At 42.7% G+C, this 115,343-nt stretch carries 95 protein-coding genes and 2 pseudogenes (2 of these 97 cut by a window edge); 44 read left to right on the top strand and 53 right to left on the bottom strand.

The annotated features are described in order from the left end of the window. Positions 1-289, top strand: the 3' end of a protein-coding gene (locus BSAG_RS02175) for a carboxypeptidase-like regulatory domain-containing protein (RefSeq protein WP_004314979.1). The gene continues 1,172 nt to the left of window position 1, outside the view; the window shows 289 of its 1,461 coding nt (coding positions 1,173-1,461); its start codon lies off the left edge, out of view; its stop codon occupies positions 287-289. Positions 290-713: 424 nt separating this feature from the next. On the opposite strand, the gene BSAG_RS02180 is transcribed toward BSAG_RS02175, so the two are convergent. Next, positions 714-2,930, bottom strand: coding sequence for a patatin-like phospholipase family protein (locus BSAG_RS02180; RefSeq protein WP_008643980.1), 2,217 nt, complete (start codon positions 2,928-2,930; stop codon positions 714-716). Between the two features lie 271 nt (positions 2,931-3,201). On the opposite strand from BSAG_RS02180, the gene BSAG_RS02185 reads away from it, so the two are divergent. From BSAG_RS02185 to BSAG_RS02230, 10 genes are all read left to right on the top strand, one after another. Continuing rightward, on the top strand, positions 3,202-4,458 hold the full coding sequence (locus BSAG_RS02185; RefSeq protein ID WP_004314976.1) for an efflux RND transporter periplasmic adaptor subunit: 1,257 nt from the start codon (positions 3,202-3,204) through the stop codon (positions 4,456-4,458). A gap of 3 nt (positions 4,459-4,461) precedes the next feature. After that, complete coding sequence (locus BSAG_RS02190; RefSeq protein WP_004314975.1) at positions 4,462-7,566, top strand: efflux RND transporter permease subunit; 3,105 nt, start codon at positions 4,462-4,464, stop codon at positions 7,564-7,566. Next, entirely contained in the window at positions 7,566-8,945 is a 1,380-nt protein-coding gene (locus tag BSAG_RS02195) for an efflux transporter outer membrane subunit (protein WP_004314974.1), read from the top strand. The genes BSAG_RS02190 and BSAG_RS02195 overlap by 1 nt, the downstream gene beginning before the upstream one ends. 206 nt (positions 8,946-9,151) lie before the next feature. After that, a complete protein-coding gene (locus BSAG_RS02200) occupies positions 9,152-10,798 on the top strand; it encodes a diphosphate--fructose-6-phosphate 1-phosphotransferase (protein ID WP_004314973.1) in 1,647 nt (548 codons plus the stop codon). Between the two features lie 172 nt (positions 10,799-10,970). Further along, entirely contained in the window at positions 10,971-11,864 is an 894-nt protein-coding gene (locus tag BSAG_RS02205; RefSeq protein WP_004314972.1) for a glycoside hydrolase family 25 protein, read from the top strand. Positions 11,865-11,940: 76 nt separating this feature from the next. Then, positions 11,941-13,284 carry a dihydrolipoyl dehydrogenase gene (gene lpdA / locus BSAG_RS02210; protein ID WP_004314971.1) on the top strand — a complete coding sequence of 448 codons (1,344 nt, stop codon included), beginning with the start codon at positions 11,941-11,943 and terminating at the stop codon, positions 13,282-13,284. 19 nt (positions 13,285-13,303) lie between these two features. Continuing rightward, complete coding sequence (locus BSAG_RS02215) at positions 13,304-14,026, top strand: biotin/lipoate A/B protein ligase family protein (protein WP_004314970.1); 723 nt, start codon at positions 13,304-13,306, stop codon at positions 14,024-14,026. A gap of 108 nt (positions 14,027-14,134) precedes the next feature. Then, on the top strand, positions 14,135-15,571 hold the full coding sequence (locus tag BSAG_RS02220) for a dihydrolipoamide acetyltransferase family protein (RefSeq protein WP_004314969.1): 1,437 nt from the start codon (positions 14,135-14,137) through the stop codon (positions 15,569-15,571). 37 nt (positions 15,572-15,608) lie between these two features. Beyond that, positions 15,609-17,645 carry a thiamine pyrophosphate-dependent enzyme gene (locus BSAG_RS02225; protein WP_004314968.1) on the top strand — a complete coding sequence of 679 codons (2,037 nt, stop codon included), beginning with the start codon at positions 15,609-15,611 and terminating at the stop codon, positions 17,643-17,645. A 12-nt stretch (positions 17,646-17,657) separates the two neighbouring features. Beyond that, complete coding sequence (locus tag BSAG_RS02230) at positions 17,658-18,164, top strand: flavodoxin (protein ID WP_004314967.1); 507 nt, start codon at positions 17,658-17,660, stop codon at positions 18,162-18,164. 226 nt (positions 18,165-18,390) lie between these two features. On the opposite strand, the gene prmA is transcribed toward BSAG_RS02230, so the two are convergent. Next, positions 18,391-19,239, bottom strand: coding sequence for a 50S ribosomal protein L11 methyltransferase (prmA, locus tag BSAG_RS02235; protein WP_004314966.1), 849 nt, complete (start codon positions 19,237-19,239; stop codon positions 18,391-18,393). A gap of 225 nt (positions 19,240-19,464) precedes the next feature. Here prmA and BSAG_RS02240 point away from each other — a divergent pair, with 225 nt between their 5' ends. Beyond that, positions 19,465-20,799: a hypothetical protein gene (locus BSAG_RS02240; protein ID WP_004314964.1), complete on the top strand. Its 1,335-nt coding sequence runs from the start codon at positions 19,465-19,467 to the stop codon at positions 20,797-20,799. A 25-nt stretch (positions 20,800-20,824) separates the two neighbouring features. Further along, the gene (locus BSAG_RS02245) at positions 20,825-22,420 is read left to right on the top strand and encodes a hypothetical protein (protein WP_004314963.1); all 1,596 of its coding nucleotides are present in this window, start codon (positions 20,825-20,827) and stop codon (positions 22,418-22,420) included. Positions 22,421-22,539: 119 nt separating this feature from the next. Here BSAG_RS02245 and BSAG_RS02250 read toward each other — a convergent pair whose 3' ends face one another. The 12 genes from BSAG_RS02250 to BSAG_RS02295 form a co-directional block, all read right to left on the bottom strand. Beyond that, positions 22,540-23,349 (bottom strand): fimbrillin family protein, encoded by an 810-nt coding sequence (locus BSAG_RS02250; RefSeq protein WP_008770902.1) that lies wholly within the window; start codon positions 23,347-23,349, stop codon positions 22,540-22,542. A 39-nt stretch (positions 23,350-23,388) separates the two neighbouring features. Continuing rightward, positions 23,389-23,859: a nucleoside deaminase gene (locus BSAG_RS02255; protein ID WP_004314961.1), complete on the bottom strand. Its 471-nt coding sequence runs from the start codon at positions 23,857-23,859 to the stop codon at positions 23,389-23,391. 155 nt (positions 23,860-24,014) lie between these two features. Further along, positions 24,015-25,001, bottom strand: a complete 987-nt coding sequence (locus BSAG_RS02260) for a Gfo/Idh/MocA family protein (RefSeq protein WP_004314960.1) — start codon at positions 24,999-25,001, stop codon at positions 24,015-24,017. Between the two features lie 80 nt (positions 25,002-25,081). Further along, positions 25,082-25,354: a hypothetical protein gene (locus BSAG_RS24630; protein WP_004314959.1), complete on the bottom strand. Its 273-nt coding sequence runs from the start codon at positions 25,352-25,354 to the stop codon at positions 25,082-25,084. Positions 25,355-25,513: 159 nt separating this feature from the next. Then, a complete protein-coding gene (locus BSAG_RS02265; RefSeq protein ID WP_004314958.1) occupies positions 25,514-26,353 on the bottom strand; it encodes a transporter substrate-binding domain-containing protein in 840 nt (279 codons plus the stop codon). A gap of 17 nt (positions 26,354-26,370) precedes the next feature. Beyond that, positions 26,371-28,422 (bottom strand): putative porin, encoded by a 2,052-nt coding sequence (locus BSAG_RS02270; protein ID WP_008770903.1) that lies wholly within the window; start codon positions 28,420-28,422, stop codon positions 26,371-26,373. A 121-nt stretch (positions 28,423-28,543) separates the two neighbouring features. Beyond that, positions 28,544-29,086 (bottom strand): 2-oxoacid:acceptor oxidoreductase family protein, encoded by a 543-nt coding sequence (locus BSAG_RS02275; RefSeq protein WP_004297415.1) that lies wholly within the window; start codon positions 29,084-29,086, stop codon positions 28,544-28,546. A 20-nt stretch (positions 29,087-29,106) separates the two neighbouring features. After that, positions 29,107-29,871, bottom strand: coding sequence for a thiamine pyrophosphate-dependent enzyme (locus BSAG_RS02280; protein WP_004297416.1), 765 nt, complete (start codon positions 29,869-29,871; stop codon positions 29,107-29,109). Positions 29,872-29,883: 12 nt separating this feature from the next. Beyond that, positions 29,884-30,057 (bottom strand): hypothetical protein, encoded by a 174-nt coding sequence (locus BSAG_RS24805; protein ID WP_004297417.1) that lies wholly within the window; start codon positions 30,055-30,057, stop codon positions 29,884-29,886. Positions 30,058-30,064: 7 nt separating this feature from the next. Further along, positions 30,065-31,147 carry a 3-methyl-2-oxobutanoate dehydrogenase subunit VorB gene (locus BSAG_RS02285; RefSeq protein ID WP_004297418.1) on the bottom strand — a complete coding sequence of 361 codons (1,083 nt, stop codon included), beginning with the start codon at positions 31,145-31,147 and terminating at the stop codon, positions 30,065-30,067. A gap of 11 nt (positions 31,148-31,158) precedes the next feature. Continuing rightward, positions 31,159-31,386, bottom strand: a complete 228-nt coding sequence (locus BSAG_RS02290) for a ferredoxin family protein (RefSeq protein ID WP_004297419.1) — start codon at positions 31,384-31,386, stop codon at positions 31,159-31,161. Positions 31,387-31,440: 54 nt separating this feature from the next. Then, a complete protein-coding gene (locus BSAG_RS02295) occupies positions 31,441-31,722 on the bottom strand; it encodes a tetratricopeptide repeat protein (RefSeq protein ID WP_004307591.1) in 282 nt (93 codons plus the stop codon). A 384-nt stretch (positions 31,723-32,106) separates the two neighbouring features. On the opposite strand from BSAG_RS02295, the gene BSAG_RS02300 reads away from it, so the two are divergent. The 3 genes and pseudogenes from BSAG_RS02300 to BSAG_RS02305 all read left to right on the top strand — a co-directional run bounded on the left by BSAG_RS02300 (position 32,107) and on the right by BSAG_RS02305 (position 34,791). Continuing rightward, a complete protein-coding gene (locus BSAG_RS02300; RefSeq protein ID WP_004314956.1) occupies positions 32,107-32,952 on the top strand; it encodes a helix-turn-helix domain-containing protein in 846 nt (281 codons plus the stop codon). Between the two features lie 152 nt (positions 32,953-33,104). After that, positions 33,105-34,168 (top strand): annotated as a pseudogene (locus BSAG_RS0223545) (alpha/beta hydrolase). Positions 34,169-34,221: 53 nt separating this feature from the next. After that, the gene (locus tag BSAG_RS02305) at positions 34,222-34,791 is read left to right on the top strand and encodes a DapH/DapD/GlmU-related protein (protein ID WP_008018064.1); all 570 of its coding nucleotides are present in this window, start codon (positions 34,222-34,224) and stop codon (positions 34,789-34,791) included. A gap of 248 nt (positions 34,792-35,039) precedes the next feature. Here BSAG_RS02305 and BSAG_RS02310 read toward each other — a convergent pair whose 3' ends face one another. The 14 genes and pseudogenes from BSAG_RS02310 to BSAG_RS02365 all read right to left on the bottom strand — a co-directional run bounded on the left by BSAG_RS02310 (position 35,040) and on the right by BSAG_RS02365 (position 52,186). After that, positions 35,040-36,599: a fimbrillin family protein gene (locus tag BSAG_RS02310; protein ID WP_008018066.1), complete on the bottom strand. Its 1,560-nt coding sequence runs from the start codon at positions 36,597-36,599 to the stop codon at positions 35,040-35,042. 42 nt (positions 36,600-36,641) lie between these two features. Continuing rightward, entirely contained in the window at positions 36,642-38,207 is a 1,566-nt protein-coding gene (locus BSAG_RS02315) for a fimbrillin family protein (protein ID WP_004314951.1), read from the bottom strand. A gap of 193 nt (positions 38,208-38,400) precedes the next feature. Then, positions 38,401-38,697, bottom strand: a complete 297-nt coding sequence (locus tag BSAG_RS02320; RefSeq protein WP_004314950.1) for a DUF86 domain-containing protein — start codon at positions 38,695-38,697, stop codon at positions 38,401-38,403. A 24-nt stretch (positions 38,698-38,721) separates the two neighbouring features. After that, a pseudogene (locus BSAG_RS25815) lies at positions 38,722-39,015 on the bottom strand (nucleotidyltransferase family protein). A 150-nt stretch (positions 39,016-39,165) separates the two neighbouring features. Continuing rightward, positions 39,166-40,749 (bottom strand): fimbrillin family protein, encoded by a 1,584-nt coding sequence (locus tag BSAG_RS02325; RefSeq protein ID WP_229077542.1) that lies wholly within the window; start codon positions 40,747-40,749, stop codon positions 39,166-39,168. A gap of 242 nt (positions 40,750-40,991) precedes the next feature. Then, the gene (locus BSAG_RS02330) at positions 40,992-42,758 is read right to left on the bottom strand and encodes a fimbrillin family protein (protein WP_004314947.1); all 1,767 of its coding nucleotides are present in this window, start codon (positions 42,756-42,758) and stop codon (positions 40,992-40,994) included. 35 nt (positions 42,759-42,793) lie between these two features. Beyond that, positions 42,794-43,999 (bottom strand): fimbrillin family protein, encoded by a 1,206-nt coding sequence (locus BSAG_RS02335; protein WP_004314946.1) that lies wholly within the window; start codon positions 43,997-43,999, stop codon positions 42,794-42,796. A gap of 96 nt (positions 44,000-44,095) precedes the next feature. Further along, complete coding sequence (locus tag BSAG_RS02340; RefSeq protein WP_008997749.1) at positions 44,096-45,379, bottom strand: fimbrillin family protein; 1,284 nt, start codon at positions 45,377-45,379, stop codon at positions 44,096-44,098. Positions 45,380-45,447: 68 nt separating this feature from the next. Beyond that, the gene (locus tag BSAG_RS02345) at positions 45,448-46,500 is read right to left on the bottom strand and encodes a DUF5119 domain-containing protein (RefSeq protein ID WP_004314684.1); all 1,053 of its coding nucleotides are present in this window, start codon (positions 46,498-46,500) and stop codon (positions 45,448-45,450) included. Next, positions 46,497-47,795 (bottom strand): DUF3575 domain-containing protein, encoded by a 1,299-nt coding sequence (locus BSAG_RS02350; RefSeq protein WP_004314686.1) that lies wholly within the window; start codon positions 47,793-47,795, stop codon positions 46,497-46,499. Before BSAG_RS02350 ends, BSAG_RS02345 begins: the two co-directional genes overlap by 4 nt. 36 nt (positions 47,796-47,831) lie before the next feature. Continuing rightward, positions 47,832-48,203: a hypothetical protein gene (locus BSAG_RS02355; protein ID WP_004314687.1), complete on the bottom strand. Its 372-nt coding sequence runs from the start codon at positions 48,201-48,203 to the stop codon at positions 47,832-47,834. A 407-nt stretch (positions 48,204-48,610) separates the two neighbouring features. Beyond that, complete coding sequence (locus tag BSAG_RS02360) at positions 48,611-49,612, bottom strand: tyrosine-type recombinase/integrase (RefSeq protein ID WP_004314689.1); 1,002 nt, start codon at positions 49,610-49,612, stop codon at positions 48,611-48,613. 207 nt (positions 49,613-49,819) lie between these two features. Then, positions 49,820-50,257, bottom strand: a complete 438-nt coding sequence (locus tag BSAG_RS0223535; RefSeq protein ID WP_004319314.1) for a DUF6078 family protein — start codon at positions 50,255-50,257, stop codon at positions 49,820-49,822. Positions 50,258-50,428: 171 nt separating this feature from the next. After that, positions 50,429-52,186 (bottom strand): AAA family ATPase, encoded by a 1,758-nt coding sequence (locus BSAG_RS02365; protein WP_008770908.1) that lies wholly within the window; start codon positions 52,184-52,186, stop codon positions 50,429-50,431. Between the two features lie 254 nt (positions 52,187-52,440). On the opposite strand from BSAG_RS02365, the gene BSAG_RS02370 reads away from it, so the two are divergent. The 5 genes from BSAG_RS02370 (at position 52,441) to BSAG_RS02390 (ending at position 60,945) form a co-directional block, all read left to right on the top strand. Beyond that, on the top strand, positions 52,441-52,920 hold the full coding sequence (locus tag BSAG_RS02370) for a DUF456 domain-containing protein (protein ID WP_004314693.1): 480 nt from the start codon (positions 52,441-52,443) through the stop codon (positions 52,918-52,920). 111 nt (positions 52,921-53,031) lie between these two features. Further along, on the top strand, positions 53,032-54,891 hold the full coding sequence (locus BSAG_RS02375; protein WP_004314695.1) for a right-handed parallel beta-helix repeat-containing protein: 1,860 nt from the start codon (positions 53,032-53,034) through the stop codon (positions 54,889-54,891). Positions 54,892-55,043: 152 nt separating this feature from the next. After that, positions 55,044-57,290 (top strand): alpha-xylosidase, encoded by a 2,247-nt coding sequence (locus tag BSAG_RS02380; RefSeq protein WP_008018084.1) that lies wholly within the window; start codon positions 55,044-55,046, stop codon positions 57,288-57,290. A 144-nt stretch (positions 57,291-57,434) separates the two neighbouring features. After that, positions 57,435-59,240 carry a cobalamin-binding protein gene (locus BSAG_RS02385; protein ID WP_004316143.1) on the top strand — a complete coding sequence of 602 codons (1,806 nt, stop codon included), beginning with the start codon at positions 57,435-57,437 and terminating at the stop codon, positions 59,238-59,240. Between the two features lie 133 nt (positions 59,241-59,373). Then, positions 59,374-60,945, top strand: a complete 1,572-nt coding sequence (locus BSAG_RS02390) for a sodium:solute symporter (RefSeq protein ID WP_004316144.1) — start codon at positions 59,374-59,376, stop codon at positions 60,943-60,945. An 80-nt stretch (positions 60,946-61,025) separates the two neighbouring features. On the opposite strand, the gene BSAG_RS02395 is transcribed toward BSAG_RS02390, so the two are convergent. The 12 genes from BSAG_RS02395 to BSAG_RS02450 all read right to left on the bottom strand — a co-directional run bounded on the left by BSAG_RS02395 (position 61,026) and on the right by BSAG_RS02450 (position 77,334). Beyond that, positions 61,026-61,703 (bottom strand): vitamin B12 dependent-methionine synthase activation domain-containing protein, encoded by a 678-nt coding sequence (locus BSAG_RS02395; protein ID WP_004316145.1) that lies wholly within the window; start codon positions 61,701-61,703, stop codon positions 61,026-61,028. Continuing rightward, positions 61,696-62,706, bottom strand: a complete 1,011-nt coding sequence (locus tag BSAG_RS02400) for a methylcobamide--CoM methyltransferase (RefSeq protein WP_004316146.1) — start codon at positions 62,704-62,706, stop codon at positions 61,696-61,698. Before BSAG_RS02400 ends, BSAG_RS02395 begins: the two co-directional genes overlap by 8 nt. Positions 62,707-62,856: 150 nt before the next feature. Then, positions 62,857-63,291 carry a ribose 5-phosphate isomerase B gene (gene rpiB, locus BSAG_RS02405; protein WP_004297448.1) on the bottom strand — a complete coding sequence of 145 codons (435 nt, stop codon included), beginning with the start codon at positions 63,289-63,291 and terminating at the stop codon, positions 62,857-62,859. Then, complete coding sequence (locus BSAG_RS02410; RefSeq protein ID WP_004316147.1) at positions 63,291-65,300, bottom strand: transketolase family protein; 2,010 nt, start codon at positions 65,298-65,300, stop codon at positions 63,291-63,293. The genes rpiB and BSAG_RS02410 overlap by 1 nt, the downstream gene beginning before the upstream one ends. Positions 65,301-65,442: 142 nt before the next feature. After that, positions 65,443-66,987: an alpha-N-arabinofuranosidase gene (locus BSAG_RS02415; protein WP_008018106.1), complete on the bottom strand. Its 1,545-nt coding sequence runs from the start codon at positions 66,985-66,987 to the stop codon at positions 65,443-65,445. A gap of 131 nt (positions 66,988-67,118) precedes the next feature. After that, entirely contained in the window at positions 67,119-69,521 is a 2,403-nt protein-coding gene (locus tag BSAG_RS02420) for a glycoside hydrolase family 127 protein (RefSeq protein ID WP_004313794.1), read from the bottom strand. Positions 69,522-69,662: 141 nt separating this feature from the next. Next, complete coding sequence (locus BSAG_RS02425; protein ID WP_008018108.1) at positions 69,663-71,258, bottom strand: xylulokinase; 1,596 nt, start codon at positions 71,256-71,258, stop codon at positions 69,663-69,665. 106 nt (positions 71,259-71,364) lie between these two features. After that, positions 71,365-72,894, bottom strand: coding sequence for an L-arabinose isomerase (araA, locus tag BSAG_RS02430; RefSeq protein WP_004314121.1), 1,530 nt, complete (start codon positions 72,892-72,894; stop codon positions 71,365-71,367). A 41-nt stretch (positions 72,895-72,935) separates the two neighbouring features. Continuing rightward, the gene (locus BSAG_RS02435) at positions 72,936-73,619 is read right to left on the bottom strand and encodes an L-ribulose-5-phosphate 4-epimerase (protein WP_004309172.1); all 684 of its coding nucleotides are present in this window, start codon (positions 73,617-73,619) and stop codon (positions 72,936-72,938) included. 5 nt (positions 73,620-73,624) lie between these two features. Next, a complete protein-coding gene (locus BSAG_RS02440) occupies positions 73,625-74,341 on the bottom strand; it encodes an NUDIX hydrolase (protein ID WP_008770909.1) in 717 nt (238 codons plus the stop codon). A 133-nt stretch (positions 74,342-74,474) separates the two neighbouring features. Next, entirely contained in the window at positions 74,475-76,169 is a 1,695-nt protein-coding gene (locus BSAG_RS02445) for a sodium:solute symporter (RefSeq protein ID WP_004314122.1), read from the bottom strand. Between the two features lie 25 nt (positions 76,170-76,194). Then, on the bottom strand, positions 76,195-77,334 hold the full coding sequence (locus tag BSAG_RS02450) for an aldose epimerase family protein (RefSeq protein ID WP_004314123.1): 1,140 nt from the start codon (positions 77,332-77,334) through the stop codon (positions 76,195-76,197). Positions 77,335-77,711: 377 nt separating this feature from the next. Here BSAG_RS02450 and BSAG_RS02455 point away from each other — a divergent pair, with 377 nt between their 5' ends. Continuing rightward, positions 77,712-79,694, top strand: coding sequence for an alpha-L-arabinofuranosidase C-terminal domain-containing protein (locus BSAG_RS02455; RefSeq protein WP_008018113.1), 1,983 nt, complete (start codon positions 77,712-77,714; stop codon positions 79,692-79,694). A 115-nt stretch (positions 79,695-79,809) separates the two neighbouring features. Here the strand turns inward: BSAG_RS02455 and BSAG_RS02460 are convergent, their stop codons facing one another. From BSAG_RS02460 to BSAG_RS02480, 5 genes are all read right to left on the bottom strand, one after another. Further along, positions 79,810-80,490 carry an RloB family protein gene (locus tag BSAG_RS02460; RefSeq protein WP_004314125.1) on the bottom strand — a complete coding sequence of 227 codons (681 nt, stop codon included), beginning with the start codon at positions 80,488-80,490 and terminating at the stop codon, positions 79,810-79,812. A gap of 6 nt (positions 80,491-80,496) precedes the next feature. Next, positions 80,497-81,648 carry an AAA family ATPase gene (locus BSAG_RS02465; protein ID WP_225449765.1) on the bottom strand — a complete coding sequence of 384 codons (1,152 nt, stop codon included), beginning with the start codon at positions 81,646-81,648 and terminating at the stop codon, positions 80,497-80,499. A gap of 258 nt (positions 81,649-81,906) precedes the next feature. Further along, the gene (gene galK, locus BSAG_RS02470; RefSeq protein WP_004314127.1) at positions 81,907-83,061 is read right to left on the bottom strand and encodes a galactokinase; all 1,155 of its coding nucleotides are present in this window, start codon (positions 83,059-83,061) and stop codon (positions 81,907-81,909) included. 47 nt (positions 83,062-83,108) lie between these two features. Continuing rightward, positions 83,109-84,449, bottom strand: a complete 1,341-nt coding sequence (locus BSAG_RS02475) for an MFS transporter (RefSeq protein ID WP_004309167.1) — start codon at positions 84,447-84,449, stop codon at positions 83,109-83,111. 51 nt (positions 84,450-84,500) lie between these two features. Then, the gene (locus BSAG_RS02480; RefSeq protein ID WP_004307294.1) at positions 84,501-85,598 is read right to left on the bottom strand and encodes an aldose epimerase family protein; all 1,098 of its coding nucleotides are present in this window, start codon (positions 85,596-85,598) and stop codon (positions 84,501-84,503) included. Positions 85,599-85,924: 326 nt separating this feature from the next. Between BSAG_RS02480 and BSAG_RS02485 the strand changes: the two genes are divergently transcribed. Beyond that, entirely contained in the window at positions 85,925-86,896 is a 972-nt protein-coding gene (locus BSAG_RS02485) for a type I phosphomannose isomerase catalytic subunit (RefSeq protein ID WP_004313588.1), read from the top strand. 95 nt (positions 86,897-86,991) lie between these two features. Here BSAG_RS02485 and BSAG_RS02490 read toward each other — a convergent pair whose 3' ends face one another. From BSAG_RS02490 to BSAG_RS02500, 3 genes are read right to left on the bottom strand one after another with little or no spacing between them, the layout of a single operon-like run. After that, positions 86,992-88,695, bottom strand: coding sequence for a response regulator (locus BSAG_RS02490; protein WP_004313587.1), 1,704 nt, complete (start codon positions 88,693-88,695; stop codon positions 86,992-86,994). Beyond that, a complete protein-coding gene (locus tag BSAG_RS02495; RefSeq protein WP_004313586.1) occupies positions 88,692-89,336 on the bottom strand; it encodes a hypothetical protein in 645 nt (214 codons plus the stop codon). The genes BSAG_RS02490 and BSAG_RS02495 overlap by 4 nt, the downstream gene beginning before the upstream one ends. After that, positions 89,314-91,533 carry a reverse transcriptase family protein gene (locus tag BSAG_RS02500; protein ID WP_004313585.1) on the bottom strand — a complete coding sequence of 740 codons (2,220 nt, stop codon included), beginning with the start codon at positions 91,531-91,533 and terminating at the stop codon, positions 89,314-89,316. Before BSAG_RS02500 ends, BSAG_RS02495 begins: the two co-directional genes overlap by 23 nt. 275 nt (positions 91,534-91,808) lie before the next feature. Between BSAG_RS02500 and BSAG_RS02505 the strand changes: the two genes are divergently transcribed. The 3 genes from BSAG_RS02505 (at position 91,809) to BSAG_RS02515 (ending at position 94,466) form a co-directional block, all read left to right on the top strand. Next, positions 91,809-92,774: a tyrosine-type DNA invertase cluster 3b gene (locus BSAG_RS02505; protein ID WP_008770911.1), complete on the top strand. Its 966-nt coding sequence runs from the start codon at positions 91,809-91,811 to the stop codon at positions 92,772-92,774. A 335-nt stretch (positions 92,775-93,109) separates the two neighbouring features. Beyond that, the gene (locus tag BSAG_RS02510) at positions 93,110-93,688 is read left to right on the top strand and encodes a UpxY family transcription antiterminator (protein WP_008018120.1); all 579 of its coding nucleotides are present in this window, start codon (positions 93,110-93,112) and stop codon (positions 93,686-93,688) included. 28 nt (positions 93,689-93,716) lie between these two features. Then, positions 93,717-94,466 (top strand): polysaccharide biosynthesis/export family protein, encoded by a 750-nt coding sequence (locus BSAG_RS02515; protein ID WP_004313205.1) that lies wholly within the window; start codon positions 93,717-93,719, stop codon positions 94,464-94,466. Positions 94,467-94,469: 3 nt separating this feature from the next. On the opposite strand, the gene BSAG_RS02520 is transcribed toward BSAG_RS02515, so the two are convergent. Genes BSAG_RS02520 through BSAG_RS02525 form a run of 3 tightly spaced genes read right to left on the bottom strand, consistent with a single transcriptional unit; the run spans position 94,470 to position 95,518 of the window. Beyond that, the gene (locus tag BSAG_RS02520) at positions 94,470-94,883 is read right to left on the bottom strand and encodes an N-acetylmuramoyl-L-alanine amidase (protein ID WP_004313206.1); all 414 of its coding nucleotides are present in this window, start codon (positions 94,881-94,883) and stop codon (positions 94,470-94,472) included. Positions 94,884-94,886: 3 nt separating this feature from the next. Next, positions 94,887-94,994, bottom strand: coding sequence for a smalltalk protein (locus tag BSAG_RS25070; RefSeq protein ID WP_004297473.1), 108 nt, complete (start codon positions 94,992-94,994; stop codon positions 94,887-94,889). A gap of 35 nt (positions 94,995-95,029) precedes the next feature. Continuing rightward, complete coding sequence (locus BSAG_RS02525) at positions 95,030-95,518, bottom strand: DNA-binding protein (protein ID WP_008770913.1); 489 nt, start codon at positions 95,516-95,518, stop codon at positions 95,030-95,032. Positions 95,519-95,738: 220 nt separating this feature from the next. Here BSAG_RS02525 and BSAG_RS02530 point away from each other — a divergent pair, with 220 nt between their 5' ends. After that, positions 95,739-95,957, top strand: a complete 219-nt coding sequence (locus tag BSAG_RS02530) for a DUF4248 domain-containing protein (RefSeq protein ID WP_004313208.1) — start codon at positions 95,739-95,741, stop codon at positions 95,955-95,957. A gap of 174 nt (positions 95,958-96,131) precedes the next feature. On the opposite strand, the gene BSAG_RS02535 is transcribed toward BSAG_RS02530, so the two are convergent. Then, on the bottom strand, positions 96,132-97,964 hold the full coding sequence (locus BSAG_RS02535; protein WP_004313209.1) for a DUF3987 domain-containing protein: 1,833 nt from the start codon (positions 97,962-97,964) through the stop codon (positions 96,132-96,134). A 43-nt stretch (positions 97,965-98,007) separates the two neighbouring features. Continuing rightward, complete coding sequence (locus BSAG_RS02540; protein WP_004313210.1) at positions 98,008-98,640, bottom strand: BT4734/BF3469 family protein; 633 nt, start codon at positions 98,638-98,640, stop codon at positions 98,008-98,010. 153 nt (positions 98,641-98,793) lie between these two features. Here BSAG_RS02540 and BSAG_RS0223530 point away from each other — a divergent pair, with 153 nt between their 5' ends. The 17 genes from BSAG_RS0223530 to BSAG_RS02610 form a co-directional block, all read left to right on the top strand. Further along, positions 98,794-98,943, top strand: coding sequence for a hypothetical protein (locus BSAG_RS0223530; RefSeq protein ID WP_008021935.1), 150 nt, complete (start codon positions 98,794-98,796; stop codon positions 98,941-98,943). Between the two features lie 150 nt (positions 98,944-99,093). Then, positions 99,094-100,500, top strand: a complete 1,407-nt coding sequence (locus BSAG_RS02545; RefSeq protein ID WP_008770916.1) for an undecaprenyl-phosphate glucose phosphotransferase — start codon at positions 99,094-99,096, stop codon at positions 100,498-100,500. 58 nt (positions 100,501-100,558) lie between these two features. Beyond that, positions 100,559-101,374 carry a polysaccharide biosynthesis/export family protein gene (locus BSAG_RS02550; protein WP_004313212.1) on the top strand — a complete coding sequence of 272 codons (816 nt, stop codon included), beginning with the start codon at positions 100,559-100,561 and terminating at the stop codon, positions 101,372-101,374. Positions 101,375-101,380: 6 nt separating this feature from the next. Continuing rightward, entirely contained in the window at positions 101,381-103,822 is a 2,442-nt protein-coding gene (locus tag BSAG_RS02555) for a GumC family protein (RefSeq protein ID WP_004313213.1), read from the top strand. A 39-nt stretch (positions 103,823-103,861) separates the two neighbouring features. Next, complete coding sequence (locus BSAG_RS25810; protein WP_232286466.1) at positions 103,862-104,374, top strand: hypothetical protein; 513 nt, start codon at positions 103,862-103,864, stop codon at positions 104,372-104,374. After that, positions 104,361-104,780 carry a polysaccharide pyruvyl transferase family protein gene (locus BSAG_RS25805; protein ID WP_032840255.1) on the top strand — a complete coding sequence of 140 codons (420 nt, stop codon included), beginning with the start codon at positions 104,361-104,363 and terminating at the stop codon, positions 104,778-104,780. Before BSAG_RS25810 ends, BSAG_RS25805 begins: the two co-directional genes overlap by 14 nt. Next, on the top strand, positions 104,780-106,315 hold the full coding sequence (locus BSAG_RS02560; protein ID WP_004313215.1) for an MATE family efflux transporter: 1,536 nt from the start codon (positions 104,780-104,782) through the stop codon (positions 106,313-106,315). Before BSAG_RS25805 ends, BSAG_RS02560 begins: the two co-directional genes overlap by 1 nt. Before the next feature lie 62 nt (positions 106,316-106,377). Next, on the top strand, positions 106,378-107,187 hold the full coding sequence (locus BSAG_RS02565) for a glycosyltransferase family 32 protein (RefSeq protein ID WP_004313216.1): 810 nt from the start codon (positions 106,378-106,380) through the stop codon (positions 107,185-107,187). A 14-nt stretch (positions 107,188-107,201) separates the two neighbouring features. Continuing rightward, complete coding sequence (locus BSAG_RS02570; protein WP_008997747.1) at positions 107,202-107,579, top strand: acyltransferase family protein; 378 nt, start codon at positions 107,202-107,204, stop codon at positions 107,577-107,579. Positions 107,580-107,701: 122 nt separating this feature from the next. Then, on the top strand, positions 107,702-108,172 hold the full coding sequence (locus BSAG_RS02575; protein ID WP_225739724.1) for a hypothetical protein: 471 nt from the start codon (positions 107,702-107,704) through the stop codon (positions 108,170-108,172). 6 nt (positions 108,173-108,178) lie between these two features. Then, positions 108,179-109,147: a glycosyltransferase family 2 protein gene (locus BSAG_RS02580; RefSeq protein WP_004313218.1), complete on the top strand. Its 969-nt coding sequence runs from the start codon at positions 108,179-108,181 to the stop codon at positions 109,145-109,147. A gap of 1 nt (position 109,148) precedes the next feature. Further along, positions 109,149-110,186: a hypothetical protein gene (locus BSAG_RS02585; RefSeq protein ID WP_004313219.1), complete on the top strand. Its 1,038-nt coding sequence runs from the start codon at positions 109,149-109,151 to the stop codon at positions 110,184-110,186. A 43-nt stretch (positions 110,187-110,229) separates the two neighbouring features. Beyond that, positions 110,230-111,360 (top strand): UDP-galactopyranose mutase, encoded by a 1,131-nt coding sequence (gene glf / locus BSAG_RS02590; protein ID WP_008770919.1) that lies wholly within the window; start codon positions 110,230-110,232, stop codon positions 111,358-111,360. A 2-nt stretch (positions 111,361-111,362) separates the two neighbouring features. Beyond that, positions 111,363-112,367, top strand: coding sequence for a hypothetical protein (locus BSAG_RS02595; protein ID WP_008018133.1), 1,005 nt, complete (start codon positions 111,363-111,365; stop codon positions 112,365-112,367). A gap of 58 nt (positions 112,368-112,425) precedes the next feature. Beyond that, positions 112,426-113,619, top strand: a complete 1,194-nt coding sequence (locus tag BSAG_RS02600; protein ID WP_004313222.1) for an O-antigen ligase family protein — start codon at positions 112,426-112,428, stop codon at positions 113,617-113,619. Between the two features lie 172 nt (positions 113,620-113,791). After that, complete coding sequence (locus tag BSAG_RS02605; RefSeq protein ID WP_004313223.1) at positions 113,792-114,850, top strand: glycosyltransferase family 4 protein; 1,059 nt, start codon at positions 113,792-113,794, stop codon at positions 114,848-114,850. A 10-nt stretch (positions 114,851-114,860) separates the two neighbouring features. Then, on the top strand, positions 114,861-115,343 hold the beginning of the coding sequence (locus BSAG_RS02610) for a glycosyltransferase (RefSeq protein WP_004313224.1). Its footprint extends 609 nt past the window's final position; 483 of the gene's 1,092 nt are visible here — the first part of the coding sequence; the start codon lies at positions 114,861-114,863; its stop codon lies off the right edge, out of view.

The following is a 115,343-nucleotide window of genomic DNA, read 5'->3' as shown; positions in this document are numbered from 1 at the left end:
TGCAATGGTTGCTTTCATGAAAACTCGTATGTTCTCATTAATGGGATCGGTATCTGGCATTACGGAAACTGAACGTGTTTATAACACTGTAAATGTAAACGGATACACCACTATGAGTTATACTTGCTATGCAAAGGCTCGTACTACCACATTGACGGCTAATGTAAAGTTTAATGGTCAAAACAAGACGGTTTCGATTACAGCAACTCGTTATACCGGAACGGATCATCAATATAAGACGGTTACTTATAATCCGACACATAGCGGCGGTAAGGGTGGTAGTATTTAAGATGTTTTATAGTAAGGGGCTTGGATTCGTTTGTAGCATTGAATCCCTGCCTTAGCCGATTAGGAAAAAGTACAGAGGTACATCTTTACCTAATCGGGGCCACGCATCAGATCTTATTTTGATGCATATTTCCCTGAATATCAACTGTCTGTGAAGATCGTTGATATGATTTTGATATTGTTTGTCTAGTTGATAGCAGTATAATTAAGTTTTGATTATTCAATTTAAGATAAAACCCTTTTGAATGTACTCCTTTTTTTTCAATAAACCCTTTTGGAGCATGTTCATATAGAGTATAGAAGGAGGAGGTCACTGTGAAGCGGTCTCCTCTTTTGCTCTTCGAAAATACTGTATTACTGCAAGTAGTATTGCTAAAATCTGTCTTTCTTGGAGTGTTATTATATTCTTTGTTGACTAGATTTGACTAGAAGTAATACCCTAAATTCACAAAACAACTTCCTTTGTCCGTCTGATTGGAATACCCCAACGATATTTCCAATGGTCCGAAGATGCTGTCCATTCCATAACCTGCACTAACACCGAATAATTGCTTGCCTTTCAATATATCGAAGAAATTACTATCCGTTAGCCCGTAATTACCCGTCAGCGTGAGATAATGAATGGCTCCCATGCGTTGTCTGAATTTAATAGACGCAATCATTATGGTGTTATCCATCAATTCCAGGTTGGTAACCCCGGCAAACGGCAATTGCTGTGGAATATAGAAACCGGGTACGTCACCGCCAATGGCATTTTGTAGTGGATAAGGAAAATCTCTTCCGATCAGGATACGTCCATAAATGGAAGGAATGACGGAGAAACGGCGGGTCACAGGGATGACACTTGCCCACGAAGCATTCAATGCTGAAAATGGAGCATGGTCGTTGTATTGTGCCATGTTATCCGTATAAAGCGAATAGGTAGCTCTGAAGTCACTTCCTTTAGAAGGGAAGCGTCCTTTATCATAAGTATTATATTGCACTTGGGCAAAATAACTTAGAAAGTGTTCGGATTCTACTTTCAGATCGGAGATTTCAGGTTTCTTGAACAGGAAATCTTTGTACTTGTAATATTCAAAACGCAGACCGAGTCCGAAGCGGAAATTCTTGTACCATACATCGGAGAAACCGAATTCTGCCAGATGATATTTATACGTTGTATTATAGGCGCGGTCACCTTCCTCGTAAATGTTGATATCGTTGTATTGGAACATATACGAGAAGTTGAAATTACGTTGCTGCATGGGTTCCAGCGTATAGTCTATGCGGGCAGCATATCGTTTACCCAATCGACCGGTAAGAGCCAGACGGGAAGGAATATGAGTTTTGAGGTCTGCCGTTGCATTCACCAACAAAGACGCGATTTCTTCCGAATCGAAACGGATGCCCAGATTGATTCTTCTTTCATATTTTTCCTGCAACAGGAAGTTGAGGTGATAACCTTCAGGAGTCTCTTTCAACGTATAGCTGGCACTGGAATAGGATTGGCTGCCACGTAATTGATACAAGGCCTGTTCTATTTGTAGAGTGGTAATGTCACTGTTTTCTTTCAGATTACATTTCTTCATCAGCCATTTTTTATCATCCACCTCTACACCGGAAAATGAGATGTCCGTCACATAAACTGTGCGTGCATTGGAAAGAGAAGAATAAGGGCCATGTTGCTTCGGAGTATAATCTTCGGTTATTCCTATCTTCTTTTTCAAGGCAAGCAACGAATTCCATTGTTCTTTAGCCGCTTCTTCGCCTCTTCGCATCAGAGTGTCGATGGCAGCCGGAGTAAAACTGGCAGATGAATATCCCTCCACATTGACACGGATATAAGTGTCTGTGAGGTCTACATTTTTTTCATGGTTAGACTGGCAGGTGATGTCTACAATCTGCCCCAGAATATCGGGGACGCTGTTGAGCTTGTCAGCCTTCTTCAAAGCATTCTGCACGTCTACTCCGATAATAATATCGGCTCCCATGGCTTTTACAACATCTGCCGGATAGTTGTTTACAATGCCGCCGTCCACTAATACCATGCTGTCTTGCCGTACCGGAGTGAATACACCCGGAATAGCCATGCTGGCACGCATAGCGGTTGAGAGTATTCCGTCATGGAATACAATTTGCTCTCCATTGACAACATTGGCTGCCACACAAGCAAAAGGAATGGGAAGTTTATTGAAGTCGATAGAGTCATGATACCCCACAGTGAGGTCTGAAAATAGGTTGGCCAGATTTTGCCCTTTCATGAGTCCTCCGGTAGCAGCATCTTTGGGAGTTTTGGTGAAAGGGATAGAGACTGTATATTTTTCAGACCGTTCACGATCAGTCAATGACATGGCACTTCGTTTGATACGGTCGCTCAACAGGAATGTCCAATCTTGTTTCCGTACCATGCTGTCCAATTGTTCCGTAGTATAACCGATGGCATAAAGGCCACCTACGATAGCTCCCATACTGGTACCGGCTATGTAGTCGATAGGGATTCCGGCTTCCTCAATTACTTTCAGTGCTTTGATGTGTGCCATTCCTTTGGCACCGCCGCCGCTTAGAACGACACCTACCTTTTTCCTTTGCTCTTGAGAATGCAAAGAAAAAGGCAATAAGATGCCAATTGATAAAACTAATGTTGAAAAGATTTGTTTTTTCATTAGGATGTGGTCTAGTGTTGATGTTTAATATAATACAAATGTAGAGCATAATTTGTTTAGTTGTTGAAATGGGAACTAAAAAAAATGTTCCAAAAGTCGGAAATGTGGATTTTTTCTACACCATACAGTGAATTTCCACACTTTCTGCAAAACGAAGAAATATCTAATGCTTTGATTTTAAGCAAATAATGCAGGTAACGCATTTTTGGTATATGAGTTGTAAATAAGGATATAGAACAAACATAAGTTAAATTAAATAATAAGATTCGATATGAGATTATTCTTTTCGAAACATGAGTTGAAACTGAGGAGAAAGAGAACCATTGCTGCTATTATGTGTATGGTAGTTGTGTTGGGTGTGTATTGGATACTGACCCGACCTCAGAAGGCTGCGCCGGAAATGCCGACAGTCATTGTTGAACCGGTAGTGAAAGACGACGTAGAGATATACGGAGAATATGTGGGGCGTATTCGTGCCCAACAGTTCGTCGAAGTACGCGCCCGTGTGGAAGGTTATCTGGAAAATATGCTTTTTGCCGAAGGGACATATGTCAATAAGAATCAGGTTTTGTTTGTAATCAACCAGGACCAGTATCGTGCCAAAGCAGATAAAGCCAGAGCGCAATTGAAAAAAGACGAAGCGCAGGCTTTGAAAGCGGAACGTGATTTAAAACGTATCCGTCCGTTGTTTGAACAGAACGCTGCAAGTCAGTTGGACTTGGATAATGCGGAAGCCGCTTATGAAAGTGCCGAGGCAACGGTAGCCATGAGCGAGGCGGATTTGGCACAGGCTGAACTGGAATTGGGTTATACCATTGTTCGTTCGCCTTTATCGGGACACATTAGTGAAAGAAATGTGGACTTGGGTACGTTAGTCGGTCCCGGAGGAAAATCATTGCTTGCTACCATTGTGAAGAGTGATACAGTGTTGGTGGATTTCAGTATGACAGCACTCGATTATTTGAAGAGTAAAGAAAGAAACATTAATTTGGGACAGCAGGATTCCACCCGTTCCTGGCAGCCGAATATTACCATTACATTGGCGGATAATACCGTCTATCCATTTAAAGGATATGTGGATTTTGCCGAACCGCAAGTCGATCCTCAAACCGGAACTTTCTCTGTACGTGCAGAAATGCCGAATCCGAAACAAGTATTGTTGCCGGGACAATTTACAAAGGTAAAGTTGTTGCTGGATGTTCGTGAAGGTGCACTTGTTGTTCCGATGAAAGCCGTTACCATCGAAAAGGGTGGAGCATATATTTATACCATGCGCAAAGATAATGCGGTAGAGAAACGTTTTATCGAATTAGGACCGGAAGTCGGGAATAATGTGGTGGTAGAAAGAGGACTGGCAGAAGGAGAAATGGTGGTTGTAGAAGGGTTCCATAAGTTGACTCCGGGCATGAAAGTACGGGTCAGTGATCCGGAAGCCGAAGCTGGGGACAGTATAACTACGACAAAAAATGAAGTGACCGGAGTAAAAGAAAACACTACCGGAACGAAGGATAACGCGAAAGGAGAATAAACGATGAAAGTTACTTTTTTTATAGATAGGCCGGTCTTCTCGGCCGTAATCTCCATCGTGATTGTGATTGTCGGCATTATTGGTCTGACGATGCTTCCGGTGGATCAATATCCGCAGATTACCCCTCCGGTGGTGAAGATCAGCGCATCCTATCCGGGTGCCAGCGCACTTACCGTGTCGCAGGCAGTAGCCACTCCGATTGAGCAGGAAATCAATGGTACGCCGGGTATGCTTTATATGGAATCAAACAGTTCTAACTCCGGAGGTTTTTCGGCAACGGTCACTTTTGATGTATCTGCTGATCCGGATTTGGCAGCCGTTGAGATTCAAAACCGTGTGAAATTAGCGGAATCCCGTTTGCCGGCGGAAGTCATTCAGAATGGTATTTCAGTAGAAAAACAGGCTCCCAGTCAGTTGATGACGCTTTGTTTGACTTCTACTGATCCGAAGTTCGACGAAATTTATTTGAGTAACTTTGCTACTATCAACGTGCTCGATGTAATTCGCCGTATTCCTGGGGTTGGACGTGTATCTAATATAGGTAGCCGCTATTATGCGATGCAGATATGGGCGCAACCCGATAAGTTGGCAAACTTTGGGCTGACCGTACAGGATTTACAGAATGCATTGAAGGATCAGAACCGTGAATCAGCGGCCGGTGTATTGGGACAACAACCGGTGCAGGGACTGGATATTACCATTCCTATTACGACTCAAGGACGTTTGTCTACCGTAGGGCAGTTTGAAGATATTGTAGTGCGTGCCAATGCCAACGGATCTATTATCAGGTTGAAAGATGTGGCGCGTGTATCGTTGGAGGCTTCTTCCTATAACACGGAAAGTGGTATCAACGGCGAGAATGCCGCTGTGCTTGGCATTTATATGTTGCCGGGAGCAAATGCGATGGAAGTAGCCGAGAGGGTCAAAGAGGCTATGGATGAGATTAGCAAGAATTTTCCGGAAGGATTGAGCTATGAGATTCCGTTCGATATGACGACTTATATTTCCGAATCTATTCATGAAGTATATAAGACGTTGTTTGAAGCGTTGGTATTAGTTGTATTGGTGGTTTATCTATCCTTGCAGAGCTGGCGTGCAACGTTGATTCCGGTAGTAGCGGTGCCTATTTCATTGATCGGTACTTTCGGATTCATGTTGATTTTCGGTTTCTCGCTGAATATACTGACATTACTCGGATTGATTCTTGCCATCGGTATTGTGGTGGATGATGCGATTGTGGTGGTGGAAGGCGTAGAACATATCATGGAAACGGAACATCTAAGCCCATACGAAGCAACGAAGAAAGCGATGAACGGACTTGCTAGTGCTTTGATTGCCACATCACTGGTATTGGCGGCAGTGTTCGTTCCGGTTAGTTCTTTAAGTGGGATTACAGGGCAGTTGTATCGCCAGTTTACGGTGACGATTGTGGTGTCCGTACTTATTTCTACGGTAGTGGCTCTGACATTGAGCCCGGTGATGTGTTCATTGATTCTGAAGCCGGATAACGGAAAGAAAAAGAATATCGTTTTCCGGAAGATTAATGAATGGCTGGGCATCGGTAGCAATAAATATGTGGCTGCCGTGACTCGTACGATCAAGCATCCTCGCCGGGTTTTAAGTGCTTTTGGTATGGTATTGATCGCTATTATGCTGATTCACCGTATTATTCCGACCAGTTTCTTGCCTGTAGAAGACCAGGGATATTTCAAAATTGAATTGGAACTGCCGGAAGGAGCTACTTTGGAACGTACCCGTATCGTAACAGAACGTGCCATTGCTTATTTGGAGAAGAATCCATATATCGAATATATACAGAATGTAACGGGAAGTAGTCCGCGTGTCGGAAGTAACCAGGGACGTGCTGAACTGACGGTGATCCTGAAACCTTGGGAAGAGCGGAAGAGTACCACTATTGAGAAGATTATGGATACGGTGGAAAAACATTTGAGGGAATATCCCGAATGTAAAGTCTATCTGTCCACTCCTCCGGTTATTCCGGGACTGGGTAGCTCGGGAGGTTTTGAAATGCAATTGGAAGCTCGTGGAGAAGCCACTTTCGATAATTTGGTAGACGCGGCAGATACATTAATGTACTACGCATCCAAGCGCAAAGAGCTGGCTGGTCTGTCATCTTCTTTGCAGTCGGAAATACCACAACTCTATTTCGATGTAGACCGTGACAAAGTAAAGATGCTGGGTGTGCCACTGGCTGATGTGTTCTCTACCATGAAGGCTTATACCGGTTCGGTGTATGTGAACGACTTTAATATGTTCAACCGTATATATAAGGTTTACATTCAGGCGGAAGCTCCTTACCGGGAACACAAAGACAATATCAATCTGTTCTTCGTGAAGGCCTCCAATGGAGCGATGGTACCGTTGACTTCTTTAGGAAATGCCTCCTATACCACAGGACCGGGAAGTATTAAACGTTTCAATATGTTTACTACGGCCGTTATTCGTGGAGCAGCTGCACAGGGATATAGTTCCGGACAGGCGATGGAAATCATGGAGCAGATTGCCCGTGACCATCTTCCCGATAATATCGGTCTTGAATGGAGTGGCCTTTCTTATCAGGAGAAGCAGGCGGGAGGTCAGACTGGTATGGTGATGGCATTGGTATTCCTGTTCGTATTCCTCTTCCTTGCTGCCCAATACGAAAGTTGGACGGTGCCTATTGCCGTGTTGCTCTCTTTACCTGTTGCCGCTTTGGGAGCCTATTTAGGAGTCTGGGTTTGCGGATTGGAGAACGATGTCTATTTCCAGATTGGTCTGGTAATGCTGGTGGGACTTGCCGCTAAGAACGCGATTTTGATTGTAGAGTTTGCAAAAGTACAGGTAGATAAAGGTGAAGACCTGGTGCAGTCGGCTATCTACGCAGCCAAATTGCGTTTCCGTCCGATTCTGATGACTTCTCTCGCATTCGTACTCGGTATGCTTCCGATGGTATTGGCAAGCGGTCCGGGGTCGGCAAGTCGGCAGGCAATCGGTACAGGTGTATTTTTCGGAATGATATTTGCCATTGTATTCGGTATCATTCTTGTGCCGTTCTTCTTTGTGATGGTGTATAAAACAAAGTCGAAAATTTTAAAACATAAGAAATAATGAAACGAAAGAAACTATATATTGCTATCCTGTTACTTGCCGGAGTCTTGACTTCCTGCAAGGTAGGGAAAAGCTATGTCCGTCCTGATCTTCATTTGCCCGACAGCTTGGAAAGAGCGCAAGACTCGATCAGCTTCGGCGATCAGGACTGGAGGGATATTTATACGGATGCTACCTTGAGAAGTCTGATAGAACGTGCACTGGATCATAACAAGGATATGTTGATTGCCGCTGCCCGTGTGAAAGAAATGGCAGCACAGAAACGTATTTCCACCGCTGCGTTACTTCCGGATATCAAAGGAAAAGTAACGGCAGAACGTGAACTCGAAAATCATGGAGGAGATGCTTTCAAGAGATCAGAGACCTTTGAAGCACAATTTCTCGTTTCATGGGAACTTGATCTTTGGGGAAATCTGCGTTGGGCACGTTCGGCCAGTATTGCCGAGTATCTGCAATCTATCGAGGCACAACGCGCATTGCGGATGACGATTGTTGCTGAAGTGGCACAGGCTTACTATGAATTGGTTGCTTTAGATACAGAACTGGACATTGTAAAGCAAACATTGAAAGCCCGTGAAGAAGGAGTACGTTTGGCGCGTATCCGGTTTGCCGGCGGATTGACTTCCGAGACTTCCTATCGGCAGGCGCAGGTGGAGTTGGCGCGTACGGCAACTTTGGTTCCTGACCTCGAACGTAAAATCTCCCTGAAAGAAAATGATATTGCCTATCTTGCGGGTGAATATCCTAATAAGATAGCCCGTTCCCGTTTGCTTCAGGAATTCAACTCTCCGGAAACACTTCCTGTTGGATTGCCGTCTACATTATTGGAACGTCGTCCCGACATTCGTCAGGCAGAGCAGAAATTGATTGCTGCCAATGCGAAAGTGGGAGTGGCTTATACAAATATGTTCCCGCGTCTTGCCCTGACAGGTGGTTTCGGTAGTGAAAGTACTTCTTTGTCGGAACTTTTGAAATCTCCATACGCAGTGATGGAAGGAGCTTTGCTGACTCCGATCTTTGGTTGGGGAAAGAATCGTGCGGCATTGAAAGCAAAAAAGGCAGCTTATGAAGCTGAAGTACATAGTTATGAAAAAGCTGTACTGGAAGCTTTCAAGGAAACACGTAATGCGATTGTCAACTTCAACAAGATCAAGGAAGTGTACGAACTTCGTGCCAATCTGGAACGTTCGGCCAAGAGCTACATGGACCTGGCACAACTGCAATACATCAATGGAGTTATTAATTATCTGGACGTATTGGATGCCCAACGTGGATATTTTGATGCACAGATTGGGTTGAGTAATGCTATCCGTGACGAGTTGATTGCGGTAGTTCAACTCTATAAGGCTCTTGGTGGAGGCTGGGAACAAAATCCCTAGAATTATCATATCGATTCAGTCATTGAAGAAAACGTAAAGGCTATCTCCCACACCGGGAGGTAGCCTTAATTTTTCTTTCTTCTTCTTTTTGTCTTAAAAACAACAACAGAAGAATTTTCATAATTCGGAAAAAAGTGCGAAATTTGCAACGCTTTTCAAGTTTGACAAGAAACTTACTAACACCTTTAAATAAAAAATTAAAGAAAATGACTAAAAGTGCATTGCAAATCGCAAGGGCTGCTTACCAGCCCAAACTTCCGAAAGCATTGGCATCAGGAGCTGTTAAGGCTGTAGCAGGTGCTGCTACTCAATCTGTAGCCGATCAGGAAGCTATCAAAGCATTATTCCCGAACACGTATGGAATGCCGTTGATTACATTCGAAGCTGGTGAAGCTGTTGCTCTTCCCGCTATGAACGTAGGTGTAATTCTTTCCGGTGGTCAGGCTCCGGGCGGACACAATGTAATCTCCGGTTTGTTCGACGGTATCAAGAAATTGAACCCGGAAAACAAATTATATGGTTTTATTCTAGGTCCTGGTGGTCTGGTAGATCACAATTATATGGAACTGACTGCTGATATTATCGACGAATACCGTAACACTGGTGGTTTCGATATCATCGGTTCCGGACGTACGAAGCTGGAAGCAGAAAGCCAATTCGAAAAGGGATATGAAATCATCAAAGAACTTGGCATCAAAGCATTGGTTATCATTGGTGGTGACGACTCTAACACAAACGCTTGTGTATTGGCTGAATACTATGCAGCTAAGAACTACGGTGTACAGGTAATCGGTTGCCCGAAAACAATCGACGGTGACTTGAAGAACGATATGATTGAAACTTCTTTCGGTTTCGATACAGCATGTAAGACTTATGCGGAAGTAATCGGTAACATCCAACGTGACTGTAACTCTGCACGTAAATACTGGCACTTCATCAAGTTGATGGGTCGTTCGGCTTCTCACATCGCACTGGAATGTGCTTTACAGGTACAGCCTAACGTATGTATCGTTTCTGAAGAAGTAGAAGCTAAAGATATGTCTTTGGACGATGTAGTGACTTACATCGCTAAAGTGGTAGCTGACCGTGCTGCACAGGGAAACAACTTCGGTACTGTATTGATTCCGGAAGGATTGGTAGAATTCATTCCTGCCATGAAACGCCTGATTGCTGAATTGAACGACTTCCTGGCTGCTAATGCTGAAGAATTCGGTCAGATTAAGAAATCTCACCAACGTGATTATATCATCCGCAAACTTTCTCCGGAAAACTCTGCTATCTATGCAAGTCTGCCGGAAGGCGTTGCCCGCCAGCTGACTTTGGATCGTGACCCGCACGGAAACGTTCAGGTATCACTGATCGAAACAGAAAAGCTGTTGTCTGAAATGGTAGCTACCAAATTGGCTTCATGGAAAGAAGCAGGCAAGTATGTTGGTAAATTTGCTGCTCAACACCACTTCTTCGGTTATGAAGGACGTTGTGCTGCTCCATCAAACTTTGACGCTGACTATTGCTACTCTTTGGGTTACACAGCTTCTATGTTGATTGCTAACGGTAAGACTGGTTATATGTCTTCTGTACGCAACACAACTGCTCCTGCTGCCGAATGGATCGCAGGTGGTGTGCCTATCACTATGATGATGAACATGGAACGTCGCCACGGTGAAATGAAACCGGTTATTCAGAAAGCATTGGTGAAACTGGATGGTGCTCCTTTCAAGGCATTTGCTGCGCAACGTGATCGTTGGGCTATCGAAACGGATTATGTATATCCGGGTCCGATCCAGTACTTCGGTCCTACAGAAGTTTGCGACCAGGCAACTAAGACTTTGCAGCTGGAACAAGCTAAATAAATACACTTCCTTCAGAGCAGTTGTTGATGTAACAGTTGCAATAACAGCTGCAATGAAAGATTCTTTCAGGCACGGACTACACGGAATACACGGTTTATAAGAAATAACTAAAAAACCGTGTTAATTCGCGTAATCCGTGCCTATCTCTAAAAACATTGATCGTTTAAAGTAAATGCCGCAACGCAACAACCCGATGTCTGCCGTACAGAAGAAAAGAACCGTTTCCACTACCAAGAAAAAGGGAACGACCTCTTCTTCCAAAACTTCCCGTACCTCAAAAAAGGAACAGATGAAGCATCGAACTGTGATGCCTGTCTGGATTCGTAACATTTTGGCAGTGGTGATTGTCGGTTGTTTTTCCGTTGTATTCTACTATTTCTTTATCCGTCCTTATGCTTATCGATGGAAACCTTGTCATGGTTTAAAGGAATACGGAGTTTGTATCCCTGACGGATATGATATTCATGGTATTGACATTTCTCATTATCAGGGAAAGATTGATTGGAAAAGACTGTTGCAGAATAAAGAAACGGCTACTCCTTTGCATTTCGTTTTTATGAAAGCTACAGAAGGAGGAGACCATAACGATACTACCTTTGAGGCGAACTTCGCCAATGCCCGTAACCATGGATTTATCCGTGGTGCTTATCATTTTTATATTCCTGGTACGGATGCTTTGAAACAGGCGGACTTCTTTATTCGTACGGTGAAACTGGACACGGGTGATTTACCTCCCGTACTTGATGTGGAAGTGACCGGGCGGAAGGAAAAAAAGGAATTGCAGCAAGGCATTAAGCGCTGGCTGGATCGGGTGGAATCTCATTATGGAGTGAAACCTATTCTTTATACTTCTTATAAATTTAAAACCCGTTATCTGGACGATTCTATCTTCAATACATACCCTTACTGGATTGCCCATTATTATGTTGACTCTGTAAAATATCAGGGGAAATGGGACTTTTGGCAACATACTGATGTGGGAAGTGTTCCCGGCATCAAAGAAGACGTAGACCTGAACGTGTTCAATGGCTCGTTAGAGGAACTTAAAAAGCTGACAATTAAATAACAGGTATTTCTTTTCCCAACAACTTATCTCTTCTCTCATTTGTTATAATCGTATTATTACTAAAAAAGATACGATTATGAACTTTGATATAGCTATTATTGGTGGTGGTCCTGCCGGGTACACAGCTGCCGAACGGGCGGGGGCCAACGGATTAAAAGCCGTTCTTTTTGAGAAAAAGGCAATGGGTGGAGTGTGTCTCAATGAGGGGTGTATTCCTACTAAAACTTTGTTATATTCTGCTAAAATACTGGATAGCATTAAAAGTGCTTCCAAATATGGCGTTTCTGCCGATTCTCCTTCGTTCGATTTATCCAAGATTATGAGCCGCAAAGACAAAACAGTGAAAATGTTGACGGGTGGCGTGAAGATGACTGTGAATTCTTACGGAGTGACGATCGTGGAGAAAGAAGCTTTTATAGAAGGAGAGAAAGAGGGGATGATTCGCATCACTTGTGATGGAGAAACCTATTCTGTGAAATACTTGCTGGTATGTACCGGCTCCGATACAGTGATTCCTCCCATACCGGGATTGTCGGGAGTCAGTTATTGGACTTCCAAGGAGGCGTTGGAGATAAAAGAACTTCCCAAGACGCTGGTTATTATTGGCGGTGGAGTGATCGGGATGGAATTTGCTTCTTTCTTCAACAGTATGGGAGTAAAGGTGCATGTGGTAGAAATGATGCCGGAGATTTTGGGAGCGATGGATAAGGAAACGAGCGGTATGCTTCGTGCCGAATATGCCAAACGGGGAGTCACTTTCTATTTAAATACGAAAGTAGTGGAAGTGAACGCTCATGGAGTCGTGATAGAAAAAGAAGGCAAAGTTTCCACTATTGAAGCGGAGAAAATCTTGCTTAGTGTAGGCCGTAAGGCAAATTTATCCAAAGTGGGGCTGGACAAGCTGAATATAGAATTGCATCGGAACGGGGTCAAAGTAGATGAACATCTGTTGACTTCGCATCCCCGTGTATATGCTTGTGGGGATATTACAGGTTATTCTTTATTGGCACATACCGCTATTCGTGAAGCGGAAGTCGCTATCAATCATATCTTGGGAGTGGAAGACCGGATGAATTACGATTGTGTTCCGGGAGTTGTTTATACCAATCCCGAAGTGGCGGGCGTAGGAAAGACAGAAGAAGAACTGATAAAATCAGGACTTTCTTACCGTGTATCCAAATTACCGATGGCTTATTCCGGTCGGTTCGTAGCCGAGAATGAACAGGGAAACGGCCTTTGTAAACTGATTCAGGATGAAGAAGGGAAGATCATCGGTTGCCACATGTTGGGAAATCCGGCGTCAGAACTTATTGTGATCGCAGGTATTGCTATTCAGAGAGGCTATACGGTGGAAGAATTTCAGAAGACTGTATTTCCGCATCCTACGGTCGGAGAGATTTATCACGAGATTATGTTTTAACTCTTATTCTGTCTGACCTATGATTCGATGTATCTATAGTCCGTTTTCTGATATTTACTTTCACTTGGCTGCAGAAGAATATCTGTTGAAGCAGGGAAATGAAGACATTTTCATGCTTTGGCAGGACACTCCTTCTGTGGTAATAGGGAAACATCAACGGTTACGGTCGGAAGTCGATCAGGAATGGGCGGAACGGGAGCAGGTACATATTGCCCGTCGTTTTTCCGGTGGGGGAGCAGTGTACCATGATTTGGGCAATGTCAATCTGACTTTTATAGAAACGACTCCCCGCTTGCCGGAGTTTGTCACGTATTTGCAGAGGACGTTGGATTTCCTGAACTCTATGGGACTGATGGCAACAGGAGGCGAACGATTGGGGATTTATCTGAATGGATTGAAAATATCAGGAAGTGCGCAATGCCTGTACAAGGATCGGGTATTGTATCATTGCACGCTATTGTATGATACAGACCTTACAGCGTTGCATCAGGCATTGAATCCGGAACCGATGGTCGATGATGAAACGTTGTCGTCTGTATATGCTGTTCCTTCCGTTCGGAGTGAGGTAACTAATATTCGCAGGCATTTGCCGGCGGGGACTGTCACTGATTTCAAAGAAAAGGCTTTTCAGTATTTCAGTAAGTCGCAATCTGTCAGTGCTTTCACTAAGGAGGAGATAGAAGCTGTCAATCAGCTCCGGGAAGAGAAATATATTCAGAAAGAGTGGATATATAGCCGTTGATGCTTGGTTGTGCCGATTGGACTCCGGTTAAATTTTACTTAACTTAAAACTTTCTATTTCAGCCCATTGTTGTAATATATCTAAGGTTGAATAATAAAATTACTGTCTATGTCAAAATTCGAAATAAAAATGCCTAAGTTGGGCGAGAGTATAACCGAAGGGACCATTGTCTCTTGGTCTGTAAAGGTGGGTGACATGATTCAGGAAGACGATGTGCTTTTTGAAGTGAATACTGCTAAAGTAAGTGCAGAAATCCCTTCTCCCGTAGCGGGAAAAGTGGAGGAGATTTTATATAAGGAAGGTGACACGGTAGCTGTAGGAATAGTAGTTGCCATTATTGATTTGGATGGCGAAGAATCATCCGGTACGGAGCCGGCAAGCGAAGGTGCCACAAACGAAGGAGCTGATGCCAGTCAGGTTGCCGCTGATGTTTCCGGAACATCACAATCAGCAGCAGACATTGCTAAGAGTCAATCAGTGAATACTGCATCACCCCCCGTTGATACATCCAAACCCGTTGCTGTTGAGGAAGAACGTTGGTATTCTCCTGTTGTGATTCAGTTGGCGCGGGAGGCTAAGATTCCGAAAGAAGAGTTGGATGCTATACAAGGTACGGGTTATGAAGGGCGGTTGAGTAAGAAAGATATAAAAGACTATATTGAAAAGAAGAAAAGAGGCGATATGGCTGAACCGAAACCGGCCTCTGCTGTTGCTGCTCCGGCTGCAAGCAAACCATCGGTGGCTGTTGCTCCCGAACCGATAACTCCGAAAACGTCTCCGGCTGCATCTGCCCCTGCTGTACAGTCGGCTGCTACTTCATCCAAATCGTCTGCTCCTGTTGCCATGCCTGGAGTTGAAGTGAAAGAGATGGATCGTGTTCGCCGGATTATTGCCGACCACATGGTTATGTCTAAGAAAGTATCTCCTCATGTAACCAATGTGGTAGAAGTAGACGTCACCAAACTGGTGCGTTGGCGCGAAAAGAATAAAGATGCTTTCTTCCGTCGCGAAGGAGTGAAGTTGACTTATATGCCTGTGATAACCGAGGCCGTAGCGAAAGCATTGGTAGCCTATCCTCAAGTGAATGTGTCAGTAGACGGATATAATATCCTCTTTAAGAAACATATCAATGTAGGTATTGCTGTCTCTCTGAATGATGGAAATCTGATTGTGCCTGTGGTGCATGACGCCGACCATTTGAATCTGAATGGCCTGGCAGTTGCCATTGACTCTTTAGCCCTGAAAGCAAGGGATAATAAATTAATGCCGGAAGATATTGATGGCGGTACATTTACCATTACCAATTTCGGAACGTTCAAGAGCCTGTTCGGTACACCGATTATTAATCAGCCGCAGGTTGCTATTTTGGGAGTAGGATATATTGAAAAGAAACCTGCTGTGATAGAAACACCGGAAGGCGATACGATTGCCATCCGCCATAAAATGTATCTGTCTTTGTCTTACGACCATCGGGTAGTAGACGGAATGTTGGGAGGTAACTTCCTCCACTTTATAGCCGACTACCTCGAAAACTGGCAAGGCTGATAACTGATTGTTTCACTCATTAAGAACTTCATTCACTATGAAAAAGAAATATGATATAAAAACGACAGATGTAGAAACCCTGAAAAAGTGGTATCATCTGATGACATTGGGGCGTGCTTTGGATGAAAAAGCACCGTCATACCTGCTGCAATCTTTGGGTTGGTCTTATCATGCTCCTTACGCGGGGCATGATGGTATTCAGCTTGCCATCGGTCAGGTATTCACTTTGGGCGAAGACTTCCTGTTTCCTTACTACCGCGATATGCTGACTGTACTTTCTGCCGGAATGACTCCAGAAGAAATCATCCTGAATGGTATCTCGAAAGCGACAGACCCGGGCAGCGGCGGACGTCACATGTCGAACCATTTCGCCAAACCGGAATGGCACATCGAAAACATTTCTTCTGCAACGGGTACACACGACCTTCATGCGGCAGGTGTGGCGCGGGCAATGGTATATTATGGACATAAAGGAGTCGCCATCACTTCCCATGGAGAATCTGCCACTTCTGAAGGATTTGTATATGAGGCTATCAATGGCGCCAGCCTTGAACGTCTTCCTGTTATTTTTGTGATACAGGACAACGGATATGGTATCTCTGTCCCTAAATCGGAACAGACAGCCAACCGCAAAGTTGCCGAGAACTTCTCCGGCTTCAAGAATCTGAAAATCATCTATTGCAATGGAAAAGATGTGTTCGACTCGATGAATGCCATGACCGAAGCCCACGAATATGCAAGGGAAACCCGTAATCCGGTGATTGTGCAGGCCAACTGTGTTCGTATCGGTTCCCATTCCAACTCGGATAAACATACCCTGTACCGGGATGAGAACGAACTGGAATACGTAAAAGATGCCGATCCGCTGATGAAATTCCGCCGGATGTTGTTGCGTTACAAACGCCTGACAGAAGAAGAGTTGCAACAGATCGAAGCTGACGCAAAGAAAGAACTGTCGGCTGCCAACCGAAAAGCGTTGGCTGCTCCCGATCCTGATCCTAAGAGCATCTACGATTTTGTGATGCCCGAACCTTATCAACCCCAGAAGTACAAAGAAGGTACTCATGAAGCAGAGGGCGAAAAGACCTTCCTGGTAAATGCCATTAACGAGACATTGAAAGCCGAATTCCGCTACAATCCCGATACGTTTATCTGGGGACAGGACGTAGCAAACAGAGAGAAAGGCGGTGTGTTTAATGTCACCAAAGGGATGCAGCAGGAATTCGGCGAAGCCCGTGTGTTCAGTGCGCCGATTGCCGAAGATTATATTGTAGGCACTGCCAATGGAATGAGCCGCTTTGATCCTAAAATCCATGTCGTGATAGAGGGAGCGGAGTTTGCTGATTACTTCTGGCCTGCCGTAGAACAATATGTAGAATGTACGCATGAGTATTGGCGCAGCAATGGTAAGTTTGCCCCGAATATAACGCTGCGGTTGGCTTCCGGAGGTTATATCGGTGGAGGGCTGTATCACTCTCAAAATATAGAAGGAGCTTTGACTACATTGCCGGGAGCACGAATTGTCTGCCCTTCTTTTGCAGATGATGCAGCCGGATTGTTACGTACTAGTATGCGCTCTAAGGGATTTACTTTGTTTCTCGAACCGAAAGCATTGTATAATTCGGTAGAAGCCGCCACTGTGGTGCCGGAAGACTTTGAAGTACCTTTCGGAAAAGCACGTATCCGCCGTGAGGGTACGGATTTGAGTATTATCACATACGGAAATACGACCCATTTCTGTCTGCATGTCGCCGAACGATTGGAGAAAGAGGGTGGTTGGAAAGTAGAAGTGATCGATATTCGTTCTCTGATTCCGCTGGATAAAGAGGCAATATTTGAATCGGTCAAGAAGACCAGCAAAGCATTGGTTGTACATGAAGATAAAGTATTCTCCGGTTTTGGTGCGGAGCTTGCAGCAATGATTGGTGAGGAAATGTTCCGTTATCTCGACGGACCGGTGCAGCGTGTCGGTTCTACGTTTACTCCCGTCGGTTTCAATCCGATACTGGAAAAAGAAATTTTGCCGGACGAAGCTAAGATATACGAAGCTGCACGGAAATTATTGGAATATTAAAAGAGAAGAATTATGAAAAAGATAGGTTTGTTTTATGCTACCAAAGCCGAAAGAACGAGTTGGGTGGCAGAGAAAATACAGAAAGAGTTTGGTGAAGACAAGATAGAAGTAGTGCCTATCGAGCAGGCCTGGCAGAATGATTTTGCAGCTTATGACTGCTTCATTGTGGGTGCTTCCACTTGGTTTGACGGGGAACTTCCTACTTATTGGGACGAACTGTTGCCGGAACTCCGGACAATGAAATTGAAAGGTAAGAAGGTTGCTATCTTCGGTTTGGGAGATCAGATACGCTATCCGGAAAATTTTGCAGATGGAATCGGTTTGCTGGCAGAAGTCTTTGAAGGGGATGAGGCTACCTTGGTCGGTTTTACTTCTTCCGAAGGTTACACTTTCGAACGTTCCAAGGCTTTACGTGGCGAGCAGTGGTGCGGGTTGGTTGTCGATTTGGATAATCAGTCCGAACAGGCGGAAAAGAAAATCAAAGCATGGTGCCAACAGGTCAAAAAAGAGTTCGCGTAACGACTTTATTTCTCTTTATAAGATAGTGACGCTATCCGATGCAAATAGTGACGGTATATGCTATGGATAGCGTCACTATCCCACGCGTATACCGTCACTATTTTTTTTCTGCATTAATCTGGAGTCTTACGCTTGTTTATAGCGTATATCGACTGCGATTTTTGCTTGCTTTCTTATATCTTTTAATGATAAGGGAGCTTTCTCTTTTAAAGATATTTGTTGGCTCTTATCCTTTATAAATAAATTTCACTTCTGCCCAACGATTCTTCTCTTTATAATGAACGAAAGTCAGTCCGTTCTTCTCCGCTTCTTCGCGGATGGCGGCAATGTCGTCTATATAAAATCCACTCATATAGAGTTCGGAATTCGTATGCATACAGGCAACATATTGCTTCATATCATTCAGTAATATATTCCGGTTGATGTTGGCGATGATAACGTCGAAAGGTCCTTTTCCTACAAGCGACGAGGCATCTCCTTGTGATACGGCAATATCGTCTACGTGGTTCAACTCGATGTTTTCGATGGAGTTTCGTACGCACCATTCATCAATGTCGATGGCCGTACAGGGACGTGCGCCCCGCATACGTGCGAGGATGGCAAGAATCGAAGTTCCGCAGCCCATATCGAGCAGGGATTTATCTTTCAGTTCGCTGTCCAATAATTCTTCAATGATGAGGCTGGTAGTTTCGTGGTGTCCTGTTCCGAAGGCCATTTGAGGATTGATGACGATGTCATATTCCGCTTTGGGGACATCTTGGTGGAAAGTGCTGTGGATCACACATCGGTTTCCGATAATGATGGGTTGGAAGAAATTCTTTTCCCATTCCTCGTTCCAGTCCTTGTCTTCCGCTTCGGTATATGTATAAGTAATATCCGTATCGGGTAGGGGGAACTCGTTGATGGCAATCTTGATGGCGTTTTCATCACACAATGTCTGTTGGATATATGCGGTCAGTCCGCCTTCACACTCAACAAAACTTTCAAATCCGACTTCACCCAATATGGCAGCCAGTACGTCATTGACGGTTTCGGTACAAGGCTGGGTGCGGAATGTGAACTCAAAATACTTCATAGTTGTTTTTAATGCTGGTGAATAATGTGCAAAGATACAGCAATCCGGGTATAGAAAGTCAAGTTTGCCTGAACTTTATGCCGGTGAGCGTTGTATCTTCTACAAAGATAGTTAGAAATAGGGATTTCCCTATTATCCTTTGGGGAAAATCTCCCCCGGACGAAAAATCTCTTCCTTATCTTTGTAACGTGAATAAGTTTAAGTAATTACATAAACCGAGATGATATGAAAAAGATTGTTTATTTCTTGCTATTTGCCTTGTGCCTTCCGATAGGTATCTTTGCACAAAGCGTTGATGACGACCTTTACTTCGTACCTTCCAAAGACAAACAGGAGAAGAAAGAAACTCCAGTTAAGAAGGAACCGAAGAAACAGGTGACGACTAACATCTATACTTCACCGGGTACTACAGTGGTTGTTCAGGACCGTAAGGGAAGAACACGGGATGTGGATGAATATAACCGCCGTTACGATGCACGTGAAAATGAATTCGTAATGGATAATGATACCTTATATATAAAAGAAAAATCTAATCCGGATTTGGACGGAGAATGGGTGACGGGCGAATTCAATGGTACAACAGACGACTATGAATACGCTGAACGTATCATCCGTTTCCGCAATCCGCGTTTTGCTATCAGTATCAGCAGCCCGTTGTACTGGGATGTAGTTTACGGTCCGAACTCATGGGATTGGAACGTATATACCGATGGTATGTATGCTTATGCATTCCCGACGTTCAGTAACCCGCTTTGGTGGGATTGGCGTTATGGCTCTTACGGCTGGGGATGGAACTATGGCTGGGGATGGAATCGTCCTTATTACTCTTGGGGATATTACCCCGGTTATTGGGGAGGCGGCTACTGGGGTGGCTGGTATGGCGGCGGATATTGGGGACATCATCACCACTGGCACGGTGGTCCTAGCTGGGGCTGGGGCGGAGGTGGAAGACCTTATTATGCCGGACGTAGTGTGATTAATGGTAATAATCGTTCCTATTATTCTGGTTCGAGAAATTATAATTCTACTTCTTACAGAAGAGGTGTCGGTTCATCAACTACCAGACCAGCTAATTCTTCTGTTGGACAAAGTGTTCGCCGTTCAGGTAGTACAGGTACAAATAGTAGAGTTGTAGGTACTCGCGATTATACTCGTAGCGGTAGCAATAGCTCTGTTCGTTCAGGAAGTTCATACTCTCGTAGAAATACAGAAACGTATACACGTCCAAGCAGTACACGTACTTCTGGTACTAGTACACGCAATTCTGGTTCCTCTTATAATAGAAGTAATAGTTCGACACGAAGTTCCGGAACAAATAGTAGCCGTAGCAGTAGTAGCTATTCACGTGGAAGTTCCACTTCTCCATCAAGAAGTTATACGCCTGACAGATCATCATCCCGCTCTTCTAATTCAGGTAGTTATTCAAGAAGTAGTGGAAGTAGCTATTCATCAGGTAGTAGCGGTAGTTATTCTCGTAGTTCTGGCAGCAGTGGCAGTTCTTCACGTAGTAGCGGCGGTGGTGGTTCTTCACGTAGTTCTGGTGGTAGCTATAGAAGATAGTTTATAATTTCAAAAGAGATTGATTATGAAAAGTAATAGAATATTAGCGATTTGTATTCTTTTGATAAGTGTAGGATTTCTAAATGCTCAAACAACTATCTATGATGCAAATCGATGGATGGGAAGTGATTTAAATGGAACTGCCCGCTTTGTAGGTATGGGCGGTGCCATGGGAGCTTTAGGCGGAGATATAACCACTATAGGAACTAATCCTGCCGGTATCGGAATTTATCGTAGCAATGATGTTATGGTTTCATTTGGCTTTGATAATACAGGAGTGAAAGCGAATGGGGCAAGTCTTGATAAGTTTCATGGCTCATTTGATAATGCCGGATTTGTATTCTCTACAAAAATAGGAAATACAACTGCTTTGAGATTTGCCAACTTTGGTTTCAATTATCGCAAAATGAAGTCCTTCAATAGAAGTATGCTGGTGAGTGGAGTATTCAATACTTCTCAAACAGTTCAGATGGCTAATATGGTGAACTTTGATTCATACAGAGACTTTGATCCGTTCACAGAAGCTGCTTTGAGGAGCGATGATGCTTTTCAGAATCCTGAATTGCCTTGGTTGGGTATTATGGGATATAATGCACATTTAGTGAATCCTGTTTATGGGAAAGTAGATCCAGAGAATCCAGATGCAGTTCCTCCTTTTGAGGGATATGAACCCTATTTTCAGGCAGGAGATGCTGTGAGCCAGTCTTATCGTTCGAAAGAAAGTGGAGGTATCCATTCTTTTGATTTGAATGGTGCGCTGAATTTTTATGATCGTTTTTATGTTGGAGCAACATTAGGACTTTATAGTGTAAACTATGACAGGACTAGTGAATATAATGAAGACTTTACTGATAAGGACGGAAATGGTCATGGAGGATATACGTTGGGAAATGACTTTTGGGTAGATGGTAGTGGAGTTGATTTTAAACTAGGTTTTATTCTTCGTCCTTTTGAGTCATCCTCATTCCGTATTGGTGCTGCTGTACATACTCCGACTTTCTTTAGTTTGAAGGAACGGAATACTGCTTATATTAATTTTGATTTGAATGAGACTACACGTGGCATTACCAAACCTTATGATGCCCGTGGAAATGATACTGAAGGAGAATATGAATATAAGTTAATTACTCCGTGGAAGTTTAATGCAAGTATGGGATATACCATCGGTTCTTCTGTAGCATTGGGAGTTGAGTATGAATATTCAGACCGTACTTCAGCTAAAATGAAAGATCCGGACGGATATGAATTAGGTCAGACAGAAGACATTAAAGCAATGATGAAAGCAGTTCATACACTTCGTGTTGGAGCTGAATTTAAGTTAGCACCGGAATTTGCATTCCGTTTAGGATATAATCATATTACTGCTCCTTTGAAATCAGATGCTTTTAAGTATCTTCCTGTAAATTCAATGCGTACTGATACGGAATTTTCTAATCCGGGTGCTACTAATAATTATACATTGGGTTGTGGCTATCGTGGTGAAAGTTTCTATGTAGACATGGCATATATGTATAATACTTATAAAGAAACATTCTATGCTTTTGATAGTTTAGATTTACCTGGAACGAAAGTGACGAACAACAACCATAAAGTGGTTCTTACTTTAGGTATGCGTTTCTAACCTAAAAAAGACAGTTTTCAATTTCAATAATAACTTTTGTGTGTAAAAAATCCCTGGAATGCTGAGTGTCTACAGCGGTTCCGGGGATTTTTATTAGTATCACTTTTTATTCTTCAGTCTTATCTGAATAGTGGAGTTCGTTCGTCAATGATTCCGCGTCTTGCGTACATTTTTACCGCTACAGGAGTTCCGGCTTCTATGGTAATGTCCTCCTCTGCGATGATAGGTTCTTCTTTACCGTCCTCCAGAATAACCGTTCCTATTTTCTCGCCGGCTTTGATGATCTGTGGAATCAAGTTAGTCAAGATACCTTCAGATACTTTCCGGATATCAATGTATTCCGGTTTTGCATTGGGGTCAGCTTCGATTTTACCGCTGAACAGGTCCTGTACACCTTTGTTCTTCAAGAACAGTTTAACGATTGCTCTACCTTCGTAAGGCTGGTTGTTCTCGTCGAGCAGAACGACGGGTGTTGTCATTCTCTTGAATGTAAGAGCAACATTCTTAGAACCTTTGTTGGCTTGGGCTGTACCGAACAAATATTCTAAGCCACCCTTGATTTCACGATAGCGGCTGCTCAATGATCTGGTAGTAGCAGCTTCGTTGGTCAATTCAGGGTAATGAGCATAGAAAGTAACCGTTTCCGAATCGGTGCCTGCTTCGTTCCAGGTTTGGCTATCCATGCCTATGGCAAACGGATGATAATCTTGCTCGGCAACGGACATGGAGATAACATCTCCGGCAGCGAAATTGCTTTTTAACGGAAGTGTCAGACTACTGCTGTTACGAGTAAGAGCATTGTTGATACTTTGGTCAATAGAAGTAGAAAAGTCGATCACTCCTTTACTGGGATCTTGCAGTTCTTCTTGCTGTTGACAACTGAACAGGCATACTGATGCCATAACAAATAAAAGGCTTTTTCTTTTCATTTGAGGGTAATTAATAGGTTAATAATAGTGAGAGGTTTTCTAATATTCTACTCTGTCTTCTTTGGCCACCCAGGCTTTGAAGGCAGTAAGGGCTTCATTATGTAGTAGGATTTCGGAAGGCAGCTTTCTGTCTTCAGGTTTCAGTTGCAGTTCGTCATAGATAAAAGAGTCGTCGAAGCCGATGTTTTTGGCATCAGTCTTGTTGTTTCCATAGTACATCTTATCCAGGCGTGCCCAATAAATAGCACCCAGGCACATGGGGCAAGGTTCGCAGGAAGTATAGATTTCGTATCCGCTAAGATCAAATGTTCCGAGTTTGGCAGCTGCGGCACGTATGGCGCTTACCTCGGCGTGAGCCGTAGGATCACAAGATGCAGTGACACGATTAACTCCTGTTGCAACAATTTCTCCGTCTTTCGTGGCAATCACAGCACCGAAAGGACCTCCACCATTTTCAACATTTTCTTTTGAAAGCTCGATCGCTTTTCTCATTAAAGCTTCTTTAGTCATGGCACAAAAAATATATTGTTAGTTTCATTTTTTCTTTGCTTCTTCCTACAAAGATAGAAAAAACTAACAATATACAATGGAATGTCCCTATTAATTTTTTAACAATACCGGCAGAATCCGGAAAAAGAAGGAACTTTTTTTTGCTTTTTTTAGGGTTATAGCTTACCTAAGATCTTGTCCATTACCCAGTTAGTCAACGTTGCACTTTCGCCGTCGCAAGAGCAAACCGACTTACCCAATAAGTGGTCTACTACTGCTTGGATAAGAGGCTGTTGCACGTGTTCCGGGTTACCGATACAGATTTCTTCCCGTCCTTTCTCGGTATGTAGTCCGATAGGTTCGTAAGTAAAGACAGAGAAGCAAATCATTCCTTTGTCACCGATAATCTCTATGCGGTCTTCGCGGGCAGAATCATGGGCTACGAAGCACCAGGAACCACTACCCACCAGTCCGTTGTCAAATTGGAAACAGGCGCTTAATGTATCTTCGGCAGGATAAAGTCCGCCGCGATTACTCTTGTAACCGCTTGCTTCGAGGATGCAACCGAACATATCCTGCAACAAATCAATCTGATGCGGAGCAAGGTCGTAGAAGTAGCCGCCTCCGGCAATATCAGCCTGCACACGCCAGGGAAGATTATCACGATTGTAATCCAGATCGCGTGGCGGCTGGGCAAAACGAATCTGTACATTGATAACGTTGCCGATCGTCCCGTTCTCTACTAATTCCTTTACTTTCTGGAAATAGGGAAGATAACGTCGGTAGTATGCTACGAAACAGGGAACCCCCGTTTCATTGGATATGCGGTTGATTCGGGTACATTCTTCATACGTCACCGCCATTGGTTTCTCAATATAGGCCGGTTTACCCGCTTTCATGGACATAATGGCATACGTAGCGTGTGAAGAAGGAGGAGTGGCGATATAGACAGCGTTTACTTCCGGATCATCTATCAGCTCCTGTGCATCGTCATACCATTTCTTGATTCCTCTCTCTTTGGCATACGCTTTCGCTTTCGCGCCGTCACGACTCATCACGGCTACGACTTCCGAATGTTCTACTTTCTGGAAAGCGGGACCGCTTTTCGTCTTGGTTACTTCTCCGCAACCAATGAAGCCCCATTTGATCATCTTTTCACTCATAATATAATATACCTATTGTGTCTGTTCTAACAAACCCCAAAGATAAAGCTATTTTTTGTCAAGAGCAACTTTATTGATTATTAACTTAGCGGGGACAGTTGGAAAACAGACATTGTGTTTTGTTTCAACAGAAGCTCTATTTTATCGGAACAAAGGCTCTGTTTCAGGCAAACAGAACGTCTGTTTGAGGCGGATATATACTTCATTTCGGTAAGAAGCAAGGTGAACATTGCTGATTCTCCGGCTGAAGAACCATAACCACCGGGCAAAGCGAAAGGAAAAGTCGGGGCGGGGAGAAGTTTTCCCCGGATGGATAAAAAGAAAGGAGAGAATCGCGATTCCCTCCTTTGCATGTAGTTTAATTGAAACTACTTTATCATTAACTCTGTAAAGATACGACATTCGAAAGCGAAAGTCAAGTCTTTGGGAGTTTATTTCTCGTAATAGACATGAATATATCTATCTTACATTCTGTTTTTGATTGTTTTCTTCTGATCTGTACTATGATAAGGTTATTCTTTATCATAGTACTTTTTATAAATCTTCTGGTATTCTTTCTCCTTTTGGAATTTATCCAGCCATGTATTCAAACTATCGAGTAAAGCGGGTGATTGTTTGCTGACTGCCCATGAGTAGAATTGTGTAAAGCTGATGGCTGTATTTATATCTATCTGCGGGATGGAATCGGCGGCCGCGCGTGCGATGCTTTCGTCACAAACGGCATAGTCGATATCTCCATGAGCTACCATTGAGATTAATTGTTCGGAACCGTATTTATCTATTTCTTTGATATAAATGGTATCTCCGATTTCATTTCCCAGGTTTTGGATACGCAGGATGGAGGGAGAGCCTTTTACTACGTGAAGTGTCCGCCCCGCCAAGTCCAGTTGGTTACGGATATAGAGTGAATCGTTTTCTCCGTTTTCTCTCCGTTGCACGAGCACTTGTTTGTTAAGCGTGATGGGAGAGGTGAGGAGCAGAGAATCTTTCAGTTCGCTGGTAGCTAATATGCCGCAGGCAATTACATCGTAACGTCCTTCGCTTAATCCTTCCAGCCGTTCTTCGAAACTCATCAGGGGTGTTATTTCGGTCTTTAATCCCTTGTCATAGGCAAAAGCCTGTATCAGTTCGTAATGGAAACCGGAAACGGTATCACCGTCCACGTAGAAACTGATCGAGTTATATTCAGTCGCTACACGCAATATGCCTTCTTTGGCAATGGCTGCATAATCACGCGGGTGTCCTGACGGCTTTTCCTGATTACCGCATTGGCGGATAGAAAAGATGATTGCCAATACAATGATTACGGGCACTAAATATCGGGACAGTCTCAATTTGGGGCGTGTTACCATAAGCCGTATAGATTTTGTTAATCATAGAAATTCCATGAAAGACCGAATTTCAGTACACGCGGGTTGATAGGGTAGTGAGGAGACAAGAAGTAATTCGGGCTGCTCATACCTTGATTCACGTGATACATCATTACATAGAAACGTGTACGCTTTAGATGTAAGTTTGCGTATACATTCACGATCGGATAACCTCCTATCTCTACCTGGTCATTTTCCGGTTGCAAATAGAAGTTTTGGATAGCCGGCATATAAGCGGGTGCATTGTATTTACTGAAATAACGCACGTCGGCACCCAATTGTACACTAAGCACTTTCTTTGCCAGCTTGAACTGCATATAGAAATTGTGATACAGCGAAAGATCAGGCAAAGGCAATACGGTCTGGTCGCTGGACTTTTGCCAGGTTACTTCATTATCTAAATGGAAGATTCCCAGCTTGAAGTCCTGATTAAGACTTGCTGACAACACCTGTATACTTCCGCTTTTCTGTTCCGGCACTGCTTGTTGGTTGAAATAAGTGTAGTTCTTTATGTTTTCAACTCCTGCTTTCAAGCGTGTTCTCCAACGTGCAATGCTTAATTCTCCTTCAATACGGGTACGAAATTCTTTGTCCATATCATTGTCCCACATGAAATGTTTGGAATGATAATGACGCATATAGAAAGGCGCAAGCTTATTGCTGACTTCACCACGGGCTATAAGGCTCACAGTGTCTTTCCATAACGGAAAGTTAAGGTCGATATCTCCTTTTACATTGAATTGTCCGATTGCTTTTCCGGCGAGTCCCACTTCACCAATGGCATGGTAATGAAGTACATTTCCTTCACGTTTGGATAATTCGCCTCCAACAAATATTTCATTTTCATTGTATTTGTCGGGCAACGGATTCCCCTCCATATTCATAAGAGTATACTTGCTGATTTTATAGGAAGCAAATGCCGTGAGTCCGGCTTTGGCATATTTATTGAATCCTTCGAGTAGAGCAATACCTATGGTATTCTTGATACCCATATAGGTAGTACTGTCTCTGGCAATCGGATTATCCGGTTCCAAATAGGTGTTTTGATAATAGTTCTTTTCACGCATGTCATCATCAGAGTTGAAGCTATGACGTGCACGCTCTACCTGAATGGTATGTATAAAACTAGTGACCGGCACAAACTCTTGTTTGGCTGGAGTAGTGTCATTTTCGGCCTGCGGTATGTCGCGGCTGAATCCCAGATTGTAACGTTGGGTTAGGAATACATAAAAGTCATGATTACGGTTGGTTGTTGCACTTAGTACGGTCGGGATATTGGTTGATTCATATTCTCTTTGGCCTTGTGCCATCTCTTCAGGAGCAGTGATGTATCGGTCGTCCTCAATACCTCCGTTTTCATTTGTTTTGAGATAATTGTTGCTGTATATAGCTTGCATCTGATAGCGGTCGCCGATATAACTACCGAAAATTGCCGCATTGAAATAAGCCGTATTTTGGTTATTATAATATCCTCGTCCGTACAAGTAATCTATGTTAAAACCAAAAGCCAGCTTCTTGTTTACATTGACAGAGAAATAAGACTTAAAGCGTTCTTCTCCGTTTATTTTATTACCGGCTTTATGATACGTCAGATTGGTATAAGGTACGTTACTATTGGTGAAATTGAACTCCGTAGGACGAATAAAGAAACTGGAGAAAGGCTCCATAAAGATAGTCGGTTCCGGATCACGACGTTCAAAGAAGATGCGTGACATACGGGGAGAACCCATATTGGCCAGATAATTATAATGTCCGGTAAGTCCTTCGGTAAGATTTGAATTCTGGAAGTGGTGATAAGCAGTATCCGCCGGGATGATAGTCCGGTCGCCCAACTGATTATTAATACGCCACATATATAATTTCGGAGGTAACCCCTGTACTTCTACATTTGCACTATCCAGTCTGTCCGGAATCATGGCAGGGTCCACCTGGTTACCGTATTGGTCGTATCCGTTTTCGTCCACTCTCTGGCGACCATTATCGAACTGTGCATGGACAGTTGTCAAACCTATAACGGAAAAGATTATATATAATAGTAAGATTCGTCTCATAATTGGAGGCAAAGATACTTACTTTAATTGATTTAATGATAATGGATAATTGAAAATTATGTTGCATACGTACTATACGTAGCTAATAATTATCAATTATCCATTGTACATTATCTGTTAATTAAACCTCACGGATTAACTCCATACCTTTCTTGATAGCTTCCTCGTTCATAGGAATCAAGTGATGGTGGCGTTCCGGCAGGGTTTTCTTAAGTCCTTTGATAACATTCTCCAACGTTACGATGGGGCGAAGCTTCAATAATCCGCCAAGTACGATCATGTTGAATGCTTTGGCATTATTCATCTCGTTGGCTGCATCCATTGCGTCGATACGATATACCTTAATATCCTTGCGGGTAGGAGGGTTGATAATTCCGTAACCGTCATAAATCAGGATACCACCGGGTTTCACTTTGCTTTCAAACTTTTCGAGTGAAGGCTGATTCAGAATGATGGCAGCGTCGTATTTACTAAGAATCGGTGAGGATATTTTGTCATCGCTTACAATAACTGTAACGTTGGCTGTTCCACCTCGTTGTTCGGGACCATAAGCGGGCATCCAAGTCACTTCTTTGCCTTCCATCAAACCGGAATATGCCAGAATCTTACCCATAGACAATACGCCTTGTCCACCGAATCCTGCTATAATTATTTCTTCTTTCATTGTTCTGTTGACTTTTAGCGTTATTCTTTATCTTTTAAATCACCCAGCGGATAGAATGGGAACATGTGTTCTTCCATCCATTTGTTCGCCTTCTCCGGAGTCATCTTCCAGCCTGAACTACAAGTGGAAACGATTTCTACCAGATTGGAACCTTTACCGTTCATGGAGTTCTCAAAAGCCTTGCGGATTGCCTTCTTAGCCTTACGGATAGCCGGTACGGATTGTACGGACTGACGGGTTACATAAGCAGTTCCTTCCAGTTGGGCTGCGATTTCAGTAATCTTCAATGGATAGCCGTGAAGTTCAACGTCACGTCCGTAAGGACAAGTCGAACTCTTCATGCCTACTAGTGTAGTCGGAGCCATCTGGCCGCCTGTCATACCATAGATCGCATTATTGATAAAGATAATCGTGATATTTTCACCACGGTTCAAAGCGTGGATTGTTTCGGCTGTACCGATGCAAGCCAAGTCACCGTCGCCCTGATAAGTGAAAACAAGGCGGTCCGGCCACAGGCGTTTCACAGCAGTCGCCACAGCAGGAGCACGTCCGTGTGCTGCTTCCTGCCAGTCAATATCGAGATAGTTGTAGGCAAACACTGCACATCCCACCGGAGAGATTCCCACGGTTTTATCTTCCATACCCATTTCCTCAATGACTTCGGCAATGAGTTTGTGTACCACACCGTGACTGCAACCCGGGCAGTAGTGCATGGCGTTATCGTTCATCAGAGTCGGTTTTTTGTAAACCAGATTCTCGGGTTTGATTATTTCTTCTTTAGTCATAACTTCATCTCCTTATCTGTTGGTGAACCGTATAAAAAACTCCATCAGCTTGACAAAGATTGCCGCGCCGCATACGTAGATAAACATTTTGAAATCATCTTTTGCTACAAAGTAGGTGATGATGGCTGCAACAGCCAATATCATAAATAGGATGTTCAGTACGTTTCTTATTTTATCGGGATTCATTGTTTCGTTATTTGATTATTTTTTCTTTCAAGGCAGTTACAATTTCATCCGGATCGGGAACGATGCCACCTAGACGTCCGAAATGTTCTACCTTTACTTTACCGTTAACAGCGAGACGGACATCTTCAATCATCTGTCCGGCATTTAGTTCCGTAACGAGCATACCTTTTACTTTATCAGCGTATGCAGCAATCGCTTTGGTTGGGAACGGCCACAGTGTAATCGGGCGAAGGATACCTACTTTAATTCCTTTTTCACGGGCTAGTTCCATTGCTTTCTGGCCAATACGTGCCATTGAACCGAAAGCGATAATCAAATACTCTGCATCTTCGCAGTTGATCTCTTCGAAGCGTACTTCATTTTCTTCAATTTCACGATATTTAGCTTGAAAACGGAGGTTGTTGATTTCCATGGCTTCCGGTTTCAATTCAAGGGAAGTGATAATATTAGGTTTGCGGTCTTTTGCTTTTCCGGTAGCAGCCCATGGACATTGTTCAATTACTTCTGCTTCCGTGCGGCGTGGCTTTTGTGCAGGAAGAACAACTTTTTCCATCATCTGACCGATCACACCGTCGGCAAGGATAATAGCCGGATTACGGTATTTGAAAGCCAGTTCGAATCCTAATGCTACGAAATCCGCCATTTCCTGTACGGATGCCGGAGCGAGGGCAATCAGTTTGTAGTCTCCATGACCACCACCTTTCACTGTCTGGAAGTAGTCAGCCTGGCTGGGTTGGATAGTTCCCAATCCGGGACCGCCACGCATTACATTCACAATCAGACAAGGAAGTTCGGCACCGGCCAAATAAGAGATTCCTTCTTGTTTCAAGCTCACACCCGGACTTGAAGAGGAGGTCATTACCTTCTTTCCGCTACCTGCACCTCCATATACCATATTGATAGCTGCCACTTCACTTTCCGCCTGGAGTACTACCATGCCGGTTGTTTCCCACGGTTTCAGTTCGGCAAGCGTTTCCAACACTTCCGATTGGGGAGTAATAGGATAACCGAAGTAACCGTCGGCACCGCAACGGATAGCTGCGTGGGCGATGGCTTCGTTTCCTTTCATTAATACAACTTCTTCTGCCATATTCTTTTCTTTTATTCTACTTTTACTTTATACACTGAAATACATCCGTCCGGACAAACCGTTGCACACGAGCTGCATCCGTTACAGGTATCTTCCTTCACTTGCCAGGCATAGTTATAGCCTTTCATGTTTACCTCTTTATTGAGGGCGATTACATCGAGCGGACACGCCACTACACACAGGTTGCATCCTTTGCAACGCTCCGTGTCGACTACGATTGCTCCTTTGATTTTTGCCATAATCTTTATTTTATTACGTTATCTTTGAGTACGGTTATTGATTATACATCTCTTTTATTGATTGAACATATCCTTGTGGTAGAAGTTGAGGATATCTATTGCCATCTTCCTGGCCTGAACGGCAGGACTGTCCGGATTGATCTCGATGGCATACTGGTAGTTGTCCAGTGCCTGCTTCCAATCTCCTTTCTTTCGGTAGGCATTTCCCCGTAAATAGTAAAGAGTATCTTTCTCTTTTTCGACAGAACTGTCCTGGAGAAGCTGGTCCAATTGCTTAATCGCTGTGTCCACATCCCCCTGATTGATAAGCTCTTTTAGGTTGTCTATTTGCTCCATTTCTTTTCGTCTTTCGGGATTCTGAAACGCAAAGATAGTTTTTATTTATGTAAACAGGGCAAATGAGGACGGAAATTTGCAACGTTTTGAGTTTATTGCATATTCTATGAATATATAGTCAGGGGAAAGAGAACTCATTTGAATTTTGCGTTTTTTGTCACATTATGTACACTGATGCTTGGTTATCCTATGCTTTTATTTATAGCTTTCCCTGATTGTTACTTAAGGAATATTTTTCAGCGAAAACTCCTGTACATCCCACAAAAGATTCAATTCGGTTAGATAGTTCAAATACCCTCACACAAATAAAAGGATAATGAGCCGTTAAGAAACAGAATTCTTTTGTTACATTTGCGATTGGAAATTAAAAAAACACTCAATGTTATGACTAAGGGCGATGCGGAACAAGTAGAACCAATGAAGCTTATATTCAATTATAACAATGTATTTTACAGCTTCTATTATGATGACCTTGGCGGTTGTATACACCGTTCTCGTGAATATGCTATCAACTATGTGTATTCAGGTGAGATGATTCTCGATAATGGAAAAGAACAAATTCATGTCAGAAAAGGCGAATGTGTCTTTATCCCCCGCGATCATCATATAACAATGTATAAGAGAACGTACAACGGTGAGCGGTATTGTGGTATTTTCCTGATGTTTACACGTCGTTTTTTACGTGAGATGTATAGCAAATTGGGACAGCGGAGAGTACCCGTCAATACTCCAAAACTTGATTCGGGTGTGATAAAACTGCCCCAAACGGTGGAACTCGCAAGCCTTTTCGCTTCAATGACACCTTATTTCAATCCTGAAGTAAAACCGAAAGATGATTTTATGAATCTGAAGATACAGGAAGGTCTGCTCGCTTTGTTGGATATAGATGAACGGTTTGCCCCGACGCTTTTCGATTTCAACGAGCCGTGGAAAATAGATATCCTGGAATTTATGAGCGAGAACTACATGTATGAGTTCACAATGGAGGAAATGGCTCATTATACCGGGCGCAGCCTTGCCACGTTCAAGCGGGACTTCAAGAAGATAAGTGACCTGACACCTGAAAAGTGGCTTATTCGCAAGCGTCTTGAGGTGGCTTACAACAAGATGAAGGAAGGCGGTAAAAAGGTTGTGGACGTCTACGCAGAAGTAGGGTTTAAGAATCCTTCCCATTTTTCAACCGCATTCAAGAAACAATATGGTATATCACCGACCGCCATATTTGCATAGAATTCTTATTTGTGTAAATCGGGATAGTTTTATATTGAGCTTTTGAGCAATACTATTTGAGCCTCACAGCAATGCCGCTGTGGGGCTTTTGCTTTACCTTTGCGCTGTAAAATAAGAAAGAATAATTCAACAACCATTTAAGTAATAGCAGAATGAAAACAACGAATCTTACATCCGTGGCAATCGCAGTCTTGTTAGGAACCGTCATGCTTGCGGGCGCAGGCTGCACAAATAGTAAAACAAATCAAGAAACAAGTGATAATATGGAAACATTGAATCTTACTCAAGAATGGGACAAGAAGTTCCCGCAAAGCGACAAGGTAAACCACCGTAAGGTGACGTTTAAGAACCGTTACGGCATCACACTTGCTGCCGACCTCTACGAACCAAAGAATGTTGAAGGCAAACTCGCTGCCATAGCTGTGAGCGGTCCTTTCGGAGCTGTAAAGGAACAGACATCCGGTCTTTATGCACAGACAATGGCGGAACGTGGGTTCCTTACTCTTGCATTTGACCCCTCATATACCGGTGAGAGTGGCGGTGAACCTCGTAATGTAGCTTCACCGGACATCAATACCGAAGATTTCAGCGCAGCAGTCGATTTTCTCACAGCATTGTCTGATGTGGATGCAGAGCGCATCGGGATTATTGGTATCTGTGGTTTCGGTGGGATGGGACTAAATGCTGCTGCTATGGATACACGTATCAAGGCTACAGTGGCTTCGACGATGTACGATATGAGCCGTGTGAATGCCAATGGTTATTTTGACGCAGAGGATAGTGCCGACGACCGCAACAAAAAAAGGGAGATGATGAATGTTATCCGTACCCGTGACGCGCAGAGTGGTACAATCACTCCCGGTGTCCCTGGGTTGCCTGACAGCATCACCGGTGAAGAGCCACAATTCGTCAAGGATTATTTCGATTATTACAAGACTAACCGTGGTTTCCATGTTCGCTCTATCAATTCCAATGGTGCATGGAGTCCTACGATGACGCTGTCTTTTATCAATATGCCGCTATTAGCTTATATTCATGAGATTTCCCGCCCCGTACTTCTTATTCATGGTGAAAATGCCCATTCGCGTTATTTCAAAAGTTGACAGGTGATAATAAAGAACTGATGATTATCCCTGGAGCGAACCATACTGATCTCTACGACCGTACGATTCCTTTCGACAAATTGGAGGACTTCTTCAGAAAGAACCTGAAATAATAAATTATGAGTAAACAGTAGTAATAGCTATATACAATTAAAACAATTAAATGATGAACGATATTTTTGCAAAAGACTTGAGCGGTGAGATGGTCTCACCTGATGAACCGGGTTATGATGAACTGATTGCGGATATTTTCGCTACCATAAAGACTGCAACCGAGATGAACACGGGGTATCGTACGCCTGAAGAGGTGCATGAATATATGGAACGTATTCTTGACAAAGAACTGGATGCAACCACCACCGTCCTGCCGCCACTCTACATTGATTATGGTAAACCTGTCAATATTGGTAAGCGATGTTTCATCCAGCAATGCTGTACGTTTTTCGGACGAGGTGGTATTACGATTGGTAATGATGTGTTTATCGGGCCGAAAGTCAACTTGATAACTATCAATCATGATCCGGATCCGGATAACCGCAGTGCCACATACGGACGTCCGATTGTGATTGAAGATAAGGTTTGGATTGGCATAAATTCGACTATACTTCCAGGTGTAAGGATTGGCTATGGAGCGATAGTGGGAGCCGGTAGCGTGGTAACTAAAGATGTTCCGGCGATGACAATCGTAGCCGGCAATCCGGCACGAATCATCAAAAAGATAGAAACAAGCGAATAATATAATGGCTGCTCCCTTATGAAATAGGAATTATACCTGAAGAAACTGTAATTAATAAAGGTGCGTTCTAACTCTAATGAAGGTAAGGTAGTTGAAATAAATATCTTACCTTCTGCAGATTGTTTAGAACCCATATAATCAGTTACGCCTGTTTTCCTTATTGATACGTTATAAGCCGTTTCTACATTATATTCATATTAGATAAGAGTGTTTTATTTTTCAATGGCATAGTGTTATCTTATTCTATATTAAAAAGCAGCAATAGGACGTACGTAGTAAGCCGTCGATATATAGGACTGAGTAGTGTTACCATTTGTCAAACCTACACTCCACGAATCTCCACTTCCATTTTGGACGGATTGCCAATATCTGCCCGAATTATAATTAGTGAAAACAGTTTTTTTGATTAACTCTCCTCTTGTATTTCTCAACTCCAGCATCTGTCCTCCGGCTGGGAAAAACCATCCGCTGGTTTTAGCATCTGCGGCAGGCGAGTAGCTGATACATGCATTAGCAGCCGGATAATTACCTATACCATCGGCTTTGAGTAATTGTGTTATCTTAAAGCCATTAAAATATCCGTACGGACTACTTCCGTTACGATTGGAATCCAAAGCGAACTTCTTGTTCCCCCACTTGATGGCTGCTCCATTATTTGCATCTTTCAGTGCCACTGTATATCCATTAATGTTAGTCATCGGCTCTCCGTTACCATTGACATATTCACTATCATCCGCTGTAAATCGCCCCACCTTGAAGACAAGCCCGATGTAAGTTCTTTTGATAATGGATGTTTCGCCCGGAATAATCTTACCATCGCTACAAAAATAGTCGCCCACCTGTAGCGCCCGGGTTATGCTTCCGTTGGTATAGACCGCTGTTTCCACCTGCTGAGTGTAGTATTTCCCGGCAGCGAGCTTTCCGGCTGTTAGTGAGGTCCCCGTATATAGAATCGTTTTGTCACCTTTCGTTAGATAACTCCCGGCAGGCACAAAGTCGCCTGCCGGGGAAGGTACGATGGCACGAAACGTTCCGTCGTCCATACGCAGGGCTTTGATGCCGTTTATAGTAGCGTCTTTGGCAGTAACGTCCAGCCTCAGTACCCCACCGGCATACTCAAAGCTTGCTCCTGCCGGGGGAACGCAATTAACTAATCCCATCGGTTTGAGTACCAACAACGCATGCAGATGTTCAAACTTCAGCGTAAGCATCTTCTTATTCGCATTTGCCGGGTCTACCGTGGGGCTGGCAACGGCTGCCATCAGGTCGCTGCCGGTATAGGCGGCGGAGGTGGACTGGTCAGCGGCCGGTTGCAGCTTAGCGTTGTTTGCCAGGTCTTTGAGGATTTCCGCTTTATTGTCTTGTTTGATTGTAATACCGTTCCGATAAGGATAGTATGCCACATAGGCGAGATTATCGTCGTAGCTGTACAATGCGTGTGTATCACCGGTGGCAGGTGCCCAACTGCCCGTTCCGTCCGCTGCTTTTGTATAAACCAGTTTGAGGTTGTACACACCATCGATAGTGGCTACATTGGGCGTTTCAAAATTCCTGAGGGCGAAGATGCCGATGGCATCACCATCGGAAAATTCTGTGGTATAATCGTTCTCGATTGGCGTGCGGGTGACGGAGGTATTTTTTTTATCAATGGCGGTGTAACGACTCACCGTTGCACTGATGGTAAGAGGGATGCGGCGATCTGTATTTCCGATGTTCTCCATACCTGCCTCGTCCGTACAACCACCTCCAAGGATAAGGAAGGTATAGAGACAAATATTAGACAAGAATGTTTTGTTTTTTAACGGCATAGTGTTCTCTTATTTTATTATAAAATAATTTTTATAGATGGATTAAAATGCTAAGGCGGTACGTACCATAGATCCTGAGCTTTTGTTTTTTTGACTGTATGTTCCTGAGTCCCAATTAATGTTATATGAATTTGCCGCAGTCGCTTCCGTACTGCTCCAGTAGTGGTGCTGCCATCCGCGTCCCATGGCGCCGCCACACTTATCAAAACTTTTAGATATTACCTCTGCATACTTCTTCTTTATATAAATCAGTTGTCCTATTGAAGGCAGAAACCATCCGCTCGTAGTTTGGGGTGAATTGGTCTGCTTTCTTACATAAGTCATCATATCATTATAACCGGCAGAGATTGCTTGTAATTTATCTGTATTGAAATAACCATTAAAGTCGGTGGTGCTTTTATAAGTGCCAAAGTCAGTACCACCGCCATTGTGCCATTGGTCTGTCCCTTCTGACCGATTAATCACATATCCGTGTACTTCCATCGGGTTTCCATTTTTATCGACATATACACCGTTATCTTCCGGATGCCGTCCTACATAAAAAACAACTCCGATAACGGGACTGCTGAAAGAGTTTGCCTCATAAGGTGAAATCTTGCCATTGCTACAGAAGAAGTCACCCTCTTGAAGTGGGCGAATAACACTTTCATCGGGAGATTCCAGCATATTCACCTGTTGGGTGTAGTATTTACCGGCAGTGAACGTAGCTGCTGCCAGTGAAGCACCTGTATAGAGAACTGTTTTATCTCCTGTAGTCTTGTAATTTCCGGTAGGTACAATATCTGCCGAAGCAGTTTTCACAATGGCACGGAACGTACCGTCACCCATAGGTAATGCTTTGATGCCATTTATGACAGCGTCTTTGGCTGTAGCGTCTGCCCCCAGCATTGGATCGCTATATTCAAAGCCTGCCCCGGCAGGGGGCGTGCAATTGAACAACTTATTTGTTTTCAGCACCAGCAACGCATGCAGATGTTCGAACGCTAGCGTCAGCACCTTCTTGTTGGCATCCGTAGGGTCGGTCGCAGGCCGGGCAAAGGCTGCCATTAGGTCGCTGCCGGTATAGGCGGCGAGGGTGGACTGATCGGCGGCGGGTTGCAGCTTGGCGTTGGCTGCCAGGTCTTTGAAAATTTCCGTCTCGATGTCTTGTTTGATAGTGATTCCTTCCCGGTAAGGATAGTAGGCTACGTAAACCAGGTCGTCGTAACTGTACAGCACGTGCGTGTCGCCAGAGGCGGGCGCCCAGCTTCCCGAGCCGTCCGCGGCTTTGGTGTAGACCAGCTTGAGGTTGTACACCCCGTCAACGGGAGTTACATCGGGCGTTGCATACTCTTTAAGGGCGAAGATGCCGATGGCGTCGCCGTCGTTGAACTCCGTGGTGTAGCCGTTCTCAGTGGGTGTGCGTGTGGCGGGGGTGTCTCCCTGCACGCAGGAAACGAAGCCGCTTGCAGTGGCGCGGATGGTGAGGGGCGTGCCGTTGCCTGCATCGTCGATGCCCTGCGGCTCATCTGCTATTTCCGTGCAGCCTCCCAAAGCGCAACTGCTCGCGATGAGGAGGGCGGCGCCAAGGAAGCCACTGATGAAGGAATGTTTGTTTTTAAACGTCATAACTATCTTGTCTTTTTTATCATATTCCTAATCATGTTTATTTTTCCCGTCACACGAGGATAGCACCTATCTGGTACGACGGACCTTCAACCTGTTGGAAACGGAACGTCCCGCTCGCTTCTCACGAGGGAGAGGCGGGCGGGACGGAAATTATTCTACTACAAAGTTTATAAACTGCTACTAACTTCTTTTATCATGCGGTGCACAATGGGGGCATCATCGGAATGTCTTCTTTTAAGGTCTTGAATACAACTTCAGCATCCATTTCAAAATAATGATGAGCTATCTTATTACGCATTTTCATTACTCCACTCCAATATATCTCAGGATATCCGGGGAGCAATTCACCTCTTGTTATTTTATCCAAACCTTTCACAGCTTCGTCCAATGCGATTAGGTTTATACAAATAGCATCCAAACGCAACATACCATCCGGCGATAATAAAAAATCATCCGGGGTAGCAGCTACAGCTGCCCGTTGGGTAATCATCAACTGTTGAGCGCCAATTCTTTATCATACATAAATACTTTCTTTTAAGATTCTTTGTTTCAAGCGCGCGTTCATTCGCTCACGTATTCTTATTAAATCTACCGGGGAACCCAGTAGCTCTTCAAGCTCGCTCTGTATATGTTCCTAGGTGAGAAGTGATGGCGGCTCGCCTTCATAACAAACATCAACGTCGCTTTGCTCCGTTTGCTCTCCTCGCGCTACGGAACCGAATACACCGAGACGCTTGAAACCGTATTTACTCGCAAACTGTGTTTTATATATGCGGAGAAGTTCTAATATTTCAGCAGTTGATTTCATAACTCTATAATTTTTACTTTGCTATGCTTGCAAAGATAATCATAATTTCCGTTTCCAGCATGTCAAAGAGCGATATTTCAAGCAACAGGTCTGCATAAGCGAACGAAAGTTGCAAAGGATATTTTGATGTACTACGCTCCCGGTCTCCGGTTAAAAGGCGAAGAAGGGACGGGCGACGGCAACAGGCACGTCATAGTTTTCTAAATTTCCATACGTAGATTCTATCGCAAACACACCGCTTCTATCGGTACCATAGAACGCCCATATACCTTGATTAGCGAAATGGGAAGTTAGCCAAAAACCGATCTCATGTTCTTCAGGAGAAGATGGCATAAGAAATGTGGTGCCAATTTTAGCCAAGTAATTATTTGCTTTACCCAGCATTTCAATTCTTTGGCTGTTGTCCGACTGCCAGATACCCCATTCTCCAACTGAAACAAAATCATACGGTGATTTCCCGCAAAGGGTTATCATTACATCAAACCATTGACCTATACTCGGGATGAACCACGGGCTGCGATTTATGCCGGCAGGCACGGCGTTATCATTCCGGTATTGTTGTAATGCCGCAAATATAGGGTAGTCACTGAGAGGCGTTTTTCCCAACATCGTTTCTGTTTCAGCATATCCGTTCATGTAAGTTTCCGCTGTATTCATATCCGCAACCGGTGGGTAAGGGTAAGGAGTCGATAATGAGTGACCGTTTTTCATCCACAAGGTCTTCTGCCCGGAGGAAATGTTAGCCAATCCCATTACGTACGCATGATTCCAACCCTTTGCGTTGCATCCCGCATCCGTCATCCTTGTGGGATCGCACGTCATCACTATCCCTACGGCGTTGGCATAGTCCGGTGTTTTTCCACCGGCATCCACCGCTCCGTCGACAGGATAAATCTCGATTTTGCCGTTATGCTGATATACAAAGTCACCCGGTTGTAGCGCGCGTTCTACAGCAGTACTTCCTGTACGACTTGTGCAGTGCACTTCCAATGTGTAGCACGTATTGGCCTGAAAGCCGCCGGAAATGGCGGAACCGGTGGCGGTGACCGGACACAGCCCTAAGTCATCATCATACGTAGTGTACTCGCATCCAATGGAAGAACCGGTGTTTGTGGCTTGCGTCAGTATGCGGTAGGTTCCGTCGCTCATTTCGCTGGCTTTCCTGTTGTTTATCTTCATCTTGAAGTCATCTCCGCCACCTTGTACTACATTCCTGTCTATTCCCCATTTCCGGGCTTCGGCATGATAGCCGTAAGCCGTTACCCCTGTGGGAGGAATACATGGGCTCATTAACATGGGCTTTATCACTAATAATGCATATTCGTGCTTGAAGTTCAGCACCAGTGCTCCGCGGTCGGCATCGGCCAGCGAAGGCAGGGCGGTGGCGGTCATCAGGTCGTTGGCTGTGAATACCTCCTTCGTAAGCATATCGGTTGCCAAGGGTTTATTGGTCTTGAGCCAGTTGCGGATGTCCTGCTCGTTGTTCACGGAGGCAGTGGTCAGTGCGTCCGTATAAGGATAGTAGGCAAAGTAGGCCACCGCATCGGTATAGAGCAGTGGGGCGGAGACCGCTGTAGGAGCTTCCCAGGTGCCGGTTCCGTCCGCTGCTGCGGTGTAGGTCATCTTGAGGTTGTAGATGTCCGTTGATATGTATTCAGTGCCAGATGCGTTTTTGCGCACGCAGAAGAGCCCGATGGCGTCGCCCGTCTGGAACTTGGTGCTCGTGGCCTCCATCACCGGGGTGCGGGTGGCGGGGCTGCCTCCGGGCTGTGCCGGGGCTTGGAAGCCGCTTGCCGTGGCGCGGACGGTGAGGGGCGTGCCGTCGGCGGGAAGATTGCTGTTTCCGGCGATATCTGGTTCCATTTCATTCGTACAGCCTGAAAAGGCAAACAGTGCCACGAAGAAGATGAGGTTGATAAAAGGATGTTTGATTATATTTCTCATTATTATCTAACTTTATTTTTGTAAATTGATAATCAGAAAGCGAAAAAACAACGGACCGTTCTCTGCCATTCCGCCAAATTCTTGTTTGCACCGTTCACAACAACATGGATATTATATTCTTCAAATCCGGCTATCCAAGATTTGCCGGCATCTTGTTCCGAACTGCACAAGTAATGAGCAGAGTTCCATGCAATGTAAGTCAATGGTTTGTTGATCTTACTTAACTGTTTGTTGATCGTTTCCCACATTTCAGTTCCGTAAGTCTCATCTCTCCAATTATAATTGGTATTATTACGAAACGTTTTTGGCGACCTGCCACACAAGTTCACCATCACATCAAACCATTGTCCTACACTGGGCATAAACCATGGGCTGCGCTTTCCCGTCAAAGCAGCAGGAACAGCATTATTGTTCCGGTAAGTGTTTACCGTATTGAAAGCCGGATAGTTGCCCAAATCACCTTTACTTGCACGTTCCGTTAGCATAGCTTCCGTTTCTGTATAGCCATCCATATTATTCTCCGCGCCTTCAATCAATGGAGAAGTATTGGCAATAACACTTTCATCAACGGAAACATTACTCCACTGCAAACTTCCACTGATATTTTCCAATCCCATTACGTAAGCATGTGTCCATCCCTTACTCCTATCAGTTGCCGACATTCTCTGCGGGTTGCATGTTGCTACAATCCCTATGGCATTGGTATAATTCGGTATTCTTCCGTTTGTGTCAACAGCCCCGTCACCGGGATAGATTTCTATATCGCTTCCGTTGTGGAAAACAAAATCACCGGGTTTTAGGGCTCGTTCCACAGGGTTGCTATCATAAGGCAACGTCGCTGTCACCGTCCATTCGTGCTTCTTGCCTGCCTCCAATCCCGGAGCAACTAACGAACCGTCATAAACGATAAGCGCACTATTCGTTGTATAACTTCCTTTTATCGGAATGTCACCCGAAGCCGGTTTGACGATAGCATAGAATTTTCCATCACCCATTTTGCGCATTTTTATACCGTTGAGCACCGCATCGGTTGCATCTACATCAGAGGAAGGTGCAGTTACTTTCGGAGGATAAACAAAAGCCCCGTCGGGAGCCACGAAGTCTTTCGGCGACAGGTCAATAGCTTTCAACACCAGCAGCGAGTAGCTGTGGGTAAAGGTAAGCGACAGCAACTTCCGGCTGGGGTCGGCGGTATCGGTGGCCGTGCCGTCGGCGGTCATCAGGTCGCTGGCGGCGTATGCTTCGGGGGTGGACTGGTCGGCAGCGGGTTGCAGTTCCGTCTTCCCGGAAAAGGAGGCAAGGATAGTGGCCGCGCTTTGTGTGGGGTCTATTGCGATGCCATCTTTGTAGGGGTAGTAGGCGATATAGGTCACGTCCGCATAATAATATAAGGTGGTGGCGGCATCTGCCGGTTGCCACGTTGGCTTATGCGAAGCGTCGGCGGCGGGGGCGTATGTCAGCTTGGAATTGTTGATGCCATCCACGATGGCGGCGGCCGGCGTACCGATGCCCCTTACGGCAAAGAGGCCGATGGCGTCGGTTTCCTCAAACCAAGTGTCATAATTATCCTGTTCCGAAGCGCGGGTGTCAGGCGAGGCGTCCGGCTGTCCGGTGAAGCCGCTTGCCGTTATCTCCAAGGCAAGGGGAATGTGACTGTCTGCCGTGGATGATCCGCCGGCACTGTCGGTTTCGTTGGTACAACCGCCCAGTGCTGCGAAACCGGCGCAGAGCAAGGCAAGGCGGGCGGGGGCTGCGCACTGGTAGAAAGAACGGACGAATAAGTGCTTGATGTATCTCATTGTTATCTTGTTTTAGTAGGATTTACGACTTGGAATCAACTCTTTTCCACGATTTCCGTTCCCCCGTCCTCCCATTGCACGTCGTTCCGCACGGTGCTGTGGGTTACCACGGGCTTGCCGTTCACCGAGCCCGAGCCGCCCGTCCCCCAATTGGGGTCGGAAGGATTGACAGCGTAGGTGATGACTACACTTCCGGTGACGGTGCCCGTCCCGGCATCATCCCATGTGGGATGGGTAGAAGTGGTGATGGTGAGTTTTTTCTTCTCAAGCTTGAAATTATAGCTGATATGCGCCCCCATAGTCCATGTTTCGGGCGAAGGAATTTTATCGTTCCATTCTATTGTTTGCACCGGAGCCTCGCCGGAGGGTACATTGCCGGGGGTCGTGTAAGCAATCTTAAAGGAAGGCTTGTAAGCTAATCCTTTACGGATGGGCATGACAAAGAAAGTGGCGAGGTTTGTTTTCGTTCCGTCTGTGGCAGGACTGTATGGGAGGCGTGTGGGAATACAGGTTACCTTAGTGAGAATCCCACTACCACCTGTCAAAAGGTTCCACTCCTCGTTATCATAAGGAAGGGGTCTTTTTCCATCCAATAAACTGCCCATTGTAAAAACTGTAATTGTCATCCCCGTCGCCTTATCCACGTTTGTCACATTAATATCCACCCGCGTCAGGGCATGGAACATCTTAAAGCTCACCTTTCCGTTGTTGCTCGCATACGTCTGGTTCGGCAGCGCGCCGGCAATGACCAAATCTGCCTGGTCGGCTTCCGCACCTTGTATTGTGTACTCCATGGTGGGAGGACCGCTTTGTGTGGTGCCGGACACATTCAGCCCTTTTGGGGCGTAAGGTCCGTAAGCATAAAAGCTCACTTTATCTGCCGGATTATTGGGCCAGTACTTCACGGGTGAGTACGTCCAGGGAGATGCACTGTTGGTTCGCTCCACCTTTTGGTTGCACATGAAGTTGGGCTTGTCCGAAGTGCTCAGATTGCTGCTGCCTGTATAATAGGCATACACCCCCATGGAGGAAAGGCTGGAAGCAGTAGTCTCTGCCGCACGGCTGACGGCCTGGTCTACGGACACACCGAAGTCCAGAGGAATGTCTCCCTGCGGCATGTCCGGCGTGTTGTCGTCCGCACCGCATGCGGCGAGCAGCGTCAGGAGAAAGACGGTGACTCCGGCGCGTATCCCGTTTTTGTGAATGAATAGCCGTCCGGCTTTTATCGTTCGATTCTTCATATTTCTTCTTTTTTCATTTTCTTTGGTGACCGGGAAGGGACATTCAACCCTGCCCGGTCTGATGTGCCGGCTTTGGTTGCCGGAATCAGCGGTTGATTATTCTACTGTTGCTTCCGTTTTGATATCTTCCCATGGAGTGACCGTAGCATCACTAATCTCAATCTTATGCAGATTGATTTTCAGAGTATACAAATAAGACTCCTTACGTTTCATGTGTCCTGCCGGTAGCTCGATGAAAGCTTCCCCATGGCTGGCAATGAATTTGCCGGCATTAGTCGCATCTTTGGACACGATATCGTAATGGAAACCTATCTTGATGTCTCCTTTGGCACAACCCTTATTTTGGGTTAGATCTGTGCCGCTCTTTTCTCCTACCGGAATCAGATAAAGGTACTCTTTATCCTTGAAAAGCGGAACGGCCTTCTCTGCTGTCCCTTGTGACGCTTTTGTGATTCGGATACCTTGTGTACGTGCGTCATGTCCTGCGGCGGGGGTGGATATATCGATACCCGGACTTTCCAGGTTCAGCATCTTGTCGAGACTGAAGTCTGCCTGGGCAATAGTGGCATCCGCCTCATAGTTCCAGTGAAGTTCAGACCATTTGGCACTGGTGTAGAATTTGGAATTCGCATTAACGGGCGATGCCGGGTCTATCAGCGAAAGATTACTGCCGTCAGCACTGTGGTCCGTACCTACAATCCACATGTGGGTGATATAAACGAAACTGTTCGTACCGTCCATACCATCGAAGTCACCGGCTCCCAACTGTGCGCGGAAGGAGATACGCGAGAGCGTATGCTCGAAGGTAAAGCTGATCTTGCCTCCATTTTCGGCCGTATACGTTTTGTCACGCTGGTCGGCAACCACAAGATCCACCATCTTGTCGAGTTTGTCCGTTGTTTGGAGCTTAAACTTGATGTAGGGGATACCCGGAGCAGTGGCTGCCGAGGTGATTACTCCTGATTTGCTGCCGTTCTGCCAGTCGCTCTCATAAGGTGCATAAGCGAAGAAAGAAATTTTGTCATTCTGTCTGTTCGGCCAGTATTTCACCGGAGAGTACGTCCAGACATTGTTGGTTCCGTCAAACTTTACCATCTGGTTGTGCATGAAGCTGGGGGTTACCGTGGTCTTTACAGTTTCAAAGTTATCTTGTCCCGTAAAGTAGGCCATGATGCCGAATCCACCATATTTATTGGCATCTGTCGGATCATCCTTCATACTTTCCGTAGTCATGTCCACACCTCTGGTTGGTACTCCTGTGTACACACCGAATCCCACCTGCGGGTGAGCGTCCGGACTGATTTCTGTCACTTCATTCTGCGAGCAGCCTGCTATCGTCAGTGCCGCAAGCGATAACATCATAGCGTTAATCGTTTTCATTGTTTCTTAGCTTTAGTTTTTCATTGTTTATATATTAATAAATTTATTGCACATTCATTTTTATAGAGTCAATTGATGGGAATATCCGTATTGATTTCGTTCCCCCATCCGTCTACGTCCACATCAAAGCCGGAACCGGCTCCTCCTTCTGGTTTTACGTCCGGCACTTTTTCAGTACTGGCTTCCAGAATAAGCGTGACGCTCCCTGTTCCGTCGTCGTTTTCCGTTATTTTTACGTTGGTACAATCCCCTTCAAATTCAGTTTTTCCATCCACCAGTAATGCATCCAGATGCAGGTTGTTGTTATCAATAACGTTGAGACCGAATATTTCAAACTCACAACTCAACGTACCGTTGAAAGGAGAACCGGGCGAGAATTCCGGATTTGACGGTGTGAACTCCTGCGTCACCGTGTTGGCGGATGTTTTTCCTGTTGCAAGGAAAATAGATTCTGCCACCCCGCCCAAGCGGCAGGTTGCTGAACGTATGTTGTTCAGTCCTTCTATATGAAGCACGGCGGACACTTCGCGGGTCAGCTTTTTCGGAACGAAATGAAGGTGGTAAAGTCCGTCCGGCGTCTCTTCCGACGAGCGTGAAGGAGCCGTCCGCCCGTAGGTGGTCTGGCTATAATTTCCCAGCATATCTTCCGTAACAGTGAAACCTTCCAGCGTGGCTGCCGCCAATTCATCGGGTGAGGAAATGATTGTGCGTGTTTCCACACGTGTCTTTTTGTCCACACGCGTCTCCACTTTGCGGGCGTATGCTTCCAGTGTCTCATAACTGTTGCCACGGAAAGCAATGTTGCTGAAATCGTTGAACGAACGGTTGAAGACAATGATGTCATACACTCCCATCGGCAGGCGTACTGCGTCGCCCGAACGGTCACCCATCATGAAGATTTTCGGTTCGCCGCCATTCCGCGGATAGAACACGGCTGTGGCACCGTATTTTTGCTCTTTGTCGTCCAATCCCGAATCATTCCAGTCGGCAGTTAGGGTAATCTCCGATACTTCATAGTAGGTCAGGTCACGACGCTCGCAGGAGACAAGCAGGATGGAAACACATAAGAGACAGAAGAACAGTAGCTGTCCGCTGCTTGTTATTAACCACTTATCACTCATTTTATACCTCCTTTCCTCACTTTACGGTTCAACAGCCAGACGAGAGAGAGCTTGGCTTTTGTAGGGCCGAACCAGGTGTATTTGCCATTCTCCTGCCAGAGCAAGGTCTGGTAGTTGTCCCGTGCATGGTAATGCCGGTAATCGGTACGTAGCATACCAATACCTATATTGAATTCCAAGTGCAGATTGCGTGCAATCCGTGTTGCCCAGCCGTAACTGATGCCTGCAGCAATAAAGAATTCTCCTTGATAACCGTTCTCTTTCCACTGAAGGTCGTATTTACCTCCTCCGGCATATAACCCGAAGAAATGCCCGGTCAGCACTTCGCTATTCTCGCGCTTCTGATGGCTTCCCAACCAGTAGCGGCCTTCCAGACCGCCCATAAGGATTTGCATGGAGTACTTGTCGCCGTCGAACAGCCACCACGGGAACATATATTCACCATTTATGGACCAACGTTTGCCGATGGGGACTTCTATTTCTATATTCGGCATCATGGCGACGTCGAACAGAAGATTCGTTTTCAAGGCAAATAGCGGGCGTTTATTTTTTGCAAGCTGTTCCTGCTGTCGGACTTGCTCCATAGTTCGCCTTGTTTCTTCTGTCAAGGGATTTGGCAGATTATGCGCATACGGTTCTTGCCGTTGGTATTCCGGCTTTACACAGACAGGCTCGGGTAGAGCCGGCAGGGTATCGGCATATAATTTGACCGTACAGATGGAAGCATTGCGCAAATAGCGTAATATCTTTTGGCGGATGTAATGGTAGGGAATACCATTATCCAGTTTTTTCAACTGCGCCTTGCGCTTTTCCGTTTCCGGTGTGCAATCAATGATTTGCAACACTTCTTTTTGTTTGGGCAGGTTCGCGTCTTCTGCTATCATACGGCGTAATTCCTGCCAGTTTTCACCTTGCGGACACGGAAGGATACGGCACTTGTCGAGGTGGGGATATTTCCATATCAGGTAATTCCTCACCGCATAAGAACGCCGCATTGCTAGGCGGTTGTTGTAGGACGGAACACCTTCGGGCGAAGCGAAAGACAGTATGTATATTGAATCTATCCGTGCGGTCGGAATACTGTCCGAGAAAAGTTCATCTAAACGGCGTAATGTGCGTCCATTGTCCATATAGCCACTGTCTACCAAAGCTTTGTCAAAGCGGAAATAAAGCAAGGCAGGCTTGACAGAAATTTCTTCGGTATGCCCCTTCTGTGCAAAGATATCAGCAGAAAGGGATAATAGTAAACCGAAAAGAAAAGCGAGGCGTTTTAAATATGTAGGTTTATTTTTCATAAGTTGATGTGTGTCATTTTTATGTGTACTATACGGTTACCAGTCGGATATTTTGATTCCTGTCAGAAGCATCCGCGTAACCTGGTTGAGCACGCCTGTCTTTTGAGCGACTTGCATATTCTGCAAATAGAGGGATTCGGGAGTAGGGCGGATACAATAAATAGGTTCGCCCAATGCTTCAAGTATATCTAATAAGGAAAGGTCGTTCAAGGAGCGGCACAATACGTAGGATGATATTATGTTTGCTTCACAGTTCGGTAACAATCGTATAATATGTCCTTCCTCTAATTTATGGAACAGATTTTCCCATTCTTCCTCTGTAAACCGGAAGTTGGCTGAACGGAAGTAGATACCTGTAGAAATATCATGCAGGATCGCTATTGCTGCTTGTGTGGCTTGTGTTAACATACTTTGCGTTTTAATTTATCTGTTACTTACCAAGTAACGGAAATACCAGTCTGAATTACTTACCAAGTAACGGCTGTTGTTCATAATTAAGCAGCGGTGAAAAGCGTTTTTTCGTAGGCTTGATTTATAATAGAAAGACTTTTCTGGCGGGAAAAGTGCATGAAAGAATGTTTCATTTTTGGAGTACAGAAATGAACTGGGGGCGTATGCCCTTAAGAAGCATAGTCGTGATAATATGTTGTTTTGTCAGGTTTTGTGTCAGTATATAGTTCTTTAATATTGAAAATAAAAGAAGATTTTACAATATATATTTGGATATATGAAGAAATATTCACTACTTTGCATCGTAAAACGTCCGTTACTTGGTAAGTAATAGTTTCTCTTCTAATCTGTTGTTATTTGGTCGTTTACGCTACTATCTTTTCTTTAGAACGTTTTACAACCGACATTATCAGTTCATCATTTGCGGCATCTACCTTTTCATTTTCGAAAGGTTTCAGATAAGTTTCTGTTACCTTGATGGACGAGTGTCCCAGGGCTTTGCTTATGATACCGATGGGAATGCCTGAGTAAAAGGCTAGTGTTGCCCAGGTGTGTCGTGCGGTGTACGAACTGATATTAGTGCCGGGGAGCAGCAATGCGGCCATTTTGGCTAGCTTGCGGTTGAATGTGCGTAAAGCCTGACGATAATTCTCGTATAGTTTCTTGTCGTTTTCTGTTGTTTCGTCAAGAATAGGAAAGAGATAACCGGAATCAGTTTTCTTGTTCCGGCATTTCTCAAACAGAGCAGTTGCTTCATGCGGAATGCGTACTACCATTTTCTTTCCGGTTTTGTGACGGCAGTAGGTGATACAGTGTTCCTTTAGGTCTTGTTTGCGCAGGTAGGCCATATCGATGAATGGCATTCCACGGAAAAGAAACATCAACAGAAAATAAGCGAGTACATTTTGTACGTCTTCGGGCAATTTTTCAAAATCCGTGTGCAGTAATGTATTCATTTGCTCTTCTGTAAGCGACCGTTTGGACTGTGCCTCCACCTTTGTATATACACTATCAAACAGTCTGGCATCATAAGTCAGGCGCTTTGCTTCCACGAGCCTGTTGTAAACCGCTTTAAGCACTCGCATATAGGTGGAAACCGTGTTCCAACTTGCATTTCTGCTTCGCAGCCATGCTTCGTACTCTTTCAGCTTGCCTGCCGTAAAAACGTCCGTTACCAGCATTTCTTCTGTGCCCTGTCCGCCGAAAAACTTCGTAAAAGAGTTTAGCGTGGCATTATAAGTATGTACTGCCGGGCGTTTTTTGTCTGCCGTCAACCTTTCAATGACCGACTTCATGTATGGTGACAGATGCACCATCTCAACATTCTTTTCTTCTTTATCCATAAATTTAAATTTTAATTTCCGCATCCCGCGGTCTTTTTTGAAACAGACCTACTGGGGAAATGTTTATGGATGCAAGATAAAGAATTTTATGGGCGAAGAAAACAAAAGATGTTTCAACTAGTTCCATTTTTTGTTTCATACCTTGAAACGAATGGTTTCCCGTAGTGAAACAGTTTGTTTCTCGGTGTGAAACGAATCGTTTCACCCTTTGAAACTAGTTAGAACGCAGCTTTACCAATTATACTCATCCGTGTAACTGTCAAAGACCGGTTCTTCGGTGATACCTTTCCGGCGAAAAAGCTGGCGGATATAGTTTTGGTCTGCGGGGCTTAGGAAGCGTTCTTCGCGATAAAAGCGATAGTAAAGCGTTTTTCCGAAATGCCCGATCAGTTGTTGCTTGATGTTTGTTCCGTCCTTATAAGGTACGTTGTCCAGCAGGTGGCTGATACCCCATGCCACATGTATCTTTTCTGCGTTTTGGAAGTGGGGACAGTCAATTCCGGTGGCCGGAATACACATTGGGTTTACGATGCTGATGTAGGACGTGTCAGCGGTAGTGAGAAGTGCAGCCACCCGACGCAGGCAGTTACAAGCTTTCGGACATTGCTCGTTGTAGCAGCGGGCGTAGTTGAAAGGGACTGTTTTGTTTTTTAATTTATTGTCGTTCATTTTATATTGTATATTACATACATGATTGACAAAGGTAGTGCTTTTATTGTGGAAAGGTACAATTTGAAAAAGAAAAAACGTGAAAGGATGGGTGAAGGGAACACCCTTCACCTATAAACTGCTTATAGATAGGATAATACAAGGAAAAGTGAAGGGTGAAGAGATTGTTCATTATAACTCTTCGCATACCCGCATTTCCATACCTTTATATACCACTACAATCTTGTGTAGTTGCGTGGAGCCAATAGCTTGTTTCACCGTGTCCGTGTCGGCATAGCGGTTGGCTTGGGCGATGGCTTCTTGACGCAATTCCTCCACACGGTTTTCAGAATCGCGATATTTGGCGTACTTCAACTCAACGATGTAGCTGTGCTTCATGTCAGAATATATGTCCAACATGGGACAGAGGAAAATATCGACGTAACCCGCTTGTGTATCTTGCTCGGAGATAGGACGGTAGAAGCGGTTTTGCGCAGTCATGGCCAAGGTGAAGCCGTGAACGAAGAATTCGCCCTTTTGCTTGTCACGCTGGGATGCATAACGTTTCAGGCAGTCGGCAATGTAATCGAAATAGGCTTGCCAATTGCCATCATAGGCGAGCTGGCTTGAAAGTTCGCTCTTTTCGTAGCTGCTGAAATTCAAGTCTGCGTCGTTGTAGGTATTCAGCAAATAAGTGTAGAGCTGCTCTTGAACCACCAGGTTCGGAATGGTCAGTTTGGTCTTGCCTTTATCTATTCCGCTAATGGTCAACATTCCGAAATAGTAGAGCAGGCTTATAAAATTGTCCGGATTGGTGATGTTGACGGCAGGGAAACCTTTCTTCAGTTCGCCAGTGATATAACCTTGACTCACTAAAGTTTGAATGACGGAAGCATCGTGTGCAAACTCCTTATCCTTTCGAATGAGCATACGCAGCTTTTCATAGTCGATACGTATATTATCTTCTATCATTTCTCGTGGTGCTTTGCCGTTATCTATGTAATTCTTCACGAAGTAGAGCACCATGTTGGAGTTGTACATGGTAGTTTCACCGTAACAATCCTGTGCGAAGCAATAATTGTCGTACCATGGTTTCATTATTTCCATCAGTTCGTCAACAGTATGGCGGAAAGGACTGTTCGTTGAATAATAAGTCAGCATTTCGCGCACTTCTTCTTCGGTGAACCCCATCATTTGGTTAAATTGGGGGGTAAGTGAGTAGTTCGTGCCGATGTTGAAGCCACTCGTCAGGTCATCCATCGTTACGGGGCTTACACCGGTGATGAAACAACGCTCTATGCTGGAATAAGTTCCTGCCTTCACCTTATTGAAGAAAGCACGCAGATAACCTTCGCCATGCGTTTCATCAGTGTAGCGGTGCAAGCTTTTGGCATCAGAAAGGATGGCGTTGGTGAAGTGGTCGTATTCGTCGATGAAGAGATACATTTTCTGTCCGGCACGTTCGCAGGCTTGATAGAGGTAGTCCAACTGCTCTACGGCCCCATTCACTTGGCGTAGTTCTTCCAGAGTCTCCGGTGGCAGAAGGTCGGCATATCTCTTGCAGAAGTTCATGAAAGTAATGCTGCAATGTGCATCCAGTCCCTTTCGATAATCGTTCAGTTCGCCGGTGATACCTGAAAAGTTGAGGTAAAGCACCAGATAGCTGTTGCGGTTTGCTGTGGGATGCTTCCCGATGTAGAGATCGCCGAATAAGTCGTTGAACTTATCGCGGGTACGCACATCGTAGTAGTGTTGCAGTACGTTCAGCGTGAGGCTTTTGCCGAAGCGGCGGGGACGGATGAAGAAAAAGAACCGGTCTGCCTGCTCTATCATAGGAATGAAGCGGGTTTTGTCTACATAATAATAGTCTTCGCGGCGGATGACTGCGAAGTTCATCATACCGTAAGGCAAACGCTTTCTGTTGGGTACTATATATTCCATTGGATCCATCTTCTGTCCTCCTGCTGATTTCTTATTTTATAACTTGCTTATTAATAGCGTTAACGACACAAAGATAGTAAAAGTTCTTGTTGGGTACGAGGCATCCTCAAAAAAGTATTGGAAAAACTCATTCACACTAAGAACTGCAGCCCTGGCAAAGCTATTTTGAAACAGCAGTGAAGGGGTGGAAATAATTCTCGGGGTTAGCTTGTATTTACTGAAAGATACTGTATTTTTGTGCAGAACTAAAAAAAGAACAGACTATGTTGGACATTATTTTGATCGTAATTAGTGCCCTTTGTATGATAGCCGGGTTAGCAGGCTGTATTCTGCCGTTTCTTCCCGGTCCTCCTATTGCTTATGTGGGGTTGGTCATTCTGCACTTCACGGATAAGGTACAATATTCTACGACACAATTAATCGTATGGTTATTGATTGTAGCTGTTTTGCAGGTATTGGATTATTTCACTCCGATGCTGGGAAGTAAATATAGTGGCGGTAGTAAATGGGGTAATTGGGGATGTATCATAGGAACTCTTGTCGGTCTTTTTTTCTTGCCTTGGGGCATTATTCTCGGTCCGTTTCTAGGGGCGGTGATTGGTGAACTATTAGGAAATAAAGAGTTCTCGCAGGCACTTAAATCAGGTGTGGGCTCTTTACTCGGATTTATATTCGGAACTTTACTGAAGTTCGTTGTCTGTGGTTATTTTTGCTATCAATTTATCATAGGTCTTATTCGGTAACCTATTTGATGTTGTAAAACATTCGTAAGAATAACCTATCTATTGCCTTTACATAGAGTACTAAATCGATGTGTGTTCGTCTTTATTGAAGTAGCACATTGAGGTAGTACCATGAAAAAGACTTTTATTTATCTTTCTTTTATCATTTTCTTGGGGTGGTTTCCCTCGCTTTTTGCGGGAGAAATTTATGTATCCCTGCAGGGGAATGATAAGAATTCCGGGACAAAGGAAGCTCCGTTTTATACATTAAACCGGGCAATCAAGCAGGCTCGTGAATGGCGTAGACTGAATCGGCCGGAAGTAGCCGGAGGAATTTATATTCGTTTGGAAGAGGGTGTTTATGCCCAGCGCAATTCTCTATTTCTTCGTCCAGAAGATAGTGGGACACCCGATTCTCCAACAGTGATTTGTGCAGTAGATGGTGCTCATCCTGTGATTAGTGGTGGAGTTGCTGTTACGGGGTGGAAGCGTGGATGTAATCATCCGGCAATTCCTGAAAAGCTAAAGCAGAAGATATGGTCGGCAGAGGCTCCCCTAATAGGAAATAGAAGGGTAGAAACCCGGCAAATGTGGGTGAACGGTCATAAAGTTCAAAGAGCTGCGCAATTTCCTGACGGAGGATTGGAACGAATGATTGACTTCAATCCGGAAGAACAAACAATAACGATCCCCGTTTCTCAAAGTGTAAATCCGAAGAGACTACAAAATGCCGGCCAACTGGAAATGATTGTCCATCAACGCTGGGCGATTGCTATTTTGCGCGTGAAAAGTATAGACGCGAAAGACGGACAAGCTGTAGTTCGCTTCCATGAACCCGAAAGTCACCTGGAGTTTGCTCATCCCTGGCCGCAACCCGTCATCGGAGGAGAGAAAGGAAATTCTTCCTTTTGCCTGACCAATGCACTGGAATTGCTGGACCAACCCGGTGAATGGTTCCAGGAATATCCTTCCGGCACGATTTACTATTATCCGCAGGCGGGCGAAAATATGGAAACAGCTGAAGTGATTATCCCTGCCTTGGAAACTTTAGTGACCATAGACGGTACATTGTCTCGTCCGGTAAAACATATACAATTTAACGGAATTACTTTTGCGCATACCTCCTGGATGCGTCCTTCTTTTCAGGGGCACGTCACCTTGCAAGGGGGATTTCCTTTATTGGATGCCTATAAACTACAAGAACCGGGGCTTCCGGAAAAAGCGGAACTGGAGAACCAAGCCTGGATCACCCGTCCCGAAACAGCGATACGTGTAAAAGGTGCCGAACATATTGATTTCAAGCATTGCACGTTCCGTCATTTATCATCCACCGGACTGGATTATGAATGGGCAGTCACAGCATCGAGCGTCGAAGATTGTCAATTTACGGATATTGGAGGAACGGCTTTACTGGTCGGCGCGTTTCCGGACGGAGGATTTGAGACGCACGTCCCTTTTATTCCTGTTGACGTACGGGAATTATGTTCCCATATTACTATCAGAAACAATTTCATCAGTAATGTGACTAATGAAGACTGGGGATGTGTAGGTATCGGCGCCGGATATGTCAGAAACATGGATATTTCTCATAATGAAGTCTGCCATCTGAACTATTCAGGGATTTGTGTAGGCTGGGGATGGACATCGCTGGAGAGCGGAATGTGCAATAACCGGATAGAAGCAAACTATGTACATCACTTTGCCCGTCGGCTATACGATGCAGGCGGCCTGTATACTCTTTCCAACCAGCCGGGTTCCGTCATGCGAAATAACCGGATCGAACATTTAATCGAAGCCCCCTACGCTACGAATGACCGTGCTTTTTATATCTATCTGGATGAAGCTACGGACGGATATACAATGGAAAACAACTGGTGTCCCACTGAACGTTTTGATTCGAACCGCCCCGGGAAAAAGAACGTGTGGAAGAATAACGGCCCTCAAGTGGCGGACAGTATTAAATACAAAGCCGGAAGAATAAAGCAAGATTGAAACAAATCAATGGATTAACATAGTCATCAATGTACTAGTATAGCAATCAATAAACAAGTGTAATAATCATTAGAACTAGACTACTATGGTAATCATTCAAACTAATATGATAATTATAGTAATCAATAAACGATATTTAATCAATAAAATAGATGAAACCAACGAATTACCATTTATTTGATTTCCTTGATTTCGATACCGAGTTATCAAGGAATGAGTCGCTTTGGAAAGCATACAAGCCAACGGCTGTTTATGAAAAGGAAGGAGATATTTACGTAACAGTTCCCTTTCAGAAGCAAAAGCTGGCTAACGATATGATGGCGGATACCGATGTTCCCCAGGAGGAATACACGTTAATCATCCGTCAGTATAACATCGGCATCACCCGTCTGTTTCTTGGCTTCGGTGATTATGTACTGACAGATGAGTCGGAAATGCTACAATTCAGTGACCGGATTCAGAAAGTGCCCCTGTTTATAAAAGAACAAAAAGGAAAATGGATTCTTTCGACGGAGGACGGAACGAAGCGTGCCGTTATCAATGTGGAAGAGCCTCTATTAGACCGATGGAGCGAATTGCTTCCCGACCCTCAAGAAACGCTTGACATCACTTTATACCCTGACGGAAAGCGTGAAATCCGCTTGTCAGCCTATGACCATTTTTCGCCTCCCCGCTACGATGCGCTACCTGTTGCCTTTTGCAAACGCGACGGTCGGAAAGAACGTGCAACGCTTTCTTTTGAATGTAAGCCCGATGAATGTTTTGCCGGAACCGGAGAACGTTTCTTTAAAATGGACTTGAGTGGACAGACTTTCTTCCTGAAAAACCAGGACGGGCAAGGAGTCAATAACCGGCGTACTTATAAGAATATCCCTTTCTATCTATCCAGCCGCATGTATGGAACATTCTACCATACATGTGCTCATAGCAAGCTCTCGCTGGCCGGACATTCCACCCGTTCCGTACAGTTTCTAAGCGACCAGGCATTGCTTGATGTATTCGTAATAGGCGGTGATACGATGGAAGATATTCTTCGCGGTTATCGTGACCTGACCGGCTATCCGTCTATGCCTCCTCTTTGGAGTTTTGGCGTTTGGATGAGCCGTATGACTTATTTCAGTGCCGATGAAGTAGACGAAATATGCGACCGCATGCGTGCCGAACACTATCCCTGTGATGTAATTCATCTGGATACGGGCTGGTTCCGTACCGATTGGCTCTGCGAATGGAAATTCAATGAAGAACGGTTCCCCGATCCGAAAGGATTCATCGGACGGTTGAAAAAGAATGGCTATCGTGTCTCTTTATGGCAACTTCCATACGTTGCGGAAAATGCAGAGCAGATTGATGAAGCCAGAGCCAATGATTATATAGCCCCATTGACCAAACAACAAGCGACCGATGGTTCCAACTTCTCCGCCCTGGATTATGCCGGAACAATCGACTTTACTTATCCGAAAGCAACCGAATGGTACAAAGGACTATTGAAACAACTCCTGAATATGGGAGTAACCTGTATCAAAACCGATTTCGGTGAAAACATTCACATGGACGCCCTCTATAAAGGTATGAAGCCGGAATTGTTGAACAACCTGTATGCCCTGCTTTATCAAAAGGCTGCTTACGAAATTACGAAAGAAGTGACAGGTGACGGCATTGTCTGGGCACGTTCCGCATGGGCGGGATGCCAGCGTTATCCTTTGCATTGGGGAGGCGATTCCTGTAGTTCTTGGGATGGAATGGCAGGTTCTCTGAAAGGTGGTCTGCATTTCGGTCTGTCGGGATTTGCTTTTTGGAGCCATGATGTTCCCGGCTTCCATACATTGCCCAATTTTATGAACTCGGTAGTAGCAGATGATGTGTACATGCGTTGGACTCAATTCGGCGTATTCACATCGCATATCCGTTATCACGGAACCAATAAGCGTGAACCCTGGCACTATCCGGCCATAGCTCCGTTGGTGAAAAAGTGGTGGAAATTGCGTTATTCGCTCATTCCATACATCGTAGAACAAAGTAAACTAGCCATAGAAAGCGGCTATCCGCTCTTGCAGGCACTCATTCTGCATCATCCGGAAGATAAACTTTGTTGGCATATAGATGATGAATACTATTTCGGCAATGATTTCCTGGTAGCTCCGGTGATGAACAGCGAGAACCGTCGGGATATCTATCTTCCCGAAGGAAAATGGGTGAACTTCTTTACGGGAGAACGTCTGGAAGGAGCATGCTGGCTGAAAGACGTATACGTTCCATTGGAAGAAATGCCCGTATATGTGCGTGCAAATGCCGTGATCCCCATCTATCCGGAAGACGTGGACTGTACGGATGAAATGGATTTAAGCAAGAGCATGGCTTTACGCATAGATAATGATTATAAAGGATTTTGGAATAGATAAATAGAAATAACTCAAGTTTTGTAAGTAGCCTGAAAGGCTTACATAATATTGCGTAGAGTGATACCTTACGCTATATAGCAAGAGGCTTTCAACCTAATAAATTACTTCCGAAACTTGAGTAGAATAAATAAAAAATGGCAGAGTATGAAAACATGGAAGAGTAATTTAGAAGAAACAAAACAACGTTATATAAATTGGTGGAACCATAAAGGAATCATTCTCAATATGTGGGAACACTTCCAGGAAGGAGTGCAACCACATGCAGAGATAATGCCTCCCGCGCCGGCAAAAGATTTGTCGCAAAAATGGTTCGACCCTCAATGGAGGGCTGAATATCTGGACTGGTACGTAGCGCACAGCAGTCTGAAAGCGGATATTCTTCCGGTTGCGAATACCCAACTGGGTCCCGGTTCTCTAGCCGCCATTTTAGGCGGAGTGTTTGAAGGCGGGGAAGACACCATTTGGATTCATCCCAACCCGGATTTCACCGATGAAATAGTCTTTAACCTTGAACACCCGAACTGGATTCTTCATAAAGAACTCCTGAAAGCCTGCAAAGCGAAAGCCAACGGACACTACTTTGTCGGTATGCCCGACCTGATGGAAGGATTGGATGTTCTGGCCGCACTGAAAGGAACGGATAGGGTATTACTGGACACAGTGATGCAGCCCGAAATCTTGGAACAACAGATGCAGCAAATCAACGACATCTACTTCAAAGTATTTGATGAACTATACGACATCATCCGTGAAGGCGACGAGATGGCTTTCTGTTATTTCTCGTCCTGGGCTCCCGGAAAGATGAGTAAACTGCAAAGTGATATTTCAACCATGATTAGTCAGGATGATTATCGCCGGTTTGTGCAACCTTTTATTCGTGAACAATGTCAGAAGATTGATTATACCCTTTATCATCTGGATGGAGTGGGAGCCATGCATCACCTGCCTGCCTTGCTTGAAATTGAAGAATTGAATGCGATTCAATGGACCCCCGGAGTGGGCGAACCACAAGGAGGATCTCCCAAATGGTACGATCTGTATAAGAAGATTCTGGCAGGAGGAAAGAGCGTGATGGCTTGCTGGGTGACATTAGACGAACTAAAACCTCTATTGGATCATATCGGCGCGGACGGTGTACATTTGGAAATGGATTTCCATAACGAAAAGGAAGTGGAACAGGCCATGCGGATTGTCGAAGAATATACCGGTTCTTCTACCGCTGTAAATACCAATAAGCATCAACAGGATGCCGACTTGGCAGCTACCGGACAGGAACGTATTTGTATACGGGAAGAACAACATCGGGAAGAGGATAAACTGAAACCTCTGTATGAAGCCATTGTTGCCGGGAAACTGGAACCTGCGGTTGAAATCACCCGGCAAGCCATTGCGGAAGGAGTAGCTCCTCAAATGATTATCAATAATTATATGATTAAAGCAATGGGCGAAGTGGGACAACGTTTCCAGGATGGAAAAGCTTTTGTTCCTCAACTGTTGATGGCAGGACGTGCCATGAAAGGGGCTTTGGAGCTACTGAAACCTTTATTGGCAGGAAGTGCTTCCACTACAATCGGTAAGATTGTCATCGGTACAGTGAAAGGAGATCTCCATGATATTGGTAAAAACCTGGTGGCTTCCATGCTGGAGGGTTGCGGCTTTGAAGTCATAAATATTGGTATTGATGTGACTTGTGACAAGTTTGTGGAAGCTGTGAAGGAAAACCATGCTGACATCTTGTGCATGAGCGCATTGCTGACTACTACCATGACGTATATGAAAGAGGTTATCCAGGCATTAGAAGAGGCCGGTATTCGTAATCAAGTGAAAGTGATGATTGGCGGAGCACCCGTCAGTCAGGGGTTTGCTGACGAAATCGGTGCGGACGGATATAGTGATAATGCGAATACAGCCGTAGCAGTTGCCAAAGAACTGATTGGAAATAAAAAATAGAATAAAAAGGCACGGATTACACGGATCAACACGGCTCTTAATTACATAGCCTATTAAAACCGTGAAATCCATGTAATCCTTGCCTGAAAGAAAATTAGATTTAAACTTACGTTACTTATTTAATACTTGAATTATGCATGTGAAATTCTTAGAGACATTAGATTGGAGTATTCTGATTGCCTACTTCCTTATTTTGATAGCTATTGGTATATGGGCAAGTTCTAAACGAAAAAAGGGGAGTAGTCTTTTCCTTGCGGAGAATTCGTTGAGATGGTATCATATCGGCTTCTCCATGTGGGGGACAAATGTCGGACCTTCTATGTTGATAGCTTCCGCAAGTGCCGGATTTACTACTGGTATTGTTTCGGGGAATTATGCCTGGTATGCATTTGTCTTTATATGTCTGCTTGCTTTTGTCTTTGCTCCCCGATATTTGGGTAGTCGCATCACGACATTGCCCGAATTTATGGGAAAACGTTTCGGACAATCTACCCGTAACATCCTTGCCTGGTATACCATTATTACCATTCTTATTTCATGGCTTGCATTGACTTTATTTGCCGGTGGAGTCCTGATCCGTCAAGTCTTCGATATTCCTATGTGGCAATCGGCATTGCTGTTACTTGTCATCTCCGCTTTCTTCACGATGCTCGGCGGACTGAAAGCTGTGGCCTACACGAATGTATATCAAATGATACTGTTGATTGTAGTATCAGCCACACTGGCTATCATGGGAATCTATAAAGTGGGCGGTGTAGGCGCACTGGTGGATGCCGTTCCGGCGGATTACTGGAATCTTTTCCATCCAAATGATGACCCGGCTTTTCCTTGGCTACCTATTATCCTGGGTTATCCTATTATGGGAGTTTGGTTTTGGTGTACGGATCAGTCGATGGTGCAACCGGTTCTTGCTGCCAGGAATCTCAAAGAAGGTCAGATGGGAACCAACTTTACCGGATGGTTGAAAATATTAGATGTACCTCTTTACATTCTTCCCGGCATTATCTGCCTCGCTTTATTCCCACAATTGGAGAATCCCGATGAGGCTTACATGACAATGGTGACTCATCTGTTCCCGACAGGAATGGTCGGCTTGGTATTGGCTGTATTGACAGCAGCATTGGTAAGTACTGTCGGCTCTGCATTGAATGCATTAAGTACGGTATTCACGATGGATATCTATGTGAAGAAAATCCGACCGCAGGCCAAACAGAGAGAGATTATCAGAGTGGGACAAGTGGTTACGGTAGTCGGTGCACTGATCTCTGTGATAATAACCATAGCGATCGACAGCATCAAGGGACTGAATCTGTTTAATGTTTTCCAGTCTGTACTGGGATTTATAGCTCCTCCGATGGCAGCTGTATTTCTCTTTGGCGTGTTCTGGAAACGCACCACTACTCTGGCAGCTAATATGGCTCTAACATTGGGAACAGTGTTCAGTATCGGAGTAGGAATCTTGTATTTATGGGTGTTTCCGGCAGAACAATATGATGCATGGCCTCATTTTATGCTGCTTTCCTTCTACTTATTCGTTATCATCGGAATAGGCATGATAGTAGTCAGCCTGTGGGATAAGTCTCCGCAATTGGGCATCTTGAATATGGAAAAGATAGAGGACAAACCTGCACGAATTGTTCTTATTCTATGGGGATTACTTATTGTGACCATGATCGGGCTTTACATCTTCTTCAATGGCCACTAGTTTTTATTCACCACAGAGGACACAGAGATTATTATCTAATAATAAAAGACTCTGTGTCCTCTGCGTTCTCTGTGGTGAAACTATTTTCTGCGAAAACAATTCTCATACGTACACAGCCCGCAAGTATATTCCAGCTTACGGACATGAGAACCCACTCCAATAATACCACTTACAGATTTGATGGGAATCATTAGGCTGGAATCTGTCAACTGAATACCACAGGGCGAAGCGACCGGAAATAAGGAGAATAGTTTTTGTTGTTCCGATACGTGCCATCCGCAATAACCGGGGCTGTATCTGTTAGTGTGCTTCCAACCTCTCTTTTCGATAAATGCAGCCAACTCCTCTTCCATGCAATCAGCAGCCTTTTCTGCAATGATGCTCCCCAATGAGTCTGCTATATATACTTTCACCATGTCGTCCTCTTGCTGAAGCAGATGTTGAAACTCCTCAAATTCAACTCCCGCAGTGGCGGTAAAAAAGGCAAAGGCTTCCGAACCCCGTAGTTGGCGGGCAATGGTTTTACCGGTTGAGAGAACCGTATCTTTTACAGTCAGTGTTGCTTTTTCAGTGTCAAGCAGTCCGTCAGTGAGGAAAAAGAAAAAACGGGGACGAAGAAGGGGAGTGATACGGTCAAGTAACGTATTTATTTCTTCTATGACCATTCCATCCGGCATAGAATCTTTATATCCCATCGCCTCGTATATATCGGACGATGGGATTTGCAGTTTCTGGTAAGTAAGTTCCTGTTCAACCATTATTGAACTCTTCCAATGCGGTATAAAATACGTCTATATTAACAGAAGGCGTATGTGGCGGAATATCACAACCACTTGACAATACGAAGTTCGGATATGCACAGGTAGCCTCCAATAGTTGCAAAGTCGCTTCTTTCATAGTCTCCGGACCTGCCATCTTGAAAAGGCTCACCGGGTCCAGATTTCCCATTGCCAGTGCATCGGCCGGAACCTCTTTCAACGCTTCCTCCATCTTAATTTTATTCCCGAAATGATAAGCGGCTGCACCGGTATAAACCATCGCTTGTGTGCAATTCCCTGTGTTTCCGCAATTATGAAGTACTACGGCAAAGTGATCATCCTGTACCTTCTCTATTATTTCCTTCACGAATAAAGAAGAATATTGCAGGCAATCTTCGTTGGATAACAGTCCTGCAGCAGGTTCAGCCATGACTACACCGTTCACACCGGTTGCTTTCAATGCCATGCAATAGCGGGTGATGAAGTCACTGCATTTTCTTAATAACGTATTGGCTGCATCGGGATTAATATAAATCAGCATCATGATTTCCGACATATCATACAAACGTCCAGCCAGCGAATAAGGACCGATGCAACCGGCAAAAACCGGACGGTCTGTTACATTTCTGGCTGTCAGCATATTCGCTTTAAGATATTCCGGGATTCTTCCTTTATTCAACGCCGGAACTTCCAGCTTTTCAATAGCAGCTTCATCGGCCAGTAAACGGCCGGACACACTGGGCACCTCATTTTCCGGAAAGATAATCTCTGCTCCGAAAGCTTCCGCTTCTACCGTCAGATCCATGATAACGGTTGCTGCCGCAGCCGGATACTTGTCACAAAGAGCTTTGATAGCCTCATAATGAACCTGTCCGTTTGTTACCGCATCATGCACCGTTTTCCCAATAAATTCGATACCTGGATGTGTCATGATCGGAATTGCAATCGTTTCCTTACGTTGGATCGTTTGGCTGATCCATTCTTTCATATTCAGTTTACCCATAATTTCAGTTTTTAATATCGTCTTGTAATAAAGACGAAGTTGCCCTTCTTTTGTAATCTCGTATATGATAAAATCTTATACCGGTATAAAAATAAAGCTGTCCTTCAAAAAGAAGAACAGCTTTACACCTATTTGATTTATCTTCGAGCTTTATTTTACCGGAATCTTATCAATACGGTTCTGATGGCGTCCGCCGTCAAATTTGGTAGAGAAGAACTCTGTCAAAATCATGTCCGCTTCTTCAGTGCTGATGAAGCGTCCTGGCATAACCAATACATTAGCGTCATTGTGCTGACGAGCCAGGTGTGCGATTTCTGCATTCCAGCAGAGAGCGGCACGAACCCCTTGGTGCTTGTTCAGCGTCATATTGATTCCGTTTCCACTGCCGCAGATAGCGATACCGGGATAACATTCTCCCGATTCCACTGCAAGAGCCAGCGGATGAGCATAATCCGGATAGTCTACGCTTGCGGTAGAGTTAGTTCCGAAATCCTTGTAAGCCCAGCCTTTTGCTTCCAGCCAGCCGCGAACATATTCTTTCAGTTCAAAACCGGCATGGTCGCATGCTAATCCGATTGTTTTCATTAGAGCATTGCTTTTACTTGATTATATACGTTCTCGGCAGTAAATCCAAGTTTCTCATCCAATACTTTATAAGGAGCAGAGAAACCGAAAGATTCCAATCCCCAAACTTTACCGTGGCAACCTACCAGACCTTGAAGAGTGACAGGCAGGCCGGCAGTCATACCGAAAATCTTCGCATCTGCCGGAAGGATAGCTTCCTGATATTCTTTCGGTTGGTTGCGGAACAGACCTTCAGACGGAGCAGATACAATGCGTACCTTCACGCCATCTTTGCGAAGCAACTCTGTGCCGGCTACTAATGTAGACACTTCAGAACCTGAAGCTACCAGGATAACATCCGGATTTTCGTCGGAACCTGCTACGATATAAGCACCCTTGGCTGCTTGTTCGTAATCTGTTCCTGCCGGTAAGTTGGCAATATTCTGGCGAGAGAAGATCAATCCTGTAGGAGTAGACATATTTTCCATAGCAAGTTTCCAAGCGATGGTTGTCTCTTCTGCATCAGCCGGACGAAGTACCAACATAGAGTTGTGTCCCTTATGATTTTTCAGTTTTTCCATCAGGCGGATTTGTGCTTCCTGTTCTACCGGTTCGTGAGTAGGACCGTCTTCACCTACGCGGAATGCGTCGTGTGTCCAGATGAATTTCACCGGTTGTTCCATCAAAGCAGCCATACGTACGGCAGGTTTCATGTAATCGGAGAATACGAAGAATGTACCGCAAGCAGCGATCACACCACCGTGGAGAGACATACCGATACAGATACAAGCCATTGACAATTCAGATACACCTGCTTGGAAGAATGCTCCGCTGAAATCACCTTTCTTGAAAGAATGAGTCTTTTTCAGGAAACCGTCAGTCTTGTCAGAGTTAGAAAGGTCGGCCGAAGCAACGATCATGTTTTCTACCTGTGTAGCAAGTGCGCCCAATACGGTTGCAGATGCAGCACGAGTAGCGCTACCTGCTTTCTGTTCGATAGCAGCCCAGTCCACTTTCGGAGCTTTGCCCGAGAAGAAGAGTTCCAGTTTTGCTGCCAGTTCCGGGTTTGCTTTCGCCCATGCAGCTTTCTTTGCATACTTTTCAGCAACGATCTTCTTCAGTTCTTCTGCACGTTTTGCATACAGTTCGGCTACTTCCGGGAATATAACAAACGGGTTAGTAGGATCACCACCCAGATTCTTGATTGTATTTACATAAGCGTCGCCACCGAGAGGAGCACCGTGTGTAGCGCAGTTAGCTTCATAGCTGCTGCCGTCCGCCTTGCGTGCACCTTTACCCATTACGGTTTTACCGATAATCAGTGTCGGACGTTCTTTTTCAGCTTGTGCTTCTTTGATTGCCGCACGGATTTCGTCAGGATCATTACCGTTGATATTAAGTACGTTCCATCCCCATGCTTCATATTTCATGGCAGTGTCTTCAACGGTTACGTCTTTCGTTTCTGTAGAAAGCTGAATATCGTTGGAGTCATAGAACATAATCAGGTTGTCCAATCCCAGTGCACCGGCAATACGTCCGGAACCTTGAGAGATTTCTTCCTGAATACCACCGTCAGAGATGTAAGCGTAAATGGTCTGATTCATCACCTCGTCGAAACGGGCTTTCAAGAATTTGGCAGCGATAGCAGCACCTACTGCAAAAGTGTGTCCCTGTCCCAGCGGACCGGAAGTGTTTTCGATGCCACGCATGATGTCCACTTCAGGGTGTCCCGGAGTAGGGCTTCCCCATTGACGGAATTCTTTCAGCTCGTCCAGCGTGAATTTTCCTGTCAATGCCAACGTAGAATAAAGCATCGGAGACATGTGGCCCGGGTCGAGGAAGAAGCGGTCACGTCCTTCCCAACGGGGATTTTCAGGATCGTATACTAGAAACTCAGAGAAGAGTACATTTACAAAATCAGCACCACCCATGGCGCCACCCGGGTGACCGGAATTGGCTTTCTCAACCATTGAAGCAGCAAGAATACGGATGTTATCCGCTGCACGATTCATAAGTTTGTTATCGTTCATATCATTAAAATTTAATTGATTTCTGTCAGATTGTTCGCAAAGATAACTCTTTATGTGGATTTAACAATCCAAAAGAGCTATCTTTTTTATCGACAATTTTACGGTCTTCTTGTTTGTGATACAATAAGTAATTACTCTAAAATTACTGTAATTCTAAAGTAACAATGGACTTAGCAGGAAGTTTTACCTTCATTGTACCTTTATTGATTTTTACCTCTTTGAAAGGTGCCGGTTTTACAATATTAGGTTTTTCAAAAGAATTGTAATCGGTCAGTTTAGAAGCGGTCAGAATCTCTCCAATAGCTTTCTTGGCTTTCGTATCACCCAGATTGATGGTGATTTCCTGCACTTCATCAGCATCTACATTGGAAAGAGAAATATGGATCACCCCATCTTTATTTTTGGAAGCTGTGGCGCTCACCATCGGTACAGTGCGATTATCACGTACACTTATCTTTTCGCAGGTCAGGTCGATAGGAAGATAAGTGGCATCCTGGTGTACTTTATACATCTTGAAGACATAATAAGTAGGCGTCAATACCATTTCTTTGTCTTTCGTCAGAATCATCGATTGAAGTACGTTGACAATTTGTGCGATATTTGCCATCTTCAGGCGGTCTGTATATTTATGGAATACATCAAGACTTAAAGAAGCCACGAAAGCATCACGAAGTGTGTTCTGCTGATACAGATGTCCTTTGATGGTTCCCGGTTCTTCATCCCACCAGGTTCCCCATTCGTCCAGTAAGAGGGCGATTTTCTTGTCCTTGTCATATTTGTCCATGATGGTACAATGTTTCTTGAGTACATCTTCCACTTCCAGACATTTGCCCATCGTCCAGTAATAATCATCCTTGTTGAATTGAGTGGCTGATCCTTTGCTGCCACTCCATCCGGTTACGGTATAATAGTGCAGAGAAAGACCGTCCATCCGGTGTCCTACGCGATTCATCAATACATCTGTCCATTTGTAATCATAGTCACTTGCGCCACTGGCAATCTTGAACAGACGGTTGCCGTCATAATTACGGCAATAAGTAGAATAACGACGATATAAGTCTGCGTAATATTCCGGACGCATGCTGCCACCGCACCCCCAGCTTTCATTTCCTACGCCGAGATATTTCAATTTCCATGCTTTGTCGCGACCATTCTTACGGCGAAGGTTGGCCATAGGCGAGTCTCCGTCAGAAGTCATATATTCCACCCATTTGGCAAGCTCTTCCACTGTGCCGCTACCTACATTTCCACTCACGTATGGTTCGCAACCCAGCATCTCGCAAAGATTCAAAAACTCGTGGGTTCCGAAACTGTTGTCTTCAATGGTTCCGCCCCAGTTGTTGTTCACCATCTTCGGACGGTTCTCTTTCGGACCAATGCCGTCCATCCAGTGGTATTCATCGGCAAAGCATCCGCCCGGCCAGCGAAGAACGGGAACGGACAAGTCTTTCAGTGCATTGAATACGTCTGTGCGATATCCCTTGATATTAGGAATATTCGAGTTTTCGCCTACCCAAAGACCGCCGTAGATACATGAACCCAGGTGTTCGGCAAACTGGCCGTAAATTTCCTTCGGTATGATTTCTTTGCCTTGGTCGGCATGTACGGTTATGGTAGCACTCTTTTGTGCAGAAAGAGATACAGATGCTGCCAGAAAAGCCGTGCTGACTAATAGTTTTGCTTTCATAAATGGTATTTGTTTAATGATTATTTTTTACCACAGATTACGCAGATTATCACAGATTGATTTTATTCTGACTACTATCATGTTATAACCCATAAATAATCTGTGTTAATCCGTGTAATCTGTGGTGACTTCTATTTTAGTAAACGAACTTCATAAACGGCAGAGGTCCATTCCGTCCCGTCAGGGATAAAACGTATCGGACAACTACCCGTATTCAATTTTTGAGGCAAAACGTATGAAAGGGTTATGAAACCGTCTTTATCCGCTTCACTGACAGTTGGATGAACAGCCAACTTTTCGTTATTCAAAAGAATAGCCACTTTATTGCGGTCATCTTTCCGTACCGTAATCAGGAGGCGGCTTGCTTCTTCTTTCACTTTCAACTGATAGCCGAACCAACCTTTAGCACGTCGGAAATGCCGGTCTTTATTCGTCCCTGTTTCTGCCTGCTCATACTGGATGCCATGATCAGACTCCGGCTGCTGTTCGCCAGGGAAGATCAGGTCAATGGTTTGATTAGCTAATTCCGTTGCTTTTCGTTCAGCCGTTGCCATCTCTTCCTGAATCGCTTTAAACTGCTCTTCGCTTGCCTGCCGGAAATAAACGGCATAACGGGAATTATGCAGGCGGAAGAACGGGACGAGTTCCAATGCTTTGCCTTGTGCAGGATAAACCTCTCCGTTATAGTTGAAAGTAATCCGGCTATTCTGTTCTTTCTGAAGAGATTTGCAGATTGAATCTGGATTTCCTATCAGCATCGGGACTTCTTGCAAAGGAATTTGTTTGCCATGAGCGATATGTCCGCCACGGCTGTCATCGGCATATAAACCGTCAAGATGTTCTGTGCCTGTGGAAGCTGCAAGAACGATCGGACCATATAAGAAAGCATAATAATCTTTCTTGTCGGGAATCTGTTCCACGCTGACTTTCATAGGCAAGTGGAAAGTAACGACATCTCCTTTTTTCCATTTGCGGGAGAGAGGAAGATATTGGTTACCTTTTGCCATAATGAACATTTTTCTTTTTCCATTGATGCTGACGCTATATCCTTTGGATTGGTTCGCCCATTCCGGAATACGTATCATTAAAGTACGTTTTTTCTTAGGCGCTTCATCTATTCGCAAAGTTACCTTGCCGTCATCAGGGAAACAGGTTTCCTGTGTCAAAGTAATGCCTTGCTCTTTCCAGGTCAGTTGTGAAGGAATGAAGAGATTGACATAAAGAGTGTCTTTCCGATACGCATAGATAAATTCACCGTATTTGGTATGATTCTCCAAGCCTGAACCTACACAGCACCACATTGATGTTTCCGGTTGTGAGTACACACGATAGTGTCCCGGACGCATAGGAGTGAAGTAGACAAATCCACCTTTATCCGGCTCTTGTGACGCTAGAATATGATTGTAAAGCGCACGTTCGTAATAGTTTACGTAGTTGGGATCAGGTTCGTTTGTTTGATTCGGATTGTGAGAATTCTGATAAAGCATTTTGGTAAGACGGAGTATGTTGTAAGTATTACAGGTCTCCGGTCCTTGAACGTCGTTCAGCATGGACGTGAAGTTATCCGACGGATGGAAATGTTCGCGGACGCTATTTCCTCCGATGCAGACAGAACGGTGATTGACTACCGTGTTCCAGAAAAAACGGGCGGCATGATCCCATTCTGCAGCATGATTCCAATTCTTGTCGTCTTGTGAAAGTTCGGCTATTCGCTTGTAGCCGATCACTTTCGGAATCTGTGTGTTGGCGTGCATCCCCGTCAATTTGTCTTCTTCTTTGATAAGCGGGTCTAAGATGAGCTTGTGAGAGAAACGGCGTGCCAGTTCCAGATACTTCTTGTCGCCTGTGATTTCGGCTACGTCAGCGAACGTTTCGTTTAATCCGCCATGTTCGCTACGAAGCATATCCTGCATTTGTTCGTCGCTCAAGCCGGAAGTGATATCGATCATCCAATCTGTAAAAGCGATAAGCATTTGGCGTGCAAGGTCGCTTCCTGCATAGATATATGCATCCCGCAATCCGGCGTAAGTCTTATGTATATTGTATAGAGGTACCCATTTGCCGTTAAGGTCGAAACCTCCGGCACGGATCTTTCCTGCTTTTATATCTTTCCAAAGTTGAAGGCTTCCCGGAGTTCCTCCGATGAATCCTGTGCCGACAGTTTGTTGTGCCCGGTTCAACTCATTCAGCATGTAGTTGAGGCGATTATAGACTGCTGTATCTCCGGTGGCGGCATACATCATGGAAAGTGCGGATAAATAATGTCCGCCGATATGTCCGTCCAATCCGGTATTTTCCCAATTGGTGTAGCTGGGGGCTTTAGGCTGTAACCCTGCTTCGCGGAGAAAAGGAGCGAGCAGACGGTCGGGGTCTAATGCAAGTATGTAATGTAAATCAGTCTGTTGAGCTTGCAGAAACGGACTATCCAATAGTTTCACATTCTGTAAAGGGAAGTAAGACACTTGTGGGGCGTTTTGAGCTTTGCCCAGTGAGGTGGACAGGAGAAGTGCAAGTATGAACGAGGTGGTTTTCATGATAATAGTCTCCCCATCTCCCTCTCCAAAAGAGGAGAGGGGTGGAGATAATTAATGTTAATACTTAGTTAGAATTGACTCTTGATAAACAGCGATTTATCGGCAATCTTTGATGAACAACAATGGATTGCCGACTGTCAATTATTTAAATTTGACTGCTGCCTCTTCGATAGGCAATCCTGCCTTATAGTTTTCGATGTATGTATTGAAGCCGGCTACATCTTCGGGTGTAGGTGATACCTCGATACCCGCGTCACCGACAAATACGCTTTCATCCAGAAAATCGGCAAGAGATTGTTTCTTTTCATTGTTCACGAGGTAAGAACCTAACAGGGCAATACCCCAGGCACCACCTTCGCCGGCTGTTTCCATCACAGAAATAGGCGAGTTGATAGCTGCAGCAAGTATTCTTTGACCTACTCCTTTGGTTCTGAATAATCCTCCGTGACCAGTAATTCTGTCCACTTTGATTTTTTCTTCGTTGAACAGGATATCGTTGCCAATCTTGAGTACTCCTACTGAAGCATATAGGTGAGTCCGCATAAAGTTTGCCAGGTTGAATTTGTCATTTGCCGAACGTACAAACAACGGTCTTCCGTCAGCAAATCCAGTTACAGGTTCGCCTGAAATATAATTGTATGAAAGCAAACCTCCGCAATCGGTATCACCGGTGAGTGCAATATTGTAAAGTTTGCTATAGATTTCATCCATATTTACAGGTATGCCCAGAAGCTCCTGATATTCCTTGAACAGGTTGACCCATGCGTTGAGATCAGAAGTACAGTTGTTGCAATGCACCATGGCTACCAGACTTCCGTCAGGAGTGGTCACCATGTCAATCATTTCGTATGGCTTCGACAAATCTTTCTCCAATACGATCATAGAGAATGAAGAAGTACCTGCCGATACATTTCCGGTGCGTTGTTTGACTGCATTGGTTGCCACCATTCCGGTACCTGCGTCTCCTTCCGGCGGACAAACCGGTATTCCTGCCTTCAAATGACCCGATACATCGAGCTTTTTACTTCCTTCCGGAGTGAGGACACCAGCATTTTCACCTGCCGACAATACTTTAGGCAGAATATCTTCCAGTTTCCAGCTATATTCTTTCGGAGCAATCAGTTTATCGAACTTATCCACCATTTCAGCCGAATAGTTGTGGGTTGTCGGATCGATAGGGAGCATACCCGATGCGTCACCGATACCCAATACCTTTTCGCCAGTTATCTGCCAATGCACATAACCTGCTAGAGTAGTCAGGAAATCAATGTCATTCACATGCGCTTCATTGTCCAGGATAGCCTGGTACAAATGAGAAATGCTCCATCGCAGCGGAATGTTGTAGACAAACAGTTCTGATAAAACTGCTGCTGCCCGACCTGTATTCGTATTTCTCCAAGTGCGGAAAGGCACGAGGATTTCTTCTTTTTTGTTGAACGGCATATAACCATGCATCATGGCGCTGACACCGATAGCAGCCAGCGTCTCAATCTCTATGCCGTATAAGTTCTTTACGTTAGCGCGAAGATCAGCATAGCAATCTTGCAGTCCTGACCAGATAGCTTCAATATTATAAGTCCAAAGTCCGTCAACTAACTGGTTTTCCCAAGTGTGGCTACCTTGAGCAATCGGCTTGTTTTCCTGGTCAATCAAAACTGCTTTAATTCGTGTTGATCCCAGTTCTATACCAAGAATGGCTTTGCCTGCTTCGATGGTTGATTTTGCATCTAATTTCATGTTGAAATCAATATTTTAAGGTATAACGATAATGATAGAAAAAATCAAGTTTCGCAGGTGCTTAATAATTGGATTAAGCTCTTGCGAAACTTGAGAGATCGGCTTTTTAGCAAAGCGCTTTATTCAACATGTAATAAACTTCGTTCATGCGCAGTTCTTTCTTGAAGCAGCTGATCGTAGTATCCTTGTTGATATGTACCATTTCGATACCTGCGATTTCAGCATAATCTTCCCAATATTCTGCTGTCAGGTCGTAAGAGAAGCAAGAGTGGTGAGTTCCACCAGCCAGAATCCATGCACCTGCACCTACTTCGAGGTTAGGCATCGGAATCCAGAGAGCAGAAGCAACCGGCAACTTAGGCAGCGGTTTCGGTTCGATACATTCCACATCGTTCACAATCAGACGGAAGCGGTTACCCATATCTACTACTGTAGCAGTGCATCCTGCGCCTGTCTTTGAAGTAAATACCAATCTTGCTGTCTGGCTTTTGCGGATACCTATACCGAGGAAGTGTACTTCCAGGCGCGGTTTGTTGGCTGCGATAAGCGGGCAGATTTCCAACATGTGTGACTGCAGGATAGAGCTGTTGGCACCGTCGAAGTTCAGTGTATAGTCTTCCAAGAATGAACAACCTTTGGGAAGTCCCTGATTCATTACCCATACCGTACGGTAAAGAGCAGCCGATTTCCAGTCTCCTTCAGCGCCGAATCCGTAACCTTCCGCCATCAGACGTTGTGAAGCAAGCCCCGGGATCTGATCGAAACCATTGTATTCGATGTCGCCCAAATCGTCGAAGTTGGTCGTAAATCCTTTAGCGCCTTTAGATTTCAGGATAGCACGCATGGCAAGTTCTGCTTTAGCGGCATTCCATACTTTCTGATAAGCTTCAGTCGATTTGTCTTCCAAAGAAGCATCGTGGTCGTATTCTTTGAAGTAGGTAGCTACCAATGCATCTACATCTTCATTTTTGATTTCTTTGTGGTATTCCATCAATTCGCTTACCGGGCAATAATCTACATGGTAACCCATACGTTGTTCAGCTTCCACTTTATCACCGTCAGTTACAGCTACATTGTTCATCTGGTCGCCGAAACGGATAATCAGCATATCCTGTGAGTCTGCCCAACCGGCACAAACACGCATCCAGACAGCGATCTTGTGCAAAGTGTCTTCCTCTTTCCAGTAACCTACCACTACTTTACGACGGATGCGCATACGGGTACAGATATGTCCGAATTCGCGGTCACCGTGAGCTGACTGGTTCAGGTTCATGAAGTCCATGTCCATTGTATCCCAAGGAATTTCCTTGTTGAACTGTGTGTGCAGGTGTAACAATGGTTTCTTCAACTGTTGCAGACCATGAATCCACATCTTAGCAGGAGAGAAAGTATGCATCCAAGTGATTACACCGATACATTTTTCATCGTTATTGGCTGCTTTGAATACAGTTTCCACTTCTTTAGAAGAGTTGGCAGTACCTTTGTATACCACCTTGACAGGGAGTTTACCGGATTCATTCAGTCCGTTTACCATTTCATTAGAGTGTGCGTCTACTGCGATTACTGCGTCACCTCCGTACAGAAGCTGTGCTCCTGTTACGAACCATACTTCATATTGATCAAATACGTTATTCATAATGTTATTGCTTTAATTTTTAATATCTGTTTTTTTTATTGTTACTGTCCATAATAAGCATTCGGACCATGCTTGCGGCTGAAATGTTTTTCTACCAGCAGCGGGTTCATTGTTAAATTCGGGTTTACCGCATAAGCGATACTTGCCATTTTGGCTACCTGTTCCATTACCACGGCGTTGTGTACAGCATCGTGCGCATCTTTTCCCCAAGAGAAAGGACCGTGATTCTTCACCAATACTCCCGGTGTATGTACAGGATTCAATCCTTCAAAACGTTTCACTATCACATTACCGGTTTCCAGTTCGTAAGCGCCTTTCACTTCCGCTTCCGTCATATCTGCCGTGCAGGGAATGGCGTCATGGAAATAATCCGCGTGAGTCGTTCCGATGTTCGGAATGTCGCATCCCGCCTGTGCCCAGGCAGTCGCATAAGTAGAGTGGGTGTGTACCACTCCGCCAATCTCCGGAAATGCTTTGTAAAGTACTACGTGAGTAGGAGTATCCGAGGATGGCTTCAGTCGTCCTTCAACGACCTTGCCATCCAAATCCACTACTACCATATCTTCGGCTTTCATATCATCATAACTTACACCACTGGGTTTGATTACTACCAATCCGCTTTCACGGTCGATAGCAGAGACATTGCCCCAGGTAAAGATGACTAATCCATGCTTTACCAATTCAAGATTGGCATGAAATACTTTTTCTTTTAGTTCTTCCAGCATAATGATTATATTTTAAATTTCGGGTCTTTGCGGTAAGCCTTGCCGTTGAACTTATACAAGGCAGCCCCCCGTTTGGAACCCAGTTTATCAATTTTATCAGTCTTTTCTATATAATCCATTTCAGCCACTCTTTTACGGAAATTCCGTTTATCCATTGTTTCACCGTAAATGGCCTCATATAAACTTTGTAATTGGGATAATGTAAAGAGTTTCGGAAGCAGATTGAATCCGATAGGTTCTACGGATGCTTTCTGTTTCATCAGTTCCCGTGCTTTTTCTACCATTTCAGGATGGTCGAAGATAAGCGGGGGAAGTTCGTTCATATTCACCCAGTAAGCATTGTGCTTTTGAACCAGTTTCCGGTCATACTCATTGATGTTAATCAATGCATAGTAAGCCACGGAGATAACCCGTTCACCCGGATCGCGGTCGATTGCTCCGAAAGTTCCTACCTGTTCCATGTAAACGTTTTCCAATCCGGTAAGCTCATGCAATACACGTTTGGCGGCATCATCCACACTTTCATTGTTTTGCACAAATCCTCCCATCAGTGACCATTCACCCATTGCCGGCTCGAAGTTTCTCTTTAACAATAGCAAGCTGATTTCCCCTTCGTTGAAACCAAAGATGATACAGTCGATGCCGACATAAAAGGTGGGATTCGAGCTGTAATAAGCCTCCCCCCGGTTCTTTCCAAAAGAGAGGGAGTTTGAGCTTATCATTGACTCTTGTGAATTATCTTTATCCATTTAGATTGTGATTTTAGTTATAATAAACCAGTCTTTCCGTTGGCAAGACTATTTTTAGATTCCTTCAACCTTTCTCAAAGAGAAGGTTGAAGGAAGGGCTTATTTTTTACCAGAAATACCAGTAGAAAGCACCTGTAATAGCCAGAATAATTACAGTATGAATAATATCCCAGTGATTCCAGCTTGCACGTGTAGCAGCTTTTTGTTCTTTAGTAGCCGTACCGAATACCAGTCCCTGAATCTTTTCTGCAGTCGGAGCTTTGGTTGCCAGGCTGACTACGATTACTACAATAATGCAGAACAAGAACATCCATCCACAGAAGAATAACCAGTTCATATCATAGAATAAATATTTGAATGTAGAATCTGCTACTTCGCCCGCATTGCTGTAATATACTTTTGCACCGAGGCGAGTCAACCCGATTACCATACCGGCGATTAATCCCCACATACCACCTTGGGCGGAAGTACGTTTCCAACAGATACCCAGTAAGAAAGCAGCAGCGATACCTGGCGCCAGTACGGATTGAACGTCCTGCAAATAAGTATAAAGTACATCGCCTACACTACGCATGATAGGAATCCAGAGAATACCTAAAATAACGATTACAACCGTTGCAACCTGACCGATACCTACCAGTTTCTTCTCCGGAGTTTCCGGTCTGAAACGTTTGTAGAAGTCGATAGTAAACAACATGGCTGACGAGTTAAACAGAGATGCAAGAGAACTCATCAAGGCGGCAAGAATACCACATACTACCAAACCTTTCACACCGGCAGGAAGTAATTTGGCTACTAATGTCGGGAAAGCGGCATCAGCATTTGCTGTTCCGTTGGCCAGCATCGGCAAGAAACCTTCGCCACCGGCACCGATATATTTTTGATGTAATGCAAATGCGATCATACCAGGAATCAAGAAAAGGAATACAGGCAACAATTTCAGATAAGCACCGAAAATAGTACCACGACGAGCTTCCATTTCATTTTTACCTGAAAGTACACGTTGTACGATGAACTGGTCGGTACACCAGTACCAGAAACCGATAATAGCCGAACCGATCAAAGCGCCCAACCAAGGGAAGTTTGCATCATCATTGCTACGGATCAGGTTAGTCATTGTATCACCGTAATCATTTACGGTAACAGCCCCACAGACTCTCATCATTTCGTCCCATCCACCTAATTCTTTGAAGCCGAGTACCAGAATGATTAATGATCCTAGCAGTAGGATAGGGGTTTGAAGAACAGAAGTGTAAAGAACTGATTTCATACCACCGAAGATCGTATAAAGTGCAGTTAACACTACCAGACCGATAGCTGCAATCCAGAAGAAATCAATTCCCCAAAGCTCTTTGATACCGAATACTTGTTGGAATACAAGACCACCGGCATATACAGTCACGGCTACTTTGGTTAACACATAACTCACCAAAGAGATGACCGACAGGATGGTACGTGATTGAGGATTATAGCGGCGTTCCAGAAATTCCGGCATTGTATATACCATGCTTCGTGTGTAGAAGGGTACAAACACCCATCCCAGAATCAAGATCATCCATCCCTGAATTTCCCAGTGTGCCATAGCCATACCACTGGATGCACCGGCTCCTGCCAGTCCGATCAAGTGTTCCGAACCGATGTTGGATGCGAAAATAGAGGCACCGATCGCAAGCCATGTTGCGTCGCGTCCGCCCAAGAAATAATCTGCCGAGTCATTTTGTTTTTGTCTGACTACCCAAACAATAATACCGATCAGAGCCAGAAAAAAGACTCCGATTACTAGCCAATCTAATGCTTCCACAATAAATATGATTTATGAGTTAATATTATTTCTCTACAGAGAATTTGAAAATACATTCACTATTATAAGTTTGTCCCGGTTCCAGTACAACAGAAGGCCAGTCTGCCTTGTTAGGGCTGTCAGGATAATGTTGTGTCTCCAGACACACAGAAGCACGTTGGTTGTAAACGATGCCTTTCTTTCCGGTTACGGTTCCGTCGAGGAAGTTTCCTGTGTAAACCTGTACACCCGGTTCGTTGGTATATACTTCCAGAGTAATACCGCTTTCAGGTGAGGTGAGTTTTGCGGCAACTTGCGAAAGATCTCCCTTTGTGTTGAGTACCCAGTTGTGGTCATATCCTTTTCCGTTCTTCAGTTGAACGAAATCGTAGTTGTCGATCTCTTTGCCTACAGCTTTCGGAGTGGTGAAGTCCATCGGAGTGTCTTTTACCGAAGCGATTTCGCCTGTAGTCATAAAGGTACTGTCTACCGGAGTATAATAGTCTGCGTTCACATACAATATATTGTCGGTTGAAGCTTTTGACGGATCACCAGCCAGGTTGAAGTAAGAGTGGTTGGTCATATTGATGATCGTCTTTTTATCGGTTGTTGCGCTATATTTGATGTCGATAGCGTTGTCTTCAGTCAGTTTGTAAGTCACTTTAGCTGTCACATTACCCGGGAAGTTTTCGTCTCCGTCCGGTGAGACAAGTGTCAGTTCCAGCGTTGTCGGATCAATCAAATTAGCTTCATAAACTTTGTATTGCCAACCTTTCGGACCTCCGTGCAGGCAGTGGCCGAAATTGTTTTGCGGCAGTTGGATCGTGTCACCGTCCAATGCGAAACGTCCTTGGTTGATACGGTTTGCATAGCGTCCGATAGAAGCACCGAAGTCGCTGGGTACATTAATATAGTCAGCAATGCTGTCAAAACCTAAAACTACATCTTGCATTTTACCGTTCTTGTCGGGTACCATGACAGACACGATACGTCCTCCGAAGTTAGTGATGCATACTTCCATGCCTGCCTTGTTCTTTAAGGTGTAAAGAGCTGTTTTGGCATTGTTCACTTCTGTTTGAAATTTTACCGGGTCAAGACCGGACAAGGTCAGCTCGGAAGCCGGCTTGTTATTGCACGCAACCAGCATCAGCGCGGCAAATCCTGCAAGTAGAAAATGTTTTTTCATGGCTTTATTTTTAATGTAAATGAGATATTTATCTTATTTTGGGTGTAAAAGTAACACTTTTGTTTGGTGTATCAAATACACTCTTGTATGTTATGCAGCATAAACGGTATATTTTATGATTTCCCATACACCTTATTATATATATAAATGTACGCTTTCCATCCGTTTATTTTTCATATAATAGAGCGGGTTAATAGGTATTTTTTGATCTGGTTTCGTATTATAAATATCAGATACGGATGGAAAATTGTGCAAATGAATGGAATTTGATCCTTTTTGACCGATATACACCTGTTAATGATAAAATCGGGTACGGGGAAAATAGAGAATCTGATTATCTTTGCATTTTAACTATATATAATTTTTTATTGAGAACCATGAGAAGATACGCAAATTTATTGGCAGTATTAGCCTTGTCTACTAACCTTGCGCTTCATGCGCAAACTAATGAGTTGGTGATACAGACGAAGAAGCTGGGTGCAGAAATCCAACCTACTATGTACGGACTCTTTTTTGAGGACATCAACTATGCTGCCGACGGCGGACTTTATGCCGAACTGGTGAAGAATCGTTCCTTTGAATTTCCACAACACCTGATGGGATGGAAAACGTATGGAAAAGTATCCTTAATGAATGATGGCCCTTTTGAACGCAATCCGCATTACGTGCGCCTTTCTAACCCCGGACATGCACATAAACATACCGGATTGGATAACGAAGGTTTCTTTGGTATCGGTGTCAAGAAGGGGGAGGAGTATCGCTTCTCCGTTTGGGCGCGTTTGCCGCAAGGAAGTACGAAAGAAACATTGAGAATCGAACTTGTAGATACCCAATCAATGGGCGAACGTCAGGCGCTTGTCGCAGGGAATCTTACGATTGATTCTAAGGACTGGAAAAAATACCAGATAATCTTGAAGCCCGGCAGTACTCATCCGAAATCCGTACTTCGTATTTTCCTTACTTCCAAAGGAACAGTAGATTTGGAGCACGTCTCTCTTTTCCCGGTTGATACTTGGAAGGGACACGAAAATGGTCTTCGTAAAGATTTGGCACAAGCATTGGCGGATATTCATCCCGGAGTCTTTCGCTTTCCCGGTGGTTGCATTGTAGAAGGTACCGACCTGGAGACTCGTTACGACTGGAAAAAATCAGTTGGCCCGGTAGAGAACCGTCCCTTAAATGAAAATCGTTGGCAGTATACTTTTACTCACCGATTCTTCCCTGATTATTATCAAAGCTATGGATTGGGATTCTACGAATATTTCCTGCTGTCTGAAGAAATGGGTGCGGCACCTCTGCCGATTCTGAATTGCGGACTTTCCTGCCAATATCAGAATAATGATCCGAAAGCTCACGTAGCCGTTTGTGATTTGGATAACTATATTCAGGATGCACTCGATCTGATTGAGTTTGCTAATGGAGACGTGAATACCAAATGGGGAAAGGTACGTGCCGATATGGGACATCCTGCACCGTTTAACCTGAAGTTTGTCGGTATCGGTAACGAACAATGGGGAAAAGAATATCCCGAACGTCTCGAACCGTTTATCAAAGCCATTCGTAAAGCTCACCCGGAAATTAAAATAGTAGGTAGCTCCGGTCCGAATTCCGAAGGAAAAGAATTTGATTACTTGTGGCCTGAAATGAAACGTCTGAAAGCCGATTTGGTGGATGAACATTTCTATCGTCCCGAAAGTTGGTTCCTGGCACAAGGTGCCCGCTATGACAACTACGATCGTAAAGGTCCGAAAGTCTTTGCCGGCGAATATGCCTGCCATGGAAAAGGAAAGAAATGGAACCATTATCATGCTGCTTTGCTCGAAGCTGCTTTCATGACCGGATTGGAACGTAATGCTGACATCGTTCACATGGCCACCTATGCTCCGCTTTTCGCTCATGTGGAAGGATGGCAATGGCGTCCTGATATGATTTGGTTCGATAACCTGAACTCTGTGCGTACCACTAGCTATTATGTACAACAACTGTATGCACAAAACAAAGGAACAAATGTTCTTCCCCTTACCATGAACAAGAAAAATGTAACGGGAGCCGAAGGACAGAACGGACTCTTTGCCAGTGCTGTTTACGATAAGGATAAGAATGAACTGATTGTAAAGGTTGCCAATACTTCCGCCACAATACAGCCAATTTCCTTGAATTTTGAAGGATTGAAAAAACAAGATGTACTGTCTGATGGCCGTTGTATCAAACTTCGTTCGATTGATTTGGATAAGGATAATACACTTGAGCAACCTTTTGCCATCGTTCCGCAGGAAACTCCGGTATCTATTGAAGGCAACGTGTTTACTACCGAACTGGAACCCACTACGTTCGCGGTATATAAGTTCACGAAGAAATAAGTAGAACTAATTAGATGTTATTAGACCAATAGGTTCTAGATTTTTGTTAATTGTAAAAAGTAAGGGCGGCTCCCATCACGGAAGCCGCCCTTCTTGATGTATAGTTATGTTATGATCATAATAACTTTTCAGGATGAGTTAGTTCTTCTACTAGCTCATATACAGTAGTACAAGGCTTGTGAGCCGCATAATCTGTTCCCGAAAATGATTCTCTTAAGCGTTGAGCGTGTTTGATAGCTAATGATTCATCTCCTATACGTTGTAATATGTCGAAAGTTTCCGGTGATTTCTTTTTATATCGGTAGTTTGAATCATTTGTTCTATTTTGTATTTCCCTTTCTATTTTCTCAATGTATTGAGAACGGGATATGCCGGTATCCAAATATTGAAAATGTAGATAATACCAAAGTTCGAATGACTCATTAGACCATGCGCAAAGAATATGATTCTTTTTTGCAAGCTGTATGGCGTCATTGAAATCATTAAAGTCATCCTTATCAAAAACAGCCCATACCCTGTCAAACTCTTTATTTGATTTATCACGAATAGCTATGGTTTCTTTGATAAGACTGACTGTACCTTGTCCCTTACCTTCAATTGTAACCTCACGGATATCCGAATAACGGTCTTTTATTAAAGCCTTGAAATAGTTAGGTTCAGTTCTTTCACCTTCACATACGATAAGGAAACTAACAGATACATTGCGTACTGCTACTTTTCTTCTTTTATCCAGTTTTGCCTGTCTTTGTTCTCTTTTTATTTCCTCAAACCGATGTTTCGGCAGCAGTCTACTCATTGTGTATTAATCTTTAATATATGGAATTGCGCCGTAACGTCCGTTGATATAATCTTTTTCAAAACTACGGTCTTTCCGAATCTTGTTTCCTTCCGGTTCTCTGAATTCTGCTAATGAATAGAGGTCGGTAGCTTCCGAATGATCTTTTTCCGTAAACCAAATCTGATCCCTACGGAATGTTTTTACATTCAGTAAATTGGTGTCGTGGGTAGCAAATATTAGTTGAGCTCCCTTGGGATTTGTTTTTGGATTGTTGAAAAGTTTAATAATATGTTGAGTCAGTAATGGATGGAGCTTGGAATCGAGTTCGTCTATAACTAGTAGACCTCCCAACGCCAATTGACCAATAACTAAGGCGGCCAAATCGAATAGTTTGTTAGTACCCGATGACTCATGCTCTTTCATGGAAAAGCGGGTTTCTCCAATGACTTCTTCCTGTTCATTATACAAATTATGTATGGTGTATGCTTTTACTTCTTTTGCCAACTTTTCATCTTCGGGAAGTTCAAATCTGTTAAACCCTACATTCATAGATTTCAAGAAATCTTGAATCTCTTGTTGAAAGCTAAGTTCTGGATTTTTATTATTACACATATCATTTGTAAATACAGACCAAGATTCATGGTCGATACCTGATATTACCCAGATACAGTCAATTTTATGAATAATTTTTTTGGCAATTTCACCGTTAAAAGAATCAATTGTAGATAAAAATAGTCCATTGTCACGTACCTTTTCTTCCAAACCTTTGCCTTCATTATACTCGTCAGCTATTCCGATTCCTTCTTCTGTACGAACAAATAAGCATTTTTCCTTTTTTGCTTTTCCCTCTTTTATATATAACCACTCTTCATAAACCTTCAGATTGTCTGCGGTAAAGCCATACGTATATGTTTGGTTATCTATCAGTATTTCTATTTCAAAAAATGATGGTTCTTGAGTTGATTTTTGGTTTAATAAGAAAGGAGTAATATTTAATTTATCTGTAGAACTCATTTTAGAAGAATAGTTGACTATCTCTCCAAATTTGCCAATCGCTTTTAAAAAGTTACTTTTTCCACTTGAGTTAGCTCCATAAATAACAGCTGATGGAAGTAGTCTATATCCTTCTTTTTCTATAACAGATTCATTCAATTCTTTAATAGCGGTAGCTTCCATGCTCAAAACCTTTTTGTCTTTGAACGAACGATAGTTGCCTACTGTAAAATTGATTATCATATTGTTTTTATATTAAGTTGTCTATTCTATAGAACATGGCAAAGATACGAATAGTTTTAGATAATTCTCTTAAAATGAGAATTTTTCTCATTTTAAGAGAATAGAGTTGAGATTGTGTGTTATTATGCCGTGTAAAAAATAAGGGCGGCTCCTATCACGGAAGCCGCCCTTATTACTTATTTAATAACGAATAAATTCTTATTCCAATCTACGAGAACCGTCACCGATTACTACGTCATACACTTTCGGGCTTCTGCCGAATTTAGCTTTGAAAGCAGCTTTTGTTTTTTCAACGAAGTTGTCATACAACTCATCCTTAACAAGGTTGATCGTACAACCACCGAAGCCACCACCCATTACGCGTGAACCGGTTACGCCGTATTCTTTAGCGCAGTCATTCAGGAAGTCGAGTTCTTCGCAGCTTACTTCGTACAGCTTGCTCATGCCGTGATGAGTTTCGTACATCTTCTGGCCAACAGTTTCGTAATCATCCTTTTCCAATGCTTCGCAAACATCGAGTACACGTTGGATTTCTTCAATTACATATTCTGCACGCATATAGTCTTCAGCGCTGATATCAGCTTTCGCTTCTTCCAGCATAGCCATCGTACAGTCGCGCAGGAATTCTACGTGCGGATGTTTTTTCTGGATAGCGGCAACAGCAGCTTCACAGCTTTGGCGACGCTTGTTGTAAGCAGAAGAAGCCAGTTCGTGTTTAACCACTGAATCCATCAGAACCAGACGATAGCCTTCCGGATGGAATGGGAAATACTGATATTCCAGTGAACGGCAATCCAGACGGATCAAGCTGCCTGCTTTACCGAACACAGAAGCAAACTGGTCCATGATACCGCAGTTAACACCGCAGTAGTTGTGTTCTGTTGCCTGGCCCACTTTAGCCAATTCAAATTTATCTATTTTGTTTTCACCGAACAGTTCGTTCAATGCGAAAGCATACGTACTTTCCAAAGCAGCAGAAGAAGACATACCTGCACCCAGAGGCACATCACCTGCAAAAGCAGTATTGAATCCCTTCACGTCAACGCCACGTTTAATCATTTCACGGCATACACCGAAAATATATCTTGCCCAGCTGGCACGTGGAGCATCCTCTTCGTTCAGACCAAATTCTACATAGTCTTTCAAGTCGATAGAGTAAGCTTTAACCTTGTCAGTGCCGTTTGGTTTGATTTCAGCAATCATGCCTTTGTCTACGGCTCCCGGAAATACGAATCCACCGTTGTAGTCAGTGTGTTCGCCGATCAGGTTGATACGGCCCGGAGAAGCATATAAAAATCCAGTAGTTCCGTCAAAGTGTTTAATGAAGCGACTTCTTACGTATTCTGTATCCATGATATTTATATTTTAAAGGTGAATAAATTGAATTCTATTCTATGTGATTATTCCACAGGAATATCCTTATTTACATTCTTGCAACCTACCAAGCCGTAGAACAACAGGTAAGCCAGAGCAGCGATAATCAACCAGTAGCTAGCCATATAACCTACAGAGTCAGAGATACTTTGTTGGATCAACGGCAATACACCACCACCAACAACCATCATCATAAAGATACCGGAAGCCTGTGCTGTATATTTTCCTAAGCCTTCTACTGCAAGGTTGAAGATACCACCCCACATTACAGAAGTACAAAGACCGCAAAGTACAAGGAACAAGGCACTTACAGGAACCTGTGCCATCATAAAGCCTTCACCTACAGTATAACCCGGCATTGAAACCGTTACATCTTTCGGAGTGAAGATAGCGATCAATACGAAAATGATAGCAGTAGCAGAAACAGCGATCAACTGTGCACGGCTGGAAACCTTACCACTGATAGCACTACTTGCAGTACGTCCCACAAGCATCAGCAACCAATAGATAGCAGCGATAGCACCACCGATAGCAGCACCGTTCATCATGATACCGGCACCTTTATCGCTTGAATCGGCAAGATAGAAGTTCAGTGTACCCGGGATACCAATTTCAATACCTACATAAATAAAGATACCGATTACACCCAGTAAAGTGTGACGGAAGCTCCATGGACTGTGAGAGAATTTTTCTTTCTTCACTCCACCTTTCTGAAGGTGTGGTTCAGGAATAGCAACAAATGAGATAACGATAAATGCAGCAACGAATACACCCATAGCAACGAAGAGCAGAGGAGCAACGTCAGACATAGCAGTACTTGAAGTAACAGTACCGATCAAAGCACCTACGAAAAGCGGAGTCAATGTACCAGACAAAGAATTAAGAGCTCCACCAGTCTGAATCAACTGGTTACCTTTGTTACCACCGCCACCGAGAAGGTTCAACATCGGGTTTACCACTGTGTTAAGCATACAAACGCAGAAACCGCAGATAAATGCACCAAGCAGATAGATTACAAAGTTTAATTTGATAACATACTCACCGAATGCAAATACTTCAGCACCTGCTCCGAATAAGCTGGAAAGATACTGTGTGAACAAACCGAGGAAACCGACTGCCATTGCAATCAAAGCAGTCTTCTTGTAACCGATCTTAACGAGCATGTTACCGGCAGGAATTCCCATAAACAGGTAAGCCAGGAAGTTCATCATATTTCCCATCATACCTAAAGTGTTCGAACCCGCATATTCATTTCTCCAGATTGTTCCGAATGGAGCAGCGAGGTTTGTTACGAAAGAGATCATCGCAAAGATGAAGAACATCGTGATAATTGCGACGAGATTACCGTTCTTTTTTTCTTGTGTCATGGTTCAAAAAAAATGTTAGTTTATAAAATTAGGTTAGTTATTTTTCAAATCTTATTCTTCTACCGTAAATTTGTAGACAGTGATCTGTTGGTATTCATCACCCGGCAGCAAGGTAGCCGATGGGAAATGAGGTTTGTTCGGAGTATCCGGGAAACACTGTGCTTCAAAGCAGATAGCGCTTCTGGCAGGGAATGTAGCTCCGTGTGCACCTTCAAATCCATTGAGCCAGTTGCCCGTATAGAGTTGTACACCCGCTTCGGTGGTATATACTTCCATGATACGTCCGCTTTCCGGGTCCTTGCAAGTGGCAGCCAGGTCGAGCGAACCGCTTTCCATCTTGTTCAGTACATAACAGTGGTCATATCCTGCACCGAAAATCAGTTGCTGGAATTTGTCGTCGATACGTTCGCCTACAGTGTGCGGAGCACGGAAATCCATCGGAGTACCTTCTACTTTGGCAATTTCACCGGTAGGGATAGAAACTTCGTCGATAGGAGTATAGAAATCAGCGTTGATCGTAACGATGTGGTTGTTAACGGTAGGAGTAGGGTTGGAAATACCGGCGAGGTTGAAGAAACCGTGGTTAGTCAAGTTAACGACTGTAGCTTTGTCGGTGGTAGCGCGGTATTCGATAGTCAGTGCATTTACTTCATTTTCCAGGCGGTAAGTCATTTCCACTTCCAGATTGCCGGGGAATCCCTCTTCGCCGTCAGCAGAAACATAGTTGAATTGCACTGTGCTCTCATCAATCTGGACAGCATCCCAAACACGGGCGTGGAAACCGGTAGGTCCACCATGCAGAGAGTTAGGTCCGTTGTTGATTGTGAGTTCATGTTCTTCGCCGAACAGAGTGAATTTTCCTTTGGCGATGCGGTTGCCGTAGCGTCCGATAGTAGTGCTTAGGAAAGGTTCCGGGCTGTTGATGACGTGGTCGATGCTGTCGTGTCCGAGGATTACATTGGCATACTTACCGTTTTTGTCCGGTACCATGATAGAAAGAATGGCGCATCCGTAATTTGTTACAGCTACTTCCATTCCCTTTGTGTTTTTGAGGATAAATAAATCAGTTTTCTTATCATTTATATCCTTTTGGAAATCTTTCCGGCTGAGCCCTGATAGATTCCCTTCTGTTGGGAATGTGTTATTCATGTCTGGTATTATTAAACTGGTATTATTAAAAATTTCCTGCAAATAAAGGGAAATTCTTTCTTACTCACAAATTATTCCGACTAAATATAACAGGTACTTTAGGAAAGTTTAGCTTTATTACTTCATGTTTTTTTCGGAAATGACAAAAGTCTTGCCGTTAATACAGAATTGGAATTGAAAAATATTCGATATAAAAACGAAAGAATCTTTCTTAAATGAATTTTCATCCTCCTTTTCTTAAAAACTGAACAATTTTTTGTATGTTTGTTCCCGGATTGTAACAATCCGAGCGAATTTAATCTAGGTTTATAACAAGAAAAACAAAAATGTATCCATTAAAATTCGAACCAATTCTGAAGCAGACGCTTTGGGGGGGCGACAAAATTATTCCGTTCAAGCATTTGAACTCTGACTTGAAAGGAGTAGGAGAAAGCTGGGAGATTTCCGGTGTTGAGGACAATGAATCCGTAGTGGCTAATGGCCCGGATAAAGGTTTAACCTTAGCCGATATGGTAAGAAAGTATCGTGAGGAACTGGTTGGTGAAGCGAATTATGCCCGTTTCGGCAACAAATTTCCGTTGCTCATTAAGTTCATCGACGCCAAACAGGATTTGTCAATCCAGGTACACCCAACAGATGAGTTGGCGAAGAAACGCCATAATTCGATGGGAAAAACCGAGATGTGGTATGTGGTAGATGCCGACAAAGGAGCTAAATTGCGTTCAGGATTCTCTGAACAGATTACCCCGAAAGAATATAAAGAACGCGTGTTGAACAATACGATTACCGACGTATTGCAGGAATATGAGATCCATCCGGGTGATGTGTTTTTCCTTCCTGCCGGACGCGTACACAGCATCGGGGCAGGTTCTTTCATCGCCGAGATTCAGCAAACCTCTGATATTACTTATCGTATTTACGACTTCAACCGTAAAGATGCGAATGGCAAAACCCGCGAACTTCACACCGACTTAGCCCGTGAAGCCATCAACTACGAAGTATTGGATGACTATCGCACTAAATACGAACCGTTGAAGGATGAGCCGGTAGAACTGGTTGCCTGCACCTACTTTACGACTTCTCTGTATGACATGACTGAAGAAATCAGTTGCGACTATTCCGAACTCGATTCATTCGTGATCTTTATCTGTATGGAAGGATCCTGCAAGATGAGAGACAATGAAGGCAATGAACTGACTGTTAGTGCTGGAGAATCTATTTTGTTGCCTGCAACTACACAAGACATCACAATCACTCCTGAAGGAGGAAATGTGAAATTGTTGGAAACATACGTATAAAACTAGGAAACAGGAAGTATAAAGGGGCATTCTTTTGAAGGATGTCCCTTATTATTTGGCAAAGTGGAAAAATTGGCAATAAAATGTGTAGAATGTTATGCATTATCCATGAAATCGATGATGAGAGCCATCATTTTTAGAAGTCTTTTTTCCAAATCAATATTGGAAGTGCTACTTCCTCCATGGGTGTTGTTGTTTCTTGTAGAGTTTAATTCCAATAATGTCATGAAATGTCGGTTTGTGGTACGGGCAAACATCCATGAACCAATGCGTGCGTATGGTGTCAGTTCTAACTCTTTTTCTTTATGAGTACCTTGTGTTTGTTGAATCAAATTGCCCTTCCAGGTTTTATCATATATCATTTTTAGCTTTTCAGAACAATTAATATCATTTCCGTTTATATCTTCGCAATAAATATCCTTTTTGTTTTTGATTTTGATATACATATCAGGGCTTGGTTCTGCAAAAAGTTCTAGAATCTGATAATATGACAAGTAAGCATATCGTAGATATCTTTCATCAAAGCGGTAATTTGTTAACATGATCCATGCTATTTCTATTTGTTCCCTTATATTATCAAGCATCTTTTTTCTAATAGGAACACTTATTGTGCTTGTTTTATCGTTTAATCTGTCCAAAATCTTTTTTTCATTTTCTGCCACTTTCTTGAGAAAATGACTTTTAGAGATTGCATTGACAGATTGTTTTAATAACTCTTCCAGTTTTTCTTTAGAGCAACTTTTATCAAAAATAGATTCTTTAGTGATATAAGCAAATACATTTTTGTTTAAAGTATATTGTAGGTTCCATGCCTTATTGGAGGCTGTCACGATGATAATTTGGATTCCCTTATTAAGTGTTTGCAACATATTGATAACATCAAAGCTGGAGAAGTCTGTTTTCTTGTTAAAGTCATCTTGCAGTAGCCGGATGTCAAGTAATACTAAATGGTATGGTTCAAACGGTTTTTCTTCAATCGTCTCCTTTACTTTTGGAAGTAAGGCTTCTTTGGTGTCAGATGCATAATCAAAGCCTTTCAGCGTATTTACTTCAATGTTGGAGTAGTGGGAAAATAGTCTCTTATAAAGTTCACCCCATCCTTTATCTGCTTCATCATCAATAATAAGAATGCGTTTTTTTTCCGACTCTGATTCTGATGGATATGGAGGATAATCAATCGTTACTTTATCGCCGCACTCGGGGTGTTGTGATGTAACATACCTGTAATATAAATTCCTTTCAATATGATTTTCTATAGCCGATTTGATATTCAGACATTTAGACCATTGGTAGAGAGACCACTCGCTTGTTATAGAATGATGGGAAAGATAGTTGTTAGGTTGAGGTATATGAGTTTTTTTTAGATATCCTTCATAATTTTCCAGATGTTTATAGGTATGAATATTGTCAATGACATTTTTCACTTTTTCTTTAGAATAAGGTAAAAGTTCCACCGCCGGAGTCTGTAGAATGGAGGAATAATCTGAAAGACGTAATAATTCGGTGATATTTTCTGAACCAATTAAGAAAATGGGCAGCTTTCCTACTCCTTCGCCTCTGGTTATAATACGTATATAGTGTGCCATCTGAAGTCCTTGCAATTCTATAGCATTATCAGATAATGTGTTCATAATGAAAATGGCTGTGATTTCTTCTTTGTTGTAGCTTTCTGATAAGTCATTGAATGTCAGATAAAATCTTTCATCAACAGTGTGTCCGGAAGTGGCTAAACGGATGTTTTGAAAATAATCAAGTTGAGAAAATACATTTTCTTTATAGTAAATCAAGGCAGGTTTCATATTTTTTGTTTTATAAGTGAGGATATACTATTAATCTGTTCGCGTAATAGGGTCGGATTATACCCTTTATCTTCATGCACACATTCGGTTAACGAAGCATCGTTGGCTAATTCTAATACATAACTGTCTAAATCAAGTTCTGAATATGTCTGCGTGTCGTCTTCAGCTTCAAGCCATTCTATCAATTTATTTCTTGTGTTCATTAATATGGCAACTTCATAATCTTCTCCGAATTCTATTTTTTCAAGTATCAGCGGATTTTCTGCTTTTATATCTTGCACTATGCATGGCAATGCCTGTGTGTAAAATTTGTCGACGCTCAGTTGCAATACATTATCACTCATGTAGGAGTAGGAATAACGTCCGGAAAAGAAAATTAGTGGAATACTGTTTTTCCGGCATATCTTTTTTAGCTGATCTTCTATTTTTTCCACAAATGTGTGGTGGCAACAAATGATTGCATACTTCGCAATATGGGATGTCTCTTTGTTGGAACGAATTTCTTCAATAAAAGAAGTACATTCGTTCCCTGTCAGGATGTGAAGCTGGTCACAGTTCTTCAATATGTTGTTTACTTCCTTATTTATTGAAGCAAGCTCTTCTCGCCGTGTTTTCTTTTCATCTATAATTAGGATTTTCATAAGCATAATGTTTATATATACGGATTCGGTGAGTGAATCCCTTTACTCCATCTAAAAGTAAAGGTTCTGCTATTGTCCGATCAGACTGAATACTATTTAAATACTTGATGCGGAATACTCCATCTTTACATTGTGCTTCCACATACCAGTCGCATAAGTTTATCATTTTTCTTTTCCATTCACAAAAATCTCCTGATTCAATTTCCTGCATCAGTTGTTGGTGAGTGGCGTAATAATTCGAATCTTGTTGACTAAGTAAGATGTCTACATAATCAGAACCAAGGTCTTCTACTTTTACGAGAATGTTGGGAAACTGCTTCCTTTGTGCCATGTCATGTAGTATGTCGGATAGAATATTACGTATCATATATACGTTTGTGTATAATTTGGTGTCTGTTAGTTCAAAAGTAACATGAAAATCGAAATTTAAATATTGCTTGACTAGTTCTCGCAGAAGTTTCTTTAGTTGATGTGTCTCCAGCCTGAACTGAAATTCAGACTTAAATAGTTCTACGATATCACTGAAATAGTTCAATTTTACATTTTTTGCTATTTCGCGTTTATTTTCCGGAATCGGGCAATCGAAAGGAGAACGTTCCGGATGTTCAGAACACCATGCTTTTAGCCATGAAGAACTCCATCCGGATTTTATTTTATATTGCCCCCATCCTCTGTTGTTGAGGGGATTATGTAGAAAACCGTAAAAACAGTAAAAAAGATTCTTATCTATTGTTTTAAAACGTTCGGTTATCTCTTTAAATGCAATTTGTTCCTTTCGGATAAAATCCTCATATCCTTCAAATTTGCAATTGTCAGCATTTCCATCCCAGATATGAGTGATAAATTTGAGCGGATCGTTTTTGCTGAAATTCTCATATAAAAAGGATGGTAGTAGTGTGGCATTGTGTATTTGTTCCTTAAAGACAGTCTGTGTGGGAGTATCAGATGCTTTTAAAGTTAAACAAGACAGAGCTTTGGTAAGTGAAGTATAGAGGGGTGTGTCTTTTAGCAGGTGTATGTTGATGTTTGTACTAATTGTTTTATACCATTTATTTAGCTCTTCTATACTTAATTTAGAGTTCTGTACCGCATCACAGAAGTCGAGTATATTCTTTTTCCATTCTTTCCACTGAGGAATATATAAGTAAATAAATTTATTTTGCAATGTTTTATAAGTAGTATCACCATTTCCTTTTATCATCCGCATATATTGGATTTTTCCACTTAAATAGTTGGATAATTGAGGAATGTCAGAACAGTTGTCTTTCGTTTTCTTTATATCTGAATCGAGATACATCTGCGCGCGTTCGTATCCATATCGTTCCCATAAATATAAATATAACCGAATCTCTTTGACATACGATTTTGAGACATTTACCTTTTCATTGATCGTTAAGCCGCAAACAGTCTGTCTGTAGCCTCTGCCTTCTGCTCTGGTTTTGGAAGGTTGAATTTGGAAGTTCTGTCCCGAAATGATCCTGACTAGTTCTTGCTGGAACTCTGTGTTGTTTGCGATGTCCTGATAGGATGAAAAAGTTATATCATCTGCATAGCGTGTATATCTAGCACTGAATCTTTTGGCAAGTCCGGTAAGTTTACGATCCAGACGCAGACTTACAATGTTAGATAAAATGGGAGAAGTCGGTGCGCCTTGAGGTAAGAAGGCTCTGTTGCCGTCATTAGTACAACATATATTGGCAATACAATAAGCTATTCTTTCTTTATCTCCATTCAGATTGAATGGAGGTAATGTAAGACAGGCCTTTACCCGATAAAGAGAAATAGAAGTAAAAAAGTCTTTTAAATCTAAATGAAAAACATAAGGCATTCTTACATGTGGTTTTGCTGCGTCACCTATGTTTTGTCCCAAAATAAAACCCTTAGCGGAAGGATGAGGGTGATAGAGACTGGACAGGATAAAGTTCAGACATATTTGCAGACGTTTTAAATCTTTTATGGGTGCTTGTATTTCACGTGTTTTTCCGCTTTTTTTAGGAATTAAAAACTTGTAATATGCATCTTTAGCCAATTTATAATTACTAAAATAGGTCACGTCTTTTAGTGGAATTCTTTTATGTACACCTTTGCATAAGTATGACCAAACCTCATTCATCAGTTTAGTCAAATCTGCAACAGTCTTTATATCTTGAAAAGACTGAGCTACTTGCTGACGTATCTTAATTTCTTGCTCTGTCATTAATAGAGGAAAGTATACTAAAAAATTCTTTATGTATAAACGAGCACGCAGAGCAGTCTGCGACTACGGCAAATGATAAAACCTATAGTCTTCCGAAGAAGACATCAAGCCGATCTGTTAATTTCTTAACCAGCTTGCTAAATTCAATTTATGTAATAGCATACTTTCCTTGCTGCAAAGATAAGATTTTCGTTTGAAATAGGAAAGAATTAGAAAGTTTTTCGTTCTTTTGCCACTTGCCAAATGGCATAATATACCAAATAATTAATGATGTAATGAGGAACAAAAATGGATTTAGCCGGTGTGCGGAATTCTACATCGGTCGTTTGCGAAAGGAGGGACGGCATTCTACGGCGCATGTCTACAAGAATGCCCTCTTTTCTTTCAGCAAATTTTGCGGCACGTCTAACGTGTCGTTCAGACTGGTCACCCGTGAGCGTTTACGGCGTTACGGTCAGTATCTTTATGAGTGTGGCTTGAAGCCCAATACGATTTCTACGTATATGCGTATGCTTCGTAGTATCTATAACCGTGGAGTGGAAGCGGGCAGTGCGCCATACGTGCCGCGACTGTTTCATGATGTTTATACAGGTGTGGATGTCCGCCAGAAAAAGGCTCTGCCTGCTACGGAATTGCATAAGCTTCTGTATGAAGATCCAAAATCGGAGCGTTTACGTCGTACGCAAGCTATCGCTGCCTTGATGTTTCAGTTTTGTGGAATGTCATTTGCCGATTTAGCCCATTTGGAGAAGTCGGCTTTGAATCAGAATGTGTTGCGATACAACCGTATCAAAACCAAAACTCCGATGAGCGTGGAAGTGCTGAATACAGCAAAGGAAATGATTAACCAGCTCCGTAGTAAGGAAAGTTCTCACCCCGATTGTCCGGATTATCTGTTTGATATTCTTCGTGGGGATAAGAAACGGAAAGATGAAAGAGGTTATCGGGAATATCAGTCCGCTCTTCGTCGATTTAATAATAATCTGAAGGATTTGGCAAGAACCTTGCATTTGCAATCTCCTGTCACTTCCTATACGCTTCGTCATTCCTGGGCAACGACTGCGAAGTATCGGGGAGTCTCCATTGAAATGATTAGTGAATCATTGGGCCATAAATCTATAAAAACCACACAAATCTATTTGAAAGGCTTTGAGCTTAAAGAACGTACGGAGGTAAATAAAGGGAATTTATCTTACGTAAGAAACTGTTGTGTAGGCAGAAATAAAAGTGTAAAGTTCTAATAATCAGGACTGATATATGTGTGTTACTTCTTAGGTAACGGAACTTAAATTTGACGCAAAGATAGACAAAAACATAAATAGTAAGCAAATATTCTTCCATTTTTTTTCGTTTTATCTAAAATATAGGAAAAAAACTATCCGAACATGAAATAAGATTATTTTCATGCCCTATACTTTTTATTGCCTAATCTCTGAATTCTTCCCGTTGAGTATTAGGCTGTTTCCTTCTTATGCCCTATTTCTATATGTGATTTCCATTTTTTGTTGAGATGTGTGTCCTGTGTATGTATTGTCCGTTACCTAAGAAGTAACGGAAGAACATGAGGTAAAAAAACATGATTTTAACAAAGCCGAAATCAATTAGTGCTGGGCCTAGCGATGGGACAGGGGAAGGCGTAGCACACTCTAAACGCTGGTATGTTGCTCTGGTTCGTATGCATCATGAGAAGAAAGTAGCCGAACGTTTAGATAAAATAGGGATTGAGAATTTTGTTCCTGTTCAGCAGGAAATTCATCAGTGGAGTGACCGGCGCAAGATGGTTGAGTCTGTCCTTCTTCCAATGATGGTGTTTGTACACGTTAATCCGAAAGAACGCAAAGAAGTTTTAAGTTTTTCTACAGTGAGCCGTTATATGGTGATGCGTGGTGAGAGCTCTCCAGCGGTGATTCCAGATGAGCAGATGGCTCGTTTTCGTTTCATGCTCGACTATTCAGAGGAAGCTATTTGTATGAACAGCTCTCCTTTGGCACGTGGTGAGAAGGTTCGTGTTGTGAAAGGACCTCTGACCGGGCTGGTTGGTGAACTGGTTAATGTAGATGGCAAAAGCAAGATTGCCGTCCGGCTGAATATGCTGGGATGCGCTTGCGTGAATATGCCTATTGGTTATGTCGAAGCTATCTGCGAGAAAAACTAGTACTCGTCATCATTTATCCACAAATTACATGAATATGAAGTTTTCTTGTGCTTTTGCACTGATATTCTCTTTCTTCTTCTTTTCAGCTTGTCAATCCTATAAGAAAGTACCTTATTTGCAGGATGCGGAGGTTTTGAAACAGGTGAATACGCAAGTTTCCCCTGTTCAGGACGCCAGGTTGATACCGGGAGATGAGGTTTCCATTCTTGTTTCTACTTCCGATCCGGTTGTTTCGCAGCCATTCAATGCACAAGGCAGTACCTTTTTGTTGGATGACCAGGGAAATATCAATTATCCGGTTTTAGGTAAACTCCCTTTAAACGGATTAACGAGTCGCGAAGCTGAAAACCTGATAACGGAGCGACTGAAATCTTACGTGAAAGAAAGACCTACGGTAGTAGTCCGCATGTCCGGTTTTAAAGTTTCGGTTTTGGGAGAAGTGGCCTCTCCGGGTGTTTATCCGGTGGTGAATGAGCAGCTCAATGTACTCGAAGCCCTTGCCATGGCAGGAGATTTGACCATTTATGGTGTTCGTGATAATGTGAAACTAATCCGCGAAGACAAGAACGGGCATAAACAGTTTGTTACACTCAATCTGAACGACGCGGATTTGTTATTATCTCCTTACTATCAGTTGCAACAGAATGACATCCTGTATGTCACTCCCAATAAAACCAAAGCACAGAGCGCGGACATCGGAACAAGTACCACGATGTGGATTTCGGGATTTTCTATCTTAGTGTCTATTGCCAGTCTGCTGGTCAATATACTTAGATGATCCTTACAACTCTCCATATTCTTTGATACAGTTAAAACACGGACATTCCTTCATCGGATTTAAATCATGATGGCCTACAATCAATGCTTTGGGGAATCTTTTCCTCAATTCGCGGAGCAAAGCGAGCAAGGAACCTCGTTGCGCCAATGTACGTGTGTCTTGGGGACGTCCGGCAATATCCAGCCCTCCTTCGTAACAAATACCTATCGAATGGGTGTTATGGTCACGGCAGTGTGCCCCGACCTTTTCCAGAGGACGGCCCTGGCAAATTTCTCCATCGCGGGTGATGTAGAAATGGTAACCAATGTCACGGAACCCACGGTGTTGGATATGATCTTGTCGGCAAGCCTCCGCCGAAAGGAATTTTCCTTCCGGCGTGGCACTGCAATGAATGATAATCAGCGTAATGGTGCGCATGAGCTACATACAACTTTGTACTCCAATCAGGCCTCCGATAGCGGTGGCAACGGTGATAATCACTTTGATAATGAAGCTCCATACGGAGCGGGGAGAAGATGAATTACTCATAAATAAGAGGTTTTAAATAAATTAATAATATTCCCTTAGGCAGCCGGGTCAGGTGCTTCACCGCTTCCGCCCGGATTCGGATTCGGCGTATTGCCTGAATCGGAATCTCCACCAGGGGTGGTTGGTTTCTGATACTCCGCTTGCTGCTTCAGTTGACTGTCGAGTTTCAGGTTGGTAGTCGACAAATTACCGGTGGCACGAGCTTTAAGGCGCATACCAGTGATGTTTTTCTCTAACGAAAAATCTTCCAGTGTTTCAGCCGCCTTACTTCGGATGCCTACCCCAAAGATGGCAAGGTCGTCGATTTTCACGCATTTGCCGTCGAGCAGCAATTCTTTGATGCAGTCTACCATGTCAGAAAGTACACCTTTGATGACACCACCGGAATACGGTGAATTGTGTTTCGACATGTGTTCGGCAAGCTTGGCCAAATCAAACGTCTCGTCGCTTACCGCACGGGCGAACCACTTGCCTGCATTCAGGCCTTTCTGCTGTTGGTTTTGATAAATTTTGTAACGAATCATAAAACAATAAATTAAAGGGTTAAACATATTGTCCGGGGATTCTTTTCCCCTTCCGACAATACAAAGATACTACCCTGAAACATCGATAAATCAATTGTTTGCGATTGCACACGATTGTTGTCAATTATATGTCGTAATGGTCGTTTATTCAATGGAAAAGCGTTGGTTATGTGGTACTATTTTGTTATTTTTGTAACTGTAAATCAAAATTTTATCCATTATGACCGAATTCAAAATACGTGCCTATGGGCGCATGGAACTGGCGCAACTTTATTCTCCGACACTTACCGACATTGCTGCTTATCGAAAAATGAAGAAATGGATCTCTTTATGTCCCGGACTTCTGCAACGTCTGTACGACTTAGGGTACGAATCAAAGCGTCGCTCATTCACACCGTTGGAGGTGAGAGTGATTGTGGACGCTTTGGGAGAACCTTGAAGAAGTTGAGAGTTGAGAATTGAGAGTTGAAAAATGAAAGTGGGAGATGGAGAGAGGAATAGAGGCGGTTTGTGTGGGATAAAGCGGCGCTTTATGGTTGCTAAACCTATGCTTTACGAACGCTAAAGCGATGCTTTATTAAAATACAAGAAATACACTTTTACCCCCCTCTCCCTAACACACGCACACGTGCGTGCGCGTATAGATGCCTTTATCGTCTGCGTTGGTAAACAATCCTTTTTTAATCAGACGATTTAGCCAGCCGAAAGCGGTGTTAGGTTTGATTTTCATGATTGTAGCCTGCTCCGACAACTGTGCACGGGTGAATTGGTTGCCCATTGCTTCGAAAAGTGCATCCCGGTCGGCATTGGCTCTATGCTTGACTTCTGTGGAGGGAAGAAAAGACAAGATATGCGTGGCATGACGATAAAGCGGAGTTACAAGCTCCAGAACCGCTTTAAAATCTTCAGCGGTGATCGTTACATCCCAACGGGTGATAATGCCGTCTTTGATATTATCAGTGGCAATCTCCTTATCAGGAGTAAGCAGATGGATAGAAGAATTCTTGAATTGGTAAGGTTGATCACATTCCAATGCACGTATCATAGCTACTTCTGCCATGATACGGCACGTGTTGACAGCCAGTCGGGCGATGGAACTGCTCATTTCGTTGTCGTTGGCAAGTCCCGAACGGAAGAACAAATCGGAAAAGAGAGTGTTGAACTCTTGCTTTTGCTCGTCGGTGAGCCGGAGCGTATGGACTCCATGTGTTTTCATCAGGTCGAGTTGCTTTTTCCATTCCAGGCCTATGTCTGTGAAGATAGCTTCCAGATCGGCTTCGCCACTTTCAAACTGATTGATCCATGCCCATATACCATGCATGTAATAAAACAGTTGGCGCGAGAACAAACCGTTCTCTGTCGAGGGAATAAGTGGTTTCACTTGTGCGGGCGTACCGGAAAGCAGGACGGACAGATAGCTTTTCTTTACTTCCCGGTATTCCTGGTCGGTACGCCGGTTGTACGACAAACGGTCATGGTCGAACGCTTTGCGGAGCGTGTCGCTCCAGTGTCCGTATTCCGAGCCGATGGCAGCAGAAATAGTATCTGCTTTCGTTTCGCAGATAAGTCCTGTGCCGTTGGCATCCATGATATTTTGCAGAATACCTGTTCCGGTGTTATTGCCCGAGATGAGAAACATTCTGTTTTTGGGCATTTGGGGAGCTTCCACTTTGCTACGCTCTTTTCCCATGACGTCGTAGGCGGCTTTCTCTTTTTTGTAAGCCTTGACCTCTGTCGCTACTTGCTGGCGGATCTCGTCATGGATAGGTTCGACGAGCAGACGGATAAGCGAAAGAATTCCCTTACCCGAGGCAGAAGGAGCCACGATAAAACTTTGCAGGCAAGGAGACTGGAGTTTGCCGGCGTATGGACATCTCACATATCGTTCCATGCTGGCACCTATGGCAGTCAATGCTCCGAGCAGCATGACGTCACGCTGGGTAGGGCTGGTGGCATAGCTCATGATGAGCAAGAGGATTTTCGGCCAGTCCGCTTCGGGGAAAGTGGGCAATGGCTGGTTCGGGTCACTACCGTTCAGCAGCTCTTCGGATTCGTCCGGTTCGTCATTCTCCACCTTATTATATACGTGTGCGTGTGTGAGAACTTTGGATGGTGTATTTTCCGTATTTTCTGTATTTCTACGGTTGTTCATAACTTCCGTATTACAGAGTTTCACATTGGCCATTTCGGCAAGATGGAAAGCCGTACCCAGGTGTACTTCCCCATGCCGGGTAGTGAGAGCATTGGAGAATATCCGTTCGGCATGTTCACGTTGGTACTTGGCGGACGTCCGGCACAAACGGTGGAAAAACTCGCGTCCCGCTTCTCCGCAATCTGTTGCGATGGCAAACGCCAGTTGTACATATTCAGCATAGGTAGGAGCAATATCCGCTCCTGCAGTTTCAACCGCTTCAGTGAGGCGGCGTAAAGATTCAATATCAGTCATTATTTTGATTTATGATTTATGATTTATAATTTATAATTTATGGTTATTCGTTGGTGGCTCTAAATAATGCTCCCGGATCATGGCAAAGGAAGCAGGATCTCACAATGTCTTTACCGGAAAAGTCCACACCTTTTTTCTTTTCTCCGAAAGGAGGAGGTGTTCCTGTACCATAGATCATCACAGTGTATAACATTGCTAACTTCATTTTTTCCGTAATACAGTTTGCGTCATCGGCCATGGGTAAATGATTATAGGGTATGAAGGCTTTTACGCCCCGTCCGCTAGGACTGATAAACGTGAGCACAGGGTGGAGAAGAGGATCATTGAACAACGTCTTACGCATCTCCACTGCTTCCTGATAGGAGGTGAGATAGTCTATATCTACTACTGTTAGGAGGGAAGGATCTATGAGGCATTTGCTGCTGCGACGCGAGAATGTACCACAGGGAGTCACGTATGGTAATAGTGATACTTTTGCCGTCCGTATATCTTCGGAGTTGCGTACTTGTTCGGTCAGAACTTTGAGATTCTCGTTGCAGGTAATCATTTGAAAGACTTGCTCTACGGAGACTTCGCAGCAGGGAATAAGCGTAGGAGGAGTAACTAGTTGTCCGTGTTCGTCTTTAATGGGCGCAATGGGAGGCATGAAATAAGACATTCTAAAATCGTTTGTCATAACGTATCTAATTATTTGATTATCGCCTTGAATTTTCAAAACGCGGGGCGAAGGTAGGAATAGCTTTTAAATCAACTGTTCTGACATATCAGAACAGTTATAGGTAGAATCATGTATTATTTAATAACTTTAACAATTAACAGAATTACAAAAATGAAAAAGTACTCTCATGTAGCACTCGGTCTTTTCATCGCCGAGCAGTTTAAGAAAGCAGGTGTGAAGATAGCTCCCATGTGCGCTGAAATAGGTTTGGGCAAAGCTGTCTACTATGCAAAGGTTATAAAAGGGGAGACGTTCGTTTAAGCCATTTCACCCGTCTTTTGGCTTACTTCTATGACTGTCATACCAAAGAGGAATTTCGAGCCAAAGCAATTGAATGGGTCGACCGTTATATTGATTATCGTGAGAAACACGGGTGATGGGAAAGAAATTTAATCAGTTGATAATAAAATAATGCAGGAAGTCCAACGTTTCAATAAAGTCCTAAAATCTTTTGTCCTTCTAGGGGACATCATCTTATTGAACTTGCTGTTATGGATGTTTACTTCGATCTGGGAAAACCGGTCTCCATTTGAGTATTCAATGCCTCTTCTCCAGAACATGGCTCTGATGACTTTATGTTATCTGGTTTGCAACATCCGTTCAGGAGTGATTCTTCATCGTCCGGTGGTTCGCCCGGAACAAATTATGCTTCGGGTGGCCCGGAATATGATTCCTTTTGTGTTGATAGTCTTTGGGCTTTCATACATATTCCATTTTGAATGTGTCAATCTGCGTCAGTTAGGGGTATTTTATATAGTTCTCATTATCGTTATCATTTCCTATCGTCTGACGTTCCGATCTATTCTGGAGCTTTATCGCAAAAGTGGGAAAAATGTCCGAAAGGTAGTGCTGGTGGGTAGCCATGAAAATATGCAGGAACTTTATCATTCTATGACGGATGATCCGACATCCGGGTATCGTGTATTGGGATATTTTGAAGATTTTCCGTCAGACCGCTATCCTATGAATATAGCTTATTTGGGACAGCCGTGTGAAGCTGTTGATTATTTGACTCGTAATGCGGGAAAGGTAGACCAACTTTATTGTAGTCTTCCTTCCGCCCGTAGTGCTGAAATAGTGCCGATTATCAACTATTGTGAGAATCATCTGATTCGTTTCTTTAGCGTTCCCAATGTCCGGAACTATCTGAAACGGAGAATGTATTTTGAAATGTTAGGTAATGTCCCGGTACTTTCTATCCGTCGTGAGCCACTTGAGTTATTGGAGAACCGTATGATGAAACGTGGCTTTGATATTATTTGCTCGCTACTGTTTCTTTGTATCCTTTTCCCGATTATATACGTCATTGTAGGGCTGGCTATAAAGATAAGTTCACCTGGACCTGTTTTTTTCAAACAGAAACGAAGTGGGGAGGATGGTCGTGAATTCTGGTGTTATAAGTTTCGTTCAATGCGGGTAAATGCTCAATGTGATACATTACAAGCTACAGAACATGATCCTCGTAAAACCCGAATCGGTGATCTGATTCGTAAGACGAATGTGGATGAACTTCCTCAATTTATTAATGTCCTGAAAGGGGATATGTCTTTAGTGGGTCCCCGTCCGCACATGTTGAAGCACACAGAAGAATATTCTCATTTAATAAATAAATATATGGTTCGTCATTTTGTAAAGCCTGGTATTACAGGTTGGGCACAAGTGACAGGTTTCCGTGGAGAAACGAAGGAGCTTTGGCAGATGGAAGGACGTGTGCAACGTGACATCTGGTATATTGAGCATTGGACGTTTCTTTTGGATTTATATATCATGTATAAGACTGTGTATAACGTAATCCGCGGGGATAAAGAGGCTTATTAGGTGAAGAATTGGAAATTGAATAAAGATTAAATCAATAGTTGTAAAATTACATGAGTAGGTGGTTATGAGAAAATTGAAACGATTGACTTTGGGTGCGTTACTTGCTTTTTTGCTGGTATCCTGCCAATCATATAAGAAAGTGCCTTATTTGCAGGATACGGCTTTTGTGAATGATACAGAACAGAGTGTTCGTCAGACAGGTGTGAAGGTTATGCCCAAGGATTTGTTGACGATTGCCGTATCTTGTTCTACTCCGGAACTGGCTGCACCTTTCAATCTGGTAAATTCGGGTACTGCTAGTGGAACGGAGGGAAAGACGGTAGGACAAAGAAACGCGTCATCTGCTCTAAAGCAATATTTAGTAGATAATCAGGGGAATATCAACTTTCCAGTATTGGGCGAGATTCATGTAGGTGGATTGACTAAACTGGAGATAGAAAATCTGATTATAGATAAGTTGAAGGTTTATTTGAAAGAAGCACCGCTTGTAACTGTGCGTATTGTTAATTACCGGATTTCGGTATTGGGAGAGGTTACTAAGCCAGGAAGCTTTGTAGTCTCTAACGAGAAGATTAATTTGCTGGAAGCGCTCGCTATGGCTGGTGATTTGACTATTTATGGTATGCGTGATAATGTGAAATTAATCCGGACAGGGCAAGATAACAAGCAGGAAATTATTACTATGGACTTGAATAAGGCTGAAACGGTATTGTCTCCTTATTATCAGTTACAGCAGAATGATATTATTTACGTGACACCTAATAAGACTAAGGCTAAGAATTCGGATATAGGAACTAATACGGGATTGTGGGTCTCTGCCACTTCTATCTTGGTTTCACTTGCAAACATATTGGTAATTTTATTAAATAAGTAATTAGTAATGAAAGAGAATTCGTATGACAATAATATGAGTGAATTAGACGAAGAGAAAGTTAATTATCAGGAACTTCTCTTTAAGTATATAATTCATTGGCCTTGGTTTGTTGCTTCGGTTTTAGCTTGTTTTATTGGTGCTTGGATGTATTTGCATTTTCAAACTCCCGTGTATCAGGTTTCTGCTTCTATCATGATAAAGAATGATAAAAAGAATGGTGGTGGAAATACTGCAGATTTGGAAAGTTTGGGATTAGGTGGAGTGATTACTTCTACGCAGAGTATTGATAATGAGATAGAAGTGCTACGCTCAAAAACAATACTGAAAGAGGTCGTTAATAATCTGGAACTTTATATTACTTACTATGATGAGGATGAGTTTCCTAAAAAGGAACTGTATAAAACCTCTCCCGTAATTGTGAATTTGACGGCACAAGAGGCGGATAAATTGCCAAATGTAGCTTTGGTTGATATGAAGTTATCTCCAGAGGGTGGTCTGGATGTGAATCTAAAGATAGGCTTGAATGAATATAATAAGCATTTTGATAAACTTCCAGCAGTGTTACCTACGGATGCAGGTACATTTGGGTTTACATTGAAAGATTCTTTATCAAATGGGAAGATAGTAGGGCAAAGTGTAGTACGAAATATCAGCGCTGTAGTTAGTCAGCCTTTTGGGGTGGCAAAAGGATATCAGTGGGCATTGGAAATAGCACCTACCTCAAAAACGACTTCTGTAGCAGTTGTTTCATTGATGAATACGAATATACAGCGGGGACAGGACTTTATTAATAAGTTAATGGAAATGTATAATCGGAATACGAATAATGATAAAAATGAGGTTGCCGAAAAGACGAGAGAGTTTATCAATGAACGTATTAAGATTATTGATGAGGAACTTGGCACTACAGAGGATAAGCTGGAAGCTTTTAAAAGAAATGCAGGATTGACGGATATCAGTAGTGATGCCCAATTAGCAGTATCGGGAAATGCTGAATATGAAAGAAAACGTGTAGAAAATGGAACTCAAATTAATTTAGTTCGTGATCTTAATAAATATATCAATAATCCGTCGAATGAGTATGAAGTATTACCTAGTAATATTGGTTTATCCGATAATGGTTTAACTACTCAAATAGATCGTTATAATGAATTGATTATTGAACGTAAGCGTTTACTTCGTACTTCTACGGAAAGCAACCCGATGATTGTAAATCTGGATACAAGTATTCGTGCCATGAAAGCAAATGTAAAAGCTGCTATTGATGGGACTTTACAAGGCTTGCTTATCGTGAAGGCTGATCTGGATCGTGAGTCCAGTCGTTTTTCCCGTCGTATCAGTGATGCTCCGGGACAGGAGCGCCAGTATGTAAGTATTGCACGTCAGCAGGAAATCAAGGCTGGGCTTTATCTGATGCTTTTGCAGAAACGTGAAGAGAATGCTATTACTTTAGCCGCTACTGCGAATAATGCGAAGATTATTGATGAGCCAGCAGCTGAAGGTGCTCCAGTTTCTCCTAAGCCTAGGATAATCTACTTAATTGCTTTAGTGGTAGGAGTGGGATTGCCTGTTAGTATTATTTTTTTAATTGGTTTGACTAAATTTAAAATAGAAGGGCGTGGTGATGTAGAGAAGTTAACAAGTCTGCCTATTGTAGGTGATGTACCGTTGACAGAAGAAGCAAATGGTTCTATTGCTGTGTTTGAGAATCAGAATACTTTAATGAGTGAAACTTTCCGTAATCTCCGTACTAATCTTCAGTTTATGCTTGAGAATGATCAGAAAGTGATTTTAGTGACTTCGACAGTTAGTGGTGAAGGTAAATCTTTTATTTCTTCCAATCTAGCAATAAGTCTTTCTTTATTAGGAAAGAAAGTAGTGATTGTGGGGCTTGACATTCGCAAGCCCGGTTTGAATAAAATTTTTAATATTCCGAGGAAAGAGCAGGGAATTACTCAATATCTGTCGAATCCGGACAAGAATCTGATGGATTTCGTTCAGCCTTCGGATGTTAGTAAGAATTTGTTTATTCTTCCAGGAGGAACTGTACCACCTAATCCAACAGAGTTATTAGCTCGTGATAGTTTGGATAAAGCGATTGAGGTATTGAAAAAGAACTTTGATTATATAATTTTGGATACTGCCCCGGTTGGTATGGTAACTGATACTTTGCTCGTAGGTCGTGTGGCTGATTTGTCAGTTTACGTATGTCGGGCAGACTATACTCGGAAAGCAGAGTTTACCTTGATTAATGAATTGGCTGATAGTAATAAGTTGCCTAATCTTTGTACTGTAATCAATGGTTTGGATCTTCAGAAGAAAAAGTACGGCTATTATTACGGTTACGGTAAGTATGGCAAATATTATGGCTATGGTAAGCGTTATGGCTATGGTTATGGCTATGGGGAGACACACCATGGTGGTAAGGGAGAAAGGACAGAAGAATAGACGAATGTGATTTTGGAGAAGACAAATGAATTATATAATATGAGAATTAAACAATTACGCATAAAAGGTAGAATCATAAGATTATTTAGGCTTATTGTAAATACAGGTTATATGCTTTTGCATAAAAGAGCAGATGAGATTGTACTTAATGTGTCTATGAATTTGTTGTGTAATAAAGTGTTTCATAGTAATATAGGTGATGACATAAACTATTATCTTATAAAAGAATTGAGTCATAAACGTATATTGAATTATTGGGATTTTTTCAATCTACGGGAGCAGCCTAATTTTATGGTTATAGGTTCGATAATAGGTTGGATGACAAATAAAGATAGTATCATTTGGGGGAGCGGAGTGCGGGAACCGGATAATCCTTTGCCAGCTATTCCTCGTAAGGTATTGGCTGTTAGGGGGCCGCTTACACGCAAATACTTGATCTCACAAGGGGTGGAGTGCCCGGAGATATATGGAGATCCCGCTTTATTGTTACCTAAGATTTACCCTCTTCCATTTGTAAATAAAAAAATACCTAATAGGGGTGATTTTACATAAAAATGATCTAGGTAATTCTATTATAAAGGAATTTATTGAAAGAGAAAGAAACAAGGCGAGACAGATTGATATTAAACATTATAAGGATTGGAGGCAAGTGATAAAAGAGATCGTAGAATGTGAAATGATTATATCTAGCTCATTGCATGGTCTGATTCTGTCTGATGCGTATCATATTCCCAATATTTGGATTAAATTCTCTGATGAAACCTTTGATGGAAGTTTTAAATATTTGGATTATTTCGCTTCTGTGAAAAGGCCGATCGATAGACCACTAATCATACGATCACGTTTGGATTTATCGGATTTGCTTCAATATAAAGATAGTTATTCTCCTATTACTTTTGATGCTCAAAAATTGTTGTCTGTCTGTCCGTTTATAGATAAAAACAAAATTTTACCTTAATGTCAGGAAACGATAGAATCGCAAAGAATACAATATTCTTATATTTTAGAATGTTGTGTACAATAGTCGTATCATTATATACATCACGAATTATTCTCCAAACATTGGGTGTCAATGATTATGGTATTTATCAAACTGTGGGTGGAGTAGCAGGTTTATTAAGTTATATTATTAATGGTTCATTGGCATCCGGTTCATCGCGATTTATTACATTTGAAATGGGGAGGAGAGATAAGGGAAAGCTAAGTGATACTTTTTCCTCTTTATTGACTGTACATCTATTATTCGGCGTGGTCGTTGCTTTATTGGCAGAAACTATCGGATTATGGTTTTTATATAATAAATTAGTCATTCCCCCGGAACGATTTTCCGCTGCTGTATTTACATATCATTTATCTATATTAATGTCTATTGTCGGTATTACGCAGGTGCCATATACCGCTGTGATTATTGGACATGAGAAAATGAATATATATGCTTATACGAGCATTATTGAAGCTATATTGAAATTACTGCTTGTATATATACTCATGGTTTCCGATTGGGATAAATTAATGCTTTGCGCTTCATTGCTTTTTGTGGTTCAATGTGGTATTACTTTTTTTTATCGTTATTACTGTATTCGTCATTATGAGGAATCTCATTACCATTTCTCTTTTGACAAGTCTATTATAAAGAAAGTACTCGGCTTTTCATCGTGGAATTTGGTAGAAAACACTTCTATTTCATTAAATGCTCAAGGTACTACTATTCTTCTTAATATGTTTTTTAATTCGGGCATAGTGACAGGACGTTCAGTGGCCAATATTGTTTCTATGACAGCTAATTCATTTGTTAACAATTTCCGAACAGCAGCAAATCCGCAGATCGTTAAGAGGTTTTCGGCAAATGATTTTGATGGCAGTAAGCATTTATTGCTAATATCAACAAAATATTCATATTTTTTAATGTTGATATTAGCATTTCCAGTCTTTTTAGTTGCAAAGCAATTATTATATCTTTGGCTGGGACAAATACCTGATTATTCTGTTGTATTTCTGCAATTCGCAATTGTTACTACGCTTTTTGGAGTGTTTGACCAATCGTTTTACAGTGCGTTTACAGCAAAAGGTCAGATAAAGGAAACTACTATATGTTCCATTTGTGTCGGCTATTTATCCTTTCCTGTCATCTATGTTTTGTTCAAGTTAGGTTATTCTCCAGTTTCATTGTCCTGGGTCATGTTATTTTCATCTCTGATACTCGCTATTTTTATAAAGCCTTTCCTACTGGTGAAAATTATGGGATATACGTGGACAGATATTTTTGTTTTATTTAAATCTTGTATCATAGTAACTGTTGTTTCTGTGCCTATACCATTACTGTTATATATATTTAGAAATACATTGTTTCACACGCCATATTTGGATTTTTTTATCCTCTCAATAAGCGGCGTAGTTTGCGTAGCTTTGGCTGTTTGGTTTTTGGGTTTGGATGATGGCATACGTAAGAGAATACAAAACAATATTAAGATAAAGTTATTAAAAAGAAAATGATGAACTCGAGAATTGAACACATTGACTGTTTGAGAGGACTAGCCATTTTTTAACATTCTAATATGATACCTAAAATAATACATTATTGTTGGTTGAGTAACGACCCGATGCCTGCAGAGCTCAAACGTTGCATTAAAAGTTGGAAGAGAAAGCTTCCTGATTATAAAATAAAGAAATGGGATACACACAATTTTGATATTTATTCCATCCCTTTTGTAGCAGAAGCATGTAAGATGCGAAAATGGGCATTTGCTTGTGATTATATTCGTGTATATGTACTTTATACGGAAGGGGGAATATATATGGATTCAGATGTTTTTGTCAGGAATAGTTTAGACTTTTGTCTTGCTAACAGGGCATTTAGTGCGGTAGAGTGTTATCCGGACTTAGTGGAGAAAATTTATGCTGAAGGGTCGGTTGATGCGGAAGGTAACAAAAGAAAAGATATTCAATATATAGACGGAATTCAGATTCAGGCGGCTATTCTTGGTGCGGAAAAAGGACATCCTTTTATGAGGGATTGTATGAACTATTATCATGATAAGCATTTTATATTGCCGGATGGTTCATTGAATAATAAAATTATTTCTCCTTTTATTTTTGCAAATATTGCGATTGATTATGGTTTCAAATTTAAGGATGAAGAACAGGATTTGAAGAGTGGATTAAAAATTTATTCGTCAAGTTTGTTTGCAAGTAATATGGAGCTTATAACAGGGAAAGCCGTTGCAATACATTGCTGTGCCGGTAGTTGGCGTTGGATGCCTTCCTCATCAATGGCGTATGCTGTGCAGTATATGAAAGAAATAATCAAAAACATACTTTTCAGATTACATTTGAGAGGCGGCAAAACTAGAGGAACTTTGAAATAATTTGTATTTTTATTATGCGTATAGATTCACTTGATATTTTAAAAGGAATAGGTATTATCCTTGTGGTAGTTGGTCACATGATTGGGAATCAACTATATATCCGTCCATGGATATATGCATTTCACATGCCTCTTTTTTTCATGCTATCGGGATACTGCTTCAATATAGCGAAGCATCCTCAATTGTTACCGTTTGCTGTAAGTAGGGTTTGGACACTTCTCGTTCCTTGTGTTCTATATACGGTGGTTAGTCTTGTAGTTTCTCCGGAATATATTTGTGAAGGGAGATATTATGAACTGAAGACATTGCTTCCCGGCGCACTTTGGTTTCTTCCAATATTATTTATAGTAGAAGTTCTAGGGTATAACGTGGCTCGCTTTAAGGGGGGGTAAAAATATTTGTCATATTGTTATGCGTGGTCTTAGCTGCTTGCTTTCGTTTTTGGGAATTCCCTTTAACATATAGGCTTATTCAAATTCCAATGTGTCTTTTGTTCTATCTAATAGGAAATTCATTGAGAAAATATGCTATTGTTGAAAGGTTTTTGATGAATAGCAATTGGATGTCTTTGTGGAAATATTGTTTGTTGGGTTTGTTGGGGTGTGTTTTGACTTATGTATATGTGAGAACTGATGCGTTAAAACATAGTCAGGAAATTTTGAACTATTTTGAGATAGGGATGGTTCTTGCTTGTTTCAGCGCTATTGTCGGTGTAGCTTCATTCTCGGTTTTTTCTCTCAAAAGAATGCCTAAATTAGGAAATGTATTGATATATATAGGTAGAAATACATTGATAATTATGTCTGTTCAGGGTATATTTATATCATTAGCTGATTATTTTTTGCGTCCATTGATACCGTCGTTTGCTATCGGTAAGTTAGTTCAGTTTATTTTTGTATTTTCCTGCTGTTTGATAATGATACCACTAATCAATAAATACATTCCTGTACTAGCCGGTAAAGGGATAAAACATCGTTCACTTTAATTAAATATGTTTCTTTCAGTTATTATTCCTGTATACAACGTAGAACCTTATTTGCATCGTTGTATTGATAGTGTCATAGCCCAAGATATGAGTGATGAAATAGAATTGCTGTTGGTGGATGATGGCAGCAAAGATGCATCGGGGGCAATATGTGATGAATATGCATCGAAGTATAGTTGGATTCATGCTTTTCATATTCCCAACGGAGGAGTAGGCAATGCGCGTAATTATGGTATTGAACATGTTCAAGGTGAATACTTTACTTTTATAGACTCGGATGATTTTATTGATCCCGGTTTCTATAAAGAGGTGTTAAGGTTGCATCGTCAAACTCCTTCAGACGTATATTTATTTGGTTATAAGGATTATCCTCTTAATAGTAGCGATGGGCATAGGTTGAAACAATGTCGTTGTGATGATACTGAATCATTGGCGCAATTGTATTTAGATATGAAGAAAAACTATCTGATGTTTTCGGTTATCAACAAAATTTTTAATTCTATTGAAAATCGGAAACATCGATTTTTGACAAATATTCACTATTTTGAGGATTGCCTCTTTGCTCTTGATTGTCTGGGTAAAGCAAAATCTGTAGGAGTGATTGAGCAGGCTCCTTATAATTATGTGCATCATCCGGGGGAACATTTAGGCGGAAAATATACTGCACCGGAGGTGGTGGTTGAAGTAGCTCGTGAATTGAAGAGGCGAAGTGACTTACTTCCTCAAAGTGATGAACTGACTCAATATACAATTCTTGAATACTATAATAACATGCTTCATGCGGTTGATAGCAGCCGTGGCATAAAGCAAAGATTACAATATATACGCATACTTTTGAGGGAAATCGAGACGTTTGGTTTCAAGACTGAATTCAAGAAGTATCTAGGCAGGAGAAAAATACTGATGCAGTTCTCGAGTCCTGTAGGTGTACTTATGATGTGCCTCTTACGTAATTTAATCCTAAAATTCAGATGATATGTATCAAAATTATAAAGTTGTAGTGAATACGGCTGCAGGTCGCCGCCGTTATATGCAATATTTGGTTCCTCCCATTTTGAATGCTGATATTGTGGATCGGTATGATATATGGGTTAATACTCGCAATATGGTGGATATTGAGTTCTTTAAAAAGCTTGCGCAGAAATATCCGAAAGTTAATTTGGTGTGGCAACCGGACGGAGTTGTTAATGGCATTGCGAGCATTAATGCATTTTATCGTGATTGCTGCGACAAAGATACTATTTACATGAAACTTGATGATGATGTGGTATGGTTTGAACCCGAACTGTTTGAGAAGATGGTGAAGTTTCGTGTGGATAACCCAGAGTATTTTTTAGTATCACCGCTCGTAATCAATAACGCTTTGTCTACTTATCTTTTACAGGTGCATAATAAAATCAAGTTGGATAAGTATTATATGAGTATCTGTGGGGAGAGAACTATCTGCTTTGATGGCTGGTTTGCGGCAGATTTGCACGATTGGTTCATGGAGAAATATCTTATTGCCGGTAAATATCAAGAGCTGTATGTTGGTAAGCATCCTATGGGGATGGCTCGTTTTTCAATCAACTGTGTTTTATGGTTTGGTAATGAAATGGCTGAATTTAAAGGTGAAGTGCCAGGAGATGATGAAGAGTTTTTGAGTTGTATCAAACCAACTCAATTAGGTAAGGCTAACTGTTTTAATGGCGATGCTCTGATTGCTCATTTCGCTTTTGGACCTCAACGAGAGGGGCTTGATAAGATGGATATTCTGAATCGATATGGTAAAATATTGCATGATTTGTGGAAGCAGGATGAATCAATGCGTGAGATAGACATTTCTGTACAACAAATGATTAAGAAAGTTGAAGCGCGTGAAGCTGAATTGAACAGCCTTCCATCACCATATAAATGTATACCTAAAGTAAAAGTGCCTTTCTTCATGCGTTTAGGAAAAAAACTGCCGGAAAGGGTGAGATGTGCAATCAGAGAACTACAACGTAAACAGCGATATAAATTCATAGAAAGATAAAAAATATCTGTGAAAAAATCAGAATAGAAAAAACTAACATATTATGAAACAATATGATTATTTGATAGTGGGTTCCGGACTTTTTGGATCCACCTTTGCCTGTATGGCTAAACGACAAGGTAAGAAATGTTTGGTCATTGATAAGCGTCCACAGCTGGGTGGCAATCTTTATTGTGAAAATATAGAAGGGATAAATGTTCACCAATATGGAGCGCATATCTTTCATACTTCAAACAAAGAAGTGTGGGATTTTGTCAACTCTATAGTGGAGTTTAACCGATATACCAATTCACCGGTGGCTAATTATAAAGGCAAACTTTATAATCTCCCCTTTAATATGAATACCTTCTACCAGATGTGGGGCGTGACAACCCCTCTCGAAGCTGAAGCTAAATTGGAAGAACAGCGGACGGAAGCAAAAGTTGCTCTTAATGGTCGTGAACCTGAAAATTTGGAAGAACAGGCGCAGCTTCTTATTGGAAAAGATATTTATGAAACACTCATCATGGGATATACTGAAAAACAATGGGGACGACCTTGTACAGAATTGCCTGCTTTTATCATTCGTAGATTGCCGGTACGTATGGTATTCGATAATAACTATTTTAATGACAAATATCAAGGAATTCCAATTGGTGGGTATAATAAGCTGATTGAAGTCCTATTGGATGGTGTGGAGTGTCGTCTAAATTGTGATTTTGGGGAGAACCGTGAAGAACTGACAGCTCTTGCCGATAAGATTGTTTATACAGGTGCAATAGATGAGTTCTATGGTTATCGTTTGGGGCGTTTGCAATATCGCACCGTATCTTTTGAAACAGAGATCTATGATACTGCTAACTATCAAGGTAATGCTGTAGTGAATTATACTGACCGAGGAGTACCCTATACTCGTATCATTGAGCATAAACATTTTGAGATGTTCGGTCAGCAACTTTTTGATTGTCCGAAAACTGTAGTTAGCAAAGAGTATTCTGCAGAATGGAAACCCGGTATGGAGCCCTATTATCCGGTAAATGATACTCTGAATAATGATTTAGCCGATAAATATCGTGCGTTGGCAGCTCATGAAAAAGATATCATCTTTGGAGGTCGATTGGCTGAATATAAATATTATGATATGGCTCCTATTGTGAAAAGGGCTTTTGAAGTAGTTAGATCACAAGGTTTATAAAAATGAAGAAATACATACTTATTATTAAAACTATAGCAAATGATAAACTTAGTAAATCTTTAATAGGTGGTGGAGCAAGTGTTAAGGCTCCTCAAGATATACATAAAATTGCTTTACAAAATGGTTATGAAGAATATCCTATCATTTTGAGAGGGTATAAGAATAAGCTACTTTTTATTGTTGTTTTATTCCTAAAAATGATTCGTCTTGCTATCAATTTACCTAATGGTGCAACATTGTTGATTCAGTATCCAAGCTTAAATCCTAAAATGCTTTATTTTATTTTTCCTTTCTTGAAAAAAAAATATCTGATAACATTGTTGCATGATATTAATTCTGTAAGAGAAAAAGGGGAGCTATCGGGCTTTGAGAATAAGGTTTTGTCAAATTTTGATGAAATAATTGTGCATACACCTGAAATGCAAACTTATTTTGAGCAGCGATTGAGACCGGGCATTAAATATCATTATTTAGGTTGTTTCCCTTATATTGCAGTCCCAGATAAAGAAGCACGTCAGTTAAGTAAGCAGGTTTGTTTCGCAGGTAATATAGATAAGAGCGTGTTTTTTAGTGATTTTGTTTTTGAGAATAAAGATTTAGATCTTATAGTATATGGTTCTTGTTCCTCAAATAATGCTATGAAGAATAAATATGAGTATAAAGGAGTTTTTAAGCCTGATATGATTGGTCACTTAGAAGGGAGTTGGGGACTTGTTTGGGACGGAGATTCCACAGAAACCTGCTCTGGTACATGGGGGAGTTATCTTAAAATTATTGCACCTCATAAATTTTCGTTATATGTGTTAGCTGGATTACCATTAATAGTATGGAAGGATTCGGCGATGGCGAAATTGGTAGAGATGAAGAATCTTGGTATTACCGTGACATCGCTTTCAGAGATTTCTGCTAGAATTTCTGCTGTTTCAGATAATGATTATAAAGAATATTGTGCTAATATTCTAAAATTCCAGCCAGTTCTATTGAAGGGTGAAAATGTGTGTTTGTAGAACATTGGGTATTATAGCCATATAGGAGTGCATAATTTCTAGTAAATTTTATTATTATATGTTGGGTCTTAGCTTGGTAATAATTAATCGTGATATTAAGGAATATTGTTTTCCTTCCTTAATGGCTTTTTTTCTTATTTGTTCAAATTCAATTATTTTTCCTGGTATATATACATTACTCATTGCATTTGGGTATGTGGCATTTTACAAAATTAGATATGGAACCTTTACCATTAAATATTCAAAACTAAATATCTTACTTCTTTTAGCCTGCTATATTTCTGTATTTTCAAATTTATATATCGATTATCGCATTCTTATGTTTACTGGGATGATGCTTATTTGTGCACCATTTTATGTATCTAAAAAAGTCTTCTTATTTGAACGCAAAATTTTATCTGTAATTTTATTATTTTTTCCTGTTGTATCAATGATAGCTATGTATTGCTATCTAAAAGGCATAAATGCCTTTGCACAGGAGGGGGTACATATTGACCTCTCTTTTTCGGCTATTTATTATCATCCTATGTGGTTAGCTCCTATTGCAGGATTAGCTAATGTTATTTTGTTGTGGTGTCTATTTCAGTTACAAAATAAATGTTTCAGATGTATTGTGTTGTCTATTTTGTTACTGTCTATTTATGTCACTGTTGTTGCTGCCTCTCGTACTGCTCTTTTTGCATCCGTGATAACCATGGTGTTATACATTGTATACAATGCAAGAAATGTAAAAAAAATAATATTGTATTTGTTAGTTATAGGATTTCTTGCAACAATATCGATTCCTGTATATCTTGAGCATTCAACTCAAATACAAAATAAGTTTGAAGGGGGAAAAGGTGAAAAATATGGTTCTCGCTCTGCCCATTTTGGAGAGGGGTTTGATAAATTAAATGAATCTCCTCTTATTGGAAGTGGATTTGCAACGGCTTGGTATAGAGGCGTACTTCATAAAGGTCGATTGGAGAGTGGTAGCGGATGGTTGTCTATATTATTTCAATTAGGTGCCTTAGGTGCAATAATAATGTTATTCATTCTAAAGAAAGTAACTCGAGTTTTTAAATATATTAGACATGATCGAAGGTTACAATTGTTTGTTATTTCTTTACTTTTTCTGTGTTTGCATTCTTGTTTTGAGGGGTATTTATTAACTGTCGGTTATTATATAGGTTTTGTATTTTGGCTTCTAATTTCTCATATAATATGTTATCCGGATATGGTGAAGAAGTACAAATTAAATTTTGAATCATGAAAATGTTTTCTTTGGATACTTTTGTTTATAGTGTATTGTTCTTTTGTATTGATTGTGACGGGCTTGAATCTGTTTATAATATTTGATGTCATTCTGTCTTCATTCAGTTGATGTTCATGTGTTAATAGCTTATTTGTTATGATCTTTTTTATTTGCAAAATCTTGTTTTGAAATGAACTTATTTTTTTTCCAAAATTGTATTAGTCCGCATCAGATACCTTTTATCGAAGAACTGTCAGTTTTTACAGATGTTGATAGGGTAGTGGTGATAGCTCCTCGTGTGGATTACGATGATCGAAAGCTGATGGGATGGAAGACATCAAAATTGCTTGAGACAAAAGGTATAGAGTTTTTGATTACTCCTACTATGAAAGTAGTGCAAAGACTATATGAGGAATGCAAAGGTATTGAAACGTTTTGTTTTTTTTCTGGTATCAATGCTTTTCCTGAAATTGTGCCATGGATGAAACTCTCATTCAATTATTCTTTTAAGCGAGGAGTAATAACCGAGCCACCATTACTCTATAATCATCCACTATGGTTGCATAAACTAAGATTTGCATTGAAAGATTGGCGATACGTAAAGTATTTTGACTATTTATTGGTGATGGGCGATGAATTTGTGCCTTATTATCGCTTTTGGAGTAAAAAATGGAAAGTATTACCTTTTGTATATTGTACAGAGTGGAGAGAACGTATATATCCTATACCGACTTCAGAGAAGCTTAAGGTACTCTATGTGGGTAGTTTGTCAGATAGAAAGAATGTGGTGGAGATGTTTCAAGTGTTGTGTCAAAAGACTGATTTAGAGCTTGGTATTGTAGGTGACGGTGAGAAGCGAGCACAAATTGAGGAGATGAGTATGCAGGCTAATACAGAAGTAGTGCTTTATGGTATGCAACCGATGGAGAGGATCTCGGATATTATGCAACAATATGACGTACTGATTTTGCCTTCGAAGCATGATGGGTGGGGAGCTGTTGTGAATGAGGCGTTGATACTTGGACTATATGTGATAACAAGTAATCATTGTGGAGCTTCGTATCTATTAAAAGATAAGCAACAGGGTATGATATTTACTTTAGAAGAGGCACAGAGTTTAAGCAACGTGGCTGATGTTTGTATTGCAAAAAAAGATTGGATAAGGGAGACGGTAAATGAGCGTATTACATGGAGCAAAAACTACATCTCGGGTAAAGCAGTGGCGAACTATATAGTCCAAAATTTATAAATAAACGCTTATGAAAGTAATACATTATATTCCTAGTCTAGACCGTTCTTCAGGTGGTACAACTGCCTATATGCAGTTATTGACTAAAGAATTGACACGGTTGGTAGAACTCTATGTAGTGAGCCATGCTAGTGAGAATCCTGTAGTAATAGATAATTGTACGGTGTATTTCATTCCTGAATTTAGAAACTTCATGGGGATGAAACGACAGTGGAGAATATTGTTAACTCAATTACAGCCTGACGTGGTGCATGTAAACTGTTGTTGGATGCCTGCTTGTGCCTTTATACAAAAGTGGGCACAGGCATTGGGGTATAAAGTGGTGCTAACACCTCATGGTATGTTAGAGCCGTGGATTATGGCGCGTCATTATTGGACTCGTAAATTACCGGCACTGTGGTTTTATCAAAAGGCGGCAGTGATGAAGGCGGATGTATTGCACGCTACTGCAGAAAGCGAGAAGGAGAATTTACTGAAGTTGGGCTATAACAAT

It is taken from the genome of Bacteroides sp. D1 (assembly GCF_000157095.2).
Taxonomy (GTDB): Bacteria; Bacteroidota; Bacteroidia; order Bacteroidales; family Bacteroidaceae; genus Bacteroides; species Bacteroides xylanisolvens.
This window is presented reverse-complemented; position numbering and strand designations above follow the sequence as displayed.

Excerpts from the sequence above, each read along its gene's own strand:
- BSAG_RS02180 (WP_008643980.1), bottom strand. The coding sequence starts at position 2,930 with ATGAAAAAACAAATCTTTTCAACATTAGTTTTATCAATTGGCATCTTA.
- BSAG_RS02185 (WP_004314976.1), top strand. The coding sequence starts at position 3,202 with ATGAGATTATTCTTTTCGAAACATGAGTTGAAACTGAGGAGAAAGAGA.
- BSAG_RS02190 (WP_004314975.1), top strand. The coding sequence starts at position 4,462 with ATGAAAGTTACTTTTTTTATAGATAGGCCGGTCTTCTCGGCCGTAATC.
- BSAG_RS02195 (WP_004314974.1), top strand. The coding sequence starts at position 7,566 with ATGAAACGAAAGAAACTATATATTGCTATCCTGTTACTTGCCGGAGTC.
- BSAG_RS02200 (WP_004314973.1), top strand. The coding sequence starts at position 9,152 with ATGACTAAAAGTGCATTGCAAATCGCAAGGGCTGCTTACCAGCCCAAA.
- BSAG_RS02205 (WP_004314972.1), top strand. The coding sequence starts at position 10,971 with ATGCCGCAACGCAACAACCCGATGTCTGCCGTACAGAAGAAAAGAACC.
- lpdA (WP_004314971.1), top strand. The coding sequence starts at position 11,941 with ATGAACTTTGATATAGCTATTATTGGTGGTGGTCCTGCCGGGTACACA.
- BSAG_RS02215 (WP_004314970.1), top strand. The coding sequence starts at position 13,304 with ATGATTCGATGTATCTATAGTCCGTTTTCTGATATTTACTTTCACTTG.
- BSAG_RS02220 (WP_004314969.1), top strand. The coding sequence starts at position 14,135 with ATGTCAAAATTCGAAATAAAAATGCCTAAGTTGGGCGAGAGTATAACC.
- BSAG_RS02225 (WP_004314968.1), top strand. The coding sequence starts at position 15,609 with ATGAAAAAGAAATATGATATAAAAACGACAGATGTAGAAACCCTGAAA.
- BSAG_RS02230 (WP_004314967.1), top strand. The coding sequence starts at position 17,658 with ATGAAAAAGATAGGTTTGTTTTATGCTACCAAAGCCGAAAGAACGAGT.
- prmA (WP_004314966.1), bottom strand. The coding sequence starts at position 19,239 with ATGAAGTATTTTGAGTTCACATTCCGCACCCAGCCTTGTACCGAAACC.
- BSAG_RS02240 (WP_004314964.1), top strand. The coding sequence starts at position 19,465 with ATGAAAAAGATTGTTTATTTCTTGCTATTTGCCTTGTGCCTTCCGATA.
- BSAG_RS02245 (WP_004314963.1), top strand. The coding sequence starts at position 20,825 with ATGAAAAGTAATAGAATATTAGCGATTTGTATTCTTTTGATAAGTGTA.
- BSAG_RS02250 (WP_008770902.1), bottom strand. The coding sequence starts at position 23,349 with ATGAAAAGAAAAAGCCTTTTATTTGTTATGGCATCAGTATGCCTGTTC.
- BSAG_RS02255 (WP_004314961.1), bottom strand. The coding sequence starts at position 23,859 with ATGACTAAAGAAGCTTTAATGAGAAAAGCGATCGAGCTTTCAAAAGAA.
- BSAG_RS02260 (WP_004314960.1), bottom strand. The coding sequence starts at position 25,001 with ATGAGTGAAAAGATGATCAAATGGGGCTTCATTGGTTGCGGAGAAGTA.
- BSAG_RS24630 (WP_004314959.1), bottom strand. The coding sequence starts at position 25,354 with ATGCAAAGGAGGGAATCGCGATTCTCTCCTTTCTTTTTATCCATCCGG.
- BSAG_RS02265 (WP_004314958.1), bottom strand. The coding sequence starts at position 26,353 with ATGGTAACACGCCCCAAATTGAGACTGTCCCGATATTTAGTGCCCGTA.
- BSAG_RS02270 (WP_008770903.1), bottom strand. The coding sequence starts at position 28,422 with ATGAGACGAATCTTACTATTATATATAATCTTTTCCGTTATAGGTTTG.
- BSAG_RS02275 (WP_004297415.1), bottom strand. The coding sequence starts at position 29,086 with ATGAAAGAAGAAATAATTATAGCAGGATTCGGTGGACAAGGCGTATTG.
- BSAG_RS02280 (WP_004297416.1), bottom strand. The coding sequence starts at position 29,871 with ATGACTAAAGAAGAAATAATCAAACCCGAGAATCTGGTTTACAAAAAA.
- BSAG_RS24805 (WP_004297417.1), bottom strand. The coding sequence starts at position 30,057 with ATGAATCCCGATAAAATAAGAAACGTACTGAACATCCTATTTATGATA.
- BSAG_RS02285 (WP_004297418.1), bottom strand. The coding sequence starts at position 31,147 with ATGGCAGAAGAAGTTGTATTAATGAAAGGAAACGAAGCCATCGCCCAC.
- BSAG_RS02290 (WP_004297419.1), bottom strand. The coding sequence starts at position 31,386 with ATGGCAAAAATCAAAGGAGCAATCGTAGTCGACACGGAGCGTTGCAAA.
- BSAG_RS02295 (WP_004307591.1), bottom strand. The coding sequence starts at position 31,722 with ATGGAGCAAATAGACAACCTAAAAGAGCTTATCAATCAGGGGGATGTG.
- BSAG_RS02300 (WP_004314956.1), top strand. The coding sequence starts at position 32,107 with ATGACTAAGGGCGATGCGGAACAAGTAGAACCAATGAAGCTTATATTC.
- BSAG_RS02305 (WP_008018064.1), top strand. The coding sequence starts at position 34,222 with ATGAACGATATTTTTGCAAAAGACTTGAGCGGTGAGATGGTCTCACCT.
- BSAG_RS02310 (WP_008018066.1), bottom strand. The coding sequence starts at position 36,599 with ATGCCGTTAAAAAACAAAACATTCTTGTCTAATATTTGTCTCTATACC.
- BSAG_RS02315 (WP_004314951.1), bottom strand. The coding sequence starts at position 38,207 with ATGACGTTTAAAAACAAACATTCCTTCATCAGTGGCTTCCTTGGCGCC.
- BSAG_RS02320 (WP_004314950.1), bottom strand. The coding sequence starts at position 38,697 with ATGATTACCCAACGGGCAGCTGTAGCTGCTACCCCGGATGATTTTTTA.
- BSAG_RS02325 (WP_229077542.1), bottom strand. The coding sequence starts at position 40,749 with ATGGAGGCCACGAGCACCAAGTTCCAGACGGGCGACGCCATCGGGCTC.
- BSAG_RS02330 (WP_004314947.1), bottom strand. The coding sequence starts at position 42,758 with ATGAGATACATCAAGCACTTATTCGTCCGTTCTTTCTACCAGTGCGCA.
- BSAG_RS02335 (WP_004314946.1), bottom strand. The coding sequence starts at position 43,999 with ATGAAGAATCGAACGATAAAAGCCGGACGGCTATTCATTCACAAAAAC.
- BSAG_RS02340 (WP_008997749.1), bottom strand. The coding sequence starts at position 45,379 with ATGAAAACGATTAACGCTATGATGTTATCGCTTGCGGCACTGACGATA.
- BSAG_RS02345 (WP_004314684.1), bottom strand. The coding sequence starts at position 46,500 with ATGAGTGATAAGTGGTTAATAACAAGCAGCGGACAGCTACTGTTCTTC.
- BSAG_RS02350 (WP_004314686.1), bottom strand. The coding sequence starts at position 47,795 with ATGAAAAATAAACCTACATATTTAAAACGCCTCGCTTTTCTTTTCGGT.
- BSAG_RS02355 (WP_004314687.1), bottom strand. The coding sequence starts at position 48,203 with ATGTTAACACAAGCCACACAAGCAGCAATAGCGATCCTGCATGATATT.
- BSAG_RS02360 (WP_004314689.1), bottom strand. The coding sequence starts at position 49,612 with ATGCGGAAATTAAAATTTAAATTTATGGATAAAGAAGAAAAGAATGTT.
- BSAG_RS0223535 (WP_004319314.1), bottom strand. The coding sequence starts at position 50,257 with ATGAACGACAATAAATTAAAAAACAAAACAGTCCCTTTCAACTACGCC.
- BSAG_RS02365 (WP_008770908.1), bottom strand. The coding sequence starts at position 52,186 with ATGGATCCAATGGAATATATAGTACCCAACAGAAAGCGTTTGCCTTAC.
- BSAG_RS02370 (WP_004314693.1), top strand. The coding sequence starts at position 52,441 with ATGTTGGACATTATTTTGATCGTAATTAGTGCCCTTTGTATGATAGCC.
- BSAG_RS02375 (WP_004314695.1), top strand. The coding sequence starts at position 53,032 with ATGAAAAAGACTTTTATTTATCTTTCTTTTATCATTTTCTTGGGGTGG.
- BSAG_RS02380 (WP_008018084.1), top strand. The coding sequence starts at position 55,044 with ATGAAACCAACGAATTACCATTTATTTGATTTCCTTGATTTCGATACC.
- BSAG_RS02385 (WP_004316143.1), top strand. The coding sequence starts at position 57,435 with ATGAAAACATGGAAGAGTAATTTAGAAGAAACAAAACAACGTTATATA.
- BSAG_RS02390 (WP_004316144.1), top strand. The coding sequence starts at position 59,374 with ATGCATGTGAAATTCTTAGAGACATTAGATTGGAGTATTCTGATTGCC.
- BSAG_RS02395 (WP_004316145.1), bottom strand. The coding sequence starts at position 61,703 with ATGGTTGAACAGGAACTTACTTACCAGAAACTGCAAATCCCATCGTCC.
- BSAG_RS02400 (WP_004316146.1), bottom strand. The coding sequence starts at position 62,706 with ATGGGTAAACTGAATATGAAAGAATGGATCAGCCAAACGATCCAACGT.
- rpiB (WP_004297448.1), bottom strand. The coding sequence starts at position 63,291 with ATGAAAACAATCGGATTAGCATGCGACCATGCCGGTTTTGAACTGAAA.
- BSAG_RS02410 (WP_004316147.1), bottom strand. The coding sequence starts at position 65,300 with ATGAACGATAACAAACTTATGAATCGTGCAGCGGATAACATCCGTATT.
- BSAG_RS02415 (WP_008018106.1), bottom strand. The coding sequence starts at position 66,987 with ATGAAAGCAAAACTATTAGTCAGCACGGCTTTTCTGGCAGCATCTGTA.
- BSAG_RS02420 (WP_004313794.1), bottom strand. The coding sequence starts at position 69,521 with ATGAAAACCACCTCGTTCATACTTGCACTTCTCCTGTCCACCTCACTG.
- BSAG_RS02425 (WP_008018108.1), bottom strand. The coding sequence starts at position 71,258 with ATGAAATTAGATGCAAAATCAACCATCGAAGCAGGCAAAGCCATTCTT.
- araA (WP_004314121.1), bottom strand. The coding sequence starts at position 72,894 with ATGAATAACGTATTTGATCAATATGAAGTATGGTTCGTAACAGGAGCA.
- BSAG_RS02435 (WP_004309172.1), bottom strand. The coding sequence starts at position 73,619 with ATGCTGGAAGAACTAAAAGAAAAAGTATTTCATGCCAATCTTGAATTG.
- BSAG_RS02440 (WP_008770909.1), bottom strand. The coding sequence starts at position 74,341 with ATGATAAGCTCAAACTCCCTCTCTTTTGGAAAGAACCGGGGGGAGGCT.
- BSAG_RS02450 (WP_004314123.1), bottom strand. The coding sequence starts at position 77,334 with ATGAAAAAACATTTTCTACTTGCAGGATTTGCCGCGCTGATGCTGGTT.
- BSAG_RS02455 (WP_008018113.1), top strand. The coding sequence starts at position 77,712 with ATGAGAAGATACGCAAATTTATTGGCAGTATTAGCCTTGTCTACTAAC.
- BSAG_RS02460 (WP_004314125.1), bottom strand. The coding sequence starts at position 80,490 with ATGAGTAGACTGCTGCCGAAACATCGGTTTGAGGAAATAAAAAGAGAA.
- BSAG_RS02465 (WP_225449765.1), bottom strand. The coding sequence starts at position 81,648 with ATGGAAGCTACCGCTATTAAAGAATTGAATGAATCTGTTATAGAAAAA.
- galK (WP_004314127.1), bottom strand. The coding sequence starts at position 83,061 with ATGGATACAGAATACGTAAGAAGTCGCTTCATTAAACACTTTGACGGA.
- BSAG_RS02475 (WP_004309167.1), bottom strand. The coding sequence starts at position 84,449 with ATGACACAAGAAAAAAAGAACGGTAATCTCGTCGCAATTATCACGATG.
- BSAG_RS02480 (WP_004307294.1), bottom strand. The coding sequence starts at position 85,598 with ATGAATAACACATTCCCAACAGAAGGGAATCTATCAGGGCTCAGCCGG.
- BSAG_RS02485 (WP_004313588.1), top strand. The coding sequence starts at position 85,925 with ATGTATCCATTAAAATTCGAACCAATTCTGAAGCAGACGCTTTGGGGG.
- BSAG_RS02490 (WP_004313587.1), bottom strand. The coding sequence starts at position 88,695 with ATGAAACCTGCCTTGATTTACTATAAAGAAAATGTATTTTCTCAACTT.
- BSAG_RS02495 (WP_004313586.1), bottom strand. The coding sequence starts at position 89,336 with ATGAAAATCCTAATTATAGATGAAAAGAAAACACGGCGAGAAGAGCTT.
- BSAG_RS02500 (WP_004313585.1), bottom strand. The coding sequence starts at position 91,533 with ATGACAGAGCAAGAAATTAAGATACGTCAGCAAGTAGCTCAGTCTTTT.
- BSAG_RS02505 (WP_008770911.1), top strand. The coding sequence starts at position 91,809 with ATGAGGAACAAAAATGGATTTAGCCGGTGTGCGGAATTCTACATCGGT.
- BSAG_RS02510 (WP_008018120.1), top strand. The coding sequence starts at position 93,110 with ATGATTTTAACAAAGCCGAAATCAATTAGTGCTGGGCCTAGCGATGGG.
- BSAG_RS02515 (WP_004313205.1), top strand. The coding sequence starts at position 93,717 with ATGAATATGAAGTTTTCTTGTGCTTTTGCACTGATATTCTCTTTCTTC.
- BSAG_RS02520 (WP_004313206.1), bottom strand. The coding sequence starts at position 94,883 with ATGCGCACCATTACGCTGATTATCATTCATTGCAGTGCCACGCCGGAA.
- BSAG_RS25070 (WP_004297473.1), bottom strand. The coding sequence starts at position 94,994 with ATGAGTAATTCATCTTCTCCCCGCTCCGTATGGAGCTTCATTATCAAA.
- BSAG_RS02525 (WP_008770913.1), bottom strand. The coding sequence starts at position 95,518 with ATGATTCGTTACAAAATTTATCAAAACCAACAGCAGAAAGGCCTGAAT.
- BSAG_RS02530 (WP_004313208.1), top strand. The coding sequence starts at position 95,739 with ATGACCGAATTCAAAATACGTGCCTATGGGCGCATGGAACTGGCGCAA.
- BSAG_RS02535 (WP_004313209.1), bottom strand. The coding sequence starts at position 97,964 with ATGACTGATATTGAATCTTTACGCCGCCTCACTGAAGCGGTTGAAACT.
- BSAG_RS02540 (WP_004313210.1), bottom strand. The coding sequence starts at position 98,640 with ATGACAAACGATTTTAGAATGTCTTATTTCATGCCTCCCATTGCGCCC.
- BSAG_RS0223530 (WP_008021935.1), top strand. The coding sequence starts at position 98,794 with ATGAAAAAGTACTCTCATGTAGCACTCGGTCTTTTCATCGCCGAGCAG.
- BSAG_RS02545 (WP_008770916.1), top strand. The coding sequence starts at position 99,094 with ATGCAGGAAGTCCAACGTTTCAATAAAGTCCTAAAATCTTTTGTCCTT.
- BSAG_RS02555 (WP_004313213.1), top strand. The coding sequence starts at position 101,381 with ATGAAAGAGAATTCGTATGACAATAATATGAGTGAATTAGACGAAGAG.
- BSAG_RS25810 (WP_232286466.1), top strand. The coding sequence starts at position 103,862 with ATGAGAATTAAACAATTACGCATAAAAGGTAGAATCATAAGATTATTT.
- BSAG_RS02560 (WP_004313215.1), top strand. The coding sequence starts at position 104,780 with ATGTCAGGAAACGATAGAATCGCAAAGAATACAATATTCTTATATTTT.
- BSAG_RS02565 (WP_004313216.1), top strand. The coding sequence starts at position 106,378 with ATGATACCTAAAATAATACATTATTGTTGGTTGAGTAACGACCCGATG.
- BSAG_RS02570 (WP_008997747.1), top strand. The coding sequence starts at position 107,202 with ATGCGTATAGATTCACTTGATATTTTAAAAGGAATAGGTATTATCCTT.
- BSAG_RS02580 (WP_004313218.1), top strand. The coding sequence starts at position 108,179 with ATGTTTCTTTCAGTTATTATTCCTGTATACAACGTAGAACCTTATTTG.
- BSAG_RS02585 (WP_004313219.1), top strand. The coding sequence starts at position 109,149 with ATGTATCAAAATTATAAAGTTGTAGTGAATACGGCTGCAGGTCGCCGC.
- glf (WP_008770919.1), top strand. The coding sequence starts at position 110,230 with ATGAAACAATATGATTATTTGATAGTGGGTTCCGGACTTTTTGGATCC.
- BSAG_RS02595 (WP_008018133.1), top strand. The coding sequence starts at position 111,363 with ATGAAGAAATACATACTTATTATTAAAACTATAGCAAATGATAAACTT.
- BSAG_RS02600 (WP_004313222.1), top strand. The coding sequence starts at position 112,426 with ATGTTGGGTCTTAGCTTGGTAATAATTAATCGTGATATTAAGGAATAT.
- BSAG_RS02605 (WP_004313223.1), top strand. The coding sequence starts at position 113,792 with ATGAACTTATTTTTTTTCCAAAATTGTATTAGTCCGCATCAGATACCT.